Annotated in this window: 109 protein-coding genes (2 of these 109 only partly in view); 34 read left to right on the top strand and 75 right to left on the bottom strand. The window is 40.0% G+C overall.

Annotated elements, in window-relative coordinates:
• Both I6N95_RS02585 and I6N95_RS02580 read right to left on the bottom strand, forming a co-directional pair.
• Positions 1 to 785: the 5' portion of a carbohydrate ABC transporter permease gene (locus tag I6N95_RS02585; RefSeq protein ID WP_209524771.1), read on the bottom strand. Its footprint begins 115 nt before the window's first position; only the first 785 of its 900 coding nucleotides appear in the window; it begins with the start codon at positions 783 to 785; its stop codon lies beyond the left edge, outside the window.
• A gap of 69 nt (positions 786 to 854) precedes the next feature.
• The gene (locus tag I6N95_RS02580; RefSeq protein WP_209524770.1) at positions 855 to 2,129 is read right to left on the bottom strand and encodes an extracellular solute-binding protein; all 1,275 of its coding nucleotides are present in this window, start codon (positions 2,127 to 2,129) and stop codon (positions 855 to 857) included.
• Between the two features lie 306 nt (positions 2,130 to 2,435).
• Between I6N95_RS02580 and I6N95_RS02575 the strand changes: the two genes are divergently transcribed.
• Entirely contained in the window at positions 2,436 to 3,347 is a 912-nt protein-coding gene (locus I6N95_RS02575; RefSeq protein WP_209524769.1) for an ArsR/SmtB family transcription factor, read from the top strand.
• 41 nt (positions 3,348 to 3,388) lie between these two features.
• Here I6N95_RS02575 and I6N95_RS02570 read toward each other — a convergent pair whose 3' ends face one another.
• From I6N95_RS02570 to zapA, 6 genes are all read right to left on the bottom strand, one after another.
• Entirely contained in the window at positions 3,389 to 5,134 is a 1,746-nt protein-coding gene (locus I6N95_RS02570; RefSeq protein ID WP_209524768.1) for a glycoside hydrolase family 2 protein, read from the bottom strand.
• Positions 5,135 to 5,388: 254 nt separating this feature from the next.
• Positions 5,389 to 6,018, bottom strand: a complete 630-nt coding sequence (locus I6N95_RS02565) for a fumarylacetoacetate hydrolase family protein (RefSeq protein WP_209524767.1) — start codon at positions 6,016 to 6,018, stop codon at positions 5,389 to 5,391.
• A gap of 161 nt (positions 6,019 to 6,179) precedes the next feature.
• The gene (gene trxA / locus I6N95_RS02560; protein WP_209524766.1) at positions 6,180 to 6,488 is read right to left on the bottom strand and encodes a thioredoxin; all 309 of its coding nucleotides are present in this window, start codon (positions 6,486 to 6,488) and stop codon (positions 6,180 to 6,182) included.
• A gap of 205 nt (positions 6,489 to 6,693) precedes the next feature.
• Positions 6,694 to 9,060 carry an endonuclease MutS2 gene (locus I6N95_RS02555; RefSeq protein WP_209524765.1) on the bottom strand — a complete coding sequence of 789 codons (2,367 nt, stop codon included), beginning with the start codon at positions 9,058 to 9,060 and terminating at the stop codon, positions 6,694 to 6,696.
• A gap of 122 nt (positions 9,061 to 9,182) precedes the next feature.
• The gene (locus tag I6N95_RS02550; RefSeq protein ID WP_209524764.1) at positions 9,183 to 9,728 is read right to left on the bottom strand and encodes a CvpA family protein; all 546 of its coding nucleotides are present in this window, start codon (positions 9,726 to 9,728) and stop codon (positions 9,183 to 9,185) included.
• A gap of 45 nt (positions 9,729 to 9,773) precedes the next feature.
• Positions 9,774 to 10,226, bottom strand: a complete 453-nt coding sequence (gene zapA, locus I6N95_RS02545) for a cell division protein ZapA (protein WP_209524763.1) — start codon at positions 10,224 to 10,226, stop codon at positions 9,774 to 9,776.
• Positions 10,227 to 10,543: 317 nt separating this feature from the next.
• On the opposite strand from zapA, the gene rnhC reads away from it, so the two are divergent.
• Positions 10,544 to 11,461: a ribonuclease HIII gene (rnhC, locus tag I6N95_RS02540; protein ID WP_209524762.1), complete on the top strand. Its 918-nt coding sequence runs from the start codon at positions 10,544 to 10,546 to the stop codon at positions 11,459 to 11,461.
• A gap of 66 nt (positions 11,462 to 11,527) precedes the next feature.
• Here the strand turns inward: rnhC and I6N95_RS02535 are convergent, their stop codons facing one another.
• The 6 genes from I6N95_RS02535 to I6N95_RS02510 form a co-directional block, all read right to left on the bottom strand.
• Positions 11,528 to 11,854, bottom strand: a complete 327-nt coding sequence (locus I6N95_RS02535) for a DUF1292 domain-containing protein (protein ID WP_209524761.1) — start codon at positions 11,852 to 11,854, stop codon at positions 11,528 to 11,530.
• A gap of 79 nt (positions 11,855 to 11,933) precedes the next feature.
• Positions 11,934 to 12,356 (bottom strand): Holliday junction resolvase RuvX, encoded by a 423-nt coding sequence (gene ruvX / locus I6N95_RS02530; RefSeq protein WP_209524760.1) that lies wholly within the window; start codon positions 12,354 to 12,356, stop codon positions 11,934 to 11,936.
• Positions 12,353 to 12,622 carry an IreB family regulatory phosphoprotein gene (locus I6N95_RS02525; RefSeq protein ID WP_209524759.1) on the bottom strand — a complete coding sequence of 90 codons (270 nt, stop codon included), beginning with the start codon at positions 12,620 to 12,622 and terminating at the stop codon, positions 12,353 to 12,355. Before I6N95_RS02525 ends, ruvX begins: the two co-directional genes overlap by 4 nt.
• 188 nt (positions 12,623 to 12,810) lie before the next feature.
• A complete protein-coding gene (locus I6N95_RS02520; protein ID WP_209524758.1) occupies positions 12,811 to 13,848 on the bottom strand; it encodes a peptidylprolyl isomerase in 1,038 nt (345 codons plus the stop codon).
• Positions 13,849 to 14,015: 167 nt separating this feature from the next.
• Positions 14,016 to 14,366, bottom strand: a complete 351-nt coding sequence (locus I6N95_RS02515; protein WP_209524757.1) for a YtxH domain-containing protein — start codon at positions 14,364 to 14,366, stop codon at positions 14,016 to 14,018.
• Positions 14,363 to 14,794 carry an HIT family protein gene (locus I6N95_RS02510; protein WP_209524756.1) on the bottom strand — a complete coding sequence of 144 codons (432 nt, stop codon included), beginning with the start codon at positions 14,792 to 14,794 and terminating at the stop codon, positions 14,363 to 14,365. Before I6N95_RS02510 ends, I6N95_RS02515 begins: the two co-directional genes overlap by 4 nt.
• Before the next feature lie 216 nt (positions 14,795 to 15,010).
• On the opposite strand from I6N95_RS02510, the gene I6N95_RS02505 reads away from it, so the two are divergent.
• The 4 genes from I6N95_RS02505 (at position 15,011) to trmB (ending at position 18,671) form a co-directional block, all read left to right on the top strand.
• Complete coding sequence (locus tag I6N95_RS02505) at positions 15,011 to 15,751, top strand: ABC transporter ATP-binding protein (RefSeq protein ID WP_209524755.1); 741 nt, start codon at positions 15,011 to 15,013, stop codon at positions 15,749 to 15,751.
• On the top strand, positions 15,751 to 16,971 hold the full coding sequence (locus I6N95_RS02500) for an ABC transporter permease (RefSeq protein ID WP_209524754.1): 1,221 nt from the start codon (positions 15,751 to 15,753) through the stop codon (positions 16,969 to 16,971). The genes I6N95_RS02505 and I6N95_RS02500 overlap by 1 nt, the downstream gene beginning before the upstream one ends.
• 143 nt (positions 16,972 to 17,114) lie before the next feature.
• Complete coding sequence (locus I6N95_RS02495) at positions 17,115 to 17,897, top strand: phosphotransferase family protein (protein WP_209524815.1); 783 nt, start codon at positions 17,115 to 17,117, stop codon at positions 17,895 to 17,897.
• Positions 17,898 to 18,023: 126 nt separating this feature from the next.
• A complete protein-coding gene (trmB, locus tag I6N95_RS02490) occupies positions 18,024 to 18,671 on the top strand; it encodes a tRNA (guanosine(46)-N7)-methyltransferase TrmB (RefSeq protein ID WP_209524753.1) in 648 nt (215 codons plus the stop codon).
• Between the two features lie 48 nt (positions 18,672 to 18,719).
• On the opposite strand, the gene I6N95_RS02485 is transcribed toward trmB, so the two are convergent.
• Both I6N95_RS02485 and I6N95_RS02480 read right to left on the bottom strand, forming a co-directional pair.
• The gene (locus tag I6N95_RS02485; RefSeq protein WP_209524752.1) at positions 18,720 to 19,055 is read right to left on the bottom strand and encodes a PepSY domain-containing protein; all 336 of its coding nucleotides are present in this window, start codon (positions 19,053 to 19,055) and stop codon (positions 18,720 to 18,722) included.
• A 133-nt stretch (positions 19,056 to 19,188) separates the two neighbouring features.
• On the bottom strand, positions 19,189 to 19,773 hold the full coding sequence (locus tag I6N95_RS02480; protein WP_209524751.1) for an NUDIX hydrolase: 585 nt from the start codon (positions 19,771 to 19,773) through the stop codon (positions 19,189 to 19,191).
• A 214-nt stretch (positions 19,774 to 19,987) separates the two neighbouring features.
• Between I6N95_RS02480 and pepA the strand changes: the two genes are divergently transcribed.
• The 4 genes from pepA to ytpR are packed head-to-tail and all read left to right on the top strand — an operon-like array spanning position 19,988 to position 22,515.
• Positions 19,988 to 21,064 (top strand): glutamyl aminopeptidase, encoded by a 1,077-nt coding sequence (gene pepA, locus I6N95_RS02475; RefSeq protein ID WP_209524750.1) that lies wholly within the window; start codon positions 19,988 to 19,990, stop codon positions 21,062 to 21,064.
• An 8-nt stretch (positions 21,065 to 21,072) separates the two neighbouring features.
• A complete protein-coding gene (locus I6N95_RS02470) occupies positions 21,073 to 21,384 on the top strand; it encodes a thioredoxin family protein (protein WP_209524749.1) in 312 nt (103 codons plus the stop codon).
• 19 nt (positions 21,385 to 21,403) lie between these two features.
• Entirely contained in the window at positions 21,404 to 21,865 is a 462-nt protein-coding gene (locus I6N95_RS02465; RefSeq protein ID WP_209524748.1) for a universal stress protein, read from the top strand.
• A 23-nt stretch (positions 21,866 to 21,888) separates the two neighbouring features.
• The gene (gene ytpR, locus I6N95_RS02460) at positions 21,889 to 22,515 is read left to right on the top strand and encodes a YtpR family tRNA-binding protein (RefSeq protein WP_209524747.1); all 627 of its coding nucleotides are present in this window, start codon (positions 21,889 to 21,891) and stop codon (positions 22,513 to 22,515) included.
• A gap of 102 nt (positions 22,516 to 22,617) precedes the next feature.
• Here the strand turns inward: ytpR and I6N95_RS02455 are convergent, their stop codons facing one another.
• The 6 genes from I6N95_RS02455 to I6N95_RS02430 all read right to left on the bottom strand — a co-directional run bounded on the left by I6N95_RS02455 (position 22,618) and on the right by I6N95_RS02430 (position 31,400).
• Positions 22,618 to 23,562, bottom strand: a complete 945-nt coding sequence (locus tag I6N95_RS02455) for a 3'-5' exoribonuclease YhaM family protein (RefSeq protein ID WP_209524746.1) — start codon at positions 23,560 to 23,562, stop codon at positions 22,618 to 22,620.
• 129 nt (positions 23,563 to 23,691) lie between these two features.
• Positions 23,692 to 26,370 (bottom strand): ATP-binding protein, encoded by a 2,679-nt coding sequence (locus I6N95_RS02450; RefSeq protein ID WP_209524745.1) that lies wholly within the window; start codon positions 26,368 to 26,370, stop codon positions 23,692 to 23,694.
• Positions 26,360 to 27,592, bottom strand: coding sequence for a metallophosphoesterase family protein (locus I6N95_RS02445; protein ID WP_209524744.1), 1,233 nt, complete (start codon positions 27,590 to 27,592; stop codon positions 26,360 to 26,362). The genes I6N95_RS02450 and I6N95_RS02445 overlap by 11 nt, the downstream gene beginning before the upstream one ends.
• 384 nt (positions 27,593 to 27,976) lie before the next feature.
• Positions 27,977 to 28,321, bottom strand: coding sequence for a YlbF/YmcA family competence regulator (locus tag I6N95_RS02440; RefSeq protein WP_209524743.1), 345 nt, complete (start codon positions 28,319 to 28,321; stop codon positions 27,977 to 27,979).
• Between the two features lie 90 nt (positions 28,322 to 28,411).
• A complete protein-coding gene (locus I6N95_RS02435; RefSeq protein WP_209524742.1) occupies positions 28,412 to 29,107 on the bottom strand; it encodes a DUF2087 domain-containing protein in 696 nt (231 codons plus the stop codon).
• A gap of 175 nt (positions 29,108 to 29,282) precedes the next feature.
• A complete protein-coding gene (locus I6N95_RS02430) occupies positions 29,283 to 31,400 on the bottom strand; it encodes a PBP1A family penicillin-binding protein (RefSeq protein WP_209524741.1) in 2,118 nt (705 codons plus the stop codon).
• 259 nt (positions 31,401 to 31,659) lie between these two features.
• Here I6N95_RS02430 and I6N95_RS02425 point away from each other — a divergent pair, with 259 nt between their 5' ends.
• Positions 31,660 to 32,523: an RluA family pseudouridine synthase gene (locus tag I6N95_RS02425; protein WP_209524740.1), complete on the top strand. Its 864-nt coding sequence runs from the start codon at positions 31,660 to 31,662 to the stop codon at positions 32,521 to 32,523.
• A 60-nt stretch (positions 32,524 to 32,583) separates the two neighbouring features.
• On the opposite strand, the gene I6N95_RS02420 is transcribed toward I6N95_RS02425, so the two are convergent.
• The 3 genes from I6N95_RS02420 to I6N95_RS02410 all read right to left on the bottom strand — a co-directional run bounded on the left by I6N95_RS02420 (position 32,584) and on the right by I6N95_RS02410 (position 35,388).
• A complete protein-coding gene (locus I6N95_RS02420) occupies positions 32,584 to 34,113 on the bottom strand; it encodes a phosphohexomutase domain-containing protein (RefSeq protein WP_209524739.1) in 1,530 nt (509 codons plus the stop codon).
• A 10-nt stretch (positions 34,114 to 34,123) separates the two neighbouring features.
• Positions 34,124 to 34,579 carry an arginine repressor gene (gene argR, locus I6N95_RS02415; protein WP_209524738.1) on the bottom strand — a complete coding sequence of 152 codons (456 nt, stop codon included), beginning with the start codon at positions 34,577 to 34,579 and terminating at the stop codon, positions 34,124 to 34,126.
• A 134-nt stretch (positions 34,580 to 34,713) separates the two neighbouring features.
• Positions 34,714 to 35,388, bottom strand: coding sequence for a hypothetical protein (locus tag I6N95_RS02410; RefSeq protein WP_209524737.1), 675 nt, complete (start codon positions 35,386 to 35,388; stop codon positions 34,714 to 34,716).
• A gap of 304 nt (positions 35,389 to 35,692) precedes the next feature.
• Here I6N95_RS02410 and argS point away from each other — a divergent pair, with 304 nt between their 5' ends.
• Positions 35,693 to 37,384, top strand: a complete 1,692-nt coding sequence (gene argS / locus I6N95_RS02405) for an arginine--tRNA ligase (protein ID WP_209524736.1) — start codon at positions 35,693 to 35,695, stop codon at positions 37,382 to 37,384.
• A 211-nt stretch (positions 37,385 to 37,595) separates the two neighbouring features.
• Here argS and I6N95_RS02400 read toward each other — a convergent pair whose 3' ends face one another.
• On the bottom strand, positions 37,596 to 38,081 hold the full coding sequence (locus I6N95_RS02400; protein WP_209524735.1) for a QueT transporter family protein: 486 nt from the start codon (positions 38,079 to 38,081) through the stop codon (positions 37,596 to 37,598).
• 409 nt (positions 38,082 to 38,490) lie between these two features.
• Between I6N95_RS02400 and I6N95_RS02395 the strand changes: the two genes are divergently transcribed.
• Together I6N95_RS02395 and I6N95_RS02390 are read left to right on the top strand one after the other, a co-directional pair.
• Positions 38,491 to 41,037 (top strand): AMP-binding protein, encoded by a 2,547-nt coding sequence (locus tag I6N95_RS02395; protein WP_209524734.1) that lies wholly within the window; start codon positions 38,491 to 38,493, stop codon positions 41,035 to 41,037.
• Between the two features lie 159 nt (positions 41,038 to 41,196).
• Entirely contained in the window at positions 41,197 to 42,141 is a 945-nt protein-coding gene (locus tag I6N95_RS02390) for a diacylglycerol/lipid kinase family protein (RefSeq protein ID WP_245249195.1), read from the top strand.
• 33 nt (positions 42,142 to 42,174) lie between these two features.
• On the opposite strand, the gene recD2 is transcribed toward I6N95_RS02390, so the two are convergent.
• The 4 genes from recD2 to I6N95_RS02370 all read right to left on the bottom strand — a co-directional run bounded on the left by recD2 (position 42,175) and on the right by I6N95_RS02370 (position 47,254).
• Positions 42,175 to 44,748 carry an SF1B family DNA helicase RecD2 gene (gene recD2, locus I6N95_RS02385; RefSeq protein WP_209524733.1) on the bottom strand — a complete coding sequence of 858 codons (2,574 nt, stop codon included), beginning with the start codon at positions 44,746 to 44,748 and terminating at the stop codon, positions 42,175 to 42,177.
• Between the two features lie 213 nt (positions 44,749 to 44,961).
• Positions 44,962 to 45,591, bottom strand: coding sequence for a histidine phosphatase family protein (locus I6N95_RS02380; RefSeq protein ID WP_209524732.1), 630 nt, complete (start codon positions 45,589 to 45,591; stop codon positions 44,962 to 44,964).
• A 33-nt stretch (positions 45,592 to 45,624) separates the two neighbouring features.
• On the bottom strand, positions 45,625 to 46,131 hold the full coding sequence (gene trmL / locus I6N95_RS02375) for a tRNA (uridine(34)/cytosine(34)/5-carboxymethylaminomethyluridine(34)-2'-O)-methyltransferase TrmL (protein ID WP_209524731.1): 507 nt from the start codon (positions 46,129 to 46,131) through the stop codon (positions 45,625 to 45,627).
• Between the two features lie 271 nt (positions 46,132 to 46,402).
• On the bottom strand, positions 46,403 to 47,254 hold the full coding sequence (locus I6N95_RS02370; RefSeq protein WP_209524813.1) for a methyltransferase domain-containing protein: 852 nt from the start codon (positions 47,252 to 47,254) through the stop codon (positions 46,403 to 46,405).
• Between the two features lie 111 nt (positions 47,255 to 47,365).
• On the opposite strand from I6N95_RS02370, the gene I6N95_RS02365 reads away from it, so the two are divergent.
• On the top strand, positions 47,366 to 48,004 hold the full coding sequence (locus tag I6N95_RS02365) for a copper homeostasis protein CutC (protein ID WP_209524730.1): 639 nt from the start codon (positions 47,366 to 47,368) through the stop codon (positions 48,002 to 48,004).
• A gap of 121 nt (positions 48,005 to 48,125) precedes the next feature.
• On the top strand, positions 48,126 to 49,652 hold the full coding sequence (locus tag I6N95_RS02360) for an AcpB/EbpR/MafR family transcriptional regulator (RefSeq protein ID WP_209524729.1): 1,527 nt from the start codon (positions 48,126 to 48,128) through the stop codon (positions 49,650 to 49,652).
• A 10-nt stretch (positions 49,653 to 49,662) separates the two neighbouring features.
• Here the strand turns inward: I6N95_RS02360 and mgtE are convergent, their stop codons facing one another.
• The 4 genes from mgtE to yjbM are packed head-to-tail and all read right to left on the bottom strand — an operon-like array spanning position 49,663 to position 53,506.
• Positions 49,663 to 51,006 (bottom strand): magnesium transporter, encoded by a 1,344-nt coding sequence (mgtE, locus tag I6N95_RS02355; protein ID WP_430727522.1) that lies wholly within the window; start codon positions 51,004 to 51,006, stop codon positions 49,663 to 49,665.
• A 36-nt stretch (positions 51,007 to 51,042) separates the two neighbouring features.
• On the bottom strand, positions 51,043 to 51,945 hold the full coding sequence (locus I6N95_RS02350; RefSeq protein WP_209524727.1) for an RluA family pseudouridine synthase: 903 nt from the start codon (positions 51,943 to 51,945) through the stop codon (positions 51,043 to 51,045).
• Position 51,946: 1 nt separating this feature from the next.
• Positions 51,947 to 52,765, bottom strand: coding sequence for an NAD kinase (locus I6N95_RS02345; protein WP_209524726.1), 819 nt, complete (start codon positions 52,763 to 52,765; stop codon positions 51,947 to 51,949).
• Between the two features lie 24 nt (positions 52,766 to 52,789).
• The gene (gene yjbM / locus I6N95_RS02340; RefSeq protein ID WP_209524725.1) at positions 52,790 to 53,506 is read right to left on the bottom strand and encodes a GTP diphosphokinase; all 717 of its coding nucleotides are present in this window, start codon (positions 53,504 to 53,506) and stop codon (positions 52,790 to 52,792) included.
• A 302-nt stretch (positions 53,507 to 53,808) separates the two neighbouring features.
• On the opposite strand from yjbM, the gene I6N95_RS02335 reads away from it, so the two are divergent.
• Positions 53,809 to 54,399: a CYTH domain-containing protein gene (locus I6N95_RS02335; protein ID WP_209524724.1), complete on the top strand. Its 591-nt coding sequence runs from the start codon at positions 53,809 to 53,811 to the stop codon at positions 54,397 to 54,399.
• A 75-nt stretch (positions 54,400 to 54,474) separates the two neighbouring features.
• Positions 54,475 to 55,128 carry a DsbA family protein gene (locus I6N95_RS02330; protein ID WP_209524723.1) on the top strand — a complete coding sequence of 218 codons (654 nt, stop codon included), beginning with the start codon at positions 54,475 to 54,477 and terminating at the stop codon, positions 55,126 to 55,128.
• A 37-nt stretch (positions 55,129 to 55,165) separates the two neighbouring features.
• Here the strand turns inward: I6N95_RS02330 and pepF are convergent, their stop codons facing one another.
• The 4 genes from pepF to I6N95_RS02310 form a co-directional block, all read right to left on the bottom strand.
• Positions 55,166 to 56,974 carry an oligoendopeptidase F gene (pepF, locus tag I6N95_RS02325; protein ID WP_209524722.1) on the bottom strand — a complete coding sequence of 603 codons (1,809 nt, stop codon included), beginning with the start codon at positions 56,972 to 56,974 and terminating at the stop codon, positions 55,166 to 55,168.
• Positions 56,975 to 57,022: 48 nt separating this feature from the next.
• Complete coding sequence (locus I6N95_RS02320; protein ID WP_209524721.1) at positions 57,023 to 58,216, bottom strand: competence protein CoiA; 1,194 nt, start codon at positions 58,214 to 58,216, stop codon at positions 57,023 to 57,025.
• Between the two features lie 101 nt (positions 58,217 to 58,317).
• Complete coding sequence (locus I6N95_RS02315) at positions 58,318 to 59,583, bottom strand: NCS2 family permease (RefSeq protein ID WP_209524720.1); 1,266 nt, start codon at positions 59,581 to 59,583, stop codon at positions 58,318 to 58,320.
• 238 nt (positions 59,584 to 59,821) lie between these two features.
• On the bottom strand, positions 59,822 to 60,838 hold the full coding sequence (locus I6N95_RS02310; protein WP_209524719.1) for a YeiH family protein: 1,017 nt from the start codon (positions 60,836 to 60,838) through the stop codon (positions 59,822 to 59,824).
• Positions 60,839 to 61,010: 172 nt separating this feature from the next.
• On the opposite strand from I6N95_RS02310, the gene I6N95_RS02305 reads away from it, so the two are divergent.
• A complete protein-coding gene (locus I6N95_RS02305) occupies positions 61,011 to 61,898 on the top strand; it encodes a LysR family transcriptional regulator (RefSeq protein ID WP_209524718.1) in 888 nt (295 codons plus the stop codon).
• A gap of 71 nt (positions 61,899 to 61,969) precedes the next feature.
• Positions 61,970 to 62,674: a beta/alpha barrel domain-containing protein gene (locus I6N95_RS02300; RefSeq protein ID WP_209524717.1), complete on the top strand. Its 705-nt coding sequence runs from the start codon at positions 61,970 to 61,972 to the stop codon at positions 62,672 to 62,674.
• Positions 62,675 to 62,837: 163 nt separating this feature from the next.
• Here the strand turns inward: I6N95_RS02300 and I6N95_RS02295 are convergent, their stop codons facing one another.
• The 6 genes from I6N95_RS02295 to I6N95_RS02270 form a co-directional block, all read right to left on the bottom strand.
• Positions 62,838 to 63,680 carry a helix-turn-helix domain-containing protein gene (locus I6N95_RS02295; RefSeq protein WP_209524716.1) on the bottom strand — a complete coding sequence of 281 codons (843 nt, stop codon included), beginning with the start codon at positions 63,678 to 63,680 and terminating at the stop codon, positions 62,838 to 62,840.
• Between the two features lie 326 nt (positions 63,681 to 64,006).
• Positions 64,007 to 64,405 carry an effector binding domain-containing protein gene (locus I6N95_RS02290; protein WP_209524715.1) on the bottom strand — a complete coding sequence of 133 codons (399 nt, stop codon included), beginning with the start codon at positions 64,403 to 64,405 and terminating at the stop codon, positions 64,007 to 64,009.
• A gap of 62 nt (positions 64,406 to 64,467) precedes the next feature.
• Positions 64,468 to 65,379: a helix-turn-helix transcriptional regulator gene (locus I6N95_RS02285; protein WP_209524714.1), complete on the bottom strand. Its 912-nt coding sequence runs from the start codon at positions 65,377 to 65,379 to the stop codon at positions 64,468 to 64,470.
• A 50-nt stretch (positions 65,380 to 65,429) separates the two neighbouring features.
• Complete coding sequence (locus I6N95_RS02280; protein WP_209524713.1) at positions 65,430 to 65,801, bottom strand: MmcQ/YjbR family DNA-binding protein; 372 nt, start codon at positions 65,799 to 65,801, stop codon at positions 65,430 to 65,432.
• Positions 65,801 to 66,184: a VOC family protein gene (locus tag I6N95_RS02275; protein ID WP_209524712.1), complete on the bottom strand. Its 384-nt coding sequence runs from the start codon at positions 66,182 to 66,184 to the stop codon at positions 65,801 to 65,803. The genes I6N95_RS02280 and I6N95_RS02275 overlap by 1 nt, the downstream gene beginning before the upstream one ends.
• A 26-nt stretch (positions 66,185 to 66,210) precedes the next feature.
• Complete coding sequence (locus tag I6N95_RS02270) at positions 66,211 to 67,029, bottom strand: helix-turn-helix domain-containing protein (RefSeq protein ID WP_209524711.1); 819 nt, start codon at positions 67,027 to 67,029, stop codon at positions 66,211 to 66,213.
• Between the two features lie 312 nt (positions 67,030 to 67,341).
• Here I6N95_RS02270 and I6N95_RS02265 point away from each other — a divergent pair, with 312 nt between their 5' ends.
• Positions 67,342 to 67,611 carry a YiaA/YiaB family inner membrane protein gene (locus tag I6N95_RS02265; RefSeq protein WP_209524710.1) on the top strand — a complete coding sequence of 90 codons (270 nt, stop codon included), beginning with the start codon at positions 67,342 to 67,344 and terminating at the stop codon, positions 67,609 to 67,611.
• Positions 67,612 to 67,707: 96 nt separating this feature from the next.
• Here the strand turns inward: I6N95_RS02265 and groL are convergent, their stop codons facing one another.
• Complete coding sequence (gene groL, locus I6N95_RS02260; RefSeq protein ID WP_209524709.1) at positions 67,708 to 69,339, bottom strand: chaperonin GroEL; 1,632 nt, start codon at positions 69,337 to 69,339, stop codon at positions 67,708 to 67,710.
• Positions 69,340 to 69,391: 52 nt separating this feature from the next.
• Entirely contained in the window at positions 69,392 to 69,676 is a 285-nt protein-coding gene (groES, locus tag I6N95_RS02255) for a co-chaperone GroES (RefSeq protein ID WP_209524708.1), read from the bottom strand.
• A 218-nt stretch (positions 69,677 to 69,894) separates the two neighbouring features.
• Here groES and I6N95_RS02250 point away from each other — a divergent pair, with 218 nt between their 5' ends.
• Positions 69,895 to 70,536 (top strand): CPBP family intramembrane glutamic endopeptidase, encoded by a 642-nt coding sequence (locus I6N95_RS02250; RefSeq protein WP_209524707.1) that lies wholly within the window; start codon positions 69,895 to 69,897, stop codon positions 70,534 to 70,536.
• A gap of 45 nt (positions 70,537 to 70,581) precedes the next feature.
• Here the strand turns inward: I6N95_RS02250 and I6N95_RS02245 are convergent, their stop codons facing one another.
• Complete coding sequence (locus tag I6N95_RS02245; protein ID WP_209524706.1) at positions 70,582 to 71,226, bottom strand: redox-sensing transcriptional repressor Rex; 645 nt, start codon at positions 71,224 to 71,226, stop codon at positions 70,582 to 70,584.
• Positions 71,227 to 71,517: 291 nt separating this feature from the next.
• On the opposite strand from I6N95_RS02245, the gene I6N95_RS02240 reads away from it, so the two are divergent.
• Positions 71,518 to 73,467 carry an ABC-F family ATP-binding cassette domain-containing protein gene (locus I6N95_RS02240; RefSeq protein WP_209524705.1) on the top strand — a complete coding sequence of 650 codons (1,950 nt, stop codon included), beginning with the start codon at positions 71,518 to 71,520 and terminating at the stop codon, positions 73,465 to 73,467.
• Positions 73,468 to 73,500: 33 nt separating this feature from the next.
• On the opposite strand, the gene I6N95_RS02235 is transcribed toward I6N95_RS02240, so the two are convergent.
• Positions 73,501 to 74,508, bottom strand: coding sequence for a YdcF family protein (locus tag I6N95_RS02235; RefSeq protein WP_209524704.1), 1,008 nt, complete (start codon positions 74,506 to 74,508; stop codon positions 73,501 to 73,503).
• Between the two features lie 230 nt (positions 74,509 to 74,738).
• Between I6N95_RS02235 and I6N95_RS02230 the strand changes: the two genes are divergently transcribed.
• Positions 74,739 to 75,275 carry a DUF1129 domain-containing protein gene (locus I6N95_RS02230; protein WP_209524703.1) on the top strand — a complete coding sequence of 179 codons (537 nt, stop codon included), beginning with the start codon at positions 74,739 to 74,741 and terminating at the stop codon, positions 75,273 to 75,275.
• A 67-nt stretch (positions 75,276 to 75,342) separates the two neighbouring features.
• Here I6N95_RS02230 and I6N95_RS02225 read toward each other — a convergent pair whose 3' ends face one another.
• The 11 genes from I6N95_RS02225 to I6N95_RS02175 all read right to left on the bottom strand — a co-directional run bounded on the left by I6N95_RS02225 (position 75,343) and on the right by I6N95_RS02175 (position 90,095).
• Positions 75,343 to 77,085: an NADH-dependent [FeFe] hydrogenase, group A6 gene (locus I6N95_RS02225; RefSeq protein ID WP_209524702.1), complete on the bottom strand. Its 1,743-nt coding sequence runs from the start codon at positions 77,083 to 77,085 to the stop codon at positions 75,343 to 75,345.
• Between the two features lie 26 nt (positions 77,086 to 77,111).
• Entirely contained in the window at positions 77,112 to 78,983 is a 1,872-nt protein-coding gene (locus I6N95_RS02220; RefSeq protein ID WP_209524701.1) for an NADH-ubiquinone oxidoreductase-F iron-sulfur binding region domain-containing protein, read from the bottom strand.
• A gap of 77 nt (positions 78,984 to 79,060) precedes the next feature.
• Complete coding sequence (locus tag I6N95_RS02215) at positions 79,061 to 79,564, bottom strand: NADH-quinone oxidoreductase subunit NuoE family protein (RefSeq protein WP_209524700.1); 504 nt, start codon at positions 79,562 to 79,564, stop codon at positions 79,061 to 79,063.
• A 366-nt stretch (positions 79,565 to 79,930) separates the two neighbouring features.
• Positions 79,931 to 80,878, bottom strand: coding sequence for a DHH family phosphoesterase (locus I6N95_RS02210; RefSeq protein WP_209524699.1), 948 nt, complete (start codon positions 80,876 to 80,878; stop codon positions 79,931 to 79,933).
• A gap of 18 nt (positions 80,879 to 80,896) precedes the next feature.
• Complete coding sequence (locus I6N95_RS02205) at positions 80,897 to 82,219, bottom strand: DRTGG domain-containing protein (RefSeq protein WP_209524698.1); 1,323 nt, start codon at positions 82,217 to 82,219, stop codon at positions 80,897 to 80,899.
• 323 nt (positions 82,220 to 82,542) lie between these two features.
• Positions 82,543 to 83,985, bottom strand: coding sequence for an MFS transporter (locus I6N95_RS02200; RefSeq protein ID WP_245249194.1), 1,443 nt, complete (start codon positions 83,983 to 83,985; stop codon positions 82,543 to 82,545).
• A 110-nt stretch (positions 83,986 to 84,095) separates the two neighbouring features.
• On the bottom strand, positions 84,096 to 85,769 hold the full coding sequence (locus I6N95_RS02195) for a ribonuclease J (RefSeq protein WP_209524697.1): 1,674 nt from the start codon (positions 85,767 to 85,769) through the stop codon (positions 84,096 to 84,098).
• A 30-nt stretch (positions 85,770 to 85,799) separates the two neighbouring features.
• Positions 85,800 to 86,672, bottom strand: coding sequence for a 4-hydroxy-tetrahydrodipicolinate synthase (gene dapA / locus I6N95_RS02190; protein ID WP_209524696.1), 873 nt, complete (start codon positions 86,670 to 86,672; stop codon positions 85,800 to 85,802).
• 21 nt (positions 86,673 to 86,693) lie between these two features.
• Entirely contained in the window at positions 86,694 to 87,749 is a 1,056-nt protein-coding gene (locus I6N95_RS02185; RefSeq protein ID WP_209524695.1) for an aspartate-semialdehyde dehydrogenase, read from the bottom strand.
• A gap of 270 nt (positions 87,750 to 88,019) precedes the next feature.
• A complete protein-coding gene (locus I6N95_RS02180; RefSeq protein WP_209524694.1) occupies positions 88,020 to 88,238 on the bottom strand; it encodes a hypothetical protein in 219 nt (72 codons plus the stop codon).
• A gap of 141 nt (positions 88,239 to 88,379) precedes the next feature.
• Positions 88,380 to 90,095, bottom strand: a complete 1,716-nt coding sequence (locus I6N95_RS02175; RefSeq protein WP_209524693.1) for an ABC transporter ATP-binding protein — start codon at positions 90,093 to 90,095, stop codon at positions 88,380 to 88,382.
• A gap of 150 nt (positions 90,096 to 90,245) precedes the next feature.
• Here I6N95_RS02175 and I6N95_RS02170 point away from each other — a divergent pair, with 150 nt between their 5' ends.
• Both I6N95_RS02170 and I6N95_RS02165 read left to right on the top strand, forming a co-directional pair.
• A complete protein-coding gene (locus tag I6N95_RS02170) occupies positions 90,246 to 90,560 on the top strand; it encodes a PadR family transcriptional regulator (RefSeq protein ID WP_347340526.1) in 315 nt (104 codons plus the stop codon).
• Positions 90,560 to 91,174: a hypothetical protein gene (locus tag I6N95_RS02165; protein WP_209524692.1), complete on the top strand. Its 615-nt coding sequence runs from the start codon at positions 90,560 to 90,562 to the stop codon at positions 91,172 to 91,174. The genes I6N95_RS02170 and I6N95_RS02165 overlap by 1 nt, the downstream gene beginning before the upstream one ends.
• A 28-nt stretch (positions 91,175 to 91,202) precedes the next feature.
• On the opposite strand, the gene I6N95_RS02160 is transcribed toward I6N95_RS02165, so the two are convergent.
• The 4 genes from I6N95_RS02160 to I6N95_RS02145 form a co-directional block, all read right to left on the bottom strand.
• On the bottom strand, positions 91,203 to 91,844 hold the full coding sequence (locus I6N95_RS02160) for a DUF5105 domain-containing protein (RefSeq protein ID WP_209524691.1): 642 nt from the start codon (positions 91,842 to 91,844) through the stop codon (positions 91,203 to 91,205).
• Positions 91,845 to 91,861: 17 nt separating this feature from the next.
• Complete coding sequence (locus I6N95_RS02155) at positions 91,862 to 92,086, bottom strand: hypothetical protein (protein WP_209524690.1); 225 nt, start codon at positions 92,084 to 92,086, stop codon at positions 91,862 to 91,864.
• 9 nt (positions 92,087 to 92,095) lie between these two features.
• On the bottom strand, positions 92,096 to 92,362 hold the full coding sequence (locus tag I6N95_RS02150) for a hypothetical protein (RefSeq protein ID WP_209524689.1): 267 nt from the start codon (positions 92,360 to 92,362) through the stop codon (positions 92,096 to 92,098).
• Positions 92,363 to 92,825: 463 nt separating this feature from the next.
• Positions 92,826 to 94,334, bottom strand: coding sequence for a DUF1846 domain-containing protein (locus I6N95_RS02145; RefSeq protein ID WP_209524688.1), 1,509 nt, complete (start codon positions 94,332 to 94,334; stop codon positions 92,826 to 92,828).
• 217 nt (positions 94,335 to 94,551) lie between these two features.
• Here I6N95_RS02145 and pepI point away from each other — a divergent pair, with 217 nt between their 5' ends.
• From pepI to I6N95_RS02125, 4 genes are all read left to right on the top strand, one after another.
• The gene (gene pepI / locus I6N95_RS02140; RefSeq protein WP_209524687.1) at positions 94,552 to 95,433 is read left to right on the top strand and encodes a proline iminopeptidase; all 882 of its coding nucleotides are present in this window, start codon (positions 94,552 to 94,554) and stop codon (positions 95,431 to 95,433) included.
• Positions 95,434 to 95,640: 207 nt separating this feature from the next.
• Positions 95,641 to 96,810: a hydroxymethylglutaryl-CoA synthase gene (locus tag I6N95_RS02135; RefSeq protein ID WP_209524810.1), complete on the top strand. Its 1,170-nt coding sequence runs from the start codon at positions 95,641 to 95,643 to the stop codon at positions 96,808 to 96,810.
• Between the two features lie 69 nt (positions 96,811 to 96,879).
• Positions 96,880 to 98,085, top strand: coding sequence for a thiolase family protein (locus I6N95_RS02130; RefSeq protein WP_209524686.1), 1,206 nt, complete (start codon positions 96,880 to 96,882; stop codon positions 98,083 to 98,085).
• On the top strand, positions 98,069 to 99,352 hold the full coding sequence (locus tag I6N95_RS02125) for a hydroxymethylglutaryl-CoA reductase, degradative (RefSeq protein ID WP_209524685.1): 1,284 nt from the start codon (positions 98,069 to 98,071) through the stop codon (positions 99,350 to 99,352). Before I6N95_RS02130 ends, I6N95_RS02125 begins: the two co-directional genes overlap by 17 nt.
• Positions 99,353 to 99,501: 149 nt before the next feature.
• Here I6N95_RS02125 and I6N95_RS02120 read toward each other — a convergent pair whose 3' ends face one another.
• The 4 genes from I6N95_RS02120 to I6N95_RS02105 form a co-directional block, all read right to left on the bottom strand.
• A complete protein-coding gene (locus I6N95_RS02120) occupies positions 99,502 to 100,098 on the bottom strand; it encodes a DUF1349 domain-containing protein (RefSeq protein ID WP_209524684.1) in 597 nt (198 codons plus the stop codon).
• 70 nt (positions 100,099 to 100,168) lie between these two features.
• Positions 100,169 to 101,371, bottom strand: a complete 1,203-nt coding sequence (locus I6N95_RS02115) for an anti sigma factor C-terminal domain-containing protein (protein WP_209524683.1) — start codon at positions 101,369 to 101,371, stop codon at positions 100,169 to 100,171.
• On the bottom strand, positions 101,358 to 101,858 hold the full coding sequence (locus I6N95_RS02110; protein ID WP_209524682.1) for an RNA polymerase sigma factor: 501 nt from the start codon (positions 101,856 to 101,858) through the stop codon (positions 101,358 to 101,360). Before I6N95_RS02110 ends, I6N95_RS02115 begins: the two co-directional genes overlap by 14 nt.
• Before the next feature lie 118 nt (positions 101,859 to 101,976).
• The gene (locus I6N95_RS02105) at positions 101,977 to 103,314 is read right to left on the bottom strand and encodes a glycoside hydrolase family 18 protein (RefSeq protein ID WP_209524681.1); all 1,338 of its coding nucleotides are present in this window, start codon (positions 103,312 to 103,314) and stop codon (positions 101,977 to 101,979) included.
• Positions 103,315 to 103,624: 310 nt separating this feature from the next.
• Between I6N95_RS02105 and I6N95_RS02100 the strand changes: the two genes are divergently transcribed.
• The gene (locus tag I6N95_RS02100; protein ID WP_209524680.1) at positions 103,625 to 104,350 is read left to right on the top strand and encodes a helix-turn-helix domain-containing protein; all 726 of its coding nucleotides are present in this window, start codon (positions 103,625 to 103,627) and stop codon (positions 104,348 to 104,350) included.
• A 90-nt stretch (positions 104,351 to 104,440) separates the two neighbouring features.
• Here the strand turns inward: I6N95_RS02100 and I6N95_RS02095 are convergent, their stop codons facing one another.
• The 3 genes from I6N95_RS02095 to glpK form a co-directional block, all read right to left on the bottom strand.
• Entirely contained in the window at positions 104,441 to 105,877 is a 1,437-nt protein-coding gene (locus tag I6N95_RS02095; protein WP_209524679.1) for a DHA2 family efflux MFS transporter permease subunit, read from the bottom strand.
• Positions 105,864 to 106,313: a MarR family winged helix-turn-helix transcriptional regulator gene (locus I6N95_RS02090; RefSeq protein ID WP_209524678.1), complete on the bottom strand. Its 450-nt coding sequence runs from the start codon at positions 106,311 to 106,313 to the stop codon at positions 105,864 to 105,866. Before I6N95_RS02090 ends, I6N95_RS02095 begins: the two co-directional genes overlap by 14 nt.
• A gap of 331 nt (positions 106,314 to 106,644) precedes the next feature.
• The gene (gene glpK / locus I6N95_RS02085; protein ID WP_209524677.1) at positions 106,645 to 108,141 is read right to left on the bottom strand and encodes a glycerol kinase GlpK; all 1,497 of its coding nucleotides are present in this window, start codon (positions 108,139 to 108,141) and stop codon (positions 106,645 to 106,647) included.
• 309 nt (positions 108,142 to 108,450) lie between these two features.
• Here glpK and I6N95_RS02080 point away from each other — a divergent pair, with 309 nt between their 5' ends.
• Positions 108,451 to 109,287: a DUF368 domain-containing protein gene (locus I6N95_RS02080; RefSeq protein ID WP_209524676.1), complete on the top strand. Its 837-nt coding sequence runs from the start codon at positions 108,451 to 108,453 to the stop codon at positions 109,285 to 109,287.
• Positions 109,288 to 109,725: 438 nt separating this feature from the next.
• A complete protein-coding gene (locus I6N95_RS02075) occupies positions 109,726 to 110,067 on the top strand; it encodes a hypothetical protein (protein WP_209524675.1) in 342 nt (113 codons plus the stop codon).
• A gap of 305 nt (positions 110,068 to 110,372) precedes the next feature.
• Here I6N95_RS02075 and I6N95_RS02070 read toward each other — a convergent pair whose 3' ends face one another.
• The 4 genes from I6N95_RS02070 to add form a co-directional block, all read right to left on the bottom strand.
• Positions 110,373 to 111,038, bottom strand: a complete 666-nt coding sequence (locus I6N95_RS02070) for a DUF4956 domain-containing protein (protein WP_209524674.1) — start codon at positions 111,036 to 111,038, stop codon at positions 110,373 to 110,375.
• Positions 111,013 to 111,756: a VTC domain-containing protein gene (locus I6N95_RS02065; protein ID WP_209524673.1), complete on the bottom strand. Its 744-nt coding sequence runs from the start codon at positions 111,754 to 111,756 to the stop codon at positions 111,013 to 111,015. The genes I6N95_RS02070 and I6N95_RS02065 overlap by 26 nt, the downstream gene beginning before the upstream one ends.
• A gap of 472 nt (positions 111,757 to 112,228) precedes the next feature.
• Positions 112,229 to 112,768 carry a DUF924 family protein gene (locus tag I6N95_RS02060; protein ID WP_209524672.1) on the bottom strand — a complete coding sequence of 180 codons (540 nt, stop codon included), beginning with the start codon at positions 112,766 to 112,768 and terminating at the stop codon, positions 112,229 to 112,231.
• Between the two features lie 27 nt (positions 112,769 to 112,795).
• The gene (gene add / locus I6N95_RS02055; protein ID WP_209524671.1) at positions 112,796 to 113,821 is read right to left on the bottom strand and encodes an adenosine deaminase; all 1,026 of its coding nucleotides are present in this window, start codon (positions 113,819 to 113,821) and stop codon (positions 112,796 to 112,798) included.
• Positions 113,822 to 114,179: 358 nt separating this feature from the next.
• On the opposite strand from add, the gene I6N95_RS02050 reads away from it, so the two are divergent.
• The gene (locus I6N95_RS02050; protein ID WP_209524670.1) at positions 114,180 to 114,962 is read left to right on the top strand and encodes a TraX family protein; all 783 of its coding nucleotides are present in this window, start codon (positions 114,180 to 114,182) and stop codon (positions 114,960 to 114,962) included.
• 18 nt (positions 114,963 to 114,980) lie between these two features.
• Here the strand turns inward: I6N95_RS02050 and thiW are convergent, their stop codons facing one another.
• On the bottom strand, positions 114,981 to 115,343 hold the 3' portion of the coding sequence (gene thiW, locus I6N95_RS02045; RefSeq protein WP_347340525.1) for an energy coupling factor transporter S component ThiW. 141 nt of this gene lie beyond the right edge of the window; only the last 363 of its 504 coding nucleotides appear in the window; its start codon lies beyond the right edge, outside the window; the stop codon is at positions 114,981 to 114,983.

Here is a 115,343-nt window from a genome sequence, read left to right as displayed (position 1 = left end):
GCATTTTGTTGAATATTCATCAATAGGACTCTCGTTGAACTGGCAGGTCCACCAGCCGTTAACATCAAAGGCTGGCCGTAAACATTAAATTGGGCGATCGTCGTAATCACAACCGTGTATAACAGCTGCCCTTTAATGCTTGGCAAAGTTATCTTAAAAAACTTCTGAACTGCCGATGCCCCATCAATATCGGCCGCTTCATAAAAATCTTGCGAGATACCATTTAAAGCGGCTTGATAAATGATCATATTACCACCGATGGTCCACCATACCGTTACCACCACAATGGCAATCCAAGCATAAGGTTGCGTGCCTGTCCAAACAATATCTAAGTTAAACAAATTATTGATCGGTCCGTAAGTCACGTTAAACATCAGTGTCCAGATAATCACGACAGCAGAGATCGAAAACAATGAAGGTAAATAAAACAACGATTGAAACAGCTTGCCTAACTTCGGTTTTGCATTCAGAGCCGCTGCCAATAACAGTGGCACAATAATACAAAATGGGACAGAAAAAATAACAAAGAAAAAAGTATTTTTCAAGCCATTGTGAAACTGTTCGTAAAAAGTTGAGTCCTTTTGAAAGAGAATCTCTTGAAAATTTTGTAAGCCGACAAAGGTTGGCGAATTAACTAAATCCCAATCTGTCATTGAAATATAGATCCCAAATACAACTGGGATTAAGAAGAAGATAACAAATATTAGGAGATGTGGGGCGACAAATAGCCAAGGCATTAATTGTTTATTTATTCTGCTTTTACTGATAGAACTGCTAGTTTCCATACTTATTTCCCCTTTTCCATTTACTACAAACAATTTCTTGGTGTGAACTCACACCAAGAAATCGATTGGTTATTTGCCTGATGAATCTTTCGCTACTTTATCCGCTACTTCTTTTTGCATATTCTTAACAGTTTCTTCAACTGGTACTTTACCAAAGACCGCATCTAAGCCATTGGCATCAATAAACTCAGAAACATAGCCATTGTACTTGTAATCAAAGATCTTCAGTGTTGCTTGTTGTTCTGGGGTTGCAAGATAGAATGACTGAGGCATTTCCAAATATTCTTCATCATCCAACAAACTCAAACTTGCCGGATTTTGTCCTGCTTTAGCCCACTCCAACGAATTATCTCGTAACCAGTCAATAAATGCTAAAACACCTTTTGTTTTCTCTTCTGAGCGATCGTCATTTTTAAACATGACAAACTGATGTGATGATGACCAGTTAATCGTCTTGCTTAAATCATCTGATAGTTGTGGAGAATTGGTGAATCCCCAGTCTATTTTAGCGTCCTTAATATTGTTTTGAATCCAAATTCCTTCTGGGAAAAACAACAATTTATTACTGACAAACAACTGGGTTGGGTCTTCTCCGTCTTTAGTTGTTAAGCCCGCTTTTGACAAGGATTGCCATTTATTAAAGGTATCAATAGCGGCTTGATTATCAAGAGTTGGTTCAATGCCATCGGCACTTAATTCACCACCATTTTGAGCATAGAGAGACAAGAAGTTAGGTTTCATCCAAGTAATCGCTAGACCTCTAATATCATCTTTTTTAGCGGCCTTACTGGCTTCTTCGATTTCATCAAACGTTAAAATATTATCGTCTAAAGCATTCGGCAAATATTTTGCTAATAAGTCTTTATTGTAGTATGTTCCCCAACTATGAATATCTAAAGGCAGGCTATAGCGACTGCCATCTTTTTCACCTAATCCCCAAGCTTCTGGCACATAGTTTTCAGCCTTTATTTCTGGGAAATCTTTCAATAACTCGTCATAGGTTAACAACATATCATTGTCCTTATACTGAGTAATTCGTTCGGCATGAACAATGTTCAAATCAGGAATATTTTTTCCAGAATTAACCACCGTGGGAATCTTGGTATACATATCCCCTTCTTTCAAGGAAACATTTTTAACTTTAAACTCAGGGTTAGTTTTGTTATACTCATCGATCATTTTTTGCATATTGGAGCCGTCCGCTCCAGTAAAAGGGTTCCAAAACGTGATTTCATTCGTCTTGCTCTTCGCTTCTTTTCCATCCTTACTGCCACCACACCCAACCAATAAGAGTGAACTTAGTGCTACGGCTACTGCCCCGATCAAAAATTTATTACGTTTCATCTTCCTTACCTCCATTTTCTATTTTCATTAACATAATAGTTAATCTAACTACTCATTTTTGTTTTCTAACGGTTAACTACTCCTGATAACTGCTTTTACCAAACACTCTTACATTAACCCTTAAGTTAATGTTATAATTCTATTTAAGGGATTATTTGATTGATAAATAATAGCAAATAATCAAAGCGCGAGTTCCCTTGGATTTTATCATCAGTTGCAGAAGTGGGCTTTTAACTTTTCCAGCTAATCGTTTCACGATAAAAGACGACTCACTTATAGGAACTGGCTAAAACATTGGAGGTCCTTATGGAACTAGATATTAGCACAGACTCATTACCCGTATATGAAGTATTGGCCAGCGAAACTCGGCTAAACATCATCAAACTATTAGGAAAAGAAAAACGCAACATCTCAGAAATAGCGACTGCTCTTAATCTAAGTAACGCTATCATCACTCGCCATATCCAAAAAATGGAAGCCGCTAACATCATCAAATCTGAAAAAGTGCCTGGTAAATCTGGGGTTCAAAAACTAGTTTTCCTCAGTGTTGATGATATCCACATCAGTTTTCCGGAAAAAATCTATCACGCATTTAATCTGCATAAAACCGAGCTCAAACTTGGGCATTTTACTAATTTTGACGTCAATCCTACTTGCGGCCTAGCCACAACCGCTAGCATCGTCGGTAAACCTGACGATCCAAAATATTTTATGGACAGCGACCGAGTCAATGCCTCTTTGTTGTGGTTCTCAAAAGGCTTTGTCGAGTACAAGATTCCTAACTTATTACAAGATAATCAACACGCCGAGATGCTTGAAATTAGTTTTGAACTCTCCTCAGAGTTTCCTTTGTCAAATAACGTTTGGCCAAGTGATATTAGCATCTACATCAACGACATTAAAATCGGCGTGTACACAGTGCCTGGTAATTTCTCTGATACAAGAGGACGCTATACCCCCACTTGGTGGAATAGTCAGTTCAGCCAGTACGGTCTATTAAAACACTTGCGAATTAACACATTAGATTCTGGTATGGACGGTGAACCCTTCTCTAGCATCACCATTAACGACCTTAAATTAGATCAGAACTCCCTAATCACCTTAAAATTTGCTGTTGAAAGTGACTCGCCAAATGTCGGCGGGCTAACACTCTTTGGCAAAGGTTTTGGCAATCACGACCAAGATATCCTAGTAAATCTCTACTACATCGATGATTAAGTACGCAAGGCTCATCTTGTGTCATTAAAGATGAGCTTTTCTTAATGTTTACGGCGCTCGTTAATTCTTCTCACATCACTCAAGTCAACTTTTGCTTGGCGATCTGGTGTCAGTAAACCATTTACCTCCTGTTCAACATCTGTTAACTGGGTATAACAATAGCCAGAAACATAATCAAGATTTTGAATGGCTTGGTGAATCTCGTCGAAGCGTTCCATAAACTCACGGTCATCCTTCACTTGGTTCCCATACCCCCAGCCTTCTTCACTGGTAAAAGCAATCCCACCAAACTCAGAGACAATAATTGGCTGTCCATTATATTGATAGCCTTTGGCAAAAGCATAAAAGTCTTTGTTAAACATCAACTGATTGGTCATGATTTTATTTTTATCCTCATAACGCTTATTAAACAGGGAAATCGTTTCTTCATAATCATGTAGCGTAATGATGTCAGAAATGGTATGAACCCATCCATCATTTGTAATAACTGGCCGCTGAGAATCAATCGCTTTTGTCAGGTAATAAATACTTTCAGTAAACTTCTGTTGTTTAACATCATCATAAATATTGCCAATTCCCCATGATTCATTAAACGGGACCCAAGTAATAATCGAAGGGTGATTGTAATTCTGTTTGACAACTTTTAACCATTCAGCAGTAAACATTTCAATGGCCATGTCATTAAATTCATAAGTCGCTGCCATTTCAGACCAAACTAATAACCCATGTTTGTCACATAAATATAAGAAACGCTCATCTTCCGTTTTCTGATGTTTTCGCACACCATTGTAACCCATTTCCTTGATACGCAGAATGTCTACTTCTAGGGACTCTAAAGAGGGTGGCGTCATACCGGATTCTTGCCAATAACCTTGATCAAGTATCAATCTTTGATAGAGATTATGTCCATTCAATAAGACAGTGGAGCCTTCGATTGAGATCGAGCGCATCCCAAAATAGCTGGCCACACAATCAACGGATTGATCATCGACAACTAACTCTAATGTCAAATCATATAAGTTAGGGGTTTCAGGTGACCACAAGTGAAGTCCCCAACCAGTATCCTCTCGATCCACTACCGATAAACTGAGGTGGCTTAGTTCCTGGGGCAAACTATGAGTCGTTTTACTAATAGTTTTACCTTCAAAGGAAATCGTTGACCTAACTTCATAGCTTTTGTTTCGATCATAGTCATTTAGTTGGATCTCACATGCCACTTTTTGTTGAGCAATTTCTGGCGTTAGCTTAATATCACTAATATGGCTAGTGGCAATTGGCTCTAACCAAACTGATTTCCAAATCCCTGTCGTTTGCACATACCAGCACCCAAAGTTATCTTTTAGCCAGCGTTGTTTGCCTCGTGGCTGTGAGCACAATTGTGTATCTTCGACTCGAACAACAATTGTCATGTTGTCTGTCTCACCAAATAATTGAAAACTAAACCGACTATAGGCCCCCTGATGATTGCCAATTTTTTCGCCATTGACCCAAACTTGAGTATCATAGTCGACACCTTCAAAATGAAGCAAATAGGCCTTTCCCTCTTCCACCTTGACTTCTTTCTGGTACCAGACGACTGGGACAAATTCTTCATGATGAATGCCGCTTAACTCTGTCTCATAGGTGAATGGCACGTTAATCTTTTCAGAAGTCGTCCATCGCTGAAACCATTTTTTCTTCAGCCCCTCATCATTTCGATCAAATTTAAATGACCACTCACCATCTAAAAGCAGCCAATCTTCCCGAGCCATTTGTGGTCGTGGGTGTCCATTGCTTATGATATTCATCTTATTCCTCCTTGTTTAACTAAAAAGTAAAACACACTAATAATCTTTTTACTAAAAAATCTACTAAACAGCTGTTAAAAATAATATATACCAGTTCAACAGCCTTGTCAAGCGCTTTCAAGAATTTAACTTTATCGTTAACCCCAAAGTGAAAGAAGCAAAAAAAAGACGCCTGCGTTTAACTCAAAAGTTAAACACAGACACCTAATTCTCCTTGATTCACATTTTCTTAGGAAATTAACCAAACCGATAACCTATTTCAATCCTACCGTAAACTCACCTAAACAGCCATCGTTTAGGTACATTTCGACTTTGTCACCATCAGCTAAAGCCCCTACTCCTGCTGGTGTACCAGTAAAAATAAGATCACCAGTCTTCAAATCAAACTGTTCCCAACAACTAGCCAGAAGCTCCTCTAATTTAAAAATCATCAGTTGAGTGTTTCCGTTTTGAACGATTTGATCATTAATTTTCAAATGGAAATTCGTATCAGCGAAAGCCTCTAAACTGCTGTATGGCAAGCCTTCTGTTAAGACTGCGCTATTTTTAAATCCTTTAGCTCGTAGCCAAGGTAAACGCTTTGCTTTCAAATCGCTCTGTAGGTCTCTTAATGTCAAATCCAAACCCAACGCGACTGAACCAAGAAGCATCTCTAAGGGTTGATCTGGTGTATAATCAGCCTTCATTTGAACGACTAGCTCTATTTCATAATGAACGTCTCCCTGTTCCTTTGGTAAAACAATCCGTTGATCTCCCTGACAATAAACGACGCTGTGAGTCGGCTTCATAAACCAAACAGGCTCCTCTGGACGCTGATTGTCCAACTCCTCAATATGGGCTTGATAATTCCGCCCTACACAAAATACATTACCAATTGACTCCACTAAGACACCTCCATCATCATTCCATCATCCTCCATTTGTCAGGACAATGACCACTTCTACCATCAATAATTAAGGTTTCCGCTATTTTTAAATCATAACTGAAACCTCGCCTTAAAGCAAATAACCTGCGAATCAAAAGATTCACAGGTTACCAATGATAACTAAGCGTATTTGCTTAAAATTGAGCTTAGTTGTTCTTTACGATGAAGACCAACTAAGGTTTCAACAACTTCGCCATCTTTTTTAACTAGCAAGGTTGGAATACTTTGAATCCCAAATTGAGCAGCTGTCGCTGGATTTTCATCCACATCCATTTTTGCAAATGTCACGCTGGTCATTTCTCCTGCTAATTCATCAATGATCGGTCCTTGCATCCGACATGGACCACACCAAGTGGCCCAAAAGTCTACTAAAACAACCCCACTGTTCGTGTCAGTTGCAAAGCTATTATCTGTTACTGTTTTTACCATAAATATTTCCTCCTATTTCGAAATGCTCTTTCAGCCTACACGCTTCCATCCACACTAAATCAACACGCAACAACAATAAGCTTAAGCTGTCCTTCTGGAAGTCAGTCTAAAAACTAACGCCTTTAAACTAAATTTCTCTCTTTACACTATTAATTATAACAAAGCTTTTTAGTTTTCTCTAATATTTGGATTGGAGATGCGCTCATTACTTAAATTGAACAATCGTGGCGCCACTGCCCCCTTGATTATACGGCGCAAATTCAAATTTCTTCACACTGCGGTGATTTTTTAAGTAATCGGTAATCCCAGTTCTCAGCGCGCCTGTTCCTTTACCATGAACAATCGTCACCTGAGAGTAGCCAGCCAAAATAGCCGCATCTAAATACTGATCAACTTCTTGAAGGGCATCTTCATAACGACGTCCTCTCAAATCTAACTGCGTCGACACTCGCGGCCCGCCGCTATTTCGCACTGTGGCAACTGTCTTTTGCACCGCTTCTTTCTCTGGTGCCAACAATGTCATATCGTCTTCACTAACAGTCATTTTCAAAATTCCCAATTGAACCTGCCAGTCTCGATTGCCAATCTTTTCTAGCAAGGTCCCCCGCTGTCCAAAGGTCTGAACTATGACATCATCACCTGGTTGAAATTTTTTCTGTTCCTTGGCTTTTTGCAAAACTTTATTTTTCTTTAGCTGTTGTTCATCTTGATAAAGATCAACAATTTTGGTACGAGCTTCGATTAATTCATGCTCTTTCACATTGCCATTACCACTAGCCAGTTGCATTTGACGAATCTCATTGATCAGATTTTCCGCCTTTTCTTCAGCCTCACGAACAATTTCATTGGCTTTTTGCTTGGCAGCAGCTAATTGCTTTTCTCGTTCTTCAAAGAAATAGCCATAGGCATTCTCAAGTTCCTGGTGCAAACGTTGGGCCTCATCAACGAAATGACGAAGCTCCAAATACTCTGTTTCAGCCATTTTACGTCGGTTTTCTAAGTCAGCGATCATCTCATTCAAATCTTGACTTTCACCATCAATAATTTGCTTCGCTTCCTCAATGACACTGTGATCTAATCCCAGACGTTTCGAGATTTCAAAGGCGTTACTGCGTCCAGGCACACCAATTAATAGTTTATATGTTGGACTTAATGTGTCCACATCAAACTCCATACTAGCGTTGACAGTGCCAGCCCGATTGTAGCCATAAACTTTTAATTCAGGATAGTGAGTCGTAGCCATCACATAAGCACTTTTTGCTCCCACATTGTCCAGAATAGAAATGGCCAAAGCCGCTCCTTCTTGTGGATCAGTTCCCGCTCCTAACTCATCAAAGAGCACCAAACTATCACTGTCAACTTTTGACAAAATATCCACAATATTGGTCATATGAGATGAAAAGGTACTCAAATTTTGTTCAATTGACTGTTCATCACCAATATCAGCATAGATACCAGTAAAAACAGCAATCGTGCTTCCCTCCGCCGCTGTAATCGGCAAGCCTGACTGCCCCATAAGTTGTAACAAGCCTAAGGTTTTTAAGGTAATCGTCTTCCCACCGGTATTAGGTCCGGTAATCAGGACGGCTTGAAACTCTTTGCCAATTGTAATATCATTGGCCACAACTTGCTCAATCGGAATCAAAGGATGACGTGCAAAGTGCAAGTGAACATGTTTTTCCTCACTCAGTTTGGGAACAACAGCCTCGTATCTCTTCCCAAATTCCGCTTTCGCTTGAATAAAATCCAATTTACCAAGAACATAGGCATTATGTAAAATCTCTTGACGGTAAGGGGCCAATTCATTAGAGAGCTCCGCCAATATCCGCTCAATCTCCTGTCGTTCAGCAATTTGATGCTGACGCAGTTTATTATTTAATTCAACCACTTGTTTCGGTTCCACAAAAACCGTTTGACCAGATGCACTTTGATCATGAACGACGCCACCAAAAACACTGCGATATTCTGCTTTTACTGGAATGACGTAACGATCATTTCGCATGGTCACCAATGCGTCACTAAGGTACTTAGCATTTTTCCCACGAATCAAGCCATCTAACTGCTCCCGAATGCTCTGTTCACTCCGTCTAATCTGTGAACGAATGGTTTTTAACTCCGGAGATGCCTCATCTGTAATGCGCCCATCTTCCTCAACCGACTCGCGAATGCGACGAGACAAACTAGGGATGGTAACCATTTGCTCTCCCCATTCATAAAGACGATGTAACTCTATTTCCGCATCTGCCAAGTCCCCAAAAAAGCGCGTTAATTCTGAGGTCGTTTGCAATACACGACCGACTTGGGCAATTTCAATCCCATTGAGCATGGCACCAATTTCAATTCGTTTCATATGAGGGCGAATATTTTCCAGTTTAGGTATCGGAATACCGCCGCGCAAGCGTAAAACTTTCGCTCCGTCCTCTGTTTCCAACAGCCATCCAGTAATTACTTCGCGATCACTAACGGGTTCTAAGTTCAGCACTTCTTCTTGTCCCAGGGCTGTTCTAGTCAATTCACTTAAAAGCGTTTTGATTTTTTCAAATTCTAACGTTTTTAAAATTTTCTGATTCATTTCTTCACTTCCATTTCTTCAAAGGTCGGTTTCCAGCTATAATCTGAAAACACCTCCCTAGCAACTTTTAACCATCTCTATTTTACAGCAGAAAAGCTGAACCTTTTCCGTTCAGCCCTGTGTTAACCAACTGTATTTAACCACCAGATAACCACTTGATTAGAAAAATATGGCGTGCTCTCAACAATAAAACGAGCAATGCCGCTTCCTCTAAACAGATTTTGAATAAAGTCAACAGGAATCATCGCTAACACCGAGAGCGCAAAAAAGATACCCATATAGACAATCACAAAACTTAAGATGCCACCACCAAGGATATTCACTTGTTTTACTAATGGGAAAAAAGTAAGGTTGTGGCATAAAATGCCGATAAAACGCGTAATCAGCCAACCAACGAATAAAATCAATAAGAAGGCTAAACCTGCGTAAAAAGCTTGATCGAGCTTAAACAAACTGTCCCCTTCAAAAAAGACTAGTTTACTATCAGCATTAGGTGCCGGATAAGGTACTAAGAGTTCAATTTTATTGGCCAGTATTAAATAATACTTTTTAGCCATCGCCAAGGACAAAATGTAGCCCACTGTTAAAATAATTTGCATGACTAATCCACGTCGAGCGCCTGTATAAAAAGCCACTGCCAACGCAATAATAATTACAATTGTTAACATATATTCAACCTTTTCCTTTTCGAGTCTTTCTATTAAATAGCGTCGCTATCCTTTTTTATTGGAGAGTTTTGCCGCATTCTGTTGAATCTTTTCAATAACTTGTTGATTCATGATTTTTTGGACATCGGCCGGTGAGATAGTCTCTGTTTCTTTGCCATTCGTGGCAAGTGCTTTCCTTGCTTGGCTTTCCATTTCATCATAACGTTGCAATCGAGCTTCCAACTCTTCAACGTGTCTCACTTTCTCTCTCAATTCACTAATTTCTTTTTCTAAATAGATAATTTTTTCTTCTTTTTTCAATTGATCCGAGATGGAATTAATTGCCAGTAGTATAGACGCTTGCGATATATCAGTATTAGGTGAAAGTGACATAATTTCTTGCAATTGATCATTGGCAAGTTCTGTGACAATGTCCATATGAGTTTTACTTTCACTGCCAATTATCGTATATGTATTATTTGCGATTTTCGCTTTATATCTTTTTTTCTCTTGAGACATGACGAATCCTCCATTATTCTATCTATCGATATCCTATTAACTAATGGTCAACTAAAGCCAATCAGATCTTTCCTTTACCTCCCATTTAGACAACTCCTAGGGAAGACATATCTGTGCGCAAACTCTATCTAGCCATAGTTTACCATTTATTTTGCCAATAATTGAATGAAAAACCTTGATTTATGCTTATTTTAAACCTTTATCTATTATAAATTAGATTAAATGAATTTACAAACCCAATTATGTCATTTGAGATTTCTAACAAAATTGTTTAGAATAGAAGCAGAGCTTCATTATGAAAAGAAGGGAATACCACCATGGCAAATTCAAGCGTTATAAAAGTGTCACCAGCTACCATCAAAAAAATGGCGGCCCACTATCAAGGAAGTATTAAAGCAAAAACCCCACCTTACGCTGAGTTTTCCGCGAAAGTTGGCAATGTCACGATTACCGCCTACACTTCAGGAAAAGTTATGTTCCAAGGGGACGGCGCTGAAATCGAAGCCAGCAAGTGGGGAAATAGTCTAAGTTCTCCAGCTAAAAAAACTACCGCCAACAATAGCCTGCCGAAAGATTTTGCTTCTTGGTCTGTCATTGGTAGCGATGAAGTCGGAAACGGCAGTTACTTTGGCCCTGTGGTAGTTTGCGCTACCTATGTTGAAAAAAACCAAATGCCCCTGTTAAAAGAACTGGGAGTCCGCGATTCCAAAGAACTGACGGATAAACAAATCCGCTTAATTGCCGATGACCTAAAACTAGCTGTTCCTTACCATGAGTTGATTGTGACGCCTGAAAAATACAATCGCATTCAACCTGACTATAATGTCAACCGCATGAAAGTCGCTTTACACAATCAAGCAATTTTCTTATTACTACAAAAAATTGCCCCGATCAAACCTGAAGGAATCTTAATCGATCAATTTACACCTGAGAGCAACTATCGGAAGCATTTAGCCCGTGAAAAAAATCAAGTAAAGGAAAAAATTTATTTTACCACTAAAGGCGAACAGTATCACTTATCTGTTGCAGCAGCCTCCATCATCTGTCGAGCTAGTTTTTTAGATGCCTTAGATCAAGCGAGTAAAGAACTAAAGATGGTTATCCCTTCAGGGGCAGGGCCTAAATCTGATGTAGCTGGTGCAAAATTGCTGAAACGAGGTGGCATGGAGCTACTGGGAAAATATGCCAAACTTCATTTTGCCAACACCCAAAAAGCTCAAAAAAAATTGAACTAAGAGAATCCCTTAATAGTAAAAGAGAGACCACAGTCCCATCGGCTTGTGATCTCTCTTTTGTTTCTATTAAGCTTGTTCTTCATCTTCAACAAACGCGTTGAAAACTTCTTCAATCATGTCCCACTCAGCATCTGTTTCGATATTGCGTAAGTCACCTTCTGTACTGCCTTCAGCTTCAATGTATTCATAAGCTAATAACTCAACTTCGGCTTGCTCATCATCTTCTTCAACACCTGCTGGGAAAAGCAATACGTATTGCTTGTTAGCAAATTCTTCTTCACCGTCGATCGTCAATAAAATTTCGAATAAAGACTCATTGCCTTCTTCGTCAATCAAGGTAATATACTCGTGGTCATGATCGTGATCATGATCGTGATTATGGTCGTGTGACATTTATTTTCCTCTTTTCTCGTCATTACTTCAGCTTACATTATAGCTCAACTTCAAGCATTTGCCTATTGATATTAATCATTTAATTGGCATGTTTATCTAAGTAATTTTGCAAAATCATAACAGCAGCTAATTTATCAATCACTTTTTTTCGTTTATTCCGAGAAACATTGCCTTGCTCGACTAACATCCGCTCAGCTTCAACAGTTGATAGACGTTCATCTTGATACGCAACTGGCAAACCCGTTAATAATCCCAACGCTTCTCCATACTTCATGGAAGCTTCTGCTCTTGGACCAATGGAATTATTCATGTTTTTAGGTAAGCCAATGACGATTTGTTTTACTTGATACTCAGCAATCAGCTCAAGCACCCGATCATAACCAAAATCATCAACAGCCTCATCAATTCTAATAATTTCGATGCCTTGAGCGGTCCAGCCAAGAGGATCGCTAATAGCGACCCCACAAGTTTTTGATCCCACATCTAATCCGATGATTCTCATTTAATCTCAATTCCGTGACCGGATAAATAGTTTTTCACTAACTCTTCCATGATCTCATCTCGTTCGTGACGACGTATGAGATTTCTGGCGTCTTGATAGCGAGGAATATACGCTGGATCTCCTGACAATAAATAACCGACAATTTGATTAATCGGGTTATACCCTTTCTCTTCCAATGCACGGTATACAGTTGACAAGGTCTCACTTACTTCTTGTTTTCGGTGATCATTAAAATCAAAACGTACTGTTTCGTCTGTAAAACTCATCCATCTCCACCTCTTTTCTTTAAATAGTCATCTCCATTTTACAAGAAATAACGGTAAACTACAAACAATATCATGACTTTCAAGCACTTTGACCAGAAGCTTAGTCAATACTTCAACATTTTGCCTACTAAAGACAACTCATTATTTAAGAAAAAGCCAAAGTCTTTTTCAACTTTGGCTTTCGAGAGTTATTTTGATTCTTCAGTTGAACTTTCTTCTGCACTCTCTTTTGTAGAACTTTCTTTTGTAGAGCTCTCTTTCGCAGAGCTTTCTTTAGTTTTACTTTCTTTTGTAGAACTTTCAGCTGTTGAGCTAGCTTTTGTTTCTTCTTCGATAAAGCCAGCAAGAACACCTTTCAGGTCTTCATCTTTAATTTTAACATTAGCAGCTTTTAACTCTTTGCTGATAACTTCTTGTTGAAAGGCTTGGTCTGCCAATTTAGCATCTGTCGCAATTTCTTTTAATTCTTTTTTAAATGGTTCCATTTCGTTGCCCTTATCTTGCGGTTTAACCATTTTAACGATGTAGTATGTTGTTATTTCAGTCATACCATTGTTGCCTACAACTGGTATCAACGCTGATACTTCGTCTTTTTTCAATTTAAAAGCAGCTTCTTGTACTTCAGCTGGAATTTCTAATGAAGTTGAATCGAATGTCACTTTACCATTTTCGGCACTTGAAGCATCCGTTGAATTTTCTTTCGCTAATTTACCAAAGTCATCACCTTTGTTAGCTTTTTCTAACACTTCTTTAGCTTTTGCTTCATCATCCATCGCAATTAATTGAACTTCAACTTCTGGATGGAATGTTTTCCACGTTTCTTTTAACTCTGCATCCGTAATCTTAACGTGAGATTTCATCATTGCTTCAAACGCAAGTTGTTGTTTGATTTGCGCTTTATACGATGCTTCAGTCAAGCCTGCATTTTTCAAGGCGTCTTTAAAGGCATCAGCTCCACCTAATTGTTCTTCTGATTCTTTATATTTCGCGTCAATATCTTTTTTATCAACTTTATCCCCAAAACCATTTTCAGCTACTTTGTAGATGATCGCTGATTGTAAGGCCTGTTGGTTCGCATCTTGAGTTTTAATCTGATCAAAGAATTCTTCTTGAGTGATTTTACCACCCTTCATCGTTACTAACTCGGTGCCGCTATTAGAGCAGGCTGCTAATGTGATCACGCTGAATAACCCTACAATAGCCAAGGCTAATTTCTTTTTCTTCATTATTGCACTTCCATTTCATTTTAATTTAATCCTAGTAAAAAATAATTCCACCTCAATAACTATACCATAAACGAGTACAGAAACAACTACCCTCTAGTAGTTTTTAGAATGAAATCAAAAAAAATTCACGAAAAAGATGAATTTGATTGCCAAATTCATAAAATAAACTATAAATTATGATTATCTGTATTTTTTCCCAGATGTTGGTTGATCTGTTCCATTTGTTTCGTTATTTCCGCGAGCCGCGGCTCTGCCTTAAATTTGTAAGAAGCAACAGATTTTTGTGTTTCTTCCTTAAATGTCGGTAACACCTCTACCGCCGTACTTTTAAGTGTTATCAACGAGTCCTGAAAAGCTTTTAAACTATCACTTAGGTCATAAGTTAAATCAGTGGCTTCATCCACCTCATCGATTAATTTGCGTCGAGTCTCGTTGCCACTACGAGGGGCCAGTAATAGACCAGCGACACCGCCAACAACTGCTCCAAAGGCCAGTCCCTTAATAAATTTACCAATCATGATTGACTCACCTGCTCACTTATTTGTTCTGCTAAGGCTGCCATCTCATCAGATGAATATTGGCTGCTGTTGTCGGCAAAGCGAATGCTAAAGTCATCTTTTTTACTGTAGCGAGGCAATAGATGGAGATGGGAGTGGAAAACCGATTGATAGGCCAATTCTTTATTATTATTAACTAAGTTTAAACCCTCCATCTCCGGAAAGGCTTTTTCCATAGCGCGAGCAATCTTCGGTACTCGAGCAAATAACTGACTTGCAGTTACCTCATCGTATTCGAAAATATCGGTGACGTGCTTTTTAGGAATGACCAACGTATGACCTTTAGTCGTTTGGGTCAAATCTAAAAACGCGTAAACAACCTCATCCTCGTAGACCTTATAACTAGGAATTTCCTGATTGACAATCTTACAAAAAATACAATTATCCATGAACTGTTCGCTCCTTTTCTACTTTTTCTCGATAGCCAGACTTGATAATCAAGCTGGCTTTACGCTACTTCTAATAATAAAGGATAGGTCTAGTAAAAGTCAAAAACTAATCTTGGGCAATTCAGCAATTCCTTACTTTTTTCACACTATTAGCAAACATTATTCTGGAAAGACTATGTTATAATTGAAACAAGAAAAATAAACGGAGGCAATTAAATGAGTTTAGTAATTAAAAATTTGACTGGTGGTTATGGCCATATTCCAGTTTTAAAAGATATCAGTTTTGAGGTCAATAAAGGCGAAATGGTCGGGTTGATCGGCCTTAACGGAGCTGGAAAAAGTACGACTATCAAAAATATTATCGGGTTGTTAACGCCTCAAAAAGGACGGATTGAAATCGATGGAGAAATCTTACAAAGCAATCCTGAAAGCTACCGCCAAAAAATCGGATATATTCCTGAAACACCGGCTCTTTATGAAGAATTGACGCTTAAAGAGCACATCGAGGTCACCGCGATGGCTTATGATATCCCAGTAGAAGAGGCTCATAAGAGAGCACAAGTTCTATTAAAAACTTTCCGCTTGGAAAATAAATTAGAGTGGTTTCCCTCTCATTTTTCCAAAGGAATGAAACAAAAGGTCATGGTACTTTGTGCCTTTTTGATTGAGCCTAGCCTTTACATTATTGATGAACCCTTTTTGGGCTTAGATCCTCTGGCGATTCATGCCCTCTTGGAATTAATGAACGACATGCGCCAACAAGGGGCCGCCATTCTGATGTCTACCCATATTTTGGCCACTGCTGAGAAATATTGTGACCGTTTTGTCGTCCTTCATGAAGGTAAAATCAGAGCCGTCGGGACAATTGAGGATTTGCGCCGTGAATTTAATTTACCCGATTCCTCCTTGGATGAGATTTATATTGCCCTGACGGATGAAGAAGGAGCGACAGCCTAATGCAACAGTTTTATAAAGAACGACTAAGCCGTCATCAAACCAAGCTTATTCGCTACTTAAAATATGTCTTTAATGACCATGTCGTATTAATCTCCTCGTTTTTACTTGGAGGGTTTGGCCTCTATTATTCTGACTTAGTCAAAACACTGGATAGCAGCTTTATTTTAGGGAAACCACTGGTCGCCTTAATCTGGTTGATGGCCCTCTTTACCGGCCGCTTGGCTACTTTGATGAAAGAGGCTGACAAAATCTTTCTGCTACCTAAAGAAAGGCAGATGGTTGACTATTTGAAAGCTGCTTATCGCCATTCACTTTTATTGCCTTTTAGCTTGCTCTTGATTACCGTCGGCGTCGCCATGCCCTTATTAGTGGCAGTTGCTCAAACCTCACTTTTAGATTTTGCTTTATTTATCCTGATGCTTTGGTTATTAAAAGCCAGCCATTTGATGCAGCAATTTAATGGCTGTTTTTTAAGCAATGACGCACAAGAAAAAAAAGATACCTTCATTTGGATGGCTTTCGCTATTGTCGCCATCCTAAGCGCTCTGTATCTATATAGTGGTGCTGGCCTAATGATTGCCATCTTGTGTCTCGCACTTCAGACAGTTGCAACCAAAAAAACCTTTGCCACCCAAAATTTGGATTGGGAACGCATGATTAACCATGAGCAACAACGAATGAAACGAATTTATCAATTTATCAACATGTTTACCGATGTCCCAGGCATTTCCGGAAAAGTCAAACGCCGCAAAATATTTGACGGTCTCTTAAACAATATTAAAAAGACTCACAAAAACACTTATTTATATTTGTATAGCCGTAGCTTTTTACGCGGTGCTGAATATAGTGGCCTCTTCATCCGTCTAACCCTGGTTGGCACAATTGTCCTTGTATTTCTCAACGAGTTTATGTTAGTTCTGATCGTCTCGCTGGTGATTATCTATTTAATCGGATTTCAAATGATTCCTATGTATGGTCAGTTCGATTACATGGTGATGACTGAACTCTATCCTTTAACTAGTCAAGATAAGAAAGCAGCTGTTAACACGCTTGTCAGAGTGCTATTACTAATTGTTGGGAGTGTTTTTAGTCTTTTAGCCCTGTTGGTTTTACCTAATAAACTAGACAGTCTAATGGTAATTGGCGCTATTTTGGGAGAGATTTTGGTATTCACAGCTCTTTATTTGCCAAGTCGTTTAAGAAAAATCGACCGCTTTTAGGTTAAAGCGATGTCAGAACTTGACGAAGTCCTCTTAGGGTTTTACAATGAAAGATACTAATAGGTTTGCCCTTTTTTCCTCTTTGAGGATTATAAGTGTTTATTAAGAAAAATTATTTGAGACAGACGTTAGGTGGAGAAGATATGGTTGATTTTCAATTTGATAAAAACTGGTCTCTCCAACCTATCAAAGGAGATACTGGTAAAGCGTATATGGGAATTAATGACGAGGCTGAAAAAATCTTTATCAAACGCAACTCCTCACCCTTTATAGCCGCCTTATCCCTTGAAGGGATTGCGCCTAAATTAATATGGACAAAACGAACTGGAAACGGCGATGTCCTAACCGCTCAGGAGTGGTTAGACGGTTACCTTTTAAGTCCTCAAGATGTTGGGAAACGACTTGATGTTATTCATATTATGCAACACCTTCATCAATCTGACTCATTAAAAAATATGTTGTACCGAGTGGGAGGCGTCGAAAGACAGGCCTTCGATTTTTTAAGCGCCTATGCTCAAGACCTGCCCTTAGAATTAAAACGAAACCAGTATCTGATGCGAGTATTTCGTTATTTGGAAGATCACCTCCCTGACGCTGTCACCGTCCAAGCCTGTCACGGTGATCCGATTCATCACAACTGGCTACTATCAGAACAAGGCCGTCTCTATTTAGTTGATTGGGATGCCACCATGTTAGCTGATCCAGCGGCTGACCTCGGGACCATTTTAGGCCGTTATGTTTCCTATGATGACTGGCCAAGCTGGCTGACATCTTATGGCCTAAAAGAACCTGGCGAAAGTATCCAGCGAATCTATTGGTACAGCGGGATGGATTTCCTACAGCGAATCAAAACCTGTTACTTGCAACAAAACTTTAAGCAGATGAACCAGGAAATTCTCTTATTAAAACGACTTTTTATCTACTGAGGCGTCTTCTAGCAAAAGAACGACGAGACTCAATTGGCGCTACTCACTCTCTGATAGTATCAGAGAGTTTTTATATGAACACCCTTGCCATTAGGCTAACTAAACAGAACAAAGGAGTAATACAATATGCGTGTTAGAAACAAACCATGGGCGAAAGAAAATATTGAGGCAGCTCCACAATATGTGGTCTCTGAACCAGAAATTTGGCGTGGCCGCTGGGAAGAGCGTTTTGGCAATACTCAACCACTCCACATTGAAGTTGGTTCCGGTAAAGGACAATTTATTTATGGGATGGCGAAGGCTCATCCTGAAATCAACTATATTGCCATTGAAATTCAACAAAGTGTCTTAATTGATATTTTGGACAAACAATTGGCAGAACCTTTAGCAAACTTACAGATCCTACATGTGGACGGCGGTTCTGTTACCGATTATTTTAGCCCCCACGAAATCAGCCAAATTTACTTAAATTTTTCCGATCCTTGGCCAAAAAGTCGACATGCTAAACGCCGTTTAACCTATCACACTTTTTTAAAAGGCTATCAGGAAATTTTACCTCCAGAAGGTGAACTGCATTTTAAAACAGATAATCGAGGCTTATTCGAGTATTCTTTAGCTAGCTTCTCTCAATATGGGATGATTTTAAAGCAAGTTTGGTTGGATTTACACGCCAGTGACTTTGAAGGCAACATCATGACAGAGTATGAAGAAAAATTTTCGGCAAAAGGACAACCTATCTATCGCGTTGAGGCTTACTTTCCTGCGAAAAAATAAACAAAAAGTGGTCAACCCGTTCTTACGACAACTGGTTAACCACTTTTTTTATAGGCGATAAATATCTAAAACCGTCCCTGTATATGCATCTGCTACAAATTCATACTGCACCATTTCCAAGTCTTCCAGACGGGTAATTCCTCCTGTATATGTTTTCGACTTGATGGCAAATTTTTGTAAAGGCTGCTTACTAAATTCAATCCACGAGCCTTCGATTGGTCCTTCCTTTAAAAAAGCAGACTTGACACTTTCCAAAATAACATCGGCATTCATTGTTTTATTTTTTTTGTACCAAATAGTACCGATTGCTCCGCCGATTGTCCCGACAATCAGTCCTGCTAATAAACCTGCACCTAGATAATCATATTTTTCATCTTCAAACATCCCTGAAACCTCCTCTATCAATACCCTTAATTTTTGACGTTAAGTTTATTGTAGCACAGTTTTAAAATTTCAACCTCACTCGAATTACTTTTTCGATGACATTCATTTATTTTATGCACTTTTACCAAAGTCTCTAGCGGGATTTAAGTACTCCCTTTGATGACCTTTTAATAAAAGCTAACAACTTCTCGTAAATGGGGATCATCTCTGCCTCACCACTCATTTCAGCAATCTGGTCAAAGGCTACCCATTTAATCCCATTAGTCTCTACTTTATTTTGAATTAAATGGTCTTCTTCGTTTGCCAAAATAACATAAGCTACTGATAAGTGCTGATGAGCCGACACCCACTTACCATGCTTCAAATGACCAATCACAGGAATTATGTCCAGGCTGGCAATTTGATTGGAAAAAAGGGCCAAGTGCTCTAGACCAGTCTCTTCATAAGCCTCTCTTAAAGCTACCTGACCAAAGTTTGGATTGCCATCAACATGCCCCCCAGTCCAACACCACGTCTTGTATATTTTATGGTGAATAAATAGCGTTTTGGTTCTTTCTTGATTGATAATAAAACCAGAACTGCTAAAGTGAGCGATGGTGTTCTGCCGAGTTAACAGATCATCAAATAGGTCGTTGTAACACAAGATTTGCTTTTTATCCTGTTCTTCTTGAAGACATGTTGGCTGATAATGACGGATGATATGTTCCACTGATTCCATTTTGACCTCCTGAAAATATGATTGATTTAGCCTCTCTTTCAATTTTAACATACCTTTTCCTTTTCAAAAATAGTTCCTCACGGCCAGCCACAAAAAAAGATTCCCCTCTTTCTCTCAGCCATATGGAGAAATCCATGAAAAAAAAAACAGTTTGCGTTATAATGATACGTAACAAGTGAAAGTGAGGTGGGGCTCTGCAATTGCAGAGAATCATATGGAAGAAAAAACATTTCAACTAATCAAAAAAATGACAGAAGCTCAGGGAACTAGCGGATTTGAAGACGATGTCCGTGATATTATGAAAAAAGAAATGGCCCCTTATGTGGATTCAATCGAATTCGATGGCTTAGGTGGGGTTTTTGGCATTAAAAAAAGTAAAACTGAGAATGCACCTCGCGTTATGTTAGCGGCACATATGGATGAAGTTGGCTTTATGTTGTCCCAAATAACTGAAAATGGTCTCTTTAGAATCGTTCCTTTAGGCGGATGGAATCCGTACGTCGTATCGGCACAACGTTTTACTTTAAAAACTCGTAAAGGTGACTATCCTGTTATTTCCTCTTCTGTTCCCCCACATTTATTAAGAGGAACAGATGGCCAAGCAAAGGTAGAAGTCTCTGACATTCTGTTTGATGCTGGCTTTGAATCCAAGGAAGAGGCCGAGAGCTTCGGAGTGCGACCTGGGGACAGCATTGTACCAGATGTTGAAACAATAAAAACCGCCAACGGCAAAAACATTATCAGTAAGGCATGGGATAACCGTTACGGTTGCACATTAGTCATTGAAGCATTGGAAGCACTAAAAGACGTGGAATTACCATTCACTCTAATAGCTGGAGCAAACGTTCAAGAAGAAGTTGGCTTACGTGGCGCTCGTCCCTCCACACATAAATTTAAACCAGATTTATTTTTTGCTGTGGATTGCTCCCCTGCCAATGATTTAGATGGCAAAAAAGATACCTTCGGTCATTTAGGAGAAGGTTTCCTCGTACGGATTTTTGATCCTGGTATGATTACTTTGGGCCGCATGCGAGAATTTATCTTAGATGTTGCTGAATCACACAAGATCAAACACCAGTATTTTGTTTCTAAAGGTGGTACCGATGCTGGCGCAGCTCATATGGTCAACGATGGCATTCCAAGTGCGGTAATCGGCGTTCCTGGCCGCTACATTCATACCCATCAAACCATGTTTAGCATCAGTGATTATCAAGCCGCTAAAGATATGGTCATTACAACGATGAACAGCTTAACATCAGAAAAAATTAGCACGATCATTTATGGAAAGTAGGTAGCAAAGTGATTATTCCAACATCTCTAGAAGAAATAGCAGGTTATGTGAAAACAGGTAAACACGTCTTTTTCTTTACCGCCGATTGGTGCGGTGACTGCGTTTACATCAAGCCTGTTATGCCGGAAATCGAAGCGGAATTTCCAGATTATACGTTTGTTCAAGTTGACCGTGATGACTATCTTGAGCTATGCTCCCAATGGAACATCTTTGGCATTCCCAGTTTTATTGTGATTGAGGATGGCAAAGAGGTTGGGCGTCTTGTTAATAAACAACGTAAAACCAAAGAAGAAATTGTCACTTTTTTAACAAATCTCTAGCCTAAGGAAGGTGAAGAAAATGTTAGAATCACAAGAATACCAAGGAATTTTAGTCGGCATTGATGGCAGCGATCAAGCTCAAGAAGCCTTTGATAAAGCTATCTCCGTTGCCAAGCGAAATCAAGCGAGAGTCGTTGTCGCCCACATTATTGAAAACCGTCTCTACGGCAACATGGGGTATTCCTTAACCAATGCTGATTTATTACAACAAGAAACCGATCGATCAAAAGAAATGTTAGCTACTTATAAGGATTATGCTCACTCGAAAGGGTATGACAATGTAGAAACCGTTTTGGCCTTTGGTTCTCCAAAAGTTTTAATGGCAGAGGAACTACCTGAGAAATACAAGATTGATTTAATTATGGTTGGACAGTCCGGTCTTAGCGCTGTGGAGAAGCTGGTCATGGGAAGTGTTAGTGAATACGTCATTCGCCACGCTCCTTGTGATGTCTTAGTAATCCGTCCAACTGTTAGCGAATAATATATTAATTAAAGGAGCTCAACATGATTTTTAGTTACAATAAAGATGCCGTCGGCGATACTCTGATGGTAATCGTTGCGAATGCAAAAGGACAAGAGGTTAACCACGAATCCCGCGGATCAATTACCCGGGTATTTGTTAAGAATACCAAAGAAACTGTTGGCTGGAACTTCTTTAAAATTTCATCAACATTGACTGATTTAGTGGGTAAAGGACAGATCGACTTAACAGATGAGCAATTGACCGCTCTTAACCATCTTTTAGCCGCTGAAGGTTTTTCAGAACAAGTCAGTATTGACCGAACACCAAAGATTGTGACCGGTTTTGTCAAAAGCTGTAAAGCCCATCCTGATTCTGACCATCTCTCTATTACGCAAACAGAAGTTGATCACGGCGAAGTCTTACAAATCGTCTGTGGTGCCCCAAACATTAAAGCTGGCTTAAAAGTTGTAGTGGCTAAACCTGGTGCTATGATGCCTGATGGTCTGATAATATGGCCTGGTGAACTGCGTGGCCAAGAAAGCCATGGCATGATCTGCTCAGCACGTGAATTGGCCGTTCCCAATGCGCCGACAGCTCGTGGAATTTTAGAATTGCCTTTTGATACTGAAATTGGTGAAGCGTTTATCGGTAGCGACTATCAATTATAAAAATGGTCATATTGCTTAAAAGCCGCTGACCACTTTCGCCTTTGTCTCACAAAAATAAATACGTCCCGACTAGATCAAACAATCAAGTCGGGACGTATTTTGCTATTTCACATTTGGCAGGTAAAAACTTCGGTTGTCCATGCCAAATATTCGTTCGGTGTATTCCCCCGGTTCAATTAACTTCAAGGAACCGAGCATCATTTGGATGGAAGCATCCATATTATCAATTTGATGCAAGACCTCCGCTTCTAAAATCCGTGGTCTAACTGGTGAACCATATTCCAATAAGCCATGGTGAGCTAAAATCATGTGCTTCAACACAACAACATCTTCAGAACGTTCATCTAATTTTAATGTCTGGCAGGCTTTGGTAATTTCCTCATCCACAATCACTAAATGACCAATTAAATTTCCCGCCAAGGTGTACTCTGTTGAAACAGGACCAGATAATTCAATCACCTTGCCCAAATCATGTAAAATAACTCCAGCATAAAGTAAGGAAGCATTTAAATCCGGGTATTCTTTACAAATGGATTTCGCCAAGCGCAACATGGAAACGGTGTGGTAAGCCAACCCTCCCGCAAAGGCATGATGGTTTCGTTTAGCAGCTGGATAATCAAAAAACTCCGTTTGAAATTGAGTCATTAAATGGCGGACGATCCGATTCCAAGTGGCATTGGTAATATCAAAAATCGTTTGATTGATTTCCTCTATCATCTCCTCACGTTGAATCGGCGCCTTTTCCATATATAAATGAGGCTGATTTGGCTCTTCAGCTGTCGCCAAACGTAAATGAAGAATTTTAATTTGAGGGTTGCTTTGGTAAACCTCTCGCTTACCGCCTAAGAAAACAACTTTCCCAGCAACAAACTTCGAAATTTCATCCTCAGAAGCATCCCAAAATTTACCATCTATTGCGCCCGACGTATCTTGGAAGGTAAAGGCAATAAACTTCTTACCATTTTTGGCGATTCTAACATCTGCTTGTTTCACTAAGACAAAGATCTCAAAATTTTCATCGACTGCCAATTCTCTTAATTTTTTCATGGAAGCTCCTCCTAATTTAAATCGCTATTCGATTCACCAGTTTCTGATAAAAGACCGTCATGATAGCTATCAATTCAACTATCATACTCCCTTGTGATTGATATCAGAAAAAAAATCATAAAACGACAACTATAACTGTTCTACTTGATAGTTTTTTTCATTCGCATAAGTCAGTAATTCCTGATCTGAAGTAAAACAAATCACCTGAACCGTTTTGCTTAATCGACCCAAAAGTTCGAACAAACGATGTTTTCGATGGGTATCATAATGCAGCCAGCCATCATCTATTATAACAGGCGCCAGCTGATCTTGGCTATGAAGTTGAATAAAGGCCAGGCGAATCGCCATATAGAGTTGATCACGAGTTCCCGTAGACAGCTCTCCAAGTTGTAACATTTCTTCTGCTTTCGTCACAACAACTAGCTTGCCAGCGTCCATTTGACATTTAAGGTAGGCCCCCAAGGTCAATTCTTTAAAATAAGAACTAGTCGTTGCCAACAATACTGGTAATTGCTGAGTTGCTAAGAAATCCAAGACATCCTGCATAACTGATTCACTCACACGATAAGTCATCCAGTTTTCAGTTAATTGTCGAAGTTCTGATTCACTGTTTTCTTTTTGTTGATTCAGCTCACTTAAAGTACCATCGGTTTCTTGCTGACGAATGGCAAACGTCACTTCTTGTAAATGACGAACAGTATCCTCATTCGCCTTCTTTAATTCCGTAACCTTAAGATCTTGCCTATGGGTTTTAGCGACAATATCTGGTAAACGATAGTCTGCTTCTAAATCAAATACTTCTTGAATTTGCCGGGTTAAGTGACCCACTTCGATCAACTGATTGGTTCTTTCTTCCTCACTGGCAAGGAGGATTGGCAATTCTTCAATCGTTTCTTGGGAGATGGTCGGTATCAATTGATTGATTTCCGCCAAAACCTCAGCCAACCGTTCTCGCACATCCTTCAATGGTTCACGCCAACGATGGATTCCTTGGTCTTGTTCGGCCACCATCTGCTGTTTAGCCTGCATGTCTTTGTTAAACTCAACTAACTTACGAAAAACAGATCCTAGCTCTTCTGATTCAACCGGTAACCATTCGGACATAAATCGTAAAGCTTGCCTATTTTCAGCTAAGGCCTCTCGAACTTCTCCTAATTCCAGTAGGGCTGTTTCTCGTTCCTTTTGAACCGCAACTAATCGTTCTCTTAACGGAAACTCAAACAACCAACTTGTCATTGGTTCTGTTTCCTTAAACTGATAAGTTTCGGCTAAAGCGACTTTCTGATACGTAATATTTACTAGCAGTTTTTGAGTGACTTCCAATTCTGCTGCAAGTCGCTCCACTTGCTCGTCTAATCTAGCAGGTGGCTCAGGAATATCAGTGTGCTCCTTTTGCACCCTCCGCCAACTGATCAAGACAGCAATCACACCAGCGATTAAGCAAGCCAACAACCCTAGTGGAAACTGCTTGATGACCATTAATATCATCCCGAAAGCTGCCACAATTAAAGCAAGCAGATACTGTTGAACAAGTGATGGCTCTGACTCAGTCCGCGTTCGTTGTCCAATAACAAAGGGATCAGGGTTTTGGATTTGATCCAAAGCTTTCATCTGTTGATCAAAAGCCAGCTCTTGTTTGTGGAGCGCTTCTTCTAACTCTTTCTCCTTTTCCGCTAGTGCCGTGATATTAACTTTGACAGACTCATCAGGTGACCAATTTTCTTCTTCATCAGGTAAATTAAGCTGATTTTTTAATTGATGTAGCTCTGCTTCTCGTTGCGCTAAAATCTCAGTCAGCCACCGATGACGACTCAGGGCCGTCTCAACAGTCGACTGTTTGTCAGCCAATGCTTGAATTTCCCGTTCGTGTTTCAAATAAAAAAGGGAGGCGGGGCTTTCCTGACTAGCTAATAATTGCTCGGTTTTTAATTCTTGATAGTGCTGTTCTTGACTAAGTAAAAATAAGTAGTTTTCGTAGGCTTTAGCGGCCTTTGCCATCTTTTCAGCTGCCACTTGGTCTTCTTGGCGATAATTCGTAATGTTAATCAATTGTTTCCGTTCTTCATACAAGGGAAATAGCTGCTGTTGCTGTTTTAGACGCTGTAATTCTGCTTCTGACTCAGCAAACTGCTCTTGCCCAATTGCCAATTGTTCTTCAAAATAATTGGCGGCTTGCAATTGTTTGCGATATTCCTTTTCATTCTGCTCTTTTTGTTTCACCAACTGTTTAAGTTCTTGATAATCAGCGAGTTTTTGATTGAGTTCAGGCAATCGCCCTGTGGGTTTGTACAATTCTTGCTGGCGTTGGCGCAAAACATCTTTTGTCCCCAATAGTCGTTTATTACCAGAAAGACCTACTGCTAGTAATAAGTTTTGCAGACGTTGCTCACTTAAATTCTTAATCTCCAACAATTGTTCTTGCTGCAAGCTAAACGCCTCATCAAATACTTCCAAAGTCAATGGTGACAGCAACTCTTTCAAAGTATTCTCATCCCCAACTTGCCCTTGTTTAAAGTAAACATGGGCTTTGCCACGGTTGGTCGTTTTGATTCGCTCCACCATAATTTCCCCTTGAATTGGGTGCTCAAAAATAACCCTACCGCCATAAAGACTGTTGCTTTTGGGCGTATAGTCTTTAAAATTTTGGCGTTTATACGGAAACCCAAATAAAATTTCTCTAATAAACTGGTAAATCGTTGATTTACCAGCCTCATTATCGCCGTGAATTAGTTGAAAGGTCGGATCAAATTCAATTGTTTTATCTTGCCATTTCCCAAAACCAACTATCTCCAAACGCTTAATGATCATTTTTACCACCACCTAATTCACGAACTAACAGTTCTTCAGCATCTGTCACTAATTCCTGTCTCAGCTCTTCGTTTATTTCTACTAGACGACTAAGGTCTGCCTGTCGATGAATATCACCCATTAATTCATTAAAATCGACCTCTGTCAAATAGCGCTGGCTCAATTGGGAGATCAGCTCCCGCGTCACCCCTAAAGGAAGTTCCATGGTGTCTTCATCCAATCGACGTTTAATCTCAAATGGCCAAACCAACTGATCCTCTTGACCTAGTTCTGCCTGCAAATACGTTAATAACCCACCACTGCGCAATTCAGTGTCCAACGGCTCCTCCAATTCAGCATTGCTTCCCAGTAATACGATGCTAGTCAACTTAATAACCGACTGCTGAGCCCTTTCTCGCAACATGTTGAGAAGTTCTTGTAATAAGCTTTTTGTCGATGTCACTTGACTCAACTCAAAGGTTTCAGTCGACCAAACTACCTGATTTAAAGACTTCCAATGATAGTGCCAACCATCTGCTCCAGTTTCAACTACTAGAACCCCCGCACTACTAGCTTCTTTTTTGGTATGACCTAAAGGACTCCCAGGATAAATCATTAAAGGATCATTGCTTAATACCGTCGGTTGGTGAATATGACCGAGCGCCCAGTAATCGTACCCTTTGGCTTTCATCTCTCCTAAAGTAAAGGGAGCATATTGCTGTGTGCTATCTGTTTTTCCTTGCTGGCCATGGTACAACCCGATATGATAGGTTGCTTGGTGATCTCTTGTCGGAAACTCTGAGATCTTGCTTTCATTAATCCAGCGATCTTCATATGAAAAGCCAGAAATCGCCACTTTTTCTTGCTGTTTCGTCGTTAAATGATGCGTTGTTACGGACTGTTCCTTCAATAGTGTCACATTCTCGGGAAAGTCGAACCAATAATTATCTGGTACATAATAATCATGATTACCAAAACTCATGATAACTGGAATTTGATGTCGCTTTAAACGAGCCATCGCATTTATTAATAGTTGTTGTGTTTGGATTGTCACCGCTGAATGATGAAAAGTATCTCCGACAATTAAAACGAAATCAACATTTTCTGTAATTGCTTGTTGAACAACTTGTTTAATCATCTTTTCATGTTGCCCCACCAATTCAGCTAATAAACGAGCCGGGAGCTTTCCTAAGCCTTCAAAAGGTTGATCTAAATGTAAATCTGCTAAATGAATAAATTTCACTGAAAAAACTCCTTTCACTCTTTCAATCATACTGACTTTTGGCCTAAATTACTAGTGTCTATCTGCGAAATAGCTCGAAAAAAACCATTAATTAAGAAAAGCTAAACGAGGCGTTGCCGCTGCTCTTAGTGCTTCACTTCGTTGTCCCTTATCTCTAACAAATAAATTTGTAAAAATAATGGCTCTGCGTTCCGATCTCATCAATTGCTATACGCTGAAGCCTCGAGCATTGAAGGTCGAAGAGTCTTTAGCCTTGGTTGAGTTCGAAGCGCAGTGTTGCTTCGTGAAGGTGGATCCAAACTACAATAGAAAAAAAGTGTCATACTTTCCTATAGAGTAAAAAAAGCCCTTGCCAAAATGACAAAAGGGCCACTGACAACTTAATTAGTCAGCATATAATTCTTGAATAGGTTTCATGATAATACGGTTTAAATCATTGACAATCATACTAAAGGTTTGTTCTTTTGTCATCAAGTCATTGATAAGACTTGACTCTTGAACTTTGCCAGCTAATTCCTGAGCTTGCGCAGCATCTTCGTCAGAGAATTCTTCGCCTTGCATTTGTTTTTGTTGTAATTCAACTTGTAAGTTTTGGAATTGTTTAAATAGGGCATATGCCTCTTCATCGCCTTTAACCACATCAAAGGCTTCTTTTAACGCCAAAAATTCTGGCAACTGGCGAATTTCTCTTTCAATTTGATTCGCACTATCGTAAATATTAACTGTCATAGATGTACCTTCTCTCTTCAATTTAATCTTCTTAATTGTAACATTCTTTTATTCCATTTCAAATGTTTCCTGACATTTCTCAGGATTTCTTTAGATTACCCAATAGGTTTGGCCATCATTTGTTCGCCCTAAAAACCCATATTCAATTAAATAGCGGCGAATGCTGACATGATCATCAAACATTTGACCGGCAATCTCGTTTACCTCTTGTTCTGTATAATGGCGATTTAAGGCAAACTTTTTCATTAGTTCTTGTAATAACACAATTTTCTTCTTTTCTTTGCTCGGAATAATTCGCGCCCGCCCACTACTATCCAGATGATTTTTAAGTGTCTCATCACGGAAGGTCTGGCTAATTTCAAATCGTTGATCTCTTTCAGTCATCAATCCGTTTCCTTTCTCTTCTAACAACGTCATCATCGCATTTAGCACAATTCCCTGACGGCGTTTTTCCCGCAATTTAAATCGATGATTGCGGACAGTTGCCGGAAGCACATTCATTCGATCAGCAATTTCTTTATCAGTTAATCCTTGGGCAAACCATTTAAATACGTCATTTTGAATCTCTGATAGCCCTGTTTGCTTGCGTTCTAGTTCCAATAAAGGTTGTAATGGATTGCCATGGCAGGTCACTATATGATTTTTCATTCGGTGTTCTGCCGTTTCAAATAATTGATCGAAAGGGTAAATCACCCCCTCCTCATAACGCTCCTCACAATGTAAACAACAATAATAACCTTGTGTCATTTGGTAGCCTTTAAGCAGTTCAAGATACTCCGCCTCCACACCAACACCTCCTAATAACGTTTATATATATACTAACATTATTAGTTTCGTTTGTAAATACGCTGTTATCTTTAATCAACTTAGCTATTGTGATACACAAAAAAGCCCTATCGAAGGGACTTTTTGAGGGTCCATTCTATAGGGTCCAATTTAGCTCATTGCTAGGAACTTTTCTTTATTGAGTAAAGTTATTCCAAAGATCTTTTAGGCCATCTTTGACTTTGCCGGCCCCATCTTTGATTTGTCCACCCCAATATTCAGCCCCTTCTTTAATTTTTTGGCCAAACTCATCAAGACTGCCATTTGACTCTGCTTGCGTTTCCTCTTGTTGGGCTTTGATGCTAGCATCCTCTACATTAAATGGTGTCCCAGGCGAGTGAGACAGAATCCGCTGGGTTTGATCTTTAAAGATTGGCGAAATACCTTGGCCACCTCCGCTTTGCAAGAAATGAATATCACTGCTCTCATCAAACCCAATCCAACTCGCAACTACTACATCTGGTGTATAGCCAATAATCCACTGATCTTTTGATTGAGAGTCAACATTAACACTTTCCGTGGTCCCTGTCTTCCCCGCAATCGTATAACCATACGGCTGAGCACTGTATCCCGTCCCAGAACTAAAGACTCCTTGCAACATACTGGTCATTTCCTCCGCTACCTGAGGTGTGGTGATTTGTTTTTCTTTCGCCTCTTCATTGTCCCAAACAATCTTCCCTGTTGAGTCCACGATTTTACGGATAAAATGAGGAGATTTTTGCTTTCCTTGATTGGCAAATACGGTGTAAGCACTGGCCATTTTCAAAGGAGACGTCCCTTTGGTCATGCCGCCTAAAACAATACCAGGATAATGATCCTTGTCATCTAAAGCAATGCCGAATTTCTCAATTTTTTTAGTTCCTTTTTCCAAGCCGATTTCATTTAATAACCAGACAGACGACGCATTTAAACTCTCCGCTAAGGCTTGGTACATCGGCACTTCCCCGCGATAAACTTTATCATAGTTCTCCACTTGATAAAATGACATTGCTTCATCTTTCAACAGAGAATCTGGCTGATAGCCGGACTCCAACGCTGCCGTATAAACCAGTGGTTTCATCGTAGAACCAGGAGATAAACTGGACTGGGTGGCTCGATTAAACCCAAGACGAGTATGCTCTCCACGGCCACCTACCACCGCTTGGACACCTCCAGTCTTAGGGTTTATGGCGATGGATGCCCCTTGAACCATCTCACCATCAGTAGCATTCGGTGGAAAGAGCTCATTTTGACTAAACGTCGTATTCATATCTTGTTGATACTGCTGATCCAAGGTGGTATACACTTTATAGCCCTTGTTCAACAGATCGGCATCCTTGATATTGGCTACTCGCTCGGCTTCACGAATAACTTCATCAAAAAAGTAAGGGTACTGATTATCTTGGCGTGAATCTCCGTAAGTATCAGCTAACACTAAGGTTTCTTTCATCATCTGATCCGCCTGAGCCTGATCCAGTTTCCCATTATCCACCATCAATTGGAGAACCGTGTCTCTCCGCTTAATGGCATTGTCATAATAATCAATGGGGTTGTAAATTCCTGGCCCCTTTAACATCCCAACCATGACGGCCGCTTCATCAATCGTTAAATTAGCAGCCGTTGTTCCAAAATACTTATGGGCAGCATCTTCAACTCCCCAGACACCATTAGCAAAATAAGCACTATTCAAATACATCTCTAAAATTTCATCTTTCGTGTAGGTCTTTTCTATTTCAATTGCCAAAAATAGTTCCTTGGCTTTCCTGTTCAGCGTTTGATCGAGCGTTAAGTAAGCATTTTTAGCCAACTGTTGCGTCAACGTACTCCCCCCACCAGTTACTTTCCCTGACGTAAGAAATCCTAGAGCCGCCCGCCCAATCCCTCTTATATCAAATCCTCCATGTTGATAAAATCGTTTATCCTCTGTGGAAATCAGAGCATCAATCAAATGAGGAGACATCTGCTCAAGAGGAATCGACGTTCCTTTTTGACCATTTAAGGTACCGGCCACTTCATCGTCCTTATCATAAATCGTCGTAACTTGTGACAACCCGGTCTTTAGCGCCTCCACATCGGAACTTTTAGCCAAATAAAACAAATAAACACTGGTCACAAGGACCACAACCAACCCCAATAATAAGATGATTTTATTCACTTGATACTTTTTCCAAATCCGTTTACGCCATTGATGAAATTGAATTAAATATGGTTTTAACCACACCCAAACCTTTTTGAAAAAGTCGACGATGGTTGCGATAATTTTCTTAAAATCCATGTAATCCCCTCTTTTGCTCAATATATGTTAGCATTCCTTGCAATTTTCAGTGTATTCACATAATAATTTTCATTTTTTTTGCTTAAATGATCATCTAGTACTATTTTAACACAGATTTTCAAGGCTGTTATAAGTCCATAGACCGAAATCATTCTCAGCCTGGTCACAATCATAGCATGAATTTATTAATTTTTTATGGTACAATTCATAAGAATTATGTAAATTTAATGATTAAGCTTATCAGAATGGGGAAAACACAATGGAAGTCAACTTAACTTTGCCTGCTAATACTGAAACAACTGAACTCCGCGAACTGCTAGAGGAAACATGGCTTGTGCCACGCAAGGTCCGTCACTTATTAAGAACCCGTAAAAATGTGGCAGTTAATGGTGAAACAACTCCCTTTCATTTAGAAGTCAAAGCTGGAGATATTATCACGTTAACATTTGAAGACAGCGACTATGGTAAACCCGAATTAGCCTTAGGAGATGCTAATTTGGTCAAGGTCTTATTCGAAGATGACCATTTACTGATTGTCAATAAACCATATGGCATGAAAACTCATCCAAATCAACCTGCTGAAAATGAGACATTACTCAACCATGTGGCTGCCTATCTAGCACCTCAGGAGCGAGCTCCCTATGTCGTTCATCGTTTGGATAAAGAAACCAGTGGGGCTATTTTGATCGCCAAAAACCCTTTTGTCTTGCCAATCCTTGGTCGCATGTTAGAAGCCAGAGAAATCAAACGAACCTATCAAGGAATTGCCAGTGGTAATATTAAACAAACCTATTTGACCATCAATAAAAAAATCGGTCGTGATCGTCATGATAAGCGCAAGCGAATAATCAGCGATCATCAAGGGCAAACAGCTATTACCCACGTAACAGTGGCAGAAACTAGCAACACTCAAAGCTTCGTAAGCTGTGTCTTAGAAACCGGTAGAACCCACCAAATCAGAGTCCATCTACAAAGTATTGGTCACCCTCTTGTTGGCGACCCTCTTTATAACCCTAGACCTCAAGAAGCGGAGAGATTGATGCTTCATGCTAGAAGCCTATCGCTTTTACATCCTTTTACCAAAGAAATAATTGACGTCAGTGCTGAACCGGGACTTTGGTAATCAGTGGCACGCGTTGAACTTCAAAAAACTCTTAAGGTTAATCCCTAAGAGTTTTTTTGGCTATTTCTGTAAAATAGTGGTTAAAGCTGACCGATCAAGGCCGTCATACTTTTCAAAAAAATGACTCAATCTTTCAAAAACTAACTGATTTTTACCGACTTGATCATTTTCAACCTGTAGGACAAGAAGTGGCTCATGGAGACTCATCCTCAATAAAAACCAACCAGAACCAAACTCACCGCGGACATCGCTGCGAATTCCTTCTTCATTTTCTGGGTCAATACTCAGTCCTAAGGTCTCTTCGATAAAGTTGGCAAGCTCTTTAATAACTTGTTCACCATAGCTACGATATGCATCACCAGCAATTTTAAAGCGTACTTCTTGAGCTTCTACCGGTTGTTTCAAATGTCCGATTAACTCTCCTAAGGTTTGACCAGAAGTAGCTAATTGAGGCAGTAACATTAAAATCTTAGCGATAACATAAGCTCCGTCGTCTAAGAAATAATTCTCTTTAAATGCGGCATGTCCACTGGTCTCAATAGCCAATTCAGTTTGAACACCTTCTGCATTCAATGTGATCGCTTGGTTAATCACATTGCGATACCCACTGATATAGCGATATTGTTTGCCACCTAAACTCTCAATAAAGTCTTTCAAATGGCTAGATGTAGGCGAATTGGTCACGATTGTCGTGCCAGGGTGTTCATCAAAAACTATTTTAGCTAACACGGCGATTAAGTTATTGCGATTTAAGACATTGCCTGCCTGATCAACAACTGCTGCTCGATCAACGTCGGTATCAAAAATCACGCCTAAGTCGGCCTTGTGCTGCAAAACCGCAGCTTGAATACTGGCCATGGCTTCTTTATTATCCGGATTTGGCATGTGATTAGGAAAATGGCCGTCAGGCTCTAAAAATTGACTGCCTGACGTGTCTGCTCCTAAAACGTCCAAGACTTCTTTTGCAAAATAACCACCAGCACCATTACCAGCATCCACAATGATATGAAATCCCTTAAGTGGTTGTTGAGCTTGTCCAGGAATCCCCTGACGAATTTTTGAAACTAAATCCGCGGCATAAAGAGGAATCAACTCACGCTTTTCAACGGAACCTTGAAATTGAGACAACCCGATTTCCCCTTCAGCATAGTCAACAATACTATCAATGTCTTCATGCTCTGCCCCACCTTCTCGAGTAAAAATCTTGATGCCATTAAAATAGTAAGGCAAGTGGCTTGCCGTAATCATCACTGCGGCATCACACTGATAGTCCGCAAATTGGGTGGCCATAAACATCGCAGGAGTCGTTGCAAGCGCAACATCTATGACGTGAACACCGACAGAAGTCAATCCGTTAATCATGGCGTTTTTCAATTCATCAGCCGACAGCCGACTATCATGGCCAATCGCGATTTTTAACTGTCCTTCTTCACGTTTTGCTGCTAACCCTTTGGTTGTGGTTAACCACTTCACCATTCCTAAAGCAATTTTCTCTGCTTCGTTAGCAGTTAGATTTGCCTCTTCCTCAGCTGTTGTGATGGCAATACCGCGAATATCTGATCCATTTTTTAGTGTCTTTAAATGACTCATTCTCTTCCTCCTAGTCTTCCATATAAGATAAAATAAGCTGATGCAATTCATTGGCAGCCTGATTGCTTTGCGTAATAATGGCAATCGTATCCGCTCCTGCAATCGTCCCAGCAACCTTATCCAGCTGTAGTTCATCAATAATCGCAGCCAGCATATTAGCTGATCCTAAAGACGTCTGAATCACTACTATAAATTGAGCTAAAGTTACTCGCTCTACCGAATCCGCTACCATCTCCCTAAAGCGTTCTCCATTAACAGGTTGATTCTGCTCAATGATAACGTATTTAACCTCACCGTTATTACCATGAGCTTTAACAATACCAAGTTCACGAATATCTCGAGAGACAGTTGCCTGAGTTGCCTGAATGCCTTCTTGATCAAGTATTGCAATTAACTCTTCTTGCGTTTCAATCTCGTGAGCTTGAATGAGTTTTTTAATAATTGCTTGTCGGCTACTTTTTTTCATAGTCCACCTCATCTATAAAATTTGTCAATTCTATTATAGCAAACTTATGCCTCATTCGCTCCGATTTACTAAATTTCTCGCTAAACAACAAAAAAAAGACTATTATTCATAATGAAATAACAATCTTTCTTTTTTCATCTTTCCGTTAATACATGAGATTCCTTCATATTGTCGTAAAAATCTGAAAAATAACGTAACTCTTTTTTGACTTTAACATCGATTAAAACAAATAAACCCATATTCCAATAAAAATCATTGATATGATCTAAGATAATATCACAATCATTAATTTTTTCAAACCAATCAACGGCATGTTCAGTTTCATATGTTAGTTGTTCAATTGTATCTCTCGTTATCAATAATTTTTGATACAGGCGGTTAAACTCTTTTTTATTCATAAAACTTTTTCTGGAAACATATTTTTTAAATGATTGTTCCCGAGTAATCCTAGCTGAATACCCATTAAAAATCGTCAATAAACGATTATTTTCCATCGTTTCAAATTCTGCCAAGTTATTGACACCGACAAATCCAATAAATGATAAATAATTTATAAAAGTCTCTTCTGAAGGAGGAACCCCCATCTGCCGATTAGGCAGACAAATAAACACATATGAGTAAAGGGACGATTTTTGAATAGAAATCTTCTCAAAAATAAATTTTTCTTTTAATGTTTCACCATACTTTGACATCGTCTTTTCAACGATCCGTCTATCAAGCTCTTCTCTGATACTAACTTCAACGTTTATCGAACCAGTTTTATTCTTTTGTCTCTCTGGCTTGACCGAAAAACTAACACTAACTTTCATTTATTACCTCCTGAAGGTTTAAAATTTAATACTATGAGTCCCCACTCATAACCTTCTTTTAATTCATCCCTTTAACGAAAATCACAAATAAAAAAAAACATTCCTGTCAGATATAATACCATTGATTACGAAGATAATCAATCAGCAGCTCTCGTTTTTCTGATTTATCTTTCCCTTGTAGAGATAGTATTTCCCCCTTATTTTTGTTATAATGTCAATGTCTAATATTTAAGTTTCTGAAACTTAATGAAAGAAACTATCTACTTGCTTTTTTATAAATGCATAACAACCTGGAGGTTAAATTATGAACGAAAGAAATGTAGTAGCAAACGCCTTACACCAAGTCCTGGCTGACCATTTAACTGTTGATGAAATTCTAGCACTTTTGGAAAACCCTAAATCAAGCCAACATGGGGACGTGGCTTTCCCAGTATTTTCCCTTGCAAAAGTCTTGCGAAAAGCGCCTCAAGCGATCGCTGCTGACTTAGTGGCAAATATACCTGCTGATAATTTTGAAAAAGTTGAAGTTGTCGGCCCATATATTAACTTTTTCTTGGATAAAAAGATAGTTAGCCGAGAAACATTAATAGAAATTATCGCTAATAAAGAACAGTATGGTGATGCCTCAATCGGAAAAGGACGCAATATCCCAATCGACATGTCCTCGCCCAATATTGCCAAACCTATGTCCATGGGACATTTGCGGTCAACTGTAATCGGCAACTCGCTAGCCAACATCTTGACTAAAATTGATTATGTGCCTATTCGTATTAATTATATCGGTGATTGGGGCACACAATTCGGCAAGCTCATTGTCGCTTACCAAAAATGGGGAAATGAAGAAGCGGTCAAAGAAGCACCCATTAAAGAATTATTACGTCTTTACGTCGACTTCCACGAAGAAGCGGAAAAACATTCAGAACTGGAAGATGAAGCTCGTTTCTGGTTTAAAAAACTGGAGGATGGGGATGAAGAAGCCACCGCTCTTTGGAAGTGGTTCCGCGAAGAGTCTCTAAAAGAATTCCAACGAATCTACGATATTTTAGAAATTACCTTTGACTCTTACAATGGTGAGTCCTTTTACAATGATAAAATGGACCAAGCCGTGGCTATTCTGGAAGAAAAACAACTATTGGAAACCAACGATGGTGCAGAAATTGTTGATTTGGAAAAATATAATTTAAATCCGGCTTTAATCCGAAAGTCTGATGGGGCGACACTTTATATTACTCGCGACTTGGCCTCCGCCCTTTATCGTAAAAAGGAATATGATTTTGCCCAAGCTCTGTATGTGGTTGGCAATGAGCAATCCATTCATTTCAAACAACTAAAAGCTGTGTTAACTGAAATGGGCTACGAATGGTCTCAAGACATTCACCATGTCCCTTTTGGTCTTATCACGAAAGATGGAAAAAAACTATCCACACGAAAAGGCAAAATTGTCTTACTTGAAGAAGTGTTAGGCGAAGCTATTAACTTAGCTAAAACTCAAATCGAAGAAAAAAATCCTAATCTGACAAACAAAGAAGAGGTTGCTAGGCAAGTCGGTGTTGGTGCTGTTATTTTCCACGATCTAAAAAATGACCGCTTAAACAATTTTGATTTTTCACTGGAAGAAGTGGTTCGCTTTGAGGGGGAAACTGGGCCATATGTCCAATATACCCACGCTCGTTGCGCCTCTATCTTGCGTAAAACAAACTGGACAGCTGACGTCAATAGCGACTATGCTCTAAATGACGTAGAGAGTTGGGAAGTCATTAAACTATTACAAGCATTCCCGCAGATCATTCAACGCGCTGCTACCAAATACGAACCATCCGTCATTGCAAAATACGTGATTCAACTAGCTCAATCTTTCAATAAATATTACGCTCATGTGAAAATAGTCAATGATGACGATCAGCAAGACGCTCGCTTAGCGCTTGTCTTCTCTGTTAAAACCGTATTAAAAGAAGGTCTCAGATTACTTGGTCTAAAAGCACCTGAAGAAATGTAGTCGATCTAAAAAAAGAAGCAGAGTTTGCCTATAGGCAACTTTGCTTCTTTTTTCGTTTTTTTAGCCAAGCTCCAAGAAAGATATTCCCCCTCGCCACAAGCTTAGTCCCGATTAAACTTTCATTAGCCAGATCCTTGCCGTGCCTGGCAACTCACGAAAAAGCCTAAGAACAATTCCTTAGGCTTCACTGATTGATAGAAGTCTATAGTATCTAAGTCAAATCGATCTGTTGACCAATTAAGTACATAATAGGTGCCGAGATACTCATAATCACGAGTTCACTAAGTGCTGTCGTTCCAAACGTCAGCCAGAAAGGAACTTCTATGGCAATATGCAGCATTATGGCAATCATAAACATACTTATCGTAAAGAAAATCGTATTGAAGATCATGCGCTTTTTAATGTCAGTCACATACTTGCTAATAAAAGCTGTCAAGCCTAAAGCGATAAAGCTTTGGCCACCTCCAAATACCACATCCAGCCAGCCAAACTCTGAAAAGAGCATATTATACAGGACGACGCCCCCTAGAACACCCCACATGAGTTTTTTATTAAACACTACTAGATGATTCAAACTTTCTGATACCCTAAATTGAATAGGACCTTGGGCGAAGGGCGTAATCATCGATAACGCTAGATACATTGCCGCAACTATACCATTTAGAACCAGCATTTTTGTCTTTTTACTACTTGTCATTTTCTACCTCCTCCGAGTTTTGATGACGCGGGATGGTTGATGAACCGCGATACCTACTACCTGTCAGGGTTGATAACAGCCTAGCAGTACTCCAACATTTTACACTAATTAAAGCAATTATGCCACCCTCCTTTCTCCGATGGTATTAGGACTTCCGTTACTTTAACGTTCAAATGACGCAACCATCATCGATCCCGTCATCCCTCCTCACTTTTGAATGGCTCTTGCAATTGTTTAAATTTTATTAAATCACACCTGATTTTTTCCGTTATATAAAATTTATGTTGCCGACTAAAGAAATATAACGCATAATGAAGGGAATGCCCTCTTTTTGAGAGATTGAAACAAAAAAGTTTGACAGTTGGGGAAATACCGTTGGATTGAAATTGAAAAGGACGAGATTACACTTATGAATATCTATTCTCTAATCGAAAAAAATAACGCAGACAATCTGCAAAAAAAAGCCTGTACCTATTCGCAAGATAATGGCACTAAGCGAAGCCTTAGCTATCAAGATCTATTCGAACAAGCCGCGATTTTTTCCTCAATACTAGTTGACCGGGGAATTTTGCCTGGTGACCGAGTCGCTATCGTAGCCGAAAATTCCCCTGAATGGAACGTGGCTTATTTAGCGATTCTCAAACTAAAGGCAACAGCCGTTCTAATTGATGCCTCACTAACAGGTGAAGAGATTACAAAACTCATTTGCCATTCCGACGTGCGAGCCACTTATACATCGCCAAAAATTTTGGCAAAGTTTGCTCATTGTCTGGAAACAGCCGTGCCCGTCTTTGACATGATGAATCAGAGCCAAGCTGTTTCTGGTTTCCCAAAACAAGTCCCTTTAACTTTGGAGAAAACCGCCGATGGCGACCAGGAAGTTGCGACCATTATTTTTTCTTCCGGTACTACCCGCTCAGCAAAAGGCATCATGCACACGCACGATGCCTTAATTAACTCAACCTTGATGTGTACTACTAGCAACCAATTAAATCGAAACGGTCGTTACTTATCTGTTATCCCTAATAGTCATATTTATGGCTTAGTTTGTTTAGTTCTAGCCCCTATGCTGCTAGGCGCTGATAGCTTTTATATTGAATCCATGACGGCTCCAGCCATCAAAGTGGCTTTCGATGACTATCAACCTACCATTTTCCCTTGTGTCCCAAAAGTATTTGATTTATTTAAGACACAAGCCTTACTGACGATTAACAGTAGAAAAAGCACAGCTGTCATGTTTAAGCTATTATTTCCTCTTTGTTTGTTAATTCGCAAGAAATTTAACCTTAATCTCGGTAAGATTTTTTTTAAAAGCATCCATCAGGCATTTGGTGGTCAGATTGATATTTTATGTTCAGCGGGTGCGCCAATGTCAGAAGAGACTGCAAATTTTTATTTAGGTACTGGCTTTAATTTGCTGATTACTTATGGAGCCACTGAAACAAACATTCCAACCATTGGCAATCGAGGAAATAATTTAACCGCTGATACTTGTGGAAAGCCATACAACGCTGTAAAAATTAAACTGAGTGACAGTGGCGAAATATTGATCAAATCACCTTATACAATGAAAGGCTACTTTCGAGACTCTGCCGCTACGGAAGAAGCCTTTGATAAAGGGTGGTTGAAGACTGGTGATATCGGTGACCTTGACGCTAGTGGTAATTACCGCATCATTGGCCGTTCCAAAGAAAACATCATCTTGGGGACTGGCAAAAAGCTCACACCTGAAGAAGTCGAAGAAGCTTATGGTGGAATTGCTGGTATTGCTGAATTTGTGGTGGCGGGAGTCCCAACAGCTAATGGTTATGACGACGTTCACGCCTTTATAGTCAGAGATCAAAGCCAGCTAACCAAAGAAACGATTCTTCAGAAAATAGCTGAAAAATCAACCCAAACGGCTCTCCATATGAAGCTCACAAAAATTCACTTTCTCGCTGATATTCCTAAGACGACTTTACAGAAACCAAAACGGTATCTCTTAAAAAGAATCGCCCTTGAAGAAACGATTGCGCTGGAAAATTCCCTAACTGAAGAAACGGCTTCAACCAAGAATATTGAACAAACGGTCACTCGCTTAATCGCCCAGCACGGCGAGATAGATTCAAATAGAATCACCTTATCAACAAAACCATTTTTAGAATTAGGACTCGATTCTTTGGCTGCAATAAATTTAGCATTGGAATTAGAAGACATTTATCTTATTAATGTTGAAGGAATTTTCAATCAGGATATGACAGTTGCAGATTTAGTCGGTTATCTTCAACACCCTGATAAACGCCAACAATCAGAGGGAAATCATTCTGAAACTGGACCAAAAGTCAAAAAGAAAATTGACTATCTTTTATTTAAAGCAGCATGTGTCTTAGCTCGTTGCTTCTATAAAATAACCGTCAAAAATGAACAGACAATTCCCACTAACAGTGGCTATATCATCTGTGCCAACCATGTTTCAAATTTAGATTATTTATGGCTGACTGTCAATTTTAAAAAAGAGCAATTTCTAACATTCTATTGTATGGCGAAACAAGAGGTAGTTAATAAAGCGGCGATTAGTCAACTATTAACACGAATCTGCGGCATGATTCCGATAAATCGAGATCAGGCTGGCTCGAGTTCCCTCCTTCACTGCAAGGACACCTTAAAAGCCAATAACGGGTTATTGATCCACCCTGAAGGAACTCGTAGTAAAAGCGGACAACTTGGAACCCTAAAAAAAGGGGCTGCCATGCTGGCGATTGATTCCGGTGTCCCCATTATTCCCGCTTATATCCATGGGGCTTACGACATCTATCCACGAGGCAATAAGCTGCCTAAATGGTTCAATTTTTCCAAAATGAGCAAATATCCAGTAGAAGTCGTTTACGGTAACCCGATTATGCCCCATGGCTTAACGGCTAAAGAATTAACCAAACAAGTGGAGACAGCCATGATGGCTCTGTCTCATCAATCGTAAAATGAAACACAAGGACACATTTAGATCTGCTCCTTGTGTTTTTTTCTTTCGGACATTCACCAGATAAACTTCTTCTTAAAGTCATTTTACTTCACCTAAATCCCCTTGATTTGGTATAATGTAACTCTGTGAAAGGAGCTGAATACGATTCAACTTGAATTGCATCTCATAATAAACCGTCATGCTGCCAGTGGCAATGCTGCAAAATCAGCAGATTTAGTCCTGTCAGCTTTAGATAATAAACAAATTTCTTATAAAGACTATAGCACTGACTATCCTGGCCATGCCATTGACATTACCCGTGAATTGTTAAAGACCACCTTAACTCCTTGGCCAGACAAAAAAGCGAACAGCCGATTTCCCTTACTTGTAATTTTAGGAGGAGATGGGACTCTCCACGAAGTCGTTAATGCGCTCGATCAGCATTTCCACATCCCCATCGCCTATATCCCATGTGGCTCCGGGAATGACTTTGCCCGTGGTGTTTCACTCAGCCGTGACCCTTTAATGGCCTTGGAACACCTGTTGGAAATTACTGAACCGCAACCTTACCATGTGCTTCACTACTTGGAAAACATCCAAGAGGAAGAAGGATATGCAACCAATAATATAGGCATTGGCATCGATGCAGCAATCGTCGCACGTTCAAACGTTTCTGCCTCGAAACAAACGTTTAATAAATTTAAGTTAGGTTCCTTAAGTTATCTCTATACAGCTATTCAAGTTCTTACAAAACAAAAAGGATTTCCCTTAATGGTGGAAGTCAATGGGAAATCTGTCGGCTTTGACAATGCCTTTCTCTGCACCACCACTAACCACCCTTATTTTGGTGGTGGCATAGCGATCGTGCCGGAAGCCGATGTCAAGTCTAAAGCGATTGACCTTGTTGTTGTCGAACGGATTCACTTGCTTAAATTATTTCGTTTAATTGGACAACTTTTAAAACGAAAACACATGAGCTCCCCTTATGTCCATCATTTTAAAAGCCAAAACATCCGTATCGTCTCAACGACTTCACAGTTTGGTCAAGCTGATGGGGAAGAGCTTGATTCCCGTCCTTTTGATATTCAATTTACCACTGTTGAACGGCTTTTCTGGTTATAAAAAAAACAGTTTGCTAAGCAAGCTGTTTTTTATTTACATGTAATCATAAGGTGACACTTCATTCATGCCAATTAATGGGTCAATCTCCTGACCAACGACTTGTGATAATCTTAAAACAAAACTACGTGTTTCTGAGGAAACTTCTTCATCCACCTTTTCAGCTTCATCTACAGTAAAGAGAGAAAGTTCTTCTATCTCCGGTTTTGGGTGGCGCTTAACAATAACTTCGGTTGTTTTTTGAGGAGTTTCTTCCCTTTTTACCGCTGGGGGTGCTTGATAATCTACTTGATCTTCCTTAATTAAATTGGCTTCAAACGCCTCTAACTGATGTTTAACTGTCAAAGTCATGGTATCAGCTGACGTGATTCGTTCTTTCAAAGTGGTTTTTCGATTAATGCCTTCATTGTTCACACAATCGCGAAAGGCACTGACCTCCCCCATTAAAATCAAAATTTCCTTACTTCTGGTCAAAGCAGTATACAATAAATTGCGCTGCAACATCCGCTGATACTGCCTCACCATTGGCAATATCACCATCTTAAATTCACTTCCTTGAGATTTATGGATGGAACAACAATAGGAAAGGGTAATTTTATTCCATTCATTCCGTTTATAAGAGACCTCATTGCTATCAAATTGAATGACTAGCTCGTCCACCTTATCTTCGGATTCTTTGGCATAGATAATACCAACAATTTCACCCATGTCTCCATTAAAGACATTCGTCTCAGGGCTGTTAACCAGTTGCAACACTTTGTCGCCGATGCGATAGACCTTATCATTCCAAACAACCTCTTTGCGCTGACCGTCCTCATTTGGATTAAAAATCTCCTGCATCATTTGATTAAGATTATCAATTCCAGCAACACCCCGATACATAGGGGCGAGAACTTGAATATCCTGAGCGGTAAACCCTTTGACTTTCGCTTTTGTTACAATTTGGCGAATTGTTTGTTCAATTTGATAAGCATTCGCATTGAAAAAAGAACGGTCTTTATGATTATTTGTAAAATCTTCTGGTAACTGACCATTTTTAATGCTATGAGCCAGTGGAATAATACTTGAGCCATCCTCTTGTCGATATATTTCAACAAGTTCACGGCTAGGTATTTCATTAATTCCCAATAAATCGTGGAGCACCTGACCTGGCCCTACCGAAGGCAACTGATCTTTATCACCCACAAAAATAATTTGCATATTGGTTGGAATAGCTTTTAACAATGTGTTGGCTAACCATGTGTCGACCATCGACATTTCATCGACAATTAACAAACCACCCTCTAATTCCTTAGCAGAGACACTTGTGTTCTTTTCACGTCCCGTAAGACCTAAAAGCCGGTGAATCGTGCTAGCGGGCAAGCCAGTGGTCTCATTCATTCGTTTAGCAGCTCGTCCTGTAGGTGCTGCCAGTAAGATTGGAAAAATATCATTTTGGTACTCATCAGGATCCAACGAGAGGCCATTCAATTCGGCAAATAAGGTGACAATGCCGTTAATCACCGTAGTTTTCCCAGTACCTGGCCCACCCGTTAGGATAAACATTGGAGATTTGACGGCTGCTTTCATAGCATCAACCTGTGATTCACCATAACTAATTCCCAATTTCTTTTCCAATAACTCAATGGCCGTTTTAATGTCTTCATCGGCGTATTTGATTTCTTTTTTACGTGACAATAAGCGTTGAACGGCTGTGCCGATGCCCCACTCAGCGAAAAACAAGGAGTTTTCATAAAGCCGGGTGCCTTCTTGTTGAATTTTGCCTTCTTCCACCAAACGGATGATTTCGTCTGCTGCTAAATCAGGTCCAATTTCAAAAGGACGACTGTTCTCCAATGTGCGAATGGCTTTACTCAGCAATTCTTCAGCTTCAATATACGTATTTCCTGTCTCTAAGCAACTGGCTAGCAACTCATGTAAAATAGCTGCTCGAATCCGCTGTGGAGAATCCGCCGCATACCCCATTTGCTCTGCCAAATTATCCGCCCGTTTAAAGCCAATCCCTTCAATATCTTCTGTCAATCGATAGGGATTTTCTTGAATGATTTCCAAAGTTTCTTCTTTGTATAACTGATAAATCGCCATGGCTAACTGACTCCCAAAGCCGTATTGATTAAGACCGATTACGATTTGCTCCATACCGTAATTTAACCGAATCGTCTCAGCAATCATCTGACGTTTCGCTTTAGTTAGTCCCTTAACCTCTCCTAACCGTTCCGGCTGGTTCATAATGATATCAATCGCTTCTTCACCTAATGTTTCCACCATGTTTTCTGCTGTCTTTTTACCAATACCGGGAAAGTTTTCTCCCGATAAATAAGCCACTAAGCCACTAGCCGACGTGGGTTTATCTTGTTGATAGGTTTCTACTTGAAACTGTTTCCCATATTTCGGATGATCCACTAAATGACCACTGAAACGATAGGTTTCCTCTTCTTGAATCTGTCCAAAATTTCCTGTTACCACAATTTCATTTTCTAAGTAGGTGGTGTTGGTCTCAATGACTTTAACTAAAATGACTTTATAAAAATTGGTTGCATTTTGAAAAAAGATTGCAGCCACTTTTCCGCTAATAAAAGGAGTCTCATTCACCCTATCTGCCTCTATCATGTCACACCTACTTTCCCATTATCTTCTTTTACTATGATAATCCTTTGACTTTTGAAAGTAAAGGAACCTTCTACTTTCGGTTAACTGAACGACAAATAAGAGCCCTCTCACAACTGGCTTGATCATCCTCAACTCTCCATTTTCACGATTGCGACGACTGTCCCTTCCTCACTTAAACAAAAGAAGGGCTATCAGTAATTCATCGCAATCAGATCACTTACTTAGGTGACTGTCATCATTCCATAATTTAAGCGTAAAAGGGAACTCTTTTGTTTGATTCAACGTTAAAATACTCAATGTGTTATTACCTAAACCACCCATTTTTCGGGCATCTGCAATACTAGCGCCTGCTAAAGTCTGGATACACCCAGTTAACGTTGCCCCATGACTAACAAATAAAATAGGACCTTGCTCCTTCGCAATAGCTTTTAAAATTGCCCCTTTGCCACGGGTCAACATCGCCTCATAGGTCTCACCACCAAAAGCTGCCGGATCATAGTTATTTGGCGCATATCGTAGCGCATCTAGTGCCTCGCCATGAGTACGTCGCGCCTCCATAATGGACGCACCTTCTAATTCCCCCATGCCAATTTCTCTTAAGTCATCTGAATAAATAATATCCGTCGGCACATTAAGATGTTCTCGAATGCCGATCGCCGTTGTTTTTGCTCGTTTTTGAGGGCTAGCATAAATCCGCGTAAACGGAATAGCTGCCAAATGCTTGCCTAATTTTTCAATTTCAAGATAACTTTCAGGCAATAAAGGCGAATCTCCGTCGCGCCCTTGAAAACGTAAGGCCTGATTCCATTCGGTTCGCCCGTGACGTGTGAAATACAACTCCATTACCACCACTCCTTTCACTCGACCACCAAATAACTAATCCAATTTATCATGCTCGTAATGATGAGCCAGTTCCAAATTAGGAAACTCTTGCTGCCTTAACGCTTCATAAATCACTAACGCCGCTGTATTTGATAAATTTAATGAGCGAACGTGTTGGTCATTCATCGGAATACGCAGACAATCTGCTTCACGGCTACGCATAAATTCCTCTGGTAAACCAGTCGTTTCTTTGCCAAACATAAAATAGTGATCATTGTTATCATTATACGCTACCTCACTATACGTTCGGTGACCAAATTTTGTGATTAGATGCAACTCAATGTCAGGATGTTTCTCAAGAAAAGCCGCCAAGTTCTCATAATAGCTAATATCAACATCATGCCAATAATCAAGCCCCGCTCTTTTAAGTTGCTTATCATCCGTTGAAAACCCTAATGGTTCAATTAAATGTAGGGGACTATTCGTTGCTGCACAAGTCCTGGCAATATTTCCAGTATTCGCTGGTATTTGTGGTTCAAATAATACAATATGATTTGTCATGATGGTTCTCCTTTTACAGCATCAGGCTGAATTTGTTTCACTAAAAAGTCTTTCTTTTATTTTAAGGGATAAACTGATTTTAGGCAAAAAAAAGAACGTATCGGCTCGGTGTCATTTCACTGCGAGTCGCTACGTTAGTGAAGCTTTTTTCACTAACTTTTATCAGAACAGGAATCTGATAAAAACTATCGAAAAATAACTTTAAAACTACTATAACAAAAGGATTTCTCTTTTGCAACCTTATTTTGTAATTTTCAGATTTGTAAACGTTTTATTTACATCCAACCAATATTAAAAGGTCTATTGTGATTTTTTCAATTAATTGAGCCCGACTTTTTTGCAAGGATTCAGCTGACGCTCCCCAATGAAGTGGTGACATCTTGACTAAATCCATTTGTAACTCTTCAGAAACATCAAAGGTGTATGTTAAGTGCCTTTCTGAAATTAGGTTCATTTCTTCCGCAAATTTTCTGACAACTTTTTCATTTGAATAAGATTGTTTCGTCTGATCGTCTGCGTAAAAAGCCTGCCTTAATTCCCGTAAGTAGTTCGTTTCTGGCACAATTTTTATGACTTTCCCTCCAGGTTTTAATACCCGGTGAAACTCCCCATAGTGGCTTGGTGAAAATATATTGAGTAAATGACTTACGCTATCGTCATTAAATGGCAAGTTGGTTATATCTGCCACACACCAGAATGCCTCTGCTTCTTGTTCCGTCGCCAGAGCCACGCCATCTTTTGAAATATCAAAACCAATTTTAACTCCCGGTACATTTAAGTTGGCTAATTCGTTTAAAAAACTCCCCTCACCACATCCCATATCTACCAGTGTACTAACATGATCTTCAACTAAGAGATCCTTCATTATTGCGAGCAAAGGCTCATACAATCCTGCTTGAATCATCTTTTGTCGGTGACCCAGCATTTCCTTATCGTAGTCCGTCTTAACATGATGATCCAAAAAATGAAGCGTTCCTTTTTTAGATAAGTCATAATGATGATGTTGTTCACATCTCAATTGATAGTTTTGCGCACTGATCATCTTCTGCTGACATTTTGGACAACGAAATAAAGCTAACTGGTCGTGCAAAAATATTTGGCCACGATCGATTTTTTTTAACAACATCTCACTCGTTCCTTTCCGTGAATATCCTTACTTATCATAACATAATTTCAGTTAATTATATGATACAATAAACCGTGAGCATAATTTATTTACGGAAGGACGGTATTTATGTTAATTAAAGAATTTTGTGCTGAAAACTTTACCAATATTCCCGCGGCAATTACAGCAGGTGCCAAGCGAATTGAACTGTGTGATAATCTGGCGGTCGGAGGGACAACCGTTAGCTCCGGCGTTATGGAAGAAACGATCAACTATTGTCACGAGCGAGAGGTAGCTGTCATGACAATTATCCGACCTCGTGGTGGTGATTTTGTTTACAATGATACTGAACTAAAAATCATGCACACCGATTTAATCGAAGCAAAACGATTAGGAGCAGACGGGGTGGTCATTGGGTGTTTAACCGCTGATAATCACCTGGATGAAGAAGCAATGGAGCTGTTATTAGAGGCAGCAGACGGTCTTCAAATTACCTTTCACATGGCCTTTGACCAACTAAATCTAGCCGAACAACTGGCAGCAATTGATTGGTTATCTGAACATGGTGTCACACGCATTTTAACACATGGCGGTCCAGCTGGTACCCTCATTGAAGACAATTTTAGCCACTTGCAAACCTTGATTACCCACAGTCAGAATAAACTAACCATCCTGCCTGGTGGCGGTATTAACTATGAAAATAATCAAAAAGTCATTTCCGCTCTGAATGTCGCTGAAGTTCATGGTACCAAAATTGTTAACCTTTAAGGTTACCCGATTGTAGCACCATTCTATCTTGAAAAGCGTTTCACTTGTTAACTTCAGCATTTTCGGCTAAGCTAAAGACAACATTTACCCGATTTTCTTGTTGCGAAGGGAGTAACAAAAGATGGATCAACTATTAGAGAAACGAGAACGGCGAGATTTAAAAATTTTATCTCTCCTCTATTCAGAAGAACGTTGGTGGAGTGCAGAAGAATTGGCTCAAAGAAGCGATTGCTCTGTTGGAAGTGCCAATAAATCAGTTAGCTCATTGAGTCAAATGGCGGAGCATTTCGAGCACGCGTATGAAATTATCAGTCAAAAAAACCGCGGTATTATTTTGCTCGCCTCTTCCAACTATTCAATTTCTCGTTTGGAGAGTCTTTATTATCGAGAAACTATCAGCTATCAAATTATCGACAAAATATTCCAAAGTAATGACTTGACGATTGAAAAGTTAATGGATGATTTATTTTTATCCAAAAGCACGCTCTACCGCAAGTTAAAATCGATTGAGTTCATTTTCAATCAGAATAATCTGGAGTTAGATAAAAATACGTTAAAGCTAAAAGGTTCAGAAATAAATATCCGCGAATTTTTCTTTGTCTTTTATTGGTCAATTGTTAAATCTGAAGAGTGGCCTTTCACTAACATTAAAGAGGAGCTCTTTAGTTATCGTTTAAAAGAATTAAGCCAAGAAACGGGGTTAAGCTTGTCGTCCGTTGAATACATACAACTGCAATATCGTATGGCCATTAACTTTATCCAACATCAAAAAAAGCAGTTTATCACGGAGTTACCTGACATTGTTCAACTCGACCCTTATCGTTTAGCTTTTTTCAGTAAGATTGGTGAAGCTATGACCGCCAATGTTCCTCCGGCTCATAAAAGAATGGAATTTGACTACTTAGGTTTAATCTTTTCCACCTATCCATATATGCCTGATTCACCTGATGAAAATTATCTACAAAAAATCGTTGATTGGTACCAAAAAACCAACAGCTTGACCTACATCATTACCAATGATTTCTTAAACCAAATCATGGCTCGTTACCCTGAAGAGTCTCTTACCAAGCCTTTAAAACAGCCTAAAGTGATGTTTATGTTATTTTCAACAGCCAGCTATGCTCTGTTATTTCCTAATTTATTTATGCAAGACGAATTGACCAGCACTTGGCGCAAACAGTTGAAACGCTTCGAAAAACAAACACCAAACTTTTACCAAACGATTAAGGACATTGTCTATGGCATTCAGCAATCTGACAGATACAAAGGCAAATTGATGCACCCCTTTTACAGCTTGTATTCAATTTTAAGTATCTTTTCACAAAATTTTGATTTATATGCCTTTGAAAATACAATTAAATTGAAATTAATTTGTGCTGCTGATCCAATCAGTGAAAACACCTTAAGCGATATGCTTCGGACCCGTGTCAGTCAGAATGTGATCATCGCTAACAGCAATACGCGAGATGATGCAAAAGTTCACTACGATCTTTTGCTATCAGATATAAAATTTGCTGAAGGCCAAGGTCCGCTAGCCGACGAATCCTATATTTGGGATTTCCCTCCCTCCAATCGCGATTGGAATAATTTAGATACCATCTTAAACGACATCATCAAAAAAAAGCATCTAAAAAATGAGACTGTCTAAGTCTCTTTTTTTAGATGAAATATTGCATAAATAAACTTGCGATATTAAAATAAATTAGGACACTCGTCAAATCACTGAGGGTTGTTATAAACGGTCCACTAGCGACAGCCGGATCAAAGCCCAATTTATCCATTAACATCGGAATTAAACTGCCCGCTAAATTAGCCACAGTAATAGCGCAAATCATCGCCATTCCGATGACAAAGCCTAAAGGAAAATTCCGTTGCCAAATCCCCACAACAATGAATATTGTCACACCTGTCACAAGACCTGTAATCAAACCTGTCAAGACCTCACTTAAAATCAAGCTAAAGAAGCCACTGTCTTTATCATCTTTAACGGCTAAGCGACGAACAGCTACGGCCAAAGATTGAGTGCCGGCATTACCGGCAGTCCCAGTAATTAAGGAAATAAAGACAGCTAAGATGCTGGCTTCGCTCACCATTTCTTCATACCGACCAATCAGAGTCGCGGTTGACATTCCTAAAAATAATAGGGTAATCAACCACGGCAAGCGTTTAGACGCCGCTTTAAATGGGTTCTCACTCGATTCCTCAACGTCAACACCAGCCAAGCCAGAATAATCACTCGCAGCTTCGTCGTCAATGACATCAATAATATCATCAACGGTAACAATTCCCAACAGATGGTCTTCATAGTCTGTTACTGGAACAGCTAGGAAATCGTAATCACGAATTGTCCGAGCAACGTCTTCTTGATCATCTCCCACTTTGACAGAAATAACACGTTCACTCATCAAATCAGCAATCATCACATCATCGTCATTGATAATCAAATCTCTCAAAGAAATAACGCCCACCAGAACATTTTCCTGATCCACCACAAAAACATAATAAATCGTTTCAGCCGCTTTTGCCTCATTTTTGAGTAAATACATCGCAGAGCGAACAGTCTGATTCGCTACAATAGAAACGTACTCCGTGGTCATGATTGAGCCGGCGGTTTCATCTTCATAATGCAGCAATTCCTTAATTTCTCTGGCACTTTCAGGGTTCATCAAACTTAAATACTTAGCCTTACTCGTTTTATCCAACTGATTCAACGTATCAACTGCATTATCCGTGTACATCTCCGCTAACATGTCCGCCACATAACTCGGTTTCATCTCTGTTAAATATTCTTCAACGTCCTCTTCATCCTCTTCGATGACATCAAACATATCTGCCATCTCCTTAGGTGAGAGGTACGTGTATAAGCGTTGGCGTTCCCCTTCACTAAGAGATAAATAAAACTGACCTTGCTCGTAGATGTGTAAATCAAAAAACAATTCACGAAACTCATTTAAATGATCGGCTTGAAGATCTTGTAATAATTGAGCGTATTGTTCCTCAATAGTCGTTTGGTTATCACTCAACATATTCCCTCCAATCTATGGCCTTATTTGTGTCTCGTAAACGGTTCTCATATCGTCTGGTAATGGTAACCGCAAATCAATTAATTGACCGGTAAAAGGATGTTCAAAGACAAGCTGAGCACAGTGAAGTGCTTGCCGTTGAATGCCTTTCGCCATGTCACCATGATACATCTCGTCGCCTAACAATGGGCAACCAATGGCTTCAAAATGGACCCTGATTTGGTGAGTGCGACCAGTGTGTAGTTGAATATTGACCAAAGCAACTTCTTGGGCATGGGCTTGTGACCAATACTCGGTTTTAGCCTCTAAGCCAGATGGACCCGTTTGCCGTTTCAAAATGGACGTTAAATCCCGCTCTATTGGCAAATCGATGACGTCATGCTCCGCCAAATTGGCTAACTGCCCACCTACTAATGCTTGGTACTTTTTTATGATCGTCTTTTCCCGCAACGCTTTATCCAGCATAGCGTGAGCAAAACCATGCTTGGCGAATAACATAAGTCCCGTCGTATCTCGATCCAGACGTGTCACCACATGGATCACTCGATTAACCGAGTTTTTTTCTGTTACATAATGTTTCACGCGATTCGCCATAGTCCCATTAGGATGATACTGTGCCGGGATAGATGCTACATCTGAGGGTTTATTGACGACTAAAAAATGCTCATCTTCAAAAACAACGTCAATCGGCGTCGGATCCAGTAATAGGGTTTCATGCTCCCCTTCATCGGGAATCCTGATGCTTAAGAGATCCCCCTTGCAAAGCTGATACAACACATTTTCAACTTGCTGGTTGACCATAATGGTACCACCTTGAAACTTGATTTTTGCCAGTAAGCCCCGAGAAACTCCCTTGGTTCGAAGGTAGGCTTTTATTGGTTGACTGTCTTCTAAATCATAGGACCACGAAAACTGCATGCTATGCCTCTCCTTGCCTTTCCGGACTTTCTTCAATAAAGGCATCTTTCACGCGACGCCAAAAATGGGTGTGACGATATGAGGTAAAATGAATCCGTTCATCGGCAATCCGATATTGAATACTGGTAATACTTGATTGAGGTAAATTAAGTTGGTCAACAGATAGTAAATAATCATCTGCTGCCTGCAAATCAATGGTAATCCACTCATTATTGGCAATAATAATTGGAGAACCCAATGAGCGATACACCCGATTATTTAATGACGCAATCTGCGTCATCTGCAACGCATTCACTCGCGGGTGAAGGACAGCCCCTCCGACACTTTTATTGTAACCAGTAGAACCTGTTGGAGTGGCGACAGACAGACCATCACCTCTGAAACGCTCAAAAATTTCTTCTTTGATAAAAATATCGGCGACCATGGTCCGATTGATACGCTTAATGGTACACTCATTTAAAGCCAAAAAGTGTTGCGTTTCTTTTTGATCGTCAAAAAAGATGGTCACATCAAGTAACGGATAACTGACACTACTTCCTTCATCCTGCAACAAACTCTCCACTAATTCCTCTAATTCATAATCGCGCCAATCTGTATAAAACCCTAAATGTCCCGTATGAATTCCGACAAAGCGAATCTCATCCAGCATATGTGCATAACGGTGAAAAGCCGACAAAAGAGTCCCATCGCCACCAATTGAAATCACTATATCAGGTTTTTTCTCTTCTAATTGAATCTCTGTATCAGCTATCAACGCTTTTAAGCGTTCTGTAGCAAGCCGCGACTTCTCTGAGTGGTTGGCTATTATTGACACTTTCATCTCATTCACCTCCGAATATCTCTTTTAATCAAGGGGCTCCTCGAGCCTTCTTTGATCATTTAATTCTTTTAATAACTCACTTTCATGAAGCTTTAAGAAATCCTGATAATACAAATCATCCTGCTTGCCACGACCGTGTGAGAACAGATGCTGTGCTTCTTGAATTTCTTCGCGAATTTTCGACATTTCCTCATCCAATAGATTAGCTGCTTCCGATGCATTACGCAAACGTTCATTGATTTCCTGAGGAAACTCTCCTTGATATTTATAATTCAAAGAATGTTCAATTGTTGCCCAAAAATTCATGGCCAAGGTTCTGATTTGAATTTCCGCATAAATCTTTTTTTCACCAGTAATAATCTGTACCGGATATTCGATAATTAAGTGATAAGAGCGGTAACCACTCTCTTTCATATTAGTGATGTAATCCCGTTCTTGTACAACGGTCATATCCTTACGACTCCGAATTAAACGAACCACTTCATAGATATCGTCAACAAATTGACACATGATTCGCAACCCCGCGATATCTTGCATCTCACTCTCTAATTTGTCCATTGGGATGCCCCGTAGCTTTGATTTAATTTTGATGCTATCCGCCGGTTTAACACGGCCTGTCACAAACTCAATTGGGGCATGCTGATTTCTTTCTCTAAATTGCTTGCGGATTCCTTTTAATTTGATTTTCATTTCCGATACCGCTTGTTCATACGGTGCTAAAAACAATTCCCATTTTTCCATCCTAGCAACCTCATTTTCATTCTTAATTAACTTATTATCGCCACTAATTCAGTCAAATAAATAACGACCACTCTTTCCGCCAATAGATAACTTAGCGAAAAACTAATGGCTTATTGCCACAAGCTTTATTTTAGCATAAAATCCCAAAAAAAGTTAGTGCACTGGTAGTGATTTCCCTAAAGGACTCCTAATAGATGGTTATTATTTGACTCAAACTGAATTTTCAGGCAAACTATAAAGAAATGAGGCAATGGGATTGATCTCAGATAAATAAAACGACCATTAAAAGAAAGAGGTTAGCCATGGGCGAATCTATTGAAATTGAATATAAGAGCCTCTTAACGCAAGAGGAATATCAGCGACTGCTACAACGCTATGTCACTGATTCAAACAGCGGCTTCACCCAAACAAACGTCTATTACGATACCCCCGACTTCGCTTTAAAAGCTCTCGGCATGGGATTAAGAATTCGCTTGATGGCGACTAAAGCCGAATTCACACTAAAATCACCTTTACAAACAGGAGCAGGTTTGTTGGAAACTACCGATGAGCTCACTCTAGCAATTGCCGAACAGTTAGTAGCACGAGAACAACTTCCAACAGACGGGGAAGTGGTTAAAAAGTTAGCCCTCCTTGATATTCCTCTTGACCAGCTAGTGGTACATGGCCAACTGACAACCAAACGGATTGAGACTCCATTAACGCCAACGATTCTTCTCGTCTTGGATGAAAGCTGGTATCACGGAAAGCACGATTATGAACTAGAAATGGAAGTCAGCAATGCCCTAACCGGAAAGGATTACTTTGTGAAATTTCTAAATGAAAACGCCATTGACTACAAGGTAGCCAAAAATAAAATTGTACGTACATTTGACGCTAAAGTGTCTAGTTAAGACGTTTCATTTCAAATTTGCTTAATTTTCTGATACATTAGGAGTACGAAGAAAAGGAATTATGGGGGAATGGCTATGATTGAAATCTATTTGTTTATCCACCCTCTCTGCTCAGACAGTTTAGCATCTGAAAAGAGAATCCTGCAAATGATTCAAACTGAGCACAAAAAAGTACAATTTAAGTTTCTACCATTGCTCAATTTACAGAGTTTTCAACAATATTTACACACTCACCATTTGGAAACCATCGATATTCATGAGCGAAATCGCTTATTTGAAGATTCATACTCCGCAGCTTTAGACTATAAAGCCATGCAATTACAAGGAAAGAAAAAAGGAAGAGCCTTCCTTTTAGCACTGCAAGAAAGTATTTGCATCCAGCAAGTTGGTTATACCAACTTACTCGTTGATGATATTGTCACCAATATCGGAGGAGATTTAGCCATGTTTCGAGCCGATCGTTCGTCAACAATTGTTCGTGATTCTTTTATGTCCGATCAAGAAACGGCAAAAGAGATGAAGGTTTGTAAAAACACTTCTGCCGTTGTCTTTAACTACGCCTGCGATCGTGATTTTGGCGTGTTAATAGAAGAAGAACCTACTTCAGAAATTTTACACGAGCTGTTCAAAACAAATGAAAAAACCTGTTTTGACAATTACACTGAGCAATCAACTCAAATTAAGGCTTCAAAATTAAGTGATTATTGTTTACGGTTAATCGAAAATTAAAAAAAGAGTGAAAATCCTAGGATTTTCACTCTTTTTTTTATAAGCGATCAATCAGTTGCTCAAACTCGGTCAAACGCGTTTCAAACACTTTCATCGCCTCTTCTAGATACGTAGGCTGAGTCATATCTACACCTGCTTTTTTCATGACTTCGATTGGGAAATCACTGCTGCCAGCTTTCAAATAAGCTAAATAATTTTCAAGTGCCTGAGGTTCTTGATTAATAATTTTATTAGCTAAAGTTGACGCAGCCGAAAAACCGGTTGAATACTGATACACGTAATAATTATAATAAAAATGAGGTATTCTGGCCCATTCCACAGCAATTTCAGGATCACGAGCAACTGCTTCGCCGTAATACTCAGCGTTCAAATTACCATAGTACTCGCTCAGATACTCACTGGTTAATGGTACCCCTTTAGCATCTTCCGTGTGGATAAAATGCTCAAACTCAGCAAATTGAGTTTGACGGAAAATTGTTCCCTTAAATCCATCTAAATAGCGGTTTAAGACAAAGGCTCGTACTTTAGGATCTGTTTCTGTTGCCAGAAGGTGTTCCGTCAAGATATTCTCATTAGTAGTTGAAGCGATCTCCGCTAGAAAAATTGAATAATCCCCATAAACATAAGGCTGATTATTTCTAGTAAAATAACTGTGAACACTGTGTCCCATTTCATGAACTAAGGTGTACAACTGATCCAAACTATCATGCCAGTTCATTAAAATATACGGCGCAGTATCATAACAACCTGATGAATAGGCCCCACTGCGCTTGCCTTGATTCTCCACAATATCAATCCAGCGACTTTCAAAAGCTTCTTTAACCACTGCCATATATTCAGCACCTAATGGTTGTAATGCGACCAAAGCTTTTTCTTTAGCTTCTTCATAGGAGTAGCGAATGGGGGCATCTCCCAAAATAGGCGTGTATAGATCGTACATGTGCAAAGTATCAAGGTCCAACACCTTTTTGCGCAAAGCGACATAACGATGCAACAACGGTAAGTTTCGTTTAACCACATCTAACAGACTGTCGTACACTGCTTCTGGGATGTGATTGCTAGCTAAAGCCGCCGCACGTGCCGAACTATAATTACGGATTGTCGCTTTAAAATTATGAGTCTTAACGTGGCTGGATAACGTGGTAGCAAAGGTACTTTGAAATTGTTGATAGACGCTATACATCCCCTTAAACGCTTCTTCCCGCACTTCCGGTGTCGTGCTTTCAAGTAACTGACCATAAAGTCCATGAGACAATTGAACGCTCTCACCTTTTTCATTTTTAACTGTCGGGAATTTCAAATCAGAGTTATTTAAAATTGAAAAGGTCTTGCTTGAAGCGCCAAAAATTTCGCCTGCTCCAGCCAATAATGCTTCTTCTTTTTCCGTTAGGATATGCGGACGCTCACTTAATACATTCGTAATAAAGTGACGGTAACGCGCTAACTCTGGCACCAGTTCCACGTACGTCCAAATTGTTTCATCACTCAGTTGCAATAGTTCAGGCTCAAACCATGAAATAGCCTCACTAACTTGCGCTGCTAAACTACTGGATTTAGCATGTAACCCCTGATAAATAGCATTGGTGGTATCTTGATCATTTTTAAGATGAGAATAAACGTAAATAACTTCAAATTGCCTTGTCACTTCACCAATATACTCAATCGCCTGATAAAGTTCATTGGCCCCCTTGGCTAAGGTCCCTTTATACTTGGAGACTTCTGTTAGTTTATCAGAGACCGCCTGCATGGCTTGTTCAAATGCCTGATCATCTGCAAAAATCTTAGTTAAGTCCCATGTTTGGTTGACCTCAAGCTCTGCTCGTTTCGGTAATTGCTGTGCTTCCATTCTTAATCTGCCCCTCTCACACTTTTAGTAAACTTTATCGTTACTTAATCATGATAGCATATTTTGCCGTGGAATTGCCGAAATATGATTAGAGTTTGCCAGACGGTGTCTGACTTCTCGGGACCGCTCCTGCCCACTCATAAATACCTGGGGTAATTGCCTTAAACAAAAATAACCTTCTTGGTATACTAGGTAGTCGTAGTGAGATAACACCGCCAAGTAATCCCCTAGAAACAGACGTAAGTTCCTTTCCAAGGGCACCATAGGCATCACAAAATAGCTGGATTGAGACTGCTTAAAACTCAAGTAGAAGTCTTGAAAGAGATCAGAAAAAGTGGTTTTCGGGCTTTTTTTAAGCGTTTCCCAAACTAATAAACGCCACATAAGTACAGCCTCTTTCCCAAAAAGCGGTTGCGTAATTGGCAAAAAGAAACAAGTATCCAAGCCTCGCAAATGATGGCCTTGTTGATAGAGCAGATCTTGAATTGACAAGATCTGGCGATCTCTTCTCACGAGTCCCCGTTCAATTTTATCAAAGTAACTCAACAAAATCGCCTGTTGATCATATTCTCGTCTAATAAAAAGCTTACTGTGCTGTGGAAATTTAAACACACTTAATAGAGAAATGCTCCCCTTTTCCCATACTTTCCTTGAATAAAACGGCCGCTCATTTCCTAAAACCTCTTCCATGTGCAACAAACAAGCCAACCTCTCTTTATCGACATCTAACTCCCACAAATAGAAGCCTATCTGTTGCTGGTAAGCCAGACAAGACCGCTGAAATGCTGTCAGTCGCTTACCAACAAAAAAGTGTTTGCCTAATACCCAAACAACTCGGTAGCCATGGCGCTGATAGTTTTCCGTCCGCTCAATAAAACGGGGCAAAGACAAGGGGCTACACTGAAATTCAATGGCGATTTCCCCTGCTAAAAGCAAGTCTGGTCGCTGATTCAATTCTGGTAGATAAGCTTCTAGTTGATACTGCAGCTGAAATTTATCACACCACTGAGCCAATATTCGCTTGCCTTCTAAATGTTCCTCTGTCTCACCTTCGGAGAAATTTTGGCAAGCACTGTCTTTACGATGAGCAAAATGTGACTGTTTAACTAACCCATTCTTAATACTCAAGGGCATCCCGCAACTTTGGCACCACCATCTTTGATTGGTCAGTTTCGAAATATCCTGTTTTGATCGCCCCATCAAATTAACCCGCTCCCCATGATCATTATGGCCAATGTACATCAAAATTCCCCCTTTATAACCAGATACGGTTTTAGAGCAGAATTCCACTAAAAAAACAACGGCTTTCGCCGTTGAGTGTTAGTTTATAAGCAGCAGATGAGCTAAATCCAAACTTTAGCCACCAAGTAAAGTAAAAACAAAGACGAAATCACCCACATCGGCAATGAAATACTTTGGCGTTTTCCAGCGAATGTTTTGACTAAAGGATAGGCGACAAACCCAAAGGCCAAGCCATCGGAAATACTCATAGAAAAAGCCATCATTACAATCATTAAAAAGGCTGGAAACCATTCGCTTAAATCGGTCAGCTCAATATGACGGATGTTTTCCATCATCATACAGCCAGTGATGATAATCACTGGTGATAAAGCAGAACTAGGAATAAACGATAATAGTGGTATAGCAAAAACCGCAGCCAAAAACAACAAACCAACGGTCACAGCCATGGTTCCAGTTTTTCCTCCTTGTTGAATACCAGTTGAGCTCTCAGCGGCTGGAATCGTGGGACTGGTCCCCAACAGACTGGACAATAACATAATTATCCCATTCACTCGAAAAACTTTCTTAAATCCCGCTGGCGTGAGGCCAGTCAACAACCCATTAAACAGACCCATGGATTCAAAAATCAAAATCATCGACAGAGAAAACGTTCCTAAAATAAATTCTGTGGTGAACACTCCAGAAAAATCTAATTGCCCAACAATACTGGGATAATTTTTAATTGCTGATAACGAAAATAAATTTTCAGTTTTAGGTATAATTTGAAAGAGATTAGCGGCTAATGTCGTCAAGATAATGCCAATAAAAAAACTTCCTTGAATATTTTTTAGCAATAAAAATAGCGTAACTATCAACGATGCTAACGTTAATAATAAAATCGGGGATTGAAAAGAATTCAAGGTCATAAAAGTATGCTCCCCCCGAACAATAATCCCACCATTTTCCATGCCAACAATGACTAGAAAAATGCCAATGCCGGCCGTAATACCATGTTTTAAACTATCTGGAACTGATTCAATCAACAGTTGCGTCAGTCGTGTATAGGCCACTATCAGATAGACCAGACTGGCGCAGAAACTAACTGCCAACGCTTCTTGCCAACTCATTTTAAGAGAATAGACTAACGTATAGGTAAAAAACGAATTAACTCCCATACCTGTGGTAATCACAATCGGCACTTTGCCGATCAGCCCCATGGCTAAACAACCGATAATCGAGATAAAGATGGTCCCAAAAACACTGAGCTCTGCTGGAATCCCTGCTTCAGCTAAAATCATTGAATTAACAATGATGACATAGGAAATGGCAAAGAAAGAGGTTAAACCTGCCAATATTTCTTTTTTCACATCGACATTTTTTTCAATCATAATCACTTGCTCCTTTATTTTTCACTAAAAAATCTTTGCTATCAGAAACGTGTCTTTAGCGACAAAAATAGACATGCACACAAAAAAGTATAGACGGGTAGCTTGTTGCCCACCCACCTATACATAAAGATTTTCCATATGAAATTGTTAACTGATCGATATCTAATGTATCATCAAATCTTGCGGAAAGCAAGCGCTAACTACTTGTTTATAAAAAAACAACAGCACTCTAGCTCGTCTACTTAATCAATAAAAAAATGAGAATGATGGCCACTGCCACTTGGCTTAGACCAATTGTTCCTCCTAGAGCCATCGCTTTTGGCCCCTCTTTGACTAAATCTCTAAATTTCACACGCATGCCAATTCCCGCTAACGCGATAATTTCAAACTGACTACTGACTTTTTTAGCAATGAGTGACACCCCATCTGGAATATTACCAAAAGAGATCACCAAACAAAAAACAAAGAAAACCGTAATAAACCACGGTATACCTACCTTAGCTCTTTTCTTCCCCTCACCCTTCTCAAACAGGCCACCTTGATCCGATGTATTCATTCTCGAAAAACTTAAAGCAACGACAACCAATAAGATAATTCGTAAAATTTTAAAGATAGTCGCGAATTGGGTCACGTCCTCATTTACTAACTTACCTGAAGCGATAACCTGACCAATCGATTGCAAAACGCCACCAATCATGGCACTTGTTGGCATGGTCTGATGCTGATACAGAAAACTGGTGATCACGGGCAAGCCAACCATTAAAATAGTGCCCGTCAAATTGACAATGGTGATCGAAATCCCCTTGTCCTTTTCATCAGCCTCTATAATTGGACTTATGGTCCCGATTGCCGACGAGCCACAAACCGCATTGCCTGCACACATTAACAAAGAAAACTTCCGCCCAAAACCAAACCACTGACCCCATTTATACGCTAAGATAATGGTTAACGTCATCTGTAAAACAATAAAGCTAATCCCTCGCCAACCAACACCCATTACATCGGTAATATTTAAGGTTAACCCGGTCAAGGCAATTGAATACTCTAATAGTTTACTTTCAGAAAATCGGACGCCTTTTGCAAAACTTTCACGATTTAAGAATGTGTTGCCGCACAGTATCCCCAATAAAATTGCAAACAACGCTGCTCCTATTTGAGGAACAAAACTGCCAACTACTTGGGCTACTATGGCAATTACTAAACAAACAATAAAACCTTGCCATCGGTCTTTAAGCCAACTCACTATTTTTTCCATCTACGCACTCCCTGAACACTACTCTTTTCATCCACTTCACTTTTTGTCACTACCCCCATCCAAACACAACGATTGGACGATTTTTACTACAATTAGCATAACATGAAACTGGAATAAAATGAAATTATCACTTATAATACCTCTATAACCACAGCTTATAAAGGAGGGTCTAATGTTAGATTATCGTTACCAAACGTTTCTCGTGCTTTGCGCTGAACGAAATTACACAAAAACTGCCGAAAAGTTATTTATTACCCAACCAGCTGTCACCCAACATATTCAGTGGTTGGAGCACAAGTATCAAACCAAGCTTGTTTCTTATCAAAATCGAGAGATTCGTTTAACTAATAAAGGTCAGTTACTATACCGTTACTTACAGAATCTACAAGCACAAATCAAAAAAATAGAGACTAATTTAACCCATAGAGAGACTGCTAATAAAGACCTTAATTTTGCAACAACCCTCTCGATTGGAGATGAGTTATTACCCCGAATTGTTCAAGCCTTTGCTCAATCTGATCCCAAATTGAACATCTCTTGTTTAGTCGAAAACACTCAACAAATTTTACAACAGTTACGAACTGGCGATATTGACTTCGCACTCGTCGAAGGAAACTTTCCCAAGCAAGAGTTCGCTCACTATGAACTGTCTTCTCAGCCATTCATCGCCATCGCCTCAACTCAAAGTTCCTATCAAATTGGCGAAAACTATCACATCTCAGACCTGCTATCCGAGACCCTTATCACACGAGAAAAAGGCTCGGGTTCACGAAAAATTCTCGACAATTTATTGGCTGAGCAAAATTATGCAGTGGACGACTTTTCTCGCTTATTAGAATTAGGTAGTTTAAACAGTATTAAAGAACTAGTAAAAAATAATTTAGGCATTGCCTTTCTTTACGAAGAAGTCGTCAAAAAAGAACTAATTGACCAGACCTATCAAAAAATTAACATTCAGCAGTTGGAAACGTCTCATAGTTTTTACTTTATTTATTTGAATGGGAGTCTGTTTGAGCCCGAATTCACCCATATTTTCGACTTGATTAAATCATTAAACTAGTTCAAACTATCTTTTTAGATTCTGTCTGCGTTATAATAACAGTATCAAATTTATCACTTAGGAGGACTCTCATGACTGAACAAAAAGCACCCCTTGAAATTCCTGAAATCATGACTGATTTAAGAAAAGATATTATCAAAGTACCACCAGTTATTCGTCAATGTAGCGGTATTAGAATTTTTGGTCGCCGGATAAAATCCATCGTATATTCCACGGATATTGCGATTATTCGTAATATCGATGCAGATGCAGTCATTGCTGTTTATCCGTTCACCCCCCATCCGACCATCACTAAAAGTATTACCGAAGCAGCAGATATTCCCGTTTTTTCTGGTGTAGGTGGCGGCTTAACTCAAGGAAAACGTTCTGTTCAAATGAGTATTTTTGCCGAATCACAAGGTGCGATCGGCGTTGTCGTCAACGCTCCAACACCTAAAGAAACCATCCAAGACATCGCAGATGTGGTTGACATTCCAGTTGTAGGAACCATTACGTCTTTATTTACGGATGTGGAAGAACGGCTACAAGCTGGCGTTTCTATTCTCAACGTAAGTGGTGGAAAAGATACTGCCAATATTGTTCGCAAAATTCGTGAAGACTACCCTAAAATCCCAATTATTGCGACAGGTGGTCCCACTGAAGAAGCCATTCTTGAAACCATCCAAGCTGGTGCTAACGCCATTACTTACACCCCGCCTTCAAATGGCCAGCTGTTCAGCAAAAAAATGGACGTTTATCGCGACAAAGAAAAACAAGAAGCTACCTCCCAAGACTAGTGACTCAACGAAGCATTCAGCTATATACATCATGTTAAATAATCAAACATATAGTTCCATTGGATAATTAATTAATGGGAACTATATAAAGTCAAAATCAGCTAAAGAGACTGTTAGCTGATTTCCTATAGTTAAAAAGAACCGACCTCAAGGTCGGTTCTTTTTAACTAGCATAGTCGACTAATTTGTCTAAAGTATCAGAAATCTCCACTATTTCAATCGCTTCATCCATCCGTCCTAAATCTTTCAGCACAATTCCTTTTAACATATAAAGATCACTTAAACGGTAATAACTCTTCTTTTTTTGACTCCATAAAATCCCTTGTTCAATGTATTCTAGCGCTTCTTCATATGTTTTCAAATCAACAAAGCTTGCAGAAATATTGTAAAACACCTTAATTAAATCCACTTTTTCTCTTTTATTGATATCGTTGTAAAATTGAGCAATACTCCGCTTCATAAAGGATAAACCTAATTCAAATTTGCCTTGATTGTAATAAACAGAACCAATTTCACTCAATAACATTACCTCTAAATCGGTGACATACGTCTTTTTTCGATTATAAGTATAATTCAAGCCATCTTGTAAGACAGTCAAAGCTTCAGCAGAATTAGGATTCAAATAACTTAAAGCACACCCTTTATAATACGCGTACTCCTGCAACTCTAATTTAGTTTTAAATAAAGTCTTGTCTTGCTTTTCAATTTCATCAATCGTTTCGGTTAATTCCGTTATTTTTTTACTGTGTTTATATTGTCTTAGTAACTCCAACCAATTATTAGCTGGTGCTTTACTTATTTCTTCACGAGTCAACACATAATTAACAGAGACATTCAACCTTTCACATAACTTTTGCATCACCAGAACATTGGGCACGACATCATTATTTTCAATTCGGCTTAACATTCCTTGAGAACAGATATCTTCTGCTAGTTCACCTTGTGATAAAAATCGATTGGTACGTAATTCTTTAATAACAGTGCCATAAGTAAGTGAGTTGTACATTGTTCCATCTCCTTTTTCTGTGTTGTTTTATTTATTACTTCTTACACAGTATAAAATGAAAATGCATGTAACTGGTCTCATTTTTTCAGAAAATAACCACACTTTTTGAGACAAACCCCTTGATTACCAACAGATTTGCCTGTTTATCTACCTCATTTTTTAAACTTTTCGAACACAAACACTATCACCATCAAGATATTTTTTTAAAACGCACAACAAATAAATGATCGATTAATGATCAGACTTGTGAAAAAAACATCAAAAAAGGACGAAACCAACTTCGTCCTCACGATAATTCACTTAATTTTTCTCTGTAAGTTTATCTTTTATGAGTGAATTCCTAAAAAAATCTCAATAGAACCATCTGTTGCGTATTTTTCATAATCAAATTTGTATGAGCGACTTAAGTCCCCCTGCTCCTCCAACGCCCAAATCCTCTGCCAAGTTTGATAAACAGCCCGCTCTTGTGATGTATCCACTGGAAACACCTGATACATCGCTCGATCATCAATCATCAAAAAAGCCCCTTCCTCTCCCGCCTCACATGCAATAGACAACGTATAATCTCCTTTATAATCACTTTCATATGCATGATAAACACCATAAAGCGGCATCTTTTGAGTCAATTTTGCTTGAGCCTCTCCCCAAACGCCTTGTATTTTGGTGGTCATCTCTGGATCATTAACATTATTCGTGCGAACACTTGCTAACTCATTTAGTTTCATCGTCAATCACTCTTCCTTTCTTCTTCATTATAAAAAAACTAAGCTGACATCTGTTTGTCAGCTTAGTCTAAATAATTATTTTTCATCGCCTCAATTGCGCGAAGATGGGCCTGCCTTAAAGTTTCTGGCGCAATCACTTTGACTGAGTCACCAAACATCAGCAAGAATGGCAATAAATTTTTCTCTTTGTCTTCTTCAAAAGAAACCTGAATAGCGCCACTTTCCAACGGCCTCATGTCCTCATCCGTAAAAAAATCATAAAGCTTCCCTAATTGATTAGCTGAAAAATGGCACTCTACTAGCTCCTTTTCTATTTCCTTACTAGCCTGTAGCTGGTTTAAAGGGACCGTTTGCTGCTCATCTAACACTTGTATATGGCGAATACGCGTCAATTTAAACATTCTGTCTCTCTGACGCAACTCGCAAAACGCTAACAAATACCAACTGCCATTTGATAACCGTAGCTGCCAAGGATTTATTTTACGGGAGGTTTTTTGCCCATCAGCTGATACATAATCTATCTGTCCTTTATGTTTAGCAGCAATGATTTTATCCAAACAGACTAACTTGGCTTTTGTTTCATCCTCTATCTGTTTCCGATGCAATGTCGCCTGTTCTAGGCTAACGTGATAATCCGCAGGTTCGCTCATAACTAATAACCGCAGCTTATCGATAATGCCTCTTCCCATTACGGTTTCCGTCAGTAGCTCTTCCTGCATATTCAAGACATTCAATAACCACGCCTTTTCAACTTCTGAAAAGGTGTAACTATGCAATTTGAACCCATCCATCAATTGATAGCCACCTTCATTGCCATGATGCGCAATAACTGGGAAACCTGCATTCTCCAGCGTTATCATATCCCGATAGATGGTTCTCTGAGAAACCTGAAAATGCTGAGACATTTCTTTTGCCGTCATCTGTCTACGACTAAGTAGCAGGACGATTAACCCCAGTAAACGCTCCGTCTTCATTCTATTCCTCCATTATGCTCCCCAGCCAGCTAGTTTCAACTCTGATTTAATCAACATGATTCCACCAAACTTTTTTGAAGCTTTTTTGGCAATTTGGCCACGACTAACTCGTATGACTGTTTTAAGTGAGCTAACAACTCGTCATTACTAAAGGTTGATTGAGCCAGTAAAATTGAATTCCAATGAGTTTTATTCGTATAATACCCCGGCACAACAAAAGAGTATTGTTCCCGAAATTCCTCATTGCTTGTTGGTAACCCCTTTACAGTCATTACCAAATCCCCAGCCTTCGTCTCACCAATCATACAGAAAAATTTCTCCTTAACTTCAAAATATTCGCATTCCCAAGACTCTCGATAGCTAATTTTAACACCTGGCCATTGCTGACTTTCTGCCTGCAAATAAGCAACCAGTTCTTCCATTATTTGGCCTCCAAATCAGCAAATAGACTAAGCAAATTACCATCCAGATCTTTAATAATCGCGTAACGTTGTCCCCAGAACGCATCCCAAGGTTCTTTAAAGACCTCATAGCCGGCTTCTTTCATTTTGGCAACCACCTGATTTACATCTGCCGGTCCATCACATAAGAAAGCCAACTCGATCCGCTCCCCCTGGCTTGCCGGAGGAAACCCATAAATCCCCTCAATCATCTCTTGCGTATTTAATGAAATTCTTACTCCTTGATTACTCAGTTCCACATAGGCTTGATTCGGATCACCTACTACCGTAAAGCCTAACGTTTCGTAAAACGTAATCGCTTTAGACATCTCGCTAACAATAATCCCGACCATATCTAGTTTCATTATCTCCACCTCTTTCGTTATAAATACTAGTTTATCTTGTCATTTAGTTCATGTCTTGGATAATTGCGACAGCTCTGACGTACCTCACTGGGAGTTAGACCGCTAATTACTTTAAAACGGCGATTATAATGAGCTTGATCGCAGTATCCATGACTTAGTGCTACATCACTTAAACTTCTTGCTGGGTTTATCAGCATGCTTTTTAAGGCCTTCTGAAAACGCAAAATATCATAAGCCTCATAAGGTGAGAGACCGGTCTCCTCTCTAAATATCCGCTGGATCGTGCGCTCAGATACGACCTCTTTGCAAATTATTTCCCGGTAATCCACCATTTCTAGACTGTTTTTGATGATATTTTTTATTAAACTAGAGGAACTTGTCTGTTCGGTCGATAGCTCCTTTAAAAAAAACTCATTAAAACTACTAATTAGTTGGCAACATGTTAGCCCCATTTCCATCGCCATCATTAAGTGTTTAGAAAAAGGCGCAAACCCGTCCCACTCAACCAACAGCTGATCCTTGGTTTGGCTTAAATTATTCGGCAACCAATTTCTCAAGGAACTTAAATAAAATCTGATTCCTAACGTCACTTCAGATGATTGATCGATCGAAAGAAAGTAACGAGTATTTGGACCACTATACCGCAACTGTTTCAACTTCATCTCTGGGGTAAACGTCATAATAAAATCCGCACACAAATCTGGAATAATCCGTGATTCAATTTCATTCATCTGTGGCAAACTCACCCAATAACAATCAATTAACCGTTGAAGGGGTAAGGCAGGTTTCACTTCATAGTAATGACTCGTCCCTTCGTGCCAAATAACCGGCTTAAATTCCGCCATGTCGATCCCCTCCTTCTGATTATTATAAACGATAAACCTCATCTTTGCCTACTTAAGCTTATTAAATAAGAGAAAAACACCTTTTACCTAAAATCACTTTCCTTTGATAGACTCAAAGTCCCTTAGTCGATTTTTTAATTAATCTCGACTGACTGATAGCGCCTAATCAGTCAAGTCAGTCAAAAAAAACAATTAAATAACATTTATACTAACAATTAGGAGCATTTTAAGGTATGATTGATGATGGAACAAATTTCGCTGATAGCATTTAGCGACGTTAGTTCACGAAACGATTATTTTTTGGAGGAATTTATGAAAAAGAAAGCATACCGCAATTCACCCGCTTTTATCTTTCTGAGCTGGGGATCTTTTGCCTTTTTTGTGGCATTGATGATGATTGGACTTTACACATTGAAAGAGCCACTAATGGTAAAAGGGTACTATTTAATGGGCTCGGTTGGCCTGATCTCTTCTTCGTTCACTTTGGCAAAAGTCATTCGTGACAATCAAGAAGATGAGGATCGCTACAATACGTTATTCCGAGCGACAACAGAAGAAGATGAAGCGAACAACATTAAATAGTAACCCCTAGGTGAAGTTCCCACCATATAACTTACTGGGCACGCACAAAAAAAATAAGCTACCTCACATTACGAGGTAGCTTTTTTGGTTGGGCTGTTACATCATACCGCCCATTCCTCCCATACCTGGATCCATACCAGGCATTGCAGGGGCAGCTGGTTCTGGTTTATCAGCAATAACAGCTTCTGTTGTTAAAATTAAAGCTGCAACACTTGCGGCGTTTTGTAGCGCAGAACGAGTCACTTTTGTCGGATCAACAATACCAGCGTCGATCATGTTTACCCATTCATCCGTTGCGGCATTAAAGCCTACACCAATTTCAGCTTGTTTTAATTTATCCACAACGACTGATCCTTCATGACCAGCATTGTCAGCAATTTGACGAATAGGTTCTTCCAGGGCACGCAAGACGATGTTGATTCCTGTTTGTTCATCACCTTCTGCTTTTAATTCAGCCACTTTGTGAGAGACATTAACTAAAGCAGTCCCACCACCAGAAACGATACCTTCTTCAACAGCTGCACGTGTAGCGTTTAACGCATCTTCAATACGTAATTTTAATTCTTTTAGCTCTGTTTCAGTGGCAGCACCGACTTTAATAAGGGCAACCCCACCTGATAGTTTAGCCAAACGTTCTTGTAATTTTTCACGATCAAAGTCAGAGGTAGTGTCAGCAATTTGCGAACGAATTAAGCCAACACGATCTTCAATGGCTTGCTTATCGCCAGCCCCTTCAACAATTGTTGTGTTATCTTTATCCACAACCACCGTACGAGCTGTTCCCAATGCATCGATTGTGGCATCTTTTAATTCTAATCCTAAATCTTCAGTAATTAATGTACCACCAGTTAGAACAGCAATATCCTCTAACATTGCTTTACGGCGATCCCCAAAACCAGGAGCTTTAACAGCCGCTACATTGAATGTCCCACGAATTTTATTCAATACCAATGTTGGCAATGCTTCACCATCAATATCATCGGCAATGATTAAAAGTGGTTTATTTTGTTGTAAGATTTGTTCTAATAATGGTAAGATATCTTGAATATTTGAGATTTTTTTATCTGTAATCAAGATATAAGGGTTCTCTAAAACAGCTTCCATCTTATCATTATCGGTTACCATGTATTGTGATAAGTAACCACGATCAAACTGCATACCTTCCACTACATCTAATTCTGTTTCAATCCCTTTAGACTCTTCAATGGTAATGACGCCATCATTGCCTACTTTATCCATCGCTGCAGACACTAATTCACCAACGCGCTCGTCACCAGAAGAAACTGCCGCAACTTGGGCAATTGATTCCTTGGAATCAACTTTAACAGAAATAGCATGTAATTCTTCCACAGCTGCTTTGGTTGCTTTTTCAATCCCACGACGAATGCCAATTGGGTTAGCGCCAGCAGTAACGTTTTTAATACCTTCACGAACGATAGCTTGCGTTAACAAAGTTGCCGTTGTCGTACCATCACCAGCAATATCATTAGTTTTTGATGCCACTTCTGAGACAAGCTTAGCACCCATATTTTCAAAGTGATCTTCCAATTCAATTTCTTTTGCAATTGTCACACCATCATTTGTGATTAAGGGTGAACCATATGATTTTTCTAACACCACGTTCCGACCTTTTGGACCTAATGTTACTTTTACCACGTCAGCTAATGTATCAACACCTTTAACCATTGCTGCACGTGCGTCTACTGAAAATTTAATATCTTTAGCCATTATTTCTTTCACCTCATCTAATATTTTTGATTCATTGAAATGTCTTTAATGTTTACTCTACAATTGCCACGATATCTTTTTCGTGAACGATTAAATAATCTTTGCCTTCATATTTAACTTCCGACCCAGCGTATTTTTCAAACATCACTTTGTCACCGACTTTAACAGATAAGCTCATTCTTGTGCCATTTTCTAATACATGACCTTCGCCAACAGCGATTACTTCACCAGTTTGTGGTTTCTCTTTAGCTGCTGAAGTCAATACTAAGCCACCTGCGGTTACTTCTTCTTCTTGACCTACTTCAATAACAACACGATCATTTAACGGTTTTAACACTGTAAATCCCTCCACTTTATAAAGTCTATAGTTATTCGATTAGCATTTAGCACTCTTTTGTGCTAAGTGCCAACTCACTCTTATATAATACTCATTATTTGCTTTTTTTGCAAGAAATATGGTAATTTTTTTTTAAAATTCACATCTTTTTCGTCACTATGCTATACTTTACCATAGTCAGAGGTGCCTTTCACACCTCATCATTAGGAGGTCATCAGATGACAATCACCAAATATTTTATTAGCCAGTGCTCGCTGTATTTGCTGGTTTATTTCAGCCCACTCTTATTGCTACCCTTTAAGCCCAGTAGCAACCTCAGCATTAATTTTACAACCATCAGCTATTTGATAGGCGCTGGACTCCTTATTTTTTTTAGTCATTCATTAAAAGAAGTACCGGCAATCGAACAAAAAGCACTCACAACTCCCCGAAAAGAAATTATTCTCTGGGGCGTTTACGGGTTATTTTTAGCCTTTTTAACGCAAATTATCGCTGGCTCCATCGATCGTCTGTTATGGGATAGTGGCCAATCACAAAACACTCTAAATATCGCTCAGCTAATCCGTTCATCTCCCTTTTTTTTAATCGCTGTCTCCATCGCAGGGCCGATTATGGAAGAATTCATTTTCCGCCGGAGCTTAATCAGCTTTTTAAGTCAGTATGTGACGCCTATTCTTGCGGCTATCATCAGTTCACTTCTCTTTGCCCTCGTTCATGCTGATGGTCACTTATTAGTTTATTTTTCAATGGCCATGGTTTTTTACTTTCTCTATCAAAAAACTGGCAGCATTTGGACTTCGATTATCGCTCATTGCGCCATGAATTTTATCGTCATGCTACTACAACTCAACCTATCATAAAAAACGACAGCTTGCCAATTAAATTAGCAAGCTGTCGTTTTCGATTTATTCTTCTTCTTTTTTGGTATAGTGATTCAAGAAATAAATCAATGTTTGTAATTCATTCGTCAAATCAATGCTTTGAACTTGAACATCGTTCGGCGTTGATAACCGAACTGGGGTAAAGTTCATAATCCCTTTAATGCCTGCTTTAATCAACAGATTGGCTGTATCTTGAGCAGCATTTGCTGGAATAGCCATGATTGCAATTTCAATTTGCTGCTGCTTGATTTGCTCTTCCATATCACTCATCGGATAGACAGGTATCCCGTCAACAATTCGACCAACAAGTTCTTCCTTCACGTCAAACGCAGCGCTAATGCGAATGTTGTTATTTTGATGGAAACCGTAATTTAGCAAGGCATTACCTAAATTACCAACACCAACCAGAACCACATTTGTCAAACGGTCTTCGCTTAATGTTTTAGCGAAGAAATCCAATAAACTTTGAACATCATACCCATAACCACGTTTACCTAATTCGCCAAAATAAGAAAAGTCACGACGAATCGTCGCACTGTCTACTTTAACTGCTTCACTTAGCTCAGTTGATGACACTTTCGTTTTTCCTGAGTCCAACAACACTTTCAAATAGCGATAATACAACGGCAAACGCTTCGCTGTTGCTTTTGGTATTACTTGATTCTTCATTTTAATCCTCAGTCCTCCTAATTAATTAGCCATTCTCAACGATACCTATGATAAATTGTTTCTGACATATGCTTGGCCTTGCCCACTGCTAAACAAAGTATTGAATTAACGGTGATGGCTTTTACTATCGATTTCACATTATTATAATAACAGTATCTAACAGGTAAAAGCAATTTTCTTGTTTGGTATTGTGAAAAAATTTCTTGAGAATGAGTTTCATTTCCATTATTTTTCACAAGAAATGATAAGTATGATAGACTAGTACTATACTATGCAAGCGAGGGACACAAGATGATTTTATTACAAGCGAATCAAGTCGCCCGACATTTTGGGGCTGACACATTGTTTAAACATATACACTTAGAAATTCAGGATCGCAGTCGGATCGCCTTAGTTGGCCGAAACGGTGCCGGAAAATCCACCTTACTAAAAATAATCGCCGGCATCGATGAACCTGATGAAGGTTCGATCTCAAAGATCAAACAGCTGACGATCGGTTATCTCGATCAACATACCGGTTTCCAAAGCGAGAAACCCATTTGGGAGGAAATGCTGACTGCTTATGACGGTTTACGAGCCATGGAAGCTCGTCTACGAGAATTGGAATATCAAATAGGACAACCTGAACAAATCGCTGATAACGACAATTATCAACGATTACTAACAGAATACGATCAGCTTCAACATGATTTTAACGAGCAAAATGGCTACGGCTATGAAGCCGAAATGAAAGCTGTCTTAAATGGGTTTCAATTTGACGAAAGTTTCTACCTTCGGCCAGTCAACAGTCTTTCAGGTGGGCAAAAAACGCGCCTCGCCTTGGCAAAGCTTTTGCTTGAAAGCCCCGACTTGCTTATACTCGATGAACCAACTAACCATCTAGATATTGAAACCTTGGCATGGTTGGAAAACTATTTACAAAATTATCGCGGTTCTCTCTTAATCGTCTCTCACGATCGTTATTTTCTCGATAAAATTGTCACTGAAGTCTACGATTTAAGCCGACAGAAGATGACCCATTACAAAGGTAACTACACCCGCTACTTGGAATTAAAAGAAGAACAGCTCGCGCAAGATTGGAAAGCCTTTGAAAAACAACAGACGGAGATAAATAAATTAGAGGATTTTGTTGCACGTAACTTGGTTCGAGCTAGCACAACCAAAAGAGCTCAAAGTCGGCGAAAACAATTAGAAAAAATCGATCGGCTTGACAAACCTGTAGGCGATGAAAAATCAGCTCGCTTTTTATTTGGCATCGAGCGAGAATCAGGTAATGTGGTTCTACACCTTGAAGCAGGTGCGATCGGCTACGATCAGACCATCTTATCAGAACCTGTCAATCTTGACATTCGCAAACGAGAAGCCATCGCTTTAGTTGGTCCAAACGGCGTAGGAAAATCAACGCTGCTGAAATCAATCATCAAGGAAATTCCTTTTATTAAAGGAGACGCTCAATTAGGAACCAATGTTTCTATCGGTTATTACGATCAAGAACAAGCCAATCTTCGCTCTAATAAAACAGTCCTGCAAGAACTTTGGGATGAACACCCGACAACACCTGAAAGAGACATTCGATCGGTTTTAGGCAGTTTCCTTTTTTCAGGAGAAGATGTTGAAAAAACGGTGCCACTTCTGAGTGGTGGCGAAAAAGCCCGACTAGCCTTAGCAAAGTTGTCCATGAACAAAGAAAATTTCTTAGTCCTTGATGAGCCCACCAACCACTTGGACATCGACAGCAAAGAAGTTCTGGAACACGCCCTAATAGAATTTAATGGTACCATTCTATTCGTCTCTCATGACCGCTACTTTATTAATCGGATTGCCACAAAAATCGTGGAGCTGTCTGCCACTGGCAGCAAACTTTATTTAGGTGACTATGATTACTACTTAGAAAAGAAACTTGAAGAAGCAGAATTAGCTGCTTTACAGGCAGCTGAATCAAACAATTTGTCAAAAACAGCTGAACTTGCTACTTCCCGCAATCAATTTCAACAATCAAAGGATGAACAACGAGCTATTCGCAGCCTGACTCGCAAGATTGAGCAACTTGAATCCCAGTTACTCACGATTGAATCTCAGATAGAAACCATTCAAGTTGATATGAGCAATCCTGATTATTTTGAGGATCATCAAAAATTACTGACCCTTCAACGTCAGCTGAATGAGCTCGAGCAAGAGCAAGAAACACTATTAGAAGAGTGGGAAACCCTCAGCCTTGAATTAGAAAATAAACAAACATAAAAGAAATGGGACTATTGAATAGTCCCATTTCTTTTACTTATAGATAACAGTCCCTCTAGGAACCTTTTTAAGGCTCCTCACCATCTCTTTAACGAACATCAGGCTGACAGCCACAAATTCTCTTAACATCGCGCTAGGAAGGAAATAACTAGCTGTATGAGAGCCGACACCCTTTGCAGATAAACCAACTTGCTTAGCGAATAAATGGCTACGAAACACGTGGAAATTATTGCTCACAAAAACAGCTTCATACGCGGCTTGCTCGTTTTCAATCAGTTGCTTACTAAACAACATATTTTCATACGTATTGATGGCAAGCTTTTCTACCATAATATGAGCGGGCTTAACCCCTTGCAAAACCAAGTAATCCCTCATCGCTTCTCCCTCAGAAATAGCTTCATCAGCTCCCTGACCACCTGTAACGAGAATTTTGCTGACGTGCCCTAAAGCAAGTTGTTGCTGATACAGTGCCAGACTACGATCCAATCGGCTCTTGAGCAGTGGTGTCACTTGATGATTAATTAAGCCACAACCCAACACGATGATGTAATCAACCTTTTCTATTTTGGCATAATGTTGAGTCACATATGCTGTGAACAAAAAAATCAAAAAACTGATCAACAACATTAATGCAATAAAATTAGCAGATCCTGTCAGCACTGTTAAAATGGTCAAATCTACCTGATAAGCGACAAAAGTTGCCAAACTAACGCTCAATAAGCCAACACCTAGTAAAAGGGAGAGACTATTGCCAAGGGATTGGGACTCTCGCCTTAACATGATTCCACCATTAATCGTAAAAACCACCCCTGCAGAGAATACGATAAAAGGACTCAAAGCAACAATCAACATAATACTAAAAGGAATCACTGTTAAACTTGCCACCAGTAAACCTGCTACACTCAACAACAATAACAGCTTAAACGCTGTGGATTTTTTTGGCTTTCCTGAAACCGGCGCCGAACGCTCACTGATCACTTTTTTTATCAAGCCAGCTATCACACCTAAATAAGTCACACCAATGGTTATGAATCCCATCATTTTCTCCATCTCCTTTAGCTCTTTCCTAAAGTATAGACGAAACTGAAATGAGGCAACATCGAATCAACTTTCATTATCCCGGGTGAACCTAACAAAATTGTTATATCAACTGTAAGTTAGCGCATTAGCAATTGAACTATTAGCTTTTATCGTTTAAACTAAAAGTACCAACATTGTGATTTCGTGAACTTGATAAACAACTCGCTCTCCTCAAGAAAGAAGGAATAGACATGAAAAAAAGAACTTTATGGATCACCCAAACAGCTGTTTTTCTCGCCTTATTGATTGTCATTCAAGCCGTAACCGCCTCCTTCGGCAGCACTTTGATCACTGGTTCCATGGTCAACCTAATTTTGATCGTATCCTTGATGATCGGTGGCTTAAGTTGCGGCTTAACTGTCGCTCTTCTATCTCCCATCATGGCATTTATCTTAAGTATCGGCCCGCCATTTTGGCAAATCATCCTCTTTATCGCTTTAGGGAACAGCATCTTAGTAGCAACTTGGTACCTTATCGCCGGCAAACAAGCTGAGATAAATGTCTTCGCTTCCCTATTCGCCGCAATTATGGCGGCCCTGCTAAAGTTCGGCTTTCTGTATGTAAGCGTTGTTAAATTTGTCATTCCCATCTTACTCCAATTACCTGCCACTAAAGCAACGGTTGTCGGTGCGGCATTTTCCTACCCCCAACTGCTTACCGCTTTAATTGGAGGACTACTGGCCACATTATTGCTCCCAACCTTAAAACAGGTAATAAATAAATACTAACCTTCCCCGACTTAGCACTAATTGCTAAGTCGAGGAACTCAGTGACCCTTCCTTCTGATTTTCTCCATTAAAACTCAGACCGCGGCTGATAACTTGTATGCAATATCTGATGAGCTTTTTGACTACCTGGCTCACCTAAAAATTCATGATAAACCAATTGAACAATCGGACTATCATTGGATTTCCGCAGCTTTTTCACACGATCCTCAGCGTAAAGTCCTGCCGCTCTTTTTCTTTTCAAATCGATAAAATTACGAACTGAAGCCGGTTGAACTGGTTGTCCACCACCATTGATACAACCTCCTGGACACCCCATAACTTCCACAAAGTGATAAAATTCGTCACCTTCCTGCATTCGTTTGATCAACTTCTTGGCATTCGCCATCCCTGAAACAGCCGCGACTTTAACCGTCAGGCCATTTAGCTCGTAAGACGCTTCTTTAATCCCTTCCATGCCTCTAACTTCAGTAAACTCAAACTGCTCCAAAGAATGACCTGCTAACATTTCACTGGCTGTTCTTAAGGCCGCTTCCATGACACCGCCAGATGCCCCGAAAATATAGCCAGCACCAGTGGCTTCTCCGAAAGGGTCATCAAACCTTTCATCTTCAAGTTCGGTAAAACGAATCCCTGCCTTTGCGATCATTCGAGCTAACTCCCTTGTAGTTAAGGCAACGTCCACATCTGAAAAACCAGAAGCAGCTTCATCTTCCCGTTTCACCTCAAATTTTTTGGCCGTACAAGGCATAATCCCCACGACATAAATATCTTTTGCTTCAATGCCCATTTTTTTCGCATACCAAGTTTTCGCTAAAGCGCCAAACATCTGTTGGGGGGATTTACAACTGGACAGATTAGGAATTAATTCGGGATAGTAAGATTCACAATACTTAACCCAACCGGGTGAACATGAAGTAAATAATGGAAAAGGCCCATTATTAGAGATTCGATCAATAAATTCCGTCGCTTCTTCCATGATAGTAAAATCAGCCGCCACATTCGTATCAAAAACACGATCAAAGCCTAATGCTCTTAGTGAGGCCACCATCTTTCCTTCTACATTAGTGCCAATTGGCAAACCAAAGGCTTCTCCTAATGTCACGCGAGTCGACGGCGCCGTTTGAACGATAACATGTTTCTTTGGATCAGCCAAAGCTTGCCAAACTTCCCGAGACTGATCTTTCTCAGCAATGGCACCTGTTGGACAAACTACGATGCACTGACCACAAGAGATACAGGCAACCTCCCCCAGATCCTTGTCATAAGCACAGCCAATATGTGTTTTAAATCCGCGATTATTGGCTCCAATGACCCCAACATCCTGCCATTTCGAACAAGCAGCAACACAGCGGCGACACAAAATGCATTTATTATTGTTACGATACATATGCACCGCGCTATCATCGAAGTCGTATTGATAGTTTTCACCATCATAATACCCTTCATCTTCCACGCTAAATTCCTGACACAATTTCTGTAATTCGCAGTTGCCATTACGTACACAAGAAAGGCATTTTCGTTCATGAGTTGACAACACTAGCTCTAAGTTAGTTTTACGTGATTGAAACACCTGCTCAGAATTCGTCACAATTTCCATGCCCTCTTTAATCGGATAAACACAAGAAGTCACTAAGCTTTTCGCTCCTACAACCTCAACCACGCACATGCGACATGCGCCAATTTCATTAATATCTTTCAAATAACATAAAGTTGGAATATCAATATTGTTCACTCGAGCTGCTTCTAAAATCGTACTACCTTCTGGGGCCTGGCACTGTTTACCATTAATTAATATATCAATCTGTTTCACATTTCTCCCTCCTTCTAACCTTGGATTTAACCAACACTAATCGCTTTATAACGACAAGTATCCAGACAAACACCACATTTCGTGCACAGTTGTTGGTCGATAACATGAGGCTGTTTTCTTTCCCCACTAATCGCAGACACAGGACATTGTCTAGCACAAGCCATACAACCAGTACAAGCTTCTTCAATAATTTCATATGAAATCAGCTTTTTACAGACACCAGCCGGACATTTTTTTTCACGAACATGGGCGATGTATTCCTCCTTAAAGTAATGGTAAGTAGACAAAATCGGATTAGGAGCCGTCTGCCCCAAGCCACAAAGTGAATTCTCTTTAACGTGCTTACACAGTTCTTCTAATTTATCCAAATCATCCATGGTTCCTTTGCCCATTGTAATTTTTTCCAGTATTTCCAATAAACGTTTTGTTCCCACTCGACAGGGAATACATTTTCCACAACTTTCTTCCACCGTAAATTCCAAGAAAAACTTGGCAATGTCCACCATGCAATTTTTTTGATCCATGACGATCAGTCCGCCCGAGCCCATCATCGAACCAATCTCTATCAAATTATCGTAATCAATTGGGACATCGTAATGTTCAACCGGAATACAGCCACCTGAAGGGCCACCTGTTTGTGCCGCCTTAAAGATCCCACCGTCTGGAATTCCTCCGCCAATATCTTCCACCACTTCACGTAAGGTTGTGCCCATCGGAACTTCTACTAATCCGGTATGCTCTATTTTGCCACCTAAAGCAAACACCTTCGTTCCTTTAGAATTAGCCGTTCCCATTCTCGCAAACCAATCAGGGCCCTTTAAGATAATCTGAGAAATATTCCCGAAGGTTTCCACATTGTTAACAATCGTCGGTTTGCCAAATAATCCTTTAACCGCTGGAAAAGGTGGTCGAGGACGAGGCTCTCCACGATGACCTTCGATGCTTTCTAACAAGGCCGTTTCTTCGCCACAGACAAACGCACCAGCCCCTAGTTTTAAGTCAACATCAAAATTAAAATCGGAACCCAAAATCCCTTCGCCCAACAGTCCACAATTTCTCGCTTGTTCTAAAGCAATTCGTAAACGGCCAACTGCAATTGGATATTCAGCTCGCACGTAGATATACCCTTGACTGGCTCCTATGGTATACCCCGCAATTGCCATTGCTTCAAAAATAGCATGAGGATCTCCCTCTAAAATAGATCGATCCATAAAAGCTCCAGGGTCCCCTTCATCAGCATTGCAAATAACATATTTTTGATCAGCTTGACTTTGATGAGCAAATGACCACTTCAAATAAGTCGGAAATCCAGCACCTCCTCTTCCTCTTAAACCAGATTTTTCCAAAATGGTTAACACCTCTTCGGGTTGATACTGATCAAGGACAGTCGCTAACGCCTGATAACCATCAAAAGCGATGTAGTCTTCAATTCTTTCAGGATCGATCCGGCCACAGTTACGCAACGCCACACGCTTTTGCTTGTGGTAAAAGGGAGTATCCATCAAACGATTGATGACCTCATCTGTTTGGTGATCGTGATACAACAAGCGCTCAACTAGCTCACCAGCAACCAGATGTTTTTCGACAATCAACTTGGCATCTTTGGGCTTGACTTGATGATAAAATGTCCCTTCAGGATAAATAATCACGATCGGACCTTGGGCACATAAACCAAAGCAACCTGTTGAAACAATCCGCACCTGATCGACTAACTCGTTCTTTTCCAGTTGTTCAACTAATGCGGCAATAAATTCTTGGCTTTTAGAAGCGATACATCCCGTTCCAGCACACACCATAATCTCTCTCGTAATCCCAGGGACAGTCCCACTATTGAGACGAATGTTCATCTCATGTCGATATTGCTCTTTCTGAGCCTTCAACTGACTCCAATTTTCCATGCTTTCAACTCCTCACTGTTCCATTCTGCTACTAATACTTGAGTTCATTCGTAACAGTCCTTCCCAACTTGTTCTACTTAATCTGCTTTTTGATAAGTGACTAGTACTTTGTCTCCTCGCTTTTTAGTCAGGCGGCCAAATACTTCTTCATTAACAGTCAACACAGGTGCGAGCCCACAAGCGCCGATACACCGACAAGATTCTAAAGTAAACTTGCGATCAGTCGTCGTTTCTCCTGGCGCTATTTTTAACGACTCACTGTAACTGTCCAAAATATCTCCAGCCCCCTTCACGTAGCAAGCTGTTCCCATACAAACACTTATCGTATACTTCCCTTTCGGCACGAAAGAAAACTGAGAATAAAAAGTTGCCGTGCTGTACAGGCGCTCCAGTGGAATCATAAATGCCCTAGCAATTCTTTCCAGGACTTCAATTGGTAAGTAACCATAAATCCGTTGCGCTTCTTGTAACGCTGGCATATCAGAACCTGGTTTCCCTTTGAGCCTATCCAGGCACTCAGCAAATTCCCCTTGCTGATCGACAGTTTCAATAAAATCAAAGGCTACTTTTAATTGACTCATTAGCTTTTTGCACATCCTTTCAATTTTTAAGTTAACGCTTACAATCACATTATAACAAATTATTCTGAAAAAACATCTTAATTGTGAAAAACTTTCAATATTAACTAACAAAAAAATCACCAATGACAATGATTATCATTTTCAATATAGAGAAATTGTGAAAAAATCACAAAAAAAGCCATATTCTTTCCATCTGACCTTCCAACTAATCAAAGCGAAATTACTAGTTATTGATAATTGCGAGCGGCTGTTCAAGCTTTGGCAAAAGGCCAACTAGCCACAGAGTGCTCACAATTATGTTTAACTAATAGTCCACATTAATGATCACGAAAGAATCAAACTAAAGAACTAGCATTTTTTAGTTTATTATTTACTATTTTTGACAATTTCTTGAATTTCTTTGTACATCTCCGCCACTTCTGCCAAATCACGAGCATTGGCTCCACTGGCCAGTGGATGTCCTCCGCCATTATGTTCTTTAGCTAATTGGTTAATTGCTGGACCTTTCGATCGCAACCGTACACGATAATAACCTTCTGGCTGCTCAACAAAAATCCCCCAAGCAATCACACTATCCACTTGTCCTGGTAAAGGAATCAGAGCTGCTGTTTCAGCGTCTGTTACACCATACTCTTCTAAAATGCTATAAGGTAATAAAACCATACCAGCACCATCTTCATCAAGCTCCATCTGTTGTAAGACATAGCCTGATAGTTTCGCTACATTAAGCGTAGTATCATTTAAATAGCGATTTAAACGAGGGGCATCAAAGTTAAAGCGAGTTAACATCGCCACTACTTCAAACGTATGAGGAGTAGTAGCAGGATACATAAAGCGACCCGTGTCGCCAACAATCCCGCCATATAATAAACGAGCGCCTTCATCGGTCAAGATTAGTTCGTCTTTAAATTCCGTGTAAAAATCAGCAATCATTTCGCTACAGCTGCTAGCCTGCGTATTCACCCACGACAAATCGCCATAAGGCTCATCATTTGGATGATGGTCAATTTTAATCAACTTATCCCCTAGATGATAACGGTCATCGCTAATCCGAGGCGCATTTGCTGTATCCGTCACAATGACCAACGCGCCTTGATAACTGTCATCGGCTATTTCATCCATCTCTGTCATGTAACCTAAGTCATCAATCGGTCCCCCAGCCTTGAATACCTGTTTTTCAGGAAAAGAGGCTTTAATAATCTCCACTAGACCTGCTTGAGAACCTAATGCATCCGGATCTGGTCGCTGATGTCGATGAACAATGATTCGATCATACGCCTTGATTTCTGCTAATATTTCTTGTGTAATAGTCATTTATTTTCCCTCTTTCCCCTATGTTTTTTCCATCAACTGGCAAATGACGATTGCTTTTGCCACAATCGCATTTTCTAGATAGACCTCTATATCCAACTTAGCTGAACGGCGGCCAATTTCCAACACACGTGGCCGGATATCCAACTCACTTTCAATTTGAATCAAACGGAAATAGTGTAAATTTACTTGTTCAATAACCACATTTCGCCGCTGATGAAGGTACATTGTTCGTTGCGACACATTACTGATGATCTCACTCAACACACCAAAAGAAATCGTGCCTACCGTACTAACCATTTGTGGCGTCACGGTAAAAGCAAAATGAGGCTCATCATTTTTAGTCAAGCCTTCAATGGTGGTAATTTCACCAGAAATCTGATCAGAGATAGTGTCGGCTACTTGTGGTTGTCGTTGAGCCAACTGCATAGCTTTCATGACGTCTTGCCGTGAAATAATCCCAATCAACGATAAATCATCCTCTACCACAGGCATCATCTCCAGCCCATCCCAAATCATCAGGTGACCAACACTTGCCACACTCATGTGTTTCTTGACATTGTTCGGATCTTTGGTCATCACTTTATCCAAAGTTTGGGAATCTTGTTTACCGATTAAATCCTTGGCAGTGATGATGCCCAAAACTCGTTGACTTTTATTGACGACGGGAAAACGCGTGTGATTAGTACGATCAGACAATTCCCGATAGTCAGCCACTGTATCGGTGGTGTATAAAAAGCTAGTCTTCTCCAGAGAGGTAAAGATATCTCCAACTAACATAATATCCTTTTTAATCAGTTGATCGCTCATGGCACGATTGATCATCGTCGCCACTGTAAAGGTATCATAAGAGGTGCTCAAAATAGGTAGACCAACTTCATCTGCCAACGCGATGATCTCAGCCGTCGTTTCCAATCCGCCAGTGATTAACACGGCTGCCCCTCGTTCTAAAGCCAAGATTTGCACTTCTTCACGGTTACCAACAATCATCAACGAACCTGGCGTAATATAGCGTTCCATGGCACTTTCAGTCATTGCCCCAATAATAAACTTCGAAAGAGCCTTCTCAAGACCATTCCGCCCACCTAAAATTTCCCCCTCAATAATCTTTACGACTTCACCAAAAGTCAATTTTTCAAAATGACTCTTCATTTTCCGTTCAATTCGAATCGTCCCTACTCGTTGAATCGTGGAAACTAATCCTGTATTTTCTGCCTCTTTAATCGCCCGATATGCTGTCCCTTCACTCACACTAAGGGTTTTCGCAATGCTACGCACTGATATCCGTTCGCCGACAGGCAAGGTTTCGATATACTCTAAAATTTGATCATGTTTCGTAGCCATTCAATCTATTCTCCTTTTCTGTGTCACTACCAAAATAACTCGCTGCTTCAATGACAATAATTATGTCTAATAGACTTATTATAAACGTTAATGAGCAAAATAACAAAGACAATGCGCCAATAAGTATAACAGTTTTCAATTCAAGAGTAATACAGTTTTTCACAAAGATTAGCCCAAGATATCAGACTACCGCCTTCAATTTCGCTGAAAGCCTTGACTACTCACATAGTTAGGCTTTGTTAATAATAAATCAACAATGAATTTTTTGTAAAATATCCCTTAAAAAAAGAAAGACAACCGCCAACGATTGACCTTTTTTATCATTAATCCCATTTAGTTCGACCTTTAACATATCGCCAACCAGTCATCATTAGCGCCACCAAGCAAATCAAAAATGACACAAAATACGTCACATTCATCCCATAAACAAATACATCTGGACGATCCGCTAAATATGTTGTGACTTTTTCACCCATTTTGGCAGACATAGCGTTATACAAGACCGTCGTTGATAACGAAACTCCGACTACCATTCCAAAATTACGTGCCAGTGAATTTAAACTACCTGCAACACCTAAGTCTTGCATGTTCACACTACCCATGACGATCGTATTATTCGGGGGTTGAAACAACGCATTTCCCAATCCCATCAAAGCTGGAATAATCATAAACAAATAAAGAGACGTTTCAGCTCCAACTAGCATATAACTTAATTGAGAAACAGTTAATAATACCAAACCAAATAAACACAAAATTAATGGACCTACTTTGTCTGATAAGACACCACTAATCGGAGCCCCAACTACCATTACTAGGGGATAAATCATCATAATTAAGCCAGCCTTACTAGAAGTTAACCCTCTTAAGTTTTGCAAATAAAAAGGCAGGATTACATTAGCAAAATAATTATTAACGAAGATTAAGGAGGCTGCTAACAAACTTACGGTAAACATCTTATTATTAAAGATGGTAAATTGAACTAAAGGATCCTCCACTCTTTTTTCGATTCGGTAAAAGGCAACTAAACTAGTGAGGGCCACTGCCATTAATCCTATGGTCAAGCCATGATCGAACCCAATTTCTTGCCCGATGAACACTCCACCAAAAAAGCTCATGATTGATAATGCAAATGTTATAAAGCCAACCACATCAATTCTTTTGCCAGAATGAAACCTATCTTTGGGCAAATAGCGTTGGCCGAGTATAATCGTAACTAAGCCCACAGGCACATTGATCCAAAATATATAAGACCAATCTAAATGATGTAAAATCAAGCCGCCTACGCCAGGCCCTGTAATGGAACCTAACGAAACAAAGGATCCCATTAATCCGAGAGCTTTGCCTCTTTCACTCATAGGGAAAACTTCTGTGATAATCCCTGTTCCAGTTGCCATGGTCATGCTAGCACCAATCGCTTGAATGACTCTTGCCACTAATAAAATAGTTAAAGAACCAGGAATACCACATAACAACGAGCCTAAAACAAAGACCACTGTTCCCCATTTAAATACCATCACTTTGCCAAAACTGTCGCCAATTTTACCGAATAACAACAAACACGCACAGACGGTCATTAAGTAAATCGACACCACCCATTCAGCCTGATTCATCTTAACACCGATATCAGCTGATATGGTCGGCAACGCCACATTGACGATACTCCCATCTAAAGTCGACATAAAGGTAAATAAGCCAGTCGCAAGCAAAATAAGCCAACGATGATTATAGTCCTCATGGCGTGATTCCGATCTTAAGTCTTTCTCCAAACAAAACGCCTTCTTTCTTAAAATCCACCCACTAACTCGCTTGACCTTTCACTTCTCAGTAAAAACCAAAAAAACTTATCCTCTTCAGACAGAAGAGAATAAGAGTAGCACTATTTTTTACGTTGACTTGTTTCCATAATAACTGGTAAAATCACTGGTCGACGTTTGGTTTGTTCAAACAAGTAACGGCTCAATTGCTCCCGGATGTCTTGTTTTAGCTTGCCCCATTCAAAATCATTATTTTTTAAGTTTTCTTGAATGATATCTTCAACAATCGTCGCACTTTCCTTCATCAAGTCTTTGCTTTCTTTCACATAAACAAATCCTCTTGAGGTAATTTGAGGGCGAGCCACAATTTTTTGTTGCTTACGGTTGATCGTTGTCACAGCAATAAACACGCCATCTTCCGAAAGAATACGACGGTCTCGTAAAACGATATTACCAATATCGCCAACACCTAAACCGTCAATTAAGACATTATCCGCATCTGCTGTTCCAGCAATATGCATACGACCATCTTTGTATTCCAACATATCACCACGACCGGTTAAATAAATGTTTTTATACGGAATTCCCAACTCATTTGCCAAATCAGCATGCGCTGCTAAAACACGGTATTCTCCTTGAATCGGAATAAAGAATTTTGGTTTCATCAAATTCAGCATCAATTTTAAATCATTCGGACTGGCATGACCCGAAACACGGAAGTTGTCAGAAATCGTTTTAACCGTTCCGCCAGCTCGATAAATCATGTCTTCCGTTTTAGCCACTGTCGTTTCCATGGCGATCGACGGTGTCGTCGTGATGTAAACTAGGTCACCTTCCTGAATGTTAATACCACGAGTTCGGCTACTTGCCATTCGTTGAAGAGCTTTGATTGGTTCACCCATACGACCTGTTTCCAAAATTAATAATTCTTCTGGTTGATAATTTTTCATGTCTTTGGCTTCAATAATTAAATCTTCACTTGCCAAAGTTAATTTATCCAACTTGATGGCCGTCCGAATAATTCGCTCTAAATCCTCGCCAGTTAAGACCACTTTTCGTAAAGAACGATGGGCCGCATCGAGAACTTGCTGAACACGTTGAATATTACTAGCCACACTGGCTACAATAATCCGCCCATCCCAATAACGCAAAGTATCAAACACTTCTTCCGAAATTTGACGCTCTGACACTACTTGAATTGGATTTTCCGCATTGGAAGAATCACTTAAAAGGGCCAACACGCCTTCCTTACCAATTTCTGCTAATCGCGCAAAGTCTGTTTGGTACATCGGAATCGCACTGTGATCAAACTTAAAATCACCTGTGTACACAATATTGCCTTCTTTGGTTTTGACTGAGATACCAACAGAATCTGGAATAGTATGGGTCGTTCTAAAGAAACTAACCGTTCCAAATTCAAAATCAATTTCAGTAAACTCATTGATCACATGGAAATCTTTAAACTGTTTTGAACCAGCATAGCTTTCCACATTTAATTTGGCTAACTCAATCGTTAACTCCGTTCCAAAAACTGGCACACTGATACTTTCCAATAGGTACGGTAACGCCCCAATCGCATCTGCATGTCCATGGGTTAAGAAAACACCAGCGATCTTATCTTTATTTTCAACAAGATAAGAAAAATCGGGAATCACGACATCAATTCCTAACTGATCATTTTCTGGATATTTTAGACCACAGTCTAAAATAAAAATCTCTTCTTCCACTTCTACGATGTACATGTTTTTTCCGTTCTCACGGACACCGCCTAATGGAATAATTTTGATGTTACTCAAATCTTTCACCTCATATGTTCTTCCCAATGATTACTTATTCAGTATCATTAAAATATTTTCTTTTTCTGTGGGAGTACAGGCAACCAGAGGTAAACGCAAACCACCGACATCTATGCCACGATGATTTAGGATCGCTTTAATCGGTGCCGGTGACGGCACTGAAAAGACAGCTTGCATTTTAGGCAATAACTGGGCATGAATGGCACTAGCTTCCGCTAATGCCCCTTGCTCAATCAGCTGATACATGGCAAACATCTCATCACCAATCACATGACTAGCGACAGAGATAATTCCCTGAGCGCCTAATGTTTTAGCAGTGAAGGCCATGGCATCATCACCACTGAACAACAGAAAGTCGTCAGGGGCATGTGCTTTGATCAAGGCTAAGGCATCGGCACCACTACAATCTTTGGTGCCAATGACATTTGGTAAAGCTGCTAGGCGTAATGTTGTGGCTACCTCCATGTTCACACTGGTCCGACTCGGCACATTGTATAACATGATTGGCAACTCACTGGCTTCCGCCACAGCTTTAAAATGCTGGTAAAGCCCTTCCTGGTTTGGTTTGTTGTAATACGGGACTACGACTAAACCGGCTGTAACTCCCTCAATTTTTGCTACTTTTTTTATAAATTCACAAGTGACATATGTGTTGTTACTGCCTACGCCACAAATAATCGGTACGCGGCCAGCAACAATCTCCACCGTTGCGGCAAACAATCTTAACGCTTCATCTTGACTCAGGGTTGGTGATTCACCCGTTGTTCCTGACACGATTAATCCTTCCGTATGATGAGCAAGTAGATACTCTATCAAATTCGGTAATTTTTTATAATCAACTGCACCCTGATCATCAAAAGGCGTCACCATTGCAGTTAAAATACTAGCTTGTCCTAAATCCATGTTGAATCCCCCAATCTTGCTTTACGGCACGCGAACTAACTCTAACTGATGCAACGTCTCAGCAATTTGCACAGAATTCCAAGCGGCACCTTTCAGTAAATTATCAGAGACAATCCACATGTGAAAGCCATTCTCCACATCCAAGTCACGACGGATACGACCCACAAACGTTTCTTTTTTATCAATACTAGTCAAAGCTTGAGGGTATAGTTGATTGGCTGGGTCATCTTGTAGTACGACGCCTGGCGCTTCATTCATCAACGCTTGAATCGTCGCCACATCTGTTGGCTCTTTCACCTCGAGATAGACAGACTCTGAATGACCTGATAAGACCGGAACACGGACGCAAGTTACGGATATCTTAATGCTATCATCAGACATGATTTTTTTCGTCTCATTGACCATCTTCCACTCTTCAAACGTATAACCATCCTCACCAAATACATCAATTTGCGGCAAAGCATTAAAAGCCAGTGGGTAATGTTTTTTGTCCCCACCACAAGGTAAAATAGCCGCTGTGACGTCATCAGCTGACTTACCAGCCAACATATCCGTTAATTGAGATTCCAATTCCTTGATGGCTGACATTCCCGCTCCACTAACCGCTTGATAAGTTGACACGATGACACGATCAAGACCGACTTTTTGACGAATCGGTTCCAAAGCCACCATCATCTGAATGGTAGAACAATTTGGATTGGCAATAATCCCCTGATGCTGGTGTAGCGCGTCAGCATTGACCTCCGGTACAACTAAGGGTGTCTTTTCATCCATCCTAAATGCACTCGTATTATCAATCACAACAACACCACGCTTCACAGCTTCTGGTGCGAATTTTTTGGATAGTTCTCCTCCAGCGCTAAAGATTGCCAAATCGACACCTTCAAACTCTTCTGCGACTAGCTCCCGAATGATCACAGGTTGATCTTTAAATGTCAATTGCTTGCCAGCAGAACGTTTGGAAGCAAGAAACTTAATAGCCTTAATGGGCAACGAACTTCCTTCTAACATCTCGATAATTTTAGTCCCAACTGCGCCGGTCGCGCCAACAACTGCAACATGGTATTCTCTACTCATACGATAAACTCCTTCATTTTGACAATTTTTCCCGAAAAATCTCATTCTTTATTTTACCACAAAATTTAGGAAATATCTTTAATATTCTCCTTCTATCCGCTAAAATAGTTCGGTAAATCGCCTTCTGTCACGAAATAGTCCAAACGCAACTGATCAAAAGTGAAGCATTTCAGCCTTGACTCCCTCAAACAACAAATAGAATTAAAAAAAAGACGAGCCTTATGCCCGTCATTTTTGTTTGCCCCTTACTTTAACCACCCTCTGCCAAGGTCAGCCTTGATTAAAAAAGGAGGTATCGGTAAAATAACGGATACTTACCTGTTCTAACCCGCTACCTGACTCCTTGTTACAGTAAGAGAGTCGCTGCATATCTTCAACAGTTGCACGAATCTTGCCGCCAACTACCACCTCACAGCTCTCATTTCTTCTCGGCTCATCAGCTAGAATGTCGCCAGTTACTTGTCTCACATTACGCCCTAACTTCCCCATGGCTCACTCCTCCTAAATTGAACTACCTTTTGATAATAATATAACACCAAAAGTAGACTTCACCAAAGAAGATGCACTAACAACTGTGATTTTCGGTTTATTTCCACATATGAGATAACTAAACTCGTCACAACTTAACTTCTACTCTCTAAACTGAGCATCATACAAGTTTTTATACACATTGCCTAAAGACATTAAACTTTCATGGGTTCCTTCTTCAACAATTCCCTGCTCATTAACCACAACAATTCGTGTTGCATGTTTAATCGTCGCCAAACGGTGAGCGATAATCAACGTTGTACGGCCTTCTGATAAAGAGAATAATGACTCTTGAATAACCTGCTCTGTCTCTGTATCCAACGCAGAAGTCGCTTCATCTAAAATTAAGATTGGTGGATTTTTTAAGAACATGCGGGCGATCGCCACTCGTTGTTTTTGTCCTCCAGATAATTTAACACCACGTTCTCCAACAATCGTGTCTAGCCCTTCTGGCAAACTATCAATCACTTTTTCCAAGTGAGACAATTTGACCGCTTTTAAAATCTCACCTTCAGTTGCCTCTAGTTTGCCATAGGCCACATTTTCTCGTAAAGTTCCTGGGAATAAAAATACATCTTGCTGGACAATTCCAATTTGATCTCTTAAAGAATTTAAGGTCATATCACGAATATCAATGCCATCAACCGTAATTTTCCCAGAAGTCACGTCATAAAAGCGCGGTAGCAAGTTACACAACGTCGTTTTTCCAGACCCACTTGGACCAACAAAGGCCACCGTCTCACCAGGTTTGATCGTTAAGGAAATATTATTCAACACTTTCGTTGAGTCTTCATAAGCAAAGGAAACATTATCGTATAAGATATCCCCTTTCAACTCATGAACAACTTGAGCATTGGGGCGATCTTGAATAGCGGGTTCTTTGTCAATTTCTTCGATAAACCGTTTAAATCCGGCAATTCCCTTTGGATAGCTCTCAATCATATTATTCACCTTCTCAATCGGCCGCACAAAGACATTCGATAGCAGAATGAAAGCCACAAACTGACCATTGGTGAGCTCCCCGTTGATCACGTAATACGCGCCAAAGAAAAGAACAAATAGATTGATCAAGCGAATCAACAAATAATTGTAGGCGGAGCTCACGCCCATCACCTTATAAAACTTCAACTTAGACTGGCGATAGTTTTGATTCAATGTTTCGAAACGAGAAGCTTCATGCTCCTCATTAGCAAAGGCCTGAACCACTCGAATGCCACTAACAGAGGCTTCAATCCCAGCATTAAACTCTCCCAGATTATGGTAGATATCAGTGTTAACTCGCGTCATTTTCTTGTTAAAATACACCAGTGCAATGGTGATAAAAGGAACTAAAATAGCTGTTGCAATCGCCAGCTTCACATGGGTGTTTAACATGATTAAAAATGACCCAACAAGTGTCATAACCGTGATAAAAATATCTTCTGGTCCATGGTGAGCAACCTCAGATATCTCAAACAAATCCGTGGTTAACCGACTCATTAATTCCCCAGTCTTTTGATTGTCATAATAGCCGAATGGTTGACGTTGTAAGTGAGCATACAAATCCCGACGCATATCGGTCTCCATGTTAACGCCCAACATATGACCAAACGTGACCACCACATATTGCAGCCCCGTATTGACCGCATAAAAAAACAATAAAGACAAACACGCGGTAATAATTAAATTCCAATCATTTTTTGGCATGATTTTATCAATGACTTGATTGACAACGATTGGAAATGCTAATTCTAAGGCTCCCGCAATAATGGCACAACTGAAATCTAAAATGAACAGCCCTTTATAGGGCTTGTAATAACTAATAAATCTTTTTAACATTTAAATACGCCTCCCTAACTTATTAGTTAATCAAAAAAAACGAGCAATGTAAAGAAAAACAACACTTTTTTCACATCTTGTCGCTCATTTTAGGATCGCTAGTTAATTATCAATTTGTCGTTTCGCGACATAATAAAAGGAGGTGAGTAAATGCCACTGGACGACCTAATAAACAAATACGTGCCAATGACGGAAACGGCTTTTCTAATTCTATCTAGTTTACAAGAACCAAAACACGGTTATCTAATCATGGCCTATACAAAAAAAGTAACTCATAATCGCATCGTTTTGGCTAACGGGACTTTATACGGCACCTTATCCCGCATGGAACGAGACAAGCTCGTTACAGTTCAAGAAGACAATCAACGTAAGATCTATCACTTAACTGAACTAGGTAACACAATATTAAAAATAGAATGTCGGAGAATCCAAGAACTTAGTCACTTAATAGAGGAGGGACGCTGATGTTAGGCATATACCTCAATCACTTAAACATCATAAAAGAAGAAGCGTATTTAAATCGAAAAGCGGCTAACGGCTGGCTTGTCAGTCAAAAACATGGCCCTTTTTATCAGTTTAAGGAAGCACCAACTGGACCGATTCGTGTTTCACTTGATTTAGCGACACCAGATATCTCATTTGAGCAAAATAATTTTTTTCATTTATTATTCACCAAAAAAATCGTCAAATCAAAACTAGCACTTTTTTATTATTACATGGATGATCCTGATTTGATCGAACTAACACCCCAAAGGGATAATGATAGAACGTTAGCATACTACACCACCCTGTCAAGTCGCAAAATAAGTTTGTTTAACGTCTTAATCTTAGCTTGGACACTTTTCTGGGGAATCAGTAGTGTCTTAAACAAGGGAATTCAACATAAGCCCTCAAGCCGATTATTCGCCTTACTACTGCTACTTATTATCTGTATTCCTCTAGCAATGAAGACACGCTTAAACAAGATATCTCCTGTTATTTCGACAATCAGCCAAACGATGTCAAAGTATTTTCTCCAGCTCACTTGCTTCCGATTGGTTGGCTCTAAACAAAAACGCTTAGGAACTCATCCACCATGAGCAACCTAAGCGTTTCATTTTTTCAAACTCAATAACTAAAAGCAGTCATTAAGTCTCTGATAAACCGATCCTTATTTTGAATTACCCACTTTCCCCGCTCGTCTCTCGCTGCTATTAAGTCAAGGGTAACCTTCGTAACATCACCTTTGGTCTCTTGATTTTCCGCCAGTAAAAACAGAGTTTTAATGCTGATCTCATTAACCAGTTGATCGATCTGAGCCTCACTAGTTTCGGCTGTAATATCAGCCAATTCCGGCTCCAACTGCGACTCAATCATGCCACTTAACTGTTGATCATCCAACTCCTCTAGCCCTATAACTGCCAGTTCTACTTTAGCGATTTTGGCAGTTTCTTCAATAACGGTCACCTCAAAAGAAGTCATTTGATTTAAATTACTGACCAGTCTCTCTGATAACAAAGCCAATTGGGCGTCGTACTCCTCACCAAATTCAAAGCGCTCTTTTAACTCCCTCACAAGCCTCTTCGGTTGCGTGTCGTCATCAGCAACCTCCCAGTCCAAAACGAAACTTTCCTTAAGCTTCTTAGGGTCTTTGCCATAAATTATGCCATTAACCAATTCAGTCGTCGCATCCTTGGCAGCTACCGGTTTCTTACACCCGACTAACACAAATAATAAGCTAATCACGATTCCTAACTGTGCCTTCTTCATCACTTCTCTCCTGTCTATCAGCGATTGCGATTGTACTCTTTTTTTTCTTGAATGATGGCTTGGCGCTCCCCTTGGCTTAAATTCGGATCACTTAATTGCTGCCCATATTCACGATTTCGCTCACCAATTTCCCGACCACTCTGACTCGCACCTGTTGTTGCCTCAAGGGTCGGTGCCGGATCAATCGACTCGACTTGCTCAGGAATCACTGGTTCAGCTACAGCCTGCTTCTCTTGCTCCATTTGGGCCTGCTACATTCGATTTTGCTCAGCTTTTTCAGCCGCTGCTTGTTGTTCTGCCACTTTTACTGCTTGTATTTTGATTTTTTCAGCCACTCTTTCCTTGACTTCTTGGCCTGCTTTTTGACGGATAGCATCCAATTTGATTTGGAGGCGTTCCATTCTCACGCCTTGATTTAGCTTAGACACGTCCTTGGACGCCTCTGCTCTATCAGCGCTAAACAGTAACATCCCAGAGCAGATTGCAAGCAAACTCATCACCATACTAGCTTTCTTCATTCTTTTCATCTCCTATTATTCATTGATCAGATTATCCATAACCAGCTATTATCAATTAAACACTAGTTGCTATTAATCATAAAACAATAGAGATGATAATAGGAGCTTTTTACTATATTCTTACCACATTCTCATTTAATTTAGATAAGCAAAGCTGAACGAGGCGTTGCCGTTGCTCTTATTGCTTTACTTCGTCCTTCAAAGCTTAGTGCTTTAGCACTTAGCATTTGATGAGAACGAAGTGTCCCTTAACTCTAACGAATAAATTCGTAAGAATAACGGCAGCAATTAGAAGCAAGGGACATCGAAGTCAGCCCTGAAAGAAAAATAGCAAAATAGTTAAGCGAAGCGTAGGGTTGCCTCGTGAAGCTGGATCCAAACTACGATATAGAGAAAGTTTTATACTTTCCTATAAAGCAAAAAAAGAGAACTTACTGATGATCATCAGTAAGTTCTCTCTGCATTACAAATAATATAAATTTTCTGATGGATAAACAGGGTCACAAGAGACATCAATTCCCAATTTACGCAACGTCTGTTCATCGTCTTTATTGAGCATGACAGTTGAATGAGCCTGCACCCCTTCTAAGCGAGACAATTGCTCGTATGCCAACTGAGCAGTCGGATTAGTGACAGCGCTGATCGCTAGCGCAATCAATACTTCGTTGGCGTTTAAAGCCGTTAGACGACTGTTTAAATCGTTGACTTTTAATTTTTGAATGGTCTCAAGAATAACAGGAGACAGCAATAATATGTCATCTGAAATATTCGCTAAGGTTTTAATCGAGTTTAAAATGGCCGCCGAACAAGAATCCATTAAATTACTTGTTCGTCCCGTGATAACCTGGTCATCTGTTAACTCGAAAGCGATAACGGCTGGCAACTCACTGTTATCCGTGCTATCTCGATGTTTTTCAGCGTACTTCCGAGCAGGTGCAACCGGGACACGATCTTCTTGTTTTAGCTCCAACTCTTCCATAATCAACTTCATCCGATTCAAAATTTCTTCCTCAACAACGCCCTTTTTAAAGTCGTTTTCCGTTGCAAAATAGCGTCGAATTATTTCTTGTTTAGAGGCTTCTTGAACCACCTCGTCATCGATAATTCCAAAACCAACCCGATTAACCCCCATATCAGTCGGCGATTGAAAGACAGACTCTTTGCCGGTAATTCGCTCAATGATCCGCTTAATAACAGGGAATGTTTCAATATCACGATTATAATTCACGGCCACTTTTTTGTATTTTTCATAGTGGAAAGAATCGATCATGTTGACATCTTTTAAATCAACTGTCGCCGCTTCATACGCAATATTAAGTGGGTGTTTCAACGGCACATTCCAAACTGGAAAAGTTTCAAACTTAGAATAATCAGCGCTTCGCCCTTGTAAGTTTTCATGATACAACTGATTTAGACAGGTGGCTAATTTACCGCTACCAGCTCCAGGTGCCGTTACGACCACTATCGGTTTAGTTGTCGGAATATACTCATTGCGACCAAATCCTTCTGGACTGACGATTTTATCAATATTAGCAGGATAATCTTCAATTGCACTATGCTTATAGACTTTAATATCCCGACGCTCTAATTTATTAATGAAAAGTTTGGTCGACGGTTGCCCATTGTATCGCGTAATCACCACACTGTTAACAGCTAGCTCGTATTCTCTTAATTCATCGATCAGACGTAAAATTTCCATATCATACGTAATGCCATAATCGCCACGAATTTTATTGCGTTCAATATCGCCAGCGTACACACAGATAATAATTTCCGCTTGATCTTTCAAACGCTGCAACAGTTTAATTTTGGCGTCCTCATCAAATCCTGGTAGAACACGCTTAGCATGCTTATCGCCAATTAATTTACCGCCAAATTCAAGATACAATTTGTCGTAATCATTCACTCGTTCAAGAATATACTTTGATTGTTCTTCAATGTATATCTGTGGATCAAACCCAAGTTTCTTCATGTCAGGACCTCCGATAAGTCTTCTTTTCATTTTTACCTTTATCTATTATAAACTATTCTGACCAATTGCCAACCTATTTCCCTTCAAATCTTTTTTTAATCCCTAAACTGTCATAAATAGTAGCCTTCTGTTCAATCCCCTCATCAGATCTTTTTCAAGAACTCTCTGTTCCTGTGATATAATAAGCCCGAAACAGACAACTCAAGGAGGCTTTAACATGCAACTTACAGAAGGCTACATGCCTTATTGCGGCTATCAAACTTATTACCGAGTAATCGGTGATTTAAAAAATGAGCAAAAACCACTGGTCCTCTTACATGGCGGACCAGGCTCTGCCCATAATTATTTTGAATTATTGGATCCACTTGCAGCAGATGGACGGGCTCTGGTGATGTACGATCAGCTAGGCTGCGGTCGGTCTGCTACCCCCTCTCGACCAGACTTATGGACAGCTGAGACGTGGGTCAAGGAATTAATGGCTCTGAGAGAACATCTTGACTTACGCGATATTCACTTGCTAGGACAATCTTGGGGTGGGATGTTAGCTATCCAATATCTATGCGATCAGCAACCTGAAGGCATAAACAGCCTGATATTATCCAGCACCTTACCTTCTGCAGATCTTTGGGCTCAAGAACAGATGCGGCTAATTCGACTTTTACCAGAAGATCAGCAACAGGCCATTCGGCGAGCCATCGCTAACGATAATTTTACTGAGCCAGATTATTTAGCCGCCAATGAACACTTGATGTTGCGCCACTCAGCTGCCCCTGTCACAGCTGATTCTCCAGAACCACTGAGACGAAAGAAAGCTTCTGGACGTGAAGCCTATGTTACTGCGTGGGGGCCCAATGAATTTTACCCGAAGGGCACACTTAAAGGCTGGGATTATCGCCATAAATTACCAGATTTATCCATTCCAACACTTATTACAAGCGGAACGGATGATCTGTCGACACCATTAATTGCCAAAACAATGCAAGACCTGATTCCCAACGCTCGCTGGGAATTGTTTGCCCAAAGTCGTCACATGCCATTTGTTGAAGAAACACACGCCTATCTTGGCCTGCTCGAACACTGGTTGCCTGCTCACGATTAGTCAAAAAAACTAGCTATTATCGCCACTTTTCACAAGCTTTAACTAATTAAGCGCCACACTTAAGAGGATTGACGGTTATTCTTTTAAAGAATGATTAAATTCACCAAATCAACTGACTAATCTGGTCACGATATGTTAAACTCTAAGATGAAATCTTTTAGAACCTACCTCTGATTGTAGGAATAAATAATGAAAGTAGTGACGTTAATGAACATCGGAATTGATAAAATCAACTTTTTCACTCCTAGCCTGTATGTGGATTTAGTGAAATTAGCCGATGCACGAGGGGTTGACCCGAATAAATTTACTGTTGGTATCGGTCAAAATAAAATGTCGATTAATCCTATTACTCAAGACACTATCTCCATGGGTGCCAATGCGGCATTGCCTTTAATAACCGCGGCTGAAGCCGAGACTATCGACCTAGTGATCTTAGGAACGGAATCCGCCGTTGACTACTCTAAGTCAGGCGCCGTGATTATTCACCAATTATTAGGCATCCAACCCTTTGCACGCTCAATCGAAGTCAAACAAGCCTGTTATGGTGCAACTGCTGGCCTAATGATGGCTAAGGATTATATCAAAACTCATCCAGGACGAAAGGCCCTTGTCATTGGCTCAGATATCGCCCGTTACGGGCTGAATACTGCTGGCGAAGTGACTCAAGGCGCAGGCGCCGTGGCCATGATCATTAGCGAAAACCCAGGTATTCTCATTTTGGAAGACCAATCTGTGGCCATGAGCCAGGATATTTTTGATTTCTGGCGGCCGACCTATTCTGACACGGCGATTGTCGACGGAAAATTCTCAAATGAGGCCTATATTGATTTTTTCCAAAAAATTTGGCAAGAATATTCTAGACAAACAAGTCTCAGTTTAGATGATTTTACTGCCATTAGTTTCCATTTGCCATACTCTAAAATGGGACGAAAAGCCCTGAATACGATTATTGAAACAGCATCAGACGCCACTCAAAAACGCCTATTGGAAAACTATCAACACAGCATCACCTATACAAAAGATATCGGCAACATTTACACGGGTTCCCTTTATTTAGGCTTGTGCTCCTTGTTAGATTTTCAAGAAAACTTAGTTTCCGGCGATCGGATTGGCTTATTCAGTTATGGATCAGGAGCTGTTGGTGAATTTTTCAGTGGCAAACTCGCAGAAAACTTTAAAGAACATCTCAACACTGAGTTACACACTGCTTTGTTTGCTGACCGACACGAACTAACGATCGCTGAGTATGAAGAAATTTTTAATGAAAGCTTGCCAACGGATGGCTCAACACAGACCTTTAGCAATCGCTTCGATCAAGCACAAATCTATTTAGACGCGATCAACGAACATCAGCGTCACTATCATAAAAACAACTAATCACAGACGAGAGCCTGACCAAGTGTCTACTCTCGTTTTTACTAAGCTAGCAATGAATGGAGGAATATTATGCGTGAAGTCGTTATTTTAAGTGCTGCCAGAACACCAATCGGAAAATTTCGTGGCGTCTTTAACCACACATCCGCTGTTGAACTAGGAATTGCCGCTGGTCAAAGTGCCATAGAGCGAGCCAAGATTAATCCCAAACAAATTCAACAGGTTATTTTAGGTCAAGTTCTCCAAGCCGGTAGTGGTCAAAATCCCGCTCGTCAAGTTGGGCTTAACCTCGACATCCCTCAAACCTCTCCCGCTATGACTATTAACGAAGTCTGCGGTTCCGGTTTAAAATCAGTCATTTTAGGTGCCCAAGCCATTCAACTTGGCATTGAAAACACTGTTTTAGTCGGTGGCATTGAAAACATGTCCCAGTCACCACTCCTTCATCAGCGTGTCGGTCGTGACGAAACAATTGACCCTGATTCACTGATTGATTCTATGTTCAACGACGGCTTAACTGATGCCTTTAGTCAAATGCCCATGGGCACAACGGCAGAAGCGGTTGCTGACAAGTATCAGATTTCCCGACTTGCTCAAGATCAATACGCCTTGGAGTCTCAACTTAAGGCCGCAGCTGCCCAAACAGCAGGCTTTTTCGATCAAGAAATTGTCCCAGTCACTTTAAAAGACGGTCAAGTTATCAATCAGGATCAAGGGATCCGTGGCAATAGTACCTTAGAACGCCTAAGTGAATTAGCTACCGTATTCCAAACCAATGGCACAGTCACTGCTGGAAATTCCTCTACGATTAACGATGGGGCAGCGGCTCTTGTCTTAATGGCAAAAGAAGAAGCTGATCTCCAAGGCCTCTCATACTTGGCCATCTTAGATAGTTATAGCGAAATCGGGAATGAACCAGGCTACATGGGTTATGCTCCTTATTATGCCATCAAAGAATTGTTAGAAAAAACCAAGCAAACTGCCGAAGACATTGATCTCTTCGAAATCAATGAGGCCTTCGCCTCCCAATCGATTGCAGTCGCCCGGGATTTACAATTGCCAGCCGACAAAGTTAACATTTCAGGAGGGGCCATCGCTCTTGGGCATCCATTGGGTGCTTCTGGCGCCCGTATTTTGACGACTCTTCTGTACGCTTTGGAACGGGAAGGAAAACAGCAGGGCATCGCTTCACTTTGTGTAGGCGGCGGCATCGGTTTAGCTCTCAGCGTCAGAAGACCGATAGGAAGGAAAGGGGGGTATCATGAACCACTTTGCTAAGTTTTATCGTAAAAGTCGGAAAGAACGACTTTCTCTATTAACAGAAAAAGACTTCATCTCTGAAAAAACAAAAGAGCTTTTTGAAAACAATACCCTTTTAGACGAAGCCGTTGCCAATAGCTTAATCGAAAACCAACTGACCCAGTTTCCTTTGCCGATGGGCGTCGCCTTAAACTTTATTGTAGACGGCAAAGAAGTAGTTGTACCGATGGTGGTTGAAGAACCTTCCGTTATTGCAGCTTGTAGCAATGGTGCCAAATTTATGAATCCAGCTGGCTTTACAACCACGATTCAAGAGCGTGGGTTAATTGGGCAATTAATCATTGAAGGTCTCACTGACCTCCCAGCTGCCAAAAAGATAATCGATCAGCATCAAAGCGAGCTAATCGCCCAAGCCGCTCTCAGTCATCCATCAATTGTTAAGCGAGGCGGTGGTGTCACCACTGTAGAATCTCGGATTGTTAACAATGAGCTGGGGCAACCTGAATTTTTAACGATTCACCTGATCGTAGATGTTAAGGACGCTATGGGAGCTAATATCGTTAACACGATCTTGGAAGGCTGTCGGCCCTTGGTAGAAAAATGGCTGGGCGGAAGCTGTCTCATGAGTATTTTAAGTAATTACAATGATCACTCTTTGGTAACAGCCACTTGCGCTGTGAAAACAGAACAGCTCGGCACAGCTAACATGGACGGCCAAGTATTGGCTGAGAGAATAGTGGCTGCTACCCGATACGCTCATCTGGACCCTTATCGCGCTGCGACTCACAATAAGGGGATTATGAATGGGATTGATTCGGTTCTAATCGCTACAGGAAATGACGCGCGAGCCGTTGCAGCAGGTGCTCACGCTTATGCCAGTCGGCACGGACACTATGCTAGCATGTCCAATTGGCAATTAGACGAAGACGGCCACTTAATCGGCGAATTAACCCTCCCAATGCCCGTTGGAACTGTCGGTGGCGCTATCAGCGTCCTCCCGATGGCCAAAGCCAACCAAGAGCTTCTCAAGTGTCAATCAGCCACCGATTTAGCTCGAGTGGTCGTTGCTGTCGGTTTAGCTCAAAACTTCTCAGCCTTAAAAGCACTGGTCAGTGACGGCATTCAAAAAGGACACATGAATTTACACGCCAAATCATTGGCCATTCACGTTGGCGCAACCGCTGATGAAATTGATCATTTAGCCGATTTATTACGCCAAGAACCAACCATGAACTCCACTATTGCCAGTGATTTGCTTAATCAGTTGCGCAGTCAGAAAAGCTGAACAACGGCAACACTTAGAATTTGTTAAACTCACAGCCTGGTCTATTACTGCCCGTGAAGTTGGGGGCAAGCGATGATAGCGAAAAAATTTACACTTTCCTATCAAATCAAAAACAATCATTCGATAAATATCGGATGATTGTTTTTTTATTATTGATAAGCTTTCGTGCGGTCGGCAATACCTTCAAAATAAACCACTTCAGAAAAAGAAACGGTTAAGTTCTCCCCTTGAGGACTACATGAATAAAAACCGACCTGCTGACCATCCTCAAAGTGGCACATTCGCATTGGTAGCCAATGCTCCCCTTCTTTGGACCATGCGATGTAAACATCATCGGCAATGCGAATCAAACGTAAGTAGCATTGACTACCTTCCTCAATCTCTTGAGTGGCCCAGTCAGAAAAATCAGACCGAGTCACAACCGAACCTAATTTATTCAACCCCTCTGGAATATACTCAATTGAGGTCTTGAGCCAATTCCCGCTATCACCACGTAACATCAAACCTGCCTGATCATAGCGATTGCTAGGACTCATGGTAATTTTAGCAGATAAGTGGAAGTTCCCCCGTGGCTTTAAGCCGTAAAAATGACCATCATCCCGCTTAAATTGGTAATGAGTTTGTTGCCAAAAATCAGTATTTAACTTTGTCGTCATCGTCAAACTTTCTTGATTTGCATGATACTGAGCTTCTTTAGGCGGATTTAACCACTCCATTTGATCGATCAATTGATTCAGTGTTTTCATTGATTGCCTCTTTTCTATGTTATCATCTAAACCTCATTATAAACGATTATATAGAAAGAAGACACTGTGTTTAAAAAATACGTGTTTCTAGATAAGGGGCATACATACTGACCTCAGGCACCCCAATAGCATTAATCTGACTATTTTTTACTAAAGACTCAAATTCTCCCTTTGGAATTGCCACAATTAAACGTACGACTTTCACGCCATGTTTTTTTACATAAGCCAAAGCTCCTGCTGGTTGAAAACTAGCGTCTTCAGGAAACTCTGCTGGTATTTCCTCACTTGGCACATCTCCTTGATGATCCACCAAATAAGTTAGAGCTGAAATGAAATGCTCCCTCACCACCTCTGCTTCACTGGCCGAATTAAACAAATCCGTTCGAAATAACTGGGGATATTCTTCGTCTAAGACCTTTTTTTCTTTATTTCCAATTGCTAAACCTGTGCTAACCAAGGAGCGGTTAAACCGAAAACCAAAATTAGTCTGAGGGATTCCCTCCATTTCTTCAGTAACCTCAACCTTTGTATAAAGAGGTCTTAAGATTTCCTCCTCTCGAATAAATGATTCCAGCTCATCAATTGACAGGGATTGACCAAAATTAATCGCGACTTTTAGCCAAGCTGACTCTGGTAACGCACTGATTTGAGCAATCTTCCGTTCAAGACTCTCATTTTTCCGCCCGCCAAAATCGGCGGCTGTTGAAAACATACTCAAGTCGCCAAGATCCAAATAATCACCTGAACGGGCTTGATAAATCACCTCATTGCGCTTGAGTGTGACAGAATCAAAACGATGCTTATTAGTAAAGGCATTAAAGTAAGTATTCTTCACCTCATAGCTGCCTAAGCCTTTCCCTTCAATAAAAACGCCTGTCAGCAAATCGCCATCCGTATAGACATAATTTTGTGCCCATTGATAGAGCTCATAATCACTGGGACGATACTTACTTTTGCCTGTCAAAGGATTAAGATAAAAGTTATTCACTAAAGGCCATACAAGAAAATAAAGCAACAATAAACTGACCAATACTGCCATGCCAATTATGACCCCTTGCTTAATAAATCGCCGCTTAACATTTTTTTGAATGGCTTGACTGTCAATAGTTTCACTAAACTCAAGCTCCATATCTGCCTGAAAATCCTCTGCAAATAAATAGTCCTGAATCGCTCTGGCCTTATCAATTTCCACTTCAATGGCCACTTCTTCCTCCGGTGATAACCAACCTGCCTGATAAGCTTTGAGACGTTCTTCAAAATTACGTTTCTCCATCCTTCTCCAACCTTTCTTTTAATAATTGACGACCGCGATATAATCTTGTTCTAACTTGACCATAGCTAACATCCAAGTACTCAGCAATTTCTTTGCCAGTGAGTTCAAGAAAATAATAAAGAATCATCACTTCGGTATACTTTGCAGGTAGTTTTTGAATGTTCTGCATCAAATCTCGTCGGACTTCTTCTTGAAGTAATTTCTCTAGATGATTCGATTCCATCACTTCGATACTGCGCCCCGTTGCTTCATAAAATTCAAGGTGCCGCTCTTTTCGATACTTGTCAATATAACTATTTTTCATCACGCGCATCAACCAAAATTTACATTGGTGAAGAGCCACTTTGTCGATATTCAACAACAACTTATAAAAAGCATCACTGACCAGATCTTCTGCGATCTTCTGATTTTTAGTAATACCAATCCCGTATAAAATCAAATCGGAATAGTATGTTTCAAACAACCAACTAACTTGATTCTTTTTCATTTCTCCCCTCCCTTGCCACTGAAATTCCAGATAATTCACTTACTATACGTTTAATTAACGATTTTGTCACAAAAAAACAGCAATAAGCGAGATCCTTATTGCTGTTCCTTAATTTTAGTTAGTCACGCAAGATAGCATACAGCGCCACTAAAATGGCTAACATCAGAAGTAACGCGACTAACGTTGGCAGTAATAAAAACAATAGCAAGACTATATCCACTAAAAATAATAGCACACTAATGCCTTTAGCTAAATTAGCCCGCCGAACTCTTTTCCCATTAATTCGTTTTGGTAAGAGATATAGAAGATGACCTCTAAACAGCAAGACCGCCACAACCGCAATTAACACAACAAAGACATACATCAGCCACTTAGCGGATTTCACTTCCGGCGCAGGTTCTTTAGAAACCGTAAATTCCGGTTCATCCAAAGAGACATTATTAGCGCTGACAGTGTTCACTACCACGTTCATCAAGCGATTGGAACTTTTGACAGCAGCATCTTGTGTCGGTGCCCATATCATCACACCTAACGCCCCTAGGTCAATCGTATCTTGGACCTTTTTTTGAACAGTTCCCTTACTATTAAAATAATAAATTTGACCGGCGATTTCAATACTATCTGTATTAGGAACACCAACTGACTCTGCCACAATTTTACTATAGGTCACAACGGCGCCATTTTCAGCTTTGCCATAAAACGGAATACCGCCAACTAACTTGCCAAGCTGGTCGCCACCCATCAAGTCATTCCAGTAGTTCAAGCTGTTCTTCTGCAATTCGGCTGGCGAATGATTAGGCGCCCCTTCGACTTGAGCATCATAGGCCATAATGTTGACCCAGTCCGCTTCTTTTAAGGCCTCAGGTTTAAAATGATTTTCCCACCTACCTGTTGCTTGTCCGTTGGAAGCAACTCCTGTTGGTACGCAAATCGATAAATTAATCTTCTTACCCAATGCTTTTTTCAAATTTTTAATAAATCCAACATATTGATCGGCATATTCTTCTGCTGGGTATTCCCAGTCAATATCCACCGTATCCAGTTGATATTTTTTTACAAATGCTAAAATTTCATCAATGAACTTACTTTGGTTCGCTTCTGAGGTGGCCTCTGCAAAATAGTCGCTTAATCCCCAGCCGCCAATGCTTACCCCTACCCGAACATTGGCCTTGTGTGCCTCTGTTACTAACGACTCTAGCTGATCTGAATGACCGCTATCCGTAAACTTTAATGTGCCATTTGTCTGCGGCACAACTGCAAAATAGTTAACATCTGTTAATTGCGAAAAATCAATGGTTGCTTCGATAAATTTAGTATCATAATCAGGTAAATAACCAATGGTTCTGAAACTAGATTCCACAGCCTTAACCTGAAGTGGAGCTGTTAAAAATAACAATTGAATCAAACTGATTACCATTAGGAGGCACCACTTAATCCCCATGTGCTTTTTCTTCATACATTACCCCTTGTAAATCGCCTTTCACGCGATTCTTCTGATAAATTGCCACACCTGTTCCAAGATGTTGACAATCGCAAGCATTCTCCTCCTTACATAATATACAATTATCAACGTTTTATCAAAATTATCGCTCTTTCTTGCTCAGCAATTCTTTATTGCCAATCAATTATGACGACGTTAATCGTGTGATGGAAATAATAACATTATACTTCAGATTTCAAAACATTCATAGCCAAAATCTCAGATAATCAACGATAAGCCTTGTGACTGTGCCTAAATAATTAGACAATCTTCTTGGTTAGATGCTATGATAAAGAAAATAACACAAGTCAAAGACAATCAGAACACCACTCGCAATCGACTGACACAATCTGTTAACACGACATCTCGATTGTCAACGGAGCATTGTCTGTTTACTTCAGAAGGAGTTTTTATGCCAATCGGAACTCACTTAAAAACACCCCGAACCCTACTTGGGTATACTCAAGAAGATGTTAGTAAATTACTGCGTATTTCTCCCGAAACACTTTTTCAGTGGGAAGAAAATAAACAGCTCCCTAACGACACCAGTCTGTTAAATTTGAGAAGCTTGTATCACATGGAAACTACCGACTTACTTGATTCAAAATCAGCGGCCTCACAAGAAAAACTGATCCATAAAATCTTGCGAGCCTTCAATCGCCCCCACTCCAAAGAACAATCACCACCACTATCAGAGGCTGACTTAAGTAACACACTTCAAAAAAAAGGATTGATCATCACACCTATCGTCAAAGAAACAACTCTCGCCAATGAGGCTACTCTCTTAGAAGCCAAATTAACTACTCGCTACTACGGAAATGTCGAATGGTTGACAGTCGACGCCTTAGACGCTAGAAAAATCGTTGCTATAGAAGCCATTGACTTAATCATTTTCACACCTATTACCGCAATTTTCACCCAACAAATCGAACATGTGGCCATCACATCTCCAACTTTAATCATTTTATCGAGAGATCTTTACGACCAACTAACAGCCCTAACCAATGATTAACTTGCCATTACAATCACTTCCTTTTAACAAAATAAATGCAGTATCCCTAAAAAAAGTGGTTACGACTTTGCCGTAACCACTTTTTACCTGTTAAACTTCTTCCAACTGTCCCACACTTTGAAGCTGATCTTTCTTCGGTGTATTCAATAAAAGGCAAAAACCTGCCGCAATAAACGTAATGACTGTCGCTCCTATATATGCCACCTGGATGCCATGTACTGTTGCCGCTTGTAGTGTCGCACTTGGATTTGCCTGGGCAAACCCAACAGTTCCTCGACTCATGACAGTCACCAAGACAGCCGTTCCAATTGAGCCGGCAATTTGACGAACAGTATTATACATGGCCGATCCGTGAGCCATCACATCTAAAGAAAGGGCGTTTAACGCTTCTGTTTGAAGTGGCATTAAAGCCAAGGCCAAACCAAACGAACGAACCCCTTGCATCGTTGATAAATAAAGCAAGCTCGTCTCGGATGAAATGAAGGTAAACATAAACGTTCCCAATGATAGCAATAATAAACCAAAGAAACTTAAATATTTAGCACCCATTCGATCATAGAGTGCCCCAGTGATCGGCGACATAAACGCGGTGATTAACGCCCCTGGTAATAAAACCATGCCTGACGTCATCGGAGAGACCCCCTGGACGTTTTGTAAGAAGATCGGCAACAAAATCATGCCGCCATACAATCCCATAATTACCACAAAGTTTGTCACCGTTGAAATTGTAAACAAACGATTTTTAAAAACAGAAAAATTTAATAATGGCGTATCAGTATGTGACTGTTGATAAACAAATAATGCTGTTACAACCAGTCCAATAATAATGTAACCCGCTACATCGAAAGTTCCCCAAGATTTATCTCCTGCATTACTAAAACCTAGTAACAACGTCCCTAATCCAATTGTAGACAACACGATGCCCGTCACATTAAATTTAGGAAAACGCTGAACCCCAAAATTTTTCAACGCGAAAAAGGCTACCACGATGTTGATGACGCCTAACGGTAATACGATAAAAAAGATCGAACGCCAGCTATAAGACTGAACGATCCAACCGGACAACGTCGGGCCAATCGCTGGCGCAAAATTCATCGCCAAACCGATAAAGCCCATAGCCTTGCCCCGCTTTTCCATAGGGAACATATTCATCACCACAACGGTCATTAAGGGACTGATCGGCCCAGCCCCAAGAGCTTGGATCATCCGACCAGCAATCAGCATCGGATAATTCAATGAAACTGACGCTAGCAACGTTCCTGCTGTAAAAACAATCATCGATGTTAAATAAAGATGACGGGTTTTAAAGCGATCAATTAAAAATGCGGTGGCTGGTATCATCACCCCACTGATCAGCATATACCCATTAGACAACCACTGACCTTGAGCCGCCGTGATTTCAAAATCACGCATAATACTTGGCAATGCCACGTTCATCAAGGTTTGATTTAAAAAACTTAAAAAAGTACCAAATAATAAAATAATTAGAACGGTAATATCTTGTTTGTTTTCTTTACTTTTCCCCACTTGTCAATCTCCTTTGTTTTAGTAAGTCAATAATCGCTTGTTGCGTCTCATAAAATGCCTGCAACCGACTCTCATCCAGTTCTGCCAAGACTGCAAAATCTTGGATATAGTCAGAGTAAGTGTTAGTCAAGGTTTCTTTACCTGCCGCCGTTAAAGAGAGCTCCAACGTCCTGCGATTTTTTTGACTTTGTTCTCGTTTCAAATAGCCAGCTTTCACCATTTTTTCGACCACTTCTGACGTTGTACTAGGACTCAAATTGACCAATTTAGCCACTTCATGAAGAGATGACTGGGGATACTTATCCAGCATATCCAAAATAAATAATTGAGTTGTAGAAATATGATACGTTTTTGACTGCTCTTCTAGCAGTGCTTGAGTCTCTTTACGCAATTCCCGCAAAGATAATAAAATGTCTCGCGTTAATTTTTCATTCACACTATCGATCCTCCCTGATAAGAACAGCTTTACTGGACACGAAATAAAGATGAACCTTTCCACTGCTCCATCCCTTTCGATCTTCACCACCGAATACTTCGGTACCGAATTAACCCTTTAAAAATATACTGCATTTCACAAAAAATGTCAATCAAGGCACTCCGATCACTAACTGCCACTGTATCCCTTCATCGTTAAACCACACCCTACTCACAGCTTATCAGCAAAATGTGAGTCTCTTTATTCTCCAACTACATCGAAAGACACATTGTGAATCCTCCATCTCAATGGCAACAGTAAAAAAACCGGAAACTATTTTCCGGTTCAATCCTTATTTAAAGATCAGTGTCGCAGCAACTGCCTTCTTCCAACCATCATACAAGTTAATTCTCTCTGCTTCGACCATTTTTGGGTGGTACTCTTGCTCTAATTGCCAATTTTTACGAATATCAGCCATATCTTTCCAATAACCTGTAGCCAATCCGGCTAAGTAGGCAGCTCCCAATGCCGTTGTTTCATTCACCTTTGGTCGACTAATATCAAGATTCAAAATATCACTTTGAAATTGCATGAGAAAATTATTTTTAGCTGCTCCCCCATCCACTCGCATGCTGGTAATCGGCAAACCTGAGTCTTGCAACATGGTTTCCATCACATCTTTTGTTTGATAAGCGATCGCTTCCAGCGTCGCTCTGATCATAACTTCTTTCGAGGTGCCACGGGTCAAGCCAAAGATCGCTCCTCTAGCATCGGAATCCCAATGAGGCGCCCCTAAACCAACAAAGGCAGGCACCACATAAACACCGTCAGAAGATGCCACTTTTGTCGCATAATACTCTGTATCTGCCGCCTTTTCAAACATTCGTAAACCGTCTCGCAACCATTGAACGGCGGAACCAGCGACAAAGACGCTACCTTCTAAAGCGTACTGAACTTCATCACCGACACTAGCAGCAATCGTCGTTACCAAGCCATGCTCCGAATGAATGGGTTGATTGCCCGTATTCATCAAAATGAAACAACCTGTTCCATAAGTATTTTTAATATTGCCTGCCTCAAAACAATTTTGACCGAACAAAGCCGCTTGTTGATCGCCCGCAACTCCAGCGATTGGAATTTCTTGACCAAACATATGGTAACTAACAGTCGTGCCGTAAATCTCAGAAGAGGGTCTAACCTCTGGTAAGATATTTTCTGGGATATCAAGCAATGCTAACAGTTCCTGATCCCATTTTAACTCATGAATATTGTAAATCATCGTCCGCGACGCATTGGTAAAATCGGTCACATGAACAGCCCCGCCTGTTAACTTCCAAATTAACCAAGAATCGATTGTCCCAAACAGCAACTCATTATTTTCAGCCCGTTCGCGAGCCCCTTCAACATGATCTAGCAACCACTTGATCTTGGTTCCAGAAAAATAAGCATCGACTCGCAAACCAGTTTTCCTGCTGATCAGCTCCTCATAACCATCAGCAATCAATTGATCAGCAATGTAGCTGGTTTGGCGAGACTGCCAAACTAAGGCGTGATAAATAGGGACGCTCGTTTCTCTATCCCAGATGACCGTTGTTTCTCGTTGATTGGTAATGCCGATTCCCTCGATTTGTTGAGGGCGGGTGTTTGATTCGATCAAAACTGACGCAATGACAGCTTGAACCGTTAACCATATTTCATTGGCATCGTGCTCCACCCAGCCTGGTTGCGGAAAATATTGAGTAAATTCTTTCTGAGCAGTGTGGTGAACCTCTCCTTTTTTATTGAATAAAATGGCTCGTGTACTCGTTGTCCCCTGATCAATAGCCAGTATGTAACGCTCTTTCCTCATACTATATTGTTCCCCCTTCTCACTATCTAATCGCTTTGGTGCAATTGATAATTCATCGTCATTACCTAAATAATACTACACTTGAATCCATAAAAGTAATAATAAATTGACTATTTCACAAACAATTCCACCTATATTAAAGAGCACTGTTCTTCCTTTCATTAGATTATCGTTAATTAATTTGAACTCTCGAGCAAACAATAGTAAAATTGTAATGATTGACCTTCTTCTTTAAAGATCCTTAGGATCCCTTTAAAAAGAAAACACTACTCTTGAAACTAACAGATTGATTGGAAAAGGAGCAACTTCATGACAAATAGTCGTATAAAAGATTGGCTTTTACGTTTTTTAAAAGGAATGTTCATCGGTTCTGGTTTTATTTTGCCAGGCATTAGCGGTGGTGCCTTAGCAGCAGTATTTGGTATATATGAGCGGATCATCACCTTTTTAGCACACATCACCAAAAATTTTAAAGAAAATGTTATTTTCTTTATTCCCGTTGGCTTAGGAGGATTATCTGGGGTTTTTCTTCTATCTTTCGCCGTCAGCTTTCTCTTAGGAAATTATGAGAGCATCATCCTCTGGTTTTTCGTCGGCTGTATCATCGGAACAGTTCCAGCTCTTTGGAAAGAGGCAGGCAAGCACGGACGCAATAATACAGATGTTATGATCATGATTGCCACCTTTATCCTTGGCCTAATCTTCTTACTTTATGGCAAAAATTTATTCTCAGGAAGTATTGAACAAAACTTCTTCACCTGGATGATAGCGGGCGCGCTAATTGGTCTCGGTATTATCGTTCCAGGCCTCAGTCCTTCTAACTTTTTGGTTTACATGGGAATGTATAAAGCTATGTCAGACGGCATTAAAAATGTTGAATTTGGGGTTATCATACCTATCGCCATTGGTGGACTTGTTTGTGTCCTAGCCTTATCAAAAGTAATGGACTATATTTTCAGCAAAGCCTATGCCAAACTATTCCACTTTATTTTAGGGATTGTCTTTGCTTCCACCATTATGATCATCCCTACGGACTACAGCAGCTTTACTCTACCTAACTACTTTGCCAGCTTTGCCCTTTGTATCGCTGGAGCCGCTCTTGGCTGGTGGATGAGCCGTTTAGAAGAACAGTATAAAAATGATTAAAAGAACTTACTAACTTAAACACTCTAAGATTAGCAAGGAAGGTATTCTGTCGAATGCCTTCCTTGCTATTTTACTGTTGATGAAAGATCGTGAGACTGAAAGAAAGTTGCGCGATACTATTATTTGATTGCCTGAGAACTACTTATCTCCCGCCCCTTAATACACTTTGTTAGCTTATCCTAAACTCTAAAACAAGGAGTCGTGCAAACCGAAAGATGTCGTCGCCAACTTATAGTTGAACCACCTCTATAGCAAGACAGCCACCAAACACAACGTTTTTTCACAAACACCCTCCCAGCAACAAAGGCCAAAAGCACGGTTAAACCGAAACTATACAAAAGAAACAAGCTAAGTTATCGCTTTTTTGTGAAATTAGCGCTATAATTAAACTCACAGTAAGCGCTGTTATTTACAACCGAAAAAGAAAGGATGTTTCATATGGAGATTCTCATTGAACTTTCACCAATTGTCGAAGGATATGCAGCTAAAATAAACACCCTGCCCGATTTTAACCTTCAGGGCATCAATCAAGATGTCTTATTAACCTCTTTACCAGATGCATTGAGACATTTTATTTCTGAATGGGAAGGGGAAACTAATCCTAAATCCCTCAAATATCAACAGGAATTTCCTGTTGTTCAGCGGATTAAATCTCGTGGCTTTTATCAATCAACCATCTATCGAATCAAAGAAGTACTAGCACAAAAACAATTAACTCACATTGATTTAGAACTAATACACTGTCTGCAACGCAAAGATTATGAGGCTTTAATGGCCTAAAAAAAGCAGTTGAGAATGACGTCTCTCAACTGCTTTTTTACTCGATAGGAAAGTATAAATAGTAGTTTGAATCCAGCTTCACGAGGTAGCCCTACGCTAAACTTTGAACTCAACAAATTCTAAGTGCTCTTCGACCTTCAATGCTCGACGCTTCAGCGTATAGCAATTGATGAGATCAGAACGCAGTCTAGTGGCCCTTGTTTCTAATTGCTGCCGTTGTTCTAGCATTTTAATGCGTAGAGACAAGGGGACAACGAAGTAAAGCAATTAGAGCTACGGCAACGCCTCGTTGAGCTTTTCTAATCCTAATGGCTCTCAACCTTGGCAGATATTACCGTCAGGTTACCATTTCTAATACGAATCTCATCGATAAGTGCTTTTTCATTGGCTATATCTTTAAACTTGACTGCATAAGCAATTTCATAAAGACTACCCATATTAGTAGTTTTGACACTTTCCATCGAAAACTCATGTAAATATTTCTTAAAAAGATCGTCAAATAGATTAGGATAATCCAAGTTTTCTGGAATCATGATTTTAATGACTCGTTTACTCGTCCGACCTGCACCACCAAAGGAAATCGATTGCATCATTAACAACAAGACACTTAGCACTAAGGAGAAGGAAATCACATAAATAATATACCCTAGCCCTGTGGCAATCCCAATTCCAATAGCCCACAAAAGACTCATGGTTTCACGCGATTCACCAGGCTCTACGCTGGTTCTCATGAGTCCAAACACACCTAACAAAACAATTCCCCGTACCAAATCTTCCTGAATTAACATCATGATAAATTGAATCAACGATGGCAAAACCAGTAAACTTACGATAAAATTCTTACGATAACTGTTGCGATGCATGCAGACTAAGGCTATCATAATTCCTAGCGCAATAGATGTAACAGTACACAACCCTAATTGAATCATATTAATACTCTCCGCTTTATCGGCTAACAAACTCACTAACATAATGTTTTTTCTCCTTATTAAATAGATGTTCTTTATAAGTCACTATTAAGCTTGAAAATGATGTTTCACAAATGCTTAACTCTTCCAATAATTCTCTGAACCAAAGGGGACAGTCTCCATCGCTTTTAACTGTCATTAAAACATTTAATGTCGGATCAACAAAATCACCAATATTCCCTTTTCGTAAGTCAAAATCTGTCGATCGCCAACGAATATTAAAATCAAAGTTTATATCTAAACGACCCTTTTTTAAACATTTCGCCATTATCCTATCAGAAGAAATGACTACTTTTGGCACTAAATTCTTCCCCGAAACGAGGTACTCTATTTCTCGACTAATCTGTGCTTCTAGTCCTTTTTTCATAACATGTTTCCGATAATCCCTTAAAAAGCTCTGGGCATTTACATAAGGAATTAAGACGTTGCGTTGAGAATTTTTGCCATCAAACTGTTTGACAATTTCCATCGCCACTAAGGACTTTTCCATTAAACGATCACTCGTTCTCATGCGAAATAACTCCTGATAGATACTTCCTTCCTGAACCTCACGCATTAACTCAAAATCCGCTGTATCGAAATATAGAGCACTTAATTCATGAGTCCCCGCTTGTTCTTCCACAAGATGAGGGTAACTCATTTTTCTCAGTTGACTGTACTGAGCATAATTTAATCGGTATTTGGTGATTACTTTAGGGTGTTTGCTCACTTCTGTTGCCATTGTTCTCAACCACCTTCCTATGTTATCAGTTCAACAAAATTAGTGATGACAGACACTTTATTAAGGATATATCATCTAAAAATACTATAGCATAAAAACTATAAAAAACAATCGTTTATTGAAGGAAAGTATTTAAAACTATTGGAATAAGAGGGTTTACCTCTTAATTCCTAAGATACTTCTTTATGCAGTAAGTGTCTCCGGTCCCATCATTAGGTAGCATTCAAAAGGACAAACACTGAGCTTGCAGAAACAAAAGTTCACTTATCAGTATATAGTATATTAATCATTATAAAAACAAAGTTAATAAACTAATATTGCCATTTTCAAAAATACTCCCCATCATAAGCCGATTCTCATAACAAAACAGCAAAAACCGCCTTAACGTTTTCGAAAAGGCGGCTAAAGAATAGGCTTCCTGAAAGAACATCATCTCAACAACACTTTGATGCCATTTTAGTGACCTTTTAGACTAGAAGGAGGAGCCTGGCTCCGTTAAAAACGCCAACTCTTCATCAGTTGAGGCTCGACCCAGAATCTGATTGCGATGCGGATAGCGACCAAATCGCAATAGAATATCCCGATGTCTTTTTTCAAAGTCTAACGTCGTCTCCATGCCTGGTTCCGCAAACCGTTTTAAGGCCTCATCGTGAATCACCAATGATTCTGAGTGCATTAAAGGCATAAATAAAAATGAGCGCTCTACTTGGGAGAGTTGATCTATTTCACCTGTGGCAATCGCTTCTTGAGTTAATACTAAGGCCATGCCATCGTTAGCAAATGCTAAAGGACTATCACGAAATAAATTACGAGAAAACTGATCCAACACAATAATTTCTGCCAAACGCCCCCGAATATTTTTTCGCCACCCCACACATTCTCCTCGGATCGCTTGCTGATGACAACTCCCAAACTTTTGACGAATTTGTTCATCATAGCCTGAATCCTTAGTAAACCACTGTTTTTCTGCTGATTCCTGAAACCAAAAAGTCAAGACATCTTGCTCGTTCATCTTTTTAACTGCCCCTTTCTTTTATGCTTACTCGTTATAACTCGCCACATAATCAGCAATTTCTTGTAAGTAGCTGCTTTTCTTCGCTTCTGGTAACCAACTAATGGCAAAGGAATTTTCTGCTAACAAAACCACATCAGCTGGCGTCATATCATAATTTTCACTTAAGGCGAAAATATCATCGGAGATATAACTTTGGAAATAAGCAGGATCATCAGAATTAACGGTTACTTTAACCCCTTCTCTTAGCAAGTCCAGAATTTCTTTGCCTTTCATATCGTCCACTACAAACCCATTAGAAACCGGACAACAAGTTAAACCAATGCCTTGTTCTTTGACATACTCCACTAACTCACGATCTTCCACAATATTGGTTCCATGATCCAAACGTTCCACTTGAATATCTAGCAACGCCTCTCGGATATTGCCAATCGAATTCTCCTGATCAATATCACAATGCATGGTAATGTGGAAACCCGCTTCTTTCGCCCGTTTAAATACCGCTTTAAATTTGCCAGGAGGATTGCCGTGTTCATCTGAATCAAGGCCTATCCCTAAGATTTTATCTCTGTGAGGCAACGCTTGCTCAAAAGTTTCAGCAGCTGATTCAGCTGACATATCTCGCAAGAAGCACATGATTAAGGCAGTTTCAATCCCTAAAGTATGACTGTCTGTAACTGCACGGTAATAACCATTGATGACAGTTTCAAAAGAAATACCACGGCTAGTATGCGCTTGAGGATCAAAAAACAATTCAGCATAACGAACATTGTGAGCTTTAACTTTTGTTAAATAAGCCATGGCCAATTGATAAAAATCCTCCTCAACCTGTAAGACATTCATGGCCGGATAATAGATATTTAAAAATGATGGCAAAGAATCAAATTGATAACTTTTTTCAATTTCAGCAATCGTTGTTTGACCAATATCAATCTGATTTTTTTCGGCTAGCACTAACTTCAAATCTGGCTCTAATGTTCCTTCCAAATGAAGATGGAGTTCCGCCTTTGGCATTCCTTTGATAAATTCTTTTGTGAGTGTTTTTGGTAACATATAGTCAAGCCCCTTTTCTTATTTTATTCAAGTTAATCATGCCACAGGCGAACGTTTTAGTCAACCGAACAACCCAACCAACCTTTTTGAATCAACCTGTTTTCAAAAACCAATAAAACAACAAAGATATACGCAAAAACCCGAACGAAAACAAAAAAACACTTAAACCTTTTTGAGGCATTTGGCTACCCCTAGATAGTCAGTCGATACTGGAAAACATCTGCCATCTCCAAAATCATTCCGCAACCTAACAAAACTGTCACATTCTGTAAGGCTTATGTTCGTGTTATTTAATTCTCCCTAAGATATACTTTTAAAGGTTACAACACTCACAAATCTATCAACAAGGAGAACAACTATGCAAAAAGGATTAACTGCGTTTCAACTAAAAGTATTGGGCATTACTTTAATGGTTGGCGATCACATTCATCAAATGTTTGTCTTACAAGGGGCGCCTATGTGGCTGACCATGATCGGCCGAATTGTCGCACCAATTTTTCTCTTTCTAAGCGCCGAAGGTTTCCACTACACGCGAAATAAACTGGCTTACTTGCGCAATTTATTAGTTGGGTTCTGGATCATGTCTTTGATTCAACAGCTATTATCACGATTAGTTCCAAATGATAATGTCATGCTGATGAACAATATCTTCGGTACCCTCTTTCTAGCAGTCTTATTGATGTCTGCTGTCGATTTAATAAAGCTAGGTCTCACCACTAAGAATCCTTCAAAATGGGGAGCGGGTTGTGCCATCATCACAGCTGTCATCGTTTACGGGCTCGGTCTGATGTTCCTTTTTGACTCTCCTGATTTCGTCATGATTGCGGTCTACAGCTCCCTGCTAATTCCCAATATTCTCTTTGTGGAAGGTGGCTTTTTAATGGTTTTATTAGCTCTTTGCTTCTACTTGTTCCGCGGTAAAAAAAGCTTGCAGCTTTTAGCCTTGGCGGTTGTCGCTCTGATTTCGACTGGCTTTTCATTTCAAGACCTTTTTCTCAGTAACTTTCAATGGATGATGATTTTTGCTGCTATCCCACTCTTTTTTTACAATGGTCAAGAAGGCCGCAAAATGAAATGGTTTTTCTATTTCTTTTACCCCACTCATTTGGTGGTTCTCTATTTACTGGCCACCTATCTTTAATAACAAAACGATCAAGGGCTACCCTTGATCGTTTTGTTGATTAAATAATCGAGGAAATCTTTTCTTCAGCACTTTCACCACAGGATAACCGATTGAGACGCCTACGATTGCACTAACTAAGAAACTTCCTAGTATTAAACCAAAAGGCAGGTCCATTCCCAGAAGGCCTCTAGCTAGCATATCGGACACAATCCCACCTATTAAACCCGTTCCAAAAACTTCTGCCACTCCTGCTATCATTAATTTTCCCCTTTGCCGATAGACAACTCCTACCAAAAAAGCGCCAATCATACTGCCAGAAAAAGCTAACAGCGTTCCAGTACCAACGATGTTTCGCAACAGTGACGCCACGAATGCTTGGCTTAGCGCATACCAAGGTCC

The organism is Vagococcus allomyrinae (assembly GCF_017829975.1).
GTDB lineage: Bacteria > Bacillota > Bacilli > Lactobacillales > Vagococcaceae > Vagococcus_D > Vagococcus_D allomyrinae.
Note: the sequence above shows the minus strand (reverse complement) of the source record. Positions and strands in the feature narration are given on the sequence as shown.

What these genes read in the sequence shown, in the direction of transcription:
- I6N95_RS02580 (WP_209524770.1), bottom strand. Translation starts at nt 2,129, where the DNA reads ATGAAACGTAATAAATTTTTGATCGGGGCAGTAGCCGTAGCACTAAGT.
- I6N95_RS02575 (WP_209524769.1), top strand. Translation starts at nt 2,436, where the DNA reads ATGGAACTAGATATTAGCACAGACTCATTACCCGTATATGAAGTATTG.
- I6N95_RS02570 (WP_209524768.1), bottom strand. Translation starts at nt 5,134, where the DNA reads ATGAATATCATAAGCAATGGACACCCACGACCACAAATGGCTCGGGAA.
- trxA (WP_209524766.1), bottom strand. Translation starts at nt 6,488, where the DNA reads ATGGTAAAAACAGTAACAGATAATAGCTTTGCAACTGACACGAACAGT.
- I6N95_RS02555 (WP_209524765.1), bottom strand. Translation starts at nt 9,060, where the DNA reads ATGAATCAGAAAATTTTAAAAACGTTAGAATTTGAAAAAATCAAAACG.
- I6N95_RS02550 (WP_209524764.1), bottom strand. Translation starts at nt 9,728, where the DNA reads ATGTTAACAATTGTAATTATTATTGCGTTGGCAGTGGCTTTTTATACA.
- zapA (WP_209524763.1), bottom strand. Translation starts at nt 10,226, where the DNA reads ATGTCTCAAGAGAAAAAAAGATATAAAGCGAAAATCGCAAATAATACA.
- rnhC (WP_209524762.1), top strand. Translation starts at nt 10,544, where the DNA reads ATGGCAAATTCAAGCGTTATAAAAGTGTCACCAGCTACCATCAAAAAA.
- I6N95_RS02535 (WP_209524761.1), bottom strand. Translation starts at nt 11,854, where the DNA reads ATGTCACACGACCATAATCACGATCATGATCACGATCATGACCACGAG.
- ruvX (WP_209524760.1), bottom strand. Translation starts at nt 12,356, where the DNA reads ATGAGAATCATCGGATTAGATGTGGGATCAAAAACTTGTGGGGTCGCT.
- I6N95_RS02525 (WP_209524759.1), bottom strand. Translation starts at nt 12,622, where the DNA reads ATGAGTTTTACAGACGAAACAGTACGTTTTGATTTTAATGATCACCGA.
- I6N95_RS02520 (WP_209524758.1), bottom strand. Translation starts at nt 13,848, where the DNA reads ATGAAGAAAAAGAAATTAGCCTTGGCTATTGTAGGGTTATTCAGCGTG.
- I6N95_RS02515 (WP_209524757.1), bottom strand. Translation starts at nt 14,366, where the DNA reads ATGATTGGTAAATTTATTAAGGGACTGGCCTTTGGAGCAGTTGTTGGC.
- I6N95_RS02510 (WP_209524756.1), bottom strand. Translation starts at nt 14,794, where the DNA reads ATGGATAATTGTATTTTTTGTAAGATTGTCAATCAGGAAATTCCTAGT.
- I6N95_RS02505 (WP_209524755.1), top strand. Translation starts at nt 15,011, where the DNA reads ATGAGTTTAGTAATTAAAAATTTGACTGGTGGTTATGGCCATATTCCA.
- I6N95_RS02500 (WP_209524754.1), top strand. Translation starts at nt 15,751, where the DNA reads ATGCAACAGTTTTATAAAGAACGACTAAGCCGTCATCAAACCAAGCTT.
- I6N95_RS02495 (WP_209524815.1), top strand. Translation starts at nt 17,115, where the DNA reads ATGGTTGATTTTCAATTTGATAAAAACTGGTCTCTCCAACCTATCAAA.
- trmB (WP_209524753.1), top strand. Translation starts at nt 18,024, where the DNA reads ATGCGTGTTAGAAACAAACCATGGGCGAAAGAAAATATTGAGGCAGCT.
- I6N95_RS02485 (WP_209524752.1), bottom strand. Translation starts at nt 19,055, where the DNA reads ATGTTTGAAGATGAAAAATATGATTATCTAGGTGCAGGTTTATTAGCA.
- I6N95_RS02480 (WP_209524751.1), bottom strand. Translation starts at nt 19,773, where the DNA reads ATGGAATCAGTGGAACATATCATCCGTCATTATCAGCCAACATGTCTT.
- pepA (WP_209524750.1), top strand. Translation starts at nt 19,988, where the DNA reads ATGGAAGAAAAAACATTTCAACTAATCAAAAAAATGACAGAAGCTCAG.
- I6N95_RS02465 (WP_209524748.1), top strand. Translation starts at nt 21,404, where the DNA reads ATGTTAGAATCACAAGAATACCAAGGAATTTTAGTCGGCATTGATGGC.
- ytpR (WP_209524747.1), top strand. Translation starts at nt 21,889, where the DNA reads ATGATTTTTAGTTACAATAAAGATGCCGTCGGCGATACTCTGATGGTA.
- I6N95_RS02455 (WP_209524746.1), bottom strand. Translation starts at nt 23,562, where the DNA reads ATGAAAAAATTAAGAGAATTGGCAGTCGATGAAAATTTTGAGATCTTT.
- I6N95_RS02450 (WP_209524745.1), bottom strand. Translation starts at nt 26,370, where the DNA reads ATGATCATTAAGCGTTTGGAGATAGTTGGTTTTGGGAAATGGCAAGAT.
- I6N95_RS02440 (WP_209524743.1), bottom strand. Translation starts at nt 28,321, where the DNA reads ATGACAGTTAATATTTACGATAGTGCGAATCAAATTGAAAGAGAAATT.
- I6N95_RS02430 (WP_209524741.1), bottom strand. Translation starts at nt 31,400, where the DNA reads ATGGATTTTAAGAAAATTATCGCAACCATCGTCGACTTTTTCAAAAAG.
- I6N95_RS02425 (WP_209524740.1), top strand. Translation starts at nt 31,660, where the DNA reads ATGGAAGTCAACTTAACTTTGCCTGCTAATACTGAAACAACTGAACTC.
- I6N95_RS02420 (WP_209524739.1), bottom strand. Translation starts at nt 34,113, where the DNA reads ATGAGTCATTTAAAGACACTAAAAAATGGATCAGATATTCGCGGTATT.
- argR (WP_209524738.1), bottom strand. Translation starts at nt 34,579, where the DNA reads ATGAAAAAAAGTAGCCGACAAGCAATTATTAAAAAACTCATTCAAGCT.
- I6N95_RS02410 (WP_209524737.1), bottom strand. Translation starts at nt 35,388, where the DNA reads ATGAAAGTTAGTGTTAGTTTTTCGGTCAAGCCAGAGAGACAAAAGAAT.
- argS (WP_209524736.1), top strand. Translation starts at nt 35,693, where the DNA reads ATGAACGAAAGAAATGTAGTAGCAAACGCCTTACACCAAGTCCTGGCT.
- I6N95_RS02400 (WP_209524735.1), bottom strand. Translation starts at nt 38,081, where the DNA reads ATGACAAGTAGTAAAAAGACAAAAATGCTGGTTCTAAATGGTATAGTT.
- I6N95_RS02395 (WP_209524734.1), top strand. Translation starts at nt 38,491, where the DNA reads ATGAATATCTATTCTCTAATCGAAAAAAATAACGCAGACAATCTGCAA.
- recD2 (WP_209524733.1), bottom strand. Translation starts at nt 44,748, where the DNA reads ATGATAGAGGCAGATAGGGTGAATGAGACTCCTTTTATTAGCGGAAAA.
- I6N95_RS02380 (WP_209524732.1), bottom strand. Translation starts at nt 45,591, where the DNA reads ATGGAGTTGTATTTCACACGTCACGGGCGAACCGAATGGAATCAGGCC.
- trmL (WP_209524731.1), bottom strand. Translation starts at nt 46,131, where the DNA reads ATGACAAATCATATTGTATTATTTGAACCACAAATACCAGCGAATACT.
- I6N95_RS02365 (WP_209524730.1), top strand. Translation starts at nt 47,366, where the DNA reads ATGTTAATTAAAGAATTTTGTGCTGAAAACTTTACCAATATTCCCGCG.
- I6N95_RS02360 (WP_209524729.1), top strand. Translation starts at nt 48,126, where the DNA reads ATGGATCAACTATTAGAGAAACGAGAACGGCGAGATTTAAAAATTTTA.
- I6N95_RS02350 (WP_209524727.1), bottom strand. Translation starts at nt 51,945, where the DNA reads ATGCAGTTTTCGTGGTCCTATGATTTAGAAGACAGTCAACCAATAAAA.
- I6N95_RS02345 (WP_209524726.1), bottom strand. Translation starts at nt 52,765, where the DNA reads ATGAAAGTGTCAATAATAGCCAACCACTCAGAGAAGTCGCGGCTTGCT.
- yjbM (WP_209524725.1), bottom strand. Translation starts at nt 53,506, where the DNA reads ATGGAAAAATGGGAATTGTTTTTAGCACCGTATGAACAAGCGGTATCG.
- I6N95_RS02335 (WP_209524724.1), top strand. Translation starts at nt 53,809, where the DNA reads ATGGGCGAATCTATTGAAATTGAATATAAGAGCCTCTTAACGCAAGAG.
- I6N95_RS02330 (WP_209524723.1), top strand. Translation starts at nt 54,475, where the DNA reads ATGATTGAAATCTATTTGTTTATCCACCCTCTCTGCTCAGACAGTTTA.
- pepF (WP_209524722.1), bottom strand. Translation starts at nt 56,974, where the DNA reads ATGGAAGCACAGCAATTACCGAAACGAGCAGAGCTTGAGGTCAACCAA.
- I6N95_RS02320 (WP_209524721.1), bottom strand. Translation starts at nt 58,216, where the DNA reads ATGTACATTGGCCATAATGATCATGGGGAGCGGGTTAATTTGATGGGG.
- I6N95_RS02315 (WP_209524720.1), bottom strand. Translation starts at nt 59,583, where the DNA reads ATGATTGAAAAAAATGTCGATGTGAAAAAAGAAATATTGGCAGGTTTA.
- I6N95_RS02310 (WP_209524719.1), bottom strand. Translation starts at nt 60,838, where the DNA reads ATGGAAAAAATAGTGAGTTGGCTTAAAGACCGATGGCAAGGTTTTATT.
- I6N95_RS02305 (WP_209524718.1), top strand. Translation starts at nt 61,011, where the DNA reads ATGTTAGATTATCGTTACCAAACGTTTCTCGTGCTTTGCGCTGAACGA.
- I6N95_RS02300 (WP_209524717.1), top strand. Translation starts at nt 61,970, where the DNA reads ATGACTGAACAAAAAGCACCCCTTGAAATTCCTGAAATCATGACTGAT.
- I6N95_RS02295 (WP_209524716.1), bottom strand. Translation starts at nt 63,680, where the DNA reads ATGTACAACTCACTTACTTATGGCACTGTTATTAAAGAATTACGTACC.
- I6N95_RS02290 (WP_209524715.1), bottom strand. Translation starts at nt 64,405, where the DNA reads ATGAAACTAAATGAGTTAGCAAGTGTTCGCACGAATAATGTTAATGAT.
- I6N95_RS02285 (WP_209524714.1), bottom strand. Translation starts at nt 65,379, where the DNA reads ATGAAGACGGAGCGTTTACTGGGGTTAATCGTCCTGCTACTTAGTCGT.
- I6N95_RS02280 (WP_209524713.1), bottom strand. Translation starts at nt 65,801, where the DNA reads ATGGAAGAACTGGTTGCTTATTTGCAGGCAGAAAGTCAGCAATGGCCA.
- I6N95_RS02275 (WP_209524712.1), bottom strand. Translation starts at nt 66,184, where the DNA reads ATGAAACTAGATATGGTCGGGATTATTGTTAGCGAGATGTCTAAAGCG.
- I6N95_RS02270 (WP_209524711.1), bottom strand. Translation starts at nt 67,029, where the DNA reads ATGGCGGAATTTAAGCCGGTTATTTGGCACGAAGGGACGAGTCATTAC.
- I6N95_RS02265 (WP_209524710.1), top strand. Translation starts at nt 67,342, where the DNA reads ATGAAAAAGAAAGCATACCGCAATTCACCCGCTTTTATCTTTCTGAGC.
- groL (WP_209524709.1), bottom strand. Translation starts at nt 69,339, where the DNA reads ATGGCTAAAGATATTAAATTTTCAGTAGACGCACGTGCAGCAATGGTT.
- I6N95_RS02250 (WP_209524707.1), top strand. Translation starts at nt 69,895, where the DNA reads ATGACAATCACCAAATATTTTATTAGCCAGTGCTCGCTGTATTTGCTG.
- I6N95_RS02245 (WP_209524706.1), bottom strand. Translation starts at nt 71,226, where the DNA reads ATGAAGAATCAAGTAATACCAAAAGCAACAGCGAAGCGTTTGCCGTTG.
- I6N95_RS02240 (WP_209524705.1), top strand. Translation starts at nt 71,518, where the DNA reads ATGATTTTATTACAAGCGAATCAAGTCGCCCGACATTTTGGGGCTGAC.
- I6N95_RS02235 (WP_209524704.1), bottom strand. Translation starts at nt 74,508, where the DNA reads ATGATGGGATTCATAACCATTGGTGTGACTTATTTAGGTGTGATAGCT.
- I6N95_RS02230 (WP_209524703.1), top strand. Translation starts at nt 74,739, where the DNA reads ATGAAAAAAAGAACTTTATGGATCACCCAAACAGCTGTTTTTCTCGCC.
- I6N95_RS02220 (WP_209524701.1), bottom strand. Translation starts at nt 78,983, where the DNA reads ATGGAAAATTGGAGTCAGTTGAAGGCTCAGAAAGAGCAATATCGACAT.
- I6N95_RS02215 (WP_209524700.1), bottom strand. Translation starts at nt 79,564, where the DNA reads ATGAGTCAATTAAAAGTAGCCTTTGATTTTATTGAAACTGTCGATCAG.
- I6N95_RS02210 (WP_209524699.1), bottom strand. Translation starts at nt 80,878, where the DNA reads ATGACTATTACACAAGAAATATTAGCAGAAATCAAGGCGTATGATCGA.
- I6N95_RS02205 (WP_209524698.1), bottom strand. Translation starts at nt 82,219, where the DNA reads ATGGCTACGAAACATGATCAAATTTTAGAGTATATCGAAACCTTGCCT.
- dapA (WP_209524696.1), bottom strand. Translation starts at nt 86,672, where the DNA reads ATGGATTTAGGACAAGCTAGTATTTTAACTGCAATGGTGACGCCTTTT.
- I6N95_RS02185 (WP_209524695.1), bottom strand. Translation starts at nt 87,749, where the DNA reads ATGAGTAGAGAATACCATGTTGCAGTTGTTGGCGCGACCGGCGCAGTT.
- I6N95_RS02180 (WP_209524694.1), bottom strand. Translation starts at nt 88,238, where the DNA reads ATGGGGAAGTTAGGGCGTAATGTGAGACAAGTAACTGGCGACATTCTA.
- I6N95_RS02175 (WP_209524693.1), bottom strand. Translation starts at nt 90,095, where the DNA reads ATGTTAAAAAGATTTATTAGTTATTACAAGCCCTATAAAGGGCTGTTC.
- I6N95_RS02170 (WP_347340526.1), top strand. Translation starts at nt 90,246, where the DNA reads ATGCCACTGGACGACCTAATAAACAAATACGTGCCAATGACGGAAACG.
- I6N95_RS02165 (WP_209524692.1), top strand. Translation starts at nt 90,560, where the DNA reads ATGTTAGGCATATACCTCAATCACTTAAACATCATAAAAGAAGAAGCG.
- I6N95_RS02160 (WP_209524691.1), bottom strand. Translation starts at nt 91,844, where the DNA reads ATGAAGAAGGCACAGTTAGGAATCGTGATTAGCTTATTATTTGTGTTA.
- I6N95_RS02155 (WP_209524690.1), bottom strand. Translation starts at nt 92,086, where the DNA reads ATGGAGCAAGAGAAGCAGGCTGTAGCTGAACCAGTGATTCCTGAGCAA.
- I6N95_RS02150 (WP_209524689.1), bottom strand. Translation starts at nt 92,362, where the DNA reads ATGAAGAAAGCTAGTATGGTGATGAGTTTGCTTGCAATCTGCTCTGGG.
- I6N95_RS02145 (WP_209524688.1), bottom strand. Translation starts at nt 94,334, where the DNA reads ATGAAGAAACTTGGGTTTGATCCACAGATATACATTGAAGAACAATCA.
- pepI (WP_209524687.1), top strand. Translation starts at nt 94,552, where the DNA reads ATGCAACTTACAGAAGGCTACATGCCTTATTGCGGCTATCAAACTTAT.
- I6N95_RS02135 (WP_209524810.1), top strand. Translation starts at nt 95,641, where the DNA reads ATGAACATCGGAATTGATAAAATCAACTTTTTCACTCCTAGCCTGTAT.
- I6N95_RS02130 (WP_209524686.1), top strand. Translation starts at nt 96,880, where the DNA reads ATGCGTGAAGTCGTTATTTTAAGTGCTGCCAGAACACCAATCGGAAAA.
- I6N95_RS02125 (WP_209524685.1), top strand. Translation starts at nt 98,069, where the DNA reads ATGAACCACTTTGCTAAGTTTTATCGTAAAAGTCGGAAAGAACGACTT.
- I6N95_RS02120 (WP_209524684.1), bottom strand. Translation starts at nt 100,098, where the DNA reads ATGAAAACACTGAATCAATTGATCGATCAAATGGAGTGGTTAAATCCG.
- I6N95_RS02115 (WP_209524683.1), bottom strand. Translation starts at nt 101,371, where the DNA reads ATGGAGAAACGTAATTTTGAAGAACGTCTCAAAGCTTATCAGGCAGGT.
- I6N95_RS02110 (WP_209524682.1), bottom strand. Translation starts at nt 101,858, where the DNA reads ATGAAAAAGAATCAAGTTAGTTGGTTGTTTGAAACATACTATTCCGAT.
- I6N95_RS02105 (WP_209524681.1), bottom strand. Translation starts at nt 103,314, where the DNA reads ATGAAGAAAAAGCACATGGGGATTAAGTGGTGCCTCCTAATGGTAATC.
- I6N95_RS02100 (WP_209524680.1), top strand. Translation starts at nt 103,625, where the DNA reads ATGATAAAGAAAATAACACAAGTCAAAGACAATCAGAACACCACTCGC.
- glpK (WP_209524677.1), bottom strand. Translation starts at nt 108,141, where the DNA reads ATGAGGAAAGAGCGTTACATACTGGCTATTGATCAGGGGACAACGAGT.
- I6N95_RS02080 (WP_209524676.1), top strand. Translation starts at nt 108,451, where the DNA reads ATGACAAATAGTCGTATAAAAGATTGGCTTTTACGTTTTTTAAAAGGA.
- I6N95_RS02075 (WP_209524675.1), top strand. Translation starts at nt 109,726, where the DNA reads ATGGAGATTCTCATTGAACTTTCACCAATTGTCGAAGGATATGCAGCT.
- I6N95_RS02070 (WP_209524674.1), bottom strand. Translation starts at nt 111,038, where the DNA reads ATGTTAGTGAGTTTGTTAGCCGATAAAGCGGAGAGTATTAATATGATT.
- I6N95_RS02065 (WP_209524673.1), bottom strand. Translation starts at nt 111,756, where the DNA reads ATGGCAACAGAAGTGAGCAAACACCCTAAAGTAATCACCAAATACCGA.
- I6N95_RS02060 (WP_209524672.1), bottom strand. Translation starts at nt 112,768, where the DNA reads ATGAACGAGCAAGATGTCTTGACTTTTTGGTTTCAGGAATCAGCAGAA.
- add (WP_209524671.1), bottom strand. Translation starts at nt 113,821, where the DNA reads ATGTTACCAAAAACACTCACAAAAGAATTTATCAAAGGAATGCCAAAG.
- I6N95_RS02050 (WP_209524670.1), top strand. Translation starts at nt 114,180, where the DNA reads ATGCAAAAAGGATTAACTGCGTTTCAACTAAAAGTATTGGGCATTACT.